Origin of the sequence: Bacillus sp. FSL K6-2865 (assembly GCF_040311405.1) — a bacterium.
Taxonomy (GTDB): domain Bacteria; phylum Bacillota; class Bacilli; order Bacillales; family Bacillaceae; genus Bacillus; species Bacillus velezensis.
The window spans coordinates 1,811,040-1,926,382 of the sequence record NZ_CP152036.1; the positions used below are offsets into that span (position 1 = coordinate 1,811,040).

A 115,343-nucleotide genomic window follows, 5' to 3' on the forward strand; every position below is an offset into this window, starting at 1 on the left:
ATCTGATATTGGCCGGCGTGCGCGGCAATGGGAAAAAGGAGAGAATATCGCGTTTGATCAGTTGCAGCAAGAGCACGCCGTTCATCTGCCGGCCTACGCTTTTGACCACGGGACTTCTTTTCAATTCGGTGAATCAGAAAACGCTGCCGGCGTTCAGGCGGTATACAGTGATGACGATCCATACGTGAAAGGGCATCAATTCAGCGGAGAACCGGTACTCGTCGGCGCTACATATAACAGTCTGGCAGTCGATCATTTTTGTGATCTTTTTCCTGAAGCGGAAGGAGGACAAATTAAAAAACTGAATTACGTCAGCCCCATTACCGTAAAAAAAGGCGATCGCATCGAGCTGAAAACAGAATCGAAACAAAACGGGGATGGATTTGAACTGAGCATAATGCACCGCAGCCGCACGTCTCCTGATTGGAGCATAGCGGCGTATGCCGAGTGCAGTCCTTATCCGTTTCAAAAGCAGCACGCGGATCTGGCGGCCATTCAGCGCTCTTACCGGGAAGTGGGCCGGATAGATGAGTTATACGGAGACGGAACGGGACCCGTCGTGTGGGGAGAAGAATTTAAAACGATCACCCGCCTGTACCAAGGCTCTGATGCCGTTTTAGCGAGAGTGAACCTGAACAATAGCGACTCACAACAAGCGCATCATTATGCCGTAAATCCGTTAATCGCCAACAGTGCTTACTTGGCCTCACTTTCTTTATTGGACCAAACGGAGGCGGAAAGCTATCTGCCGTTCGGCATTAATTTCGTCACCTTCAGCAGCCCTGAAGATCTTACCGATTGCTGGCTGCACATCAAGCTGACCAAACAAACGAGGGAAATGATTCTGATTAACGCAGATGTCATCAGCAGCCGATCGGAAGTGGTGATGCGTTTTGAAGGCTATGCCCTGAAACGGTTCCGCCCGAAAACCGAACAGATGAATCAGCCGGCCCGAACGGCTGTTAAGAATGCGGGGGCACCGATTTCTGCCGGCAGTCTGACAGATGATATCCGCAGCTACGTCCTTGGCAAGCTCGCCAAGATGATGGGTGAACCCGGGCCATCTCTTCGTTCTGACGCGAATATCATGGAATTGGGACTTGATTCAGCGAGCCTGATCGGGCTGACAAAAGAGATCGGCCAAGAGGCGGACATCGATGTGAATCCAACATTGTTTTTCGAGTATCCGACCGCGGAGGAGCTGACCCGCCACTTCGCGTCAGCATATGAGAGCAAGTTTTCTCAATTTCTTGCCGATCATAAGCATTCAGAAGAGGCCAGGGTCACGGAAACAGAAGAGCGCACTTTACCGAAGAAACAGCATACGCCTTGTGATAACGCCGATATCAAGCAAGGAATCGCGATTATCGGTATGTCAGCTCAGTTTCCGCAATCCCCGGATATCCAGTCTTTTTGGGAGCACATCGTAAACGGGGATCACTGTATTACCGAAATTCCGGCGGACCGCTGGGACTGGCGCCGTTACGCCGGTGATGAGAATGACACGAGTCTCAGATGGGGCGGTTTTATTGACGGTGTCGGCGAATTTGACCCGCTCTTTTTCGGAATTTCCCCTAAAGAGGCATCACAAATGGGGCCGGAGCAATTTCTGCTTTTGATGCATACATGGAAGGCAATGGAGGATGCGGGCCTGACAAATAAGGCATTATCAAGCAGACCGACAGGCGTTTTCGTTGCCGCGGGCAACAGCGATCCGAACAATGGAACAGCCATCCCGTCCATCATTCCGAACAGAATATCATATGCCTTGAATTTACAAGGACCGAGTGAATATTACGAGGCTGCCTGCACGTCAACCCTGGTGGCATTGCACAGGGCGGTTCAATCAATCCGTCATAAAGAATGTGAGCAGGCTGTCGTGGGTGCAGCCAATATTCTGCAGTCGCCGAAGGGCTTTATCGGTTTTGATTCAATGGGGTATTTAAGCAAAAACGGCCGGGCGAAATCGTTCCAAAAAGATGCCGATGGCTTTGTCAGAAGCGAAGGGGCGGGCGTTATCATCATCAAACCGCTTGAGGCGGCAATTGAAGACGGCGATCATATTCACATGGTCATTAAAGGAACAGGAGTGTCTCACGGCGGTAAAGGCATGTCGCTTCACGCGCCGAATCCGGCGGGAATGAAGGCCGCGATGAAAAAAGCGTACGAAGACACCGATGTTGATCCGCAAACCGTCACTTATATTGAAGCGCACGGCATTGCCTCCGAAATGGCAGATGCGCTGGAGTTTAATGCAATCAAAGCGGGTTACGGCGAGTCTGCAAATCAAGAGGAAATCGCGCCTTGTTATATCAGCACCGTGAAACCTTGCATCGGGCACGGCGAACTCGCTTCCGGACTGGCCGCCCTTATAAAAGTGGCGATGGCCATGAAGCATCATACCATCCCGGGCATTCCCGGATTTACAGCTGCAAATGAGCAAATGGCCATTCAGAAAAGCCGCTTCCGTTTCACCGAAGACAATCAGGAATGGACACAGCTCACCGACCATACGGGCAGACCGATCCCGCGCCGGGCCGCAATTAACAGCTATGGCTTCGGCGGCATGAATGCGCATGTCGTCTTGGAACAGTACAGCCCGAGCCATAAAGACAAAGAATCTGTGCATGAACCGCAGCTTATCGTGCTTTCTGCTAAGAGCGAAGGGCGTCTTAAGGCGGTCGCAAGTCAGCTGGCTGATTTTGTACAAACTGGAGATACTCCGTCATTGCGGGATATTGCTTATACGCTTCAGACCGGCCGTGAGGCGATGAACTGCCGCCTGGCCCTCGTTGCCCGCAATCAAGATGAATTGCTGGAAAAACTGAAAGAGTACAGAGCATTTTCCGAAGAAAGCAATGGAATGAAAAGCTTCTTTACAGGCATTCAGCAGACTGGATCAGGAGATATCGGCGTTTTACTGGAAGGGACTCTCGGTACAGTCGTCACGGAGACGCTGTTGGCTGAAAACAATCTCGAAAAACTTGCATTTTGCTGGGTGAAAGGTGCGGATATACCGTGGGACAGACTCCACCAAGGCAAATCTGTTCAAAGAGTGCCGCTTCCGACATATCCTTTTGAAAACCATAAGTATTGGAACGGCGGTAAGCCAGAAGACATCAGCCTTGCACCGGTTTCACAGAATCCTCAGATCCGCTGCGGGAGCGCGGCTGACATTGTGGCAGACATTTTGGGGATGAAGGCAGCGGAAATTGATCAAAATAAGCCGCTGACTGAATACGGCTTCGATTCAATCTCCTCTATTCAGCTGCTGAAAAAACTTGAGGACGGAGACAGCCGCATCAGTCTGGAGGCTCTTCAGAAATGCAGCACTCTTCAGGAGATCGGCATGCTGTTAAAAATGAACCAACCGCAGGAGACGGGCCGGAATTTTCCAGAACTCGTCAAGCTGAATGATAGAGAAAAAGGCCGTCCTGTTTTTTGGTTTCACGGCGGAACGGGAGGCGTGGAAGCATACCAGCCATTCGCCAAAAAGAGTCAGCGACCTTTTTACGGCATCCAGGCAAGAGGTTTGACAGGGAAAGAGCCGCTGCAAGGAATCGAAGAGACGGCCGCTTCTTATAAGAGAATCATCCAAGCGGTACAGCCGAAAGGCCCTTATGATCTCGGCGGATATTCCTTGGGCGGAATGCTTGCATATGAAACCGCGCGCCTCTTGCAGGAGGAAGGTCATACGGTAAAAAGCGCCGTCATGATCGACACCCCGTACAGTGAAAAATGGAAAGAAAGAAAACCATCTGTTAAGTCAGTCATGCTGCAAACGATCAATACGATGCTTACAGCATATCTTAAGCCTGAAAACCTTGAAGAGGCATTAATCAGCAGAGAAGACATTACCGTCCAGGCTGAGGAAGAAGAAGTATTGAAAGAATTGATCGGCCTTGCCAAAAAGCGCGGTCTGCCAAAATCCGAAGAAGCAATCCGGATGCAGCTGGAGCAAATGATGAAGACGCAGCTCGCTTACGGAATGGAAGAGTATGACATGAAGCCGCTGCCTCATCCGGAAGCGCTGCAATGCTACTACTTCCGTAATAAAAGCGGTTTGTTCCTCGGAGATCTTGAACGTTATCTGACGGCAGAGGAAGAACAAATTCCGTTAGACTATGATGCGTATTGGAAAGAATGGGAACGCCAGATGAAACAGTTTCACCTGCTGGACGTCCACTCTTCCAATCATGTCACGATGCTGTCGGAACCGAAGCCGCAAAACGCCATTAAGGCATTCTGCGAAAAACTGTACGCAAACAAAGGAACGATAAGCGCAAATTTCCTTAAATCTTTCAGAAAAAAGCTGGACGAAACAAATGAGTTGGTAAAACGGTAATAGAGAACGGCCGGAGCAATCCGGCCGCTTTTTTTATCCATATAGAACTAAATTTACTATGTACAAAATTTTCATTGTCATATTGATTTCTGTTTATAAGACATTAAAAAAACCCCCGATAAACAGGGGGGACGATGTTAAAATCTGACAGGAAATGTTTCAAGCCCTCTCAAAAACACATTTTTTCTCCATGTTACATCCTCGGGCGCGCCTTTCAGCTCTATATTCGGAAACCGTTTTAAAAGCGCGGTAAAGGCAATGGATGCTTCCATCCGGGCGAGCGGAGCCCCGAGACAAAAATGAATGCCGAATCCAAAAGAGATATGACGGTTCGGTGTTCTCGCTATATTTAATGTATCAGGATCATCGAAATATTCCGGGTCCCGATTGGCTGAACCGATGCCGATAAATATCATATCGCCTTTTTTAATGGAAACATCTTTATAGGTGAAATCTTCAATCGCCCATCGATTTGCCATCATGATGACGGGAGAGGTATAACGCAAAAGCTCTTCGACCGCCGTCTGGATATTTTCCGGCTGCCGCTTTATCTTCTCCATCTGGTCTTTGTGCAGAAGAAGCGCCAGGGTGCCGGAGCCGAGAAGGTTAACCGTTGTTTCAAGCCCGGCAACGACTAACAAAAACAGCATGGAATACAGCTCTGATTCACTCAGCTTTTGGCCGTCCTCTTCAGCGTAAATAAGCTTGCTTGTCAGGTCTTCACCCGGATGTTTTCTTTTTTCTTCGATCAGTGTTTTCATATATTGTTTAAATTCTTTGAGAGCCTGGTTGGTCGCATCTTGTCCGCTTTCTGACGTGTCGACCATTGCGTTTGTCCACACTTGAAATTTGGCGCGGTCCTCTTTCGGAATCCCGAGCAGTTCGGAAATGACGATAAACGGAAGCGGTGCGGCGAAATCTCTCATGATATCAGGGTCTGCTTTTGTTTCCATTTCATCCAGCAGCTCTTCTGTGATCTGCTCTATCCCGGTGCGAAGCTGCTCAATCATCCGGGGAGTGAACCCCTGATGCACCAAAGATCGAAGTCGTGAATGATCCGGAGGGTCTTTTGCCAGCATATGCTCTGAGACAAAATCGATATCTTCACTGACATTCAGCTTCGCGATCAGCTCCTTCGGCATGACTCGTTTTACATCTCTCGTAATTCTGCCGTCTTTCAAAAACGCCATACAATCATCATAACGCGTGATGAGCCAAGCCGGAAAGGTGCCTCCGAAACGCTGCAGTTCGAATTTATGTATGGGGTCCTGCTCTCTGAATCTGCTTAAAACCGCAAAAGGGTTTTCGTGAAACTCGGGTGAGTGTGGGTGAAACATTGTTTTTTCCATCTGGATTTCCCCGCCTTCATGTTTTTGAAAAGACATAACAAACAGCCGGTGCCTGCCGACCGGACGGCATTCCTCCTTTTATCTGCCGAAGACACTGATCACAACGGCTCATAAGTATGTCTAAAATATATAAGGAAACAGAAGCCGGTTCAATAGACAAATCGTAAAGCCGCCATTTTCGTTGATTATCAACAAAACAGCAAACTTTTTTTGCCATTTCATCATGTGTGTTAAATCCGGCTAATATACATATTTACGCTTCATATCAACTTCTTAAGGAGGATGTGAATGAATGCGTTTATGAAATGGGCGGCAAGTCTGCTTTTGGTGATCTCTCTTCAGTTCGGCCTTACGGGCGCCGGCATCCATTCGGACAGTGCTGCTCGTGCCGCATCCCGATACGATCAGGTGCTGTATTTCCCGCTGTCAAAATATCCGGAGACGGGAAATCATATAAAAGACGCCATTTCGGCAGGTCATTCTGAGATTTGTACAATTGATCGGGGCGGAGCGGAGAATAGAAGGAAAGAATCATTGAAAGGAATTCCGACAAAGCCCGGGTTTGACCGTGATGAATGGCCCATGGCAGTCTGCACAGAAGGCGGGGCGGGGGCTGATGTCAGATATGTAACCCCGTCGGATAACCGCGGGGCCGGTTCATGGGTTGGAAATCAAATGAGCGGATATTCCGACGGCACGAGAGTATTATTTATCGTTCAGTAGCTTCTCCGGTTCGCCGGAGTTTTTTTATGCTCTGAAAAAGCGGCACGCCGGCTGGACATATGAAATGGCAAAGAGTAAACTTATATGTTGGAATCAGCATGAGAAAGGATTGGATCACATTGACAGTGACTACATACCGAAATATTGCACTTTTACTTCTTTGTTTAACAGCGGGAATTGTGGATGTGATCGGTTATTTAAGCCTGGGACATATCTTTACCGCCAATATGACGGGGAACATCGTTCTGTTCGGCCTGGCGATCGGCAACTCGTGGCACCTTGCCGTACTCAAATCGTTAACCTCGTTAATCGGATTTATTGCCGGCGTTATTGCCGCGGCCCTGCTTGTGGGCAATAAAAAGAAATCATTCTGGCCCCCTGCGGTAACTGCCGCTTTAGCTATTGAAGGAGCTGTTTTGCTGCTGTTTGCTTTGTTCTCCTGCTTTTTTGCAGATGCCATTTCTGTTTATGTGCTGATTATGCTGCTCAGCTTCGCAATGGGAATGCAGACGACAGCCGCGAGAAAACTTGGTGTAGCGGGGATTTCCACGACCGTATTAACGGGAACGCTCGCTAATTTTTTTGAAGATCTCACCGCAAGGTTTTACAAAGCGGACAAGCGGAAGCAGTTTACGAGAGATGCTGTATTGCGCGCGCTTGCCTTGGTGCTGTATTGCTTTGGAGCGGTCATCGGCGCTTTTGCCGAACCGGATTATAAGTTTGCCGTGATCTGGCTCCCGATTATCATTATTTTAGGCATTATGCTTTGCGCATTCACGATGTTCCACGGATATTCAGAAGAAAAAAACCAATAAAAAAACGCCGCTGATTCAGGGCGTTTTTTCTTTTTATTGCTCTTTCCGGGTACCGATTGTATAAACGGCCCGATCTGTATGTACCTTTAATCCGTCTTGCTCCTTTTGGATGGTAATGTCGCCGAGCAGAGGGATTTCATACGCATCTTGGGGAAGCGGGACATTTCCTTCCTCCGTATAGGTTGTGCCATGCCCTTTTAAGACGAGTTCTTCGTCCGCTACATAGTCATCGGGATGGTTTGTCCGGCGGACGAGAACATCATTAAGGTGAAGCATGATCTGATCCATATCAGAAATCTCGTTTCGGCTGTCTGTCAGCTCTCCTTTCCTGATATCAAGCGTTTGTCCGATCTGTTTTTGCAGCCATTCAGACAATTCGGTGTTTGTAAGTGCCATTGTGATTCCTCCTTTTATCTACACCATACTTATTCCCTATTTTTTTAGAAATACACTGCCTTGCATTGATCTTTTTTTCTGACAGCCGGTTCTGAAGCATTCCGAGTTCCTTCATTATAAATGTTTCATCTGTTCACCTAAAAAACGGGGTCATCTGCAGGTTTAGACGACCCCGTTCTCATGATAAAAAGGTTACTCTTTCGGCACGGCGTTTTCAGCGTTTACTGCGCCCGCTCCGTAAATGTTCGGATCTTCATTTGTCCATTGATCCGGACTTTGTTTGATCAGTGTTTTCACTTCGTCAGGCGAAAGCTGCGGGTTCTGCTGAAGGATTAAGGCGGCAATGCCCGCACAGATCGGAGTGGCCATGGACGTGCCCGACAGACTGAAATACAAGGAGCCTACACGGTTTGATTTCTGTAATTTGTCAAGGTATGAACGCGGAGAACGGAGAGATACGATATCGACCCCGGGCGCAAGAATGTCAGGCTTCTCTTTTCCGTACACCGTCGGGCCGCGGCTTGAGAAAGAAGCGACCGTATCGTCCTCATTGCCGGCCGTATCATTGTCATCATAGGCGCCTACTGTGATGACCTTCTCGCTGACACCGGGGCTTGAAATCGTTTGAGCTTCCGGACCGGAGTTGCCCGCGGCGACGCAGACGACGATTCCTTCATTCCATGCCTCTTCAACGGCCTTGACGAGCGGGTCGTCCGTTTCTTTATCATATCTGAGCGCATCTCCGCCCAGTGACATGCTGATGATTCTGATCGGATTCTTTGTGTGTTCTTTATTATATTGTATGCACCATTCCACACCTTCAATGATATCAGCCAAGGTTCCTGATCCTGATTTGTTTAATACCTTGACTCCGATCAGATCGGCTTCCGGCGCCGGCCCCTGATATTTACCGGAAGATGAAGCGCCGCTGCTTGCGATATCACCGGCGCAATGGGTGCCGTGTCCGTTGTCATCATACGGTTCTGTCTTTTGGTTGACAAAGTCCGCAAATCCGATAACTCTGCCTTCTAAATCGGGATGCTGATAGATTCCGGTATCAATAACGGCGACGGTTACGCCTTTTCCTGTTAATACGGTGCCGTTACGGGTCACTTCTTTTGCATGAGACGATTCAGCTGCCGTATCAAGGAGCGCTTTTACTTCACGGTTTAAATAGATTTTACGGATATCCCGGCATTGCGAAAGAAGCATGTGAAGGGCGGACGGAGTGACTTCGGCGCTGCAGCAATTGATTGTTTGAAACTGCTTTTTTATGGTGCAGCGTTTTTCTTTTGATAAGACCTGTCCTGTGCTGTGAAAACCGGATTCATGGCAGCCCTCTTCAAATTCAATGATGACTGACATTTTCTTTCTGTTTTTCACCTTTTTTTCGAAAAACTTGTGCAAAAAGCAAGGTGTCCATTTGAAAGGTTTATATAACTGTAATACGTTTTCTCTGAGCGGCCAGTCCAGCTTATGAGCATTTGACCGCACCATTTGTACCATTGAGTAACCAAACATATATACTTTTCCTCCCATTCTGGCGATTCTCTCTATACCATATGAACAGGCCTTATGTTCGGTCAGTTCGTTTGTCCTTCAGGAGCGCTGGTTACTTGCGGCTTTTTCAGGAGAAGAACTCGAGTTGAAACGGAACGTTTGTTCGTTTATAATGAAGCCGGCGGAAGGAGGTATATACATGAACATAATATTGAGACATTCCTTGGAAAAACAGCTTCCGATTGATATTATATATATGAAAAAAGACGGTTCCATTTCAAAACGAACCATTATGATAAAAAAAGGGGATGAGCGGGCTGTAACGGCATTTTGCTGTACAAAAAGGCAGATGAGAACTTTTTTGACGGGCTCCATTCTGTCCTGTGCATTTGCTTCGGGAGGCGGATATTCATTTTTAAAAGCGTATTCTTGATGCCGTCCGTTTCCGGCCGTGAATCTCCCGCCCCTGAAAATTCGGGCGTTCCTCCCTTTTTTTTTGCCCTCTCTCAACCTTTTTTCACTGATGCCCGGCATTTGAGCGCTTGAACCGTGACAATCCATTGATTTTTCGAAACCGGGAAGTTTTTCACTGATGATAATGTTAATAGAATGTTAAGATAAGACCTATTGACAAAAATCCATATAATGAACATGTCATTTTTCAGAAAGGAGCAAAGAAGGAGAGCTGATGAAAAGAATTTTACTTAATGTCATCATTATCGTAGCAATGGTCTTACTAATAAGATGTGCTCATTATGCGTCAGACCCTGATCCCTCGAATTCTTCTGATACATACACAGATTTTAAAGATTTGGCTGAACATGAAGACCCCGATGATTATCATATATCGTACAATAAGCGAAAGGGGAGTCCCGTATTGATCATGTCGCCGCACGGAGGGAGAATTGAGGGCGGGGTGAGCGAGATCGTCCGCTCTTTCAGAGATGATTATTCAACCTATCTGTTTGAGGGATTAAAAACGCATGATAACCAGACTCTTCATATTACGAGCACCAGGTTCGATGAGCCTTCAGCAGTCGAAAGCATTAAGCAGCACCATTATGTTATCGCAGTTCACGGTTATAAAGGCGACGAGAAAAATACTCTTGTCGGAGGAAGCGACCGGAAGCGGGCGAAAAAATTGGTGAGAGCTCTCGAACGAAACGGATTTTCTGCAGAATTGGCAACCTCAAAAACCGGTCTGGCCGGGGTTGACACCGAAAATATCAATAACCAGGCGCAAACCGGGCTGAGCATACAGCTTGAGATCAGCAGAGAACAGCGGGAAGCGTTTTTTGATAATTTTGATTACCGCGAAAGGGAATTCACAAAAACGGAGGAATTTTACCGGTTTGTCCGTACGATAAAAAGAGTGATCAATCAAGAGTATTCGTAAGCTTAAAAAAAGACAAACGTGTGAAAGATGAGTAAACTGAAAAAAAGGAGGTTTGTCCCTTGGCAAAACATCACTTTTATTTAAAAGCAAATTGGCCCGGAAATCGCAATGACGTCGGCGATATTAAAAGCGGCCGGCTGGAAACGGCTGTGTCCATTCCTAAGGAAATGGACGGACCCGGAGAAGGCACAAATCCTGATGAAATGCTGCTTGGAGCGGCCGCGACCTGTTATATTATAACGCTTGCGGCGATGATGGAAAGAAGCGGCCTGGATAAAGAAGATCTACATATGGAATCTGAAGGAATTGTAGACGTCACGAACGGTGTGTTCACGTACCAGAAAATCATTCACCGCCCGTTTATATTATTAAAGCCGGATGCAGCCGAAACGGACTTTACGCTCGCCAGGAAGTTAGCGCAAAAAGCGGAGTCCTCATGTATGATTTCACGAGCGGTCCAAGGAAACGTGGAGATGGAGCTTGAGGTTGAAGTAAAAGCTGCCCGCGCTTGACGAGTTCAAACGGTCAGCTCCGGGCCGTTTGATTTTTTTTAGCTTTTTGAGACTTGGAACGGTTCAGCAGGATGACGCCCGTGATGACCAAAACAAGCCCGATCATCATTTTGACTGTCATGGCCTCCTTAAAAACAAAAAAGCCGACAATTGCCGTTAAAGCGGTGCCGACACCTGACCATGTCGCGTATGCGGCGGATAAATCAAGGCTTTTCAAAGAGAAGCTCAAAAACATAAAAGAGGCTCCGATTCCGGCAATGACGCCGAGAGCGGGCCACAGGTGCGTAAAACCGTCCGACAGCTTCAGCATCGTGCTCCCGAACACTTCTGATACAATGGCTAATGCCAAGCAAAGTAATCCTTTCATCAGCATGCCTCTCCTTTCTACCAATTCATCAAAATGACACCGGCCAATAAGAAAAAGAGTCCGATGACGGCCTGCTTGTCCAGTTTTTCATGAAACCATTTCGCTCCGATAATGGATGCGAGCACCGTTCCTGCTCCGCTCCATGTTGCATAGGATAAGCTAAGCGGAATGAGTTTCAGTGTCAGTGAAAGCATATAAAAGGCCAATGAATAGCCTGCCACTACAAGCGCGCTCGGCAAAAACCGCGTAAATCCGCGGGAGACCTTCAGCATGGCCGCGCCGATTGACTCTGATAAAATAGCAATTGTGAGGAAGATATAACCCAGAATCATATCAAATCCCCCTCTCATCATAATCGTTATGCCTTTTGTTTAAGGCAGTAAAATAAAATAATATCCGAACTTTGTCCGCCAAGTCAAGACATTAGGCCTATACAAAAAGGCCCCCGAGGAGGAACCTTTTTGATTCGTCAATAGTAATACGGATAGCCGTAGCCGTAACCCCCGTACAAGTACGGATTGAATAAAGCGCTCCCGACAAGCCCCCCGACAAGCCCTCCGAAAAACGGTCCGCCGTAAAAACCAAACGGCCGTCCGAATCCATAACCAAACCAAGGCCGGCCAAATCCGAAACCCGGCCGTCCGAATCCAAATCCGAATCCGGGACGCCCGAAGCCGAAGCCCGGCCGTCCAAACCCAAATCCGGGACGTCCGAACCCAAATCCAGGCCGCCCGAACTGTCTCATATCACTATCTACTGCGTATGCGTATTCTTCATTCATAATTAAGGTACCTCCAAGAATAAATTTGAGATGATAACAGAGTATTCAGCCCACCAATTTTTGATTGGGCGTTTATCAAAAAATAAAGGAGTGAGCTTTTGTGGGCCTGTATCAGTCCGATTGGTCAAAAAAACCTCCGCACACACACGCATACCGGGCGGTTACGGATGTAGTGCAGGGGCATTACCATTTGATTGAAGGCTTTTCGCAGCCGGAAAACGGCAGCAATACAGATGAGCATACACATTTCTATACGGGCATCACCTCGTTTGAAAACGGCCATTTTCATAGGTATTACGGCATTTCCGGCCCTGCCATCCCGAGGGTTGACGGAACACATTACCATGAGCTTTCAGAGACCACCTTTGCCGCCTACAATGAGCCGATTCAGATCCAGCACGGCGGCGTCGTTTACGATCCGCGGGAGGAAGGACGGAAAACGCACCGCCATACACTCAAAGGAAAAACGAGAGAGGTTGTCGGAAACGAGCCGATCGGGTGGTAGCGACGTTTAGCGCTCAGGAAAAAGGGCAAAATGGATAGGTGCCTGAAGAAATGAATGCTATAATTAGGGGGAGATTTATAAAAGAGAGTGATACATATTGAAAAATAAAAAACAGCCTGTCGTCATACTCGTCGGACCGACGGCAGTCGGAAAAACAAAACTAAGCATCGGACTCGCGAAAATGCTGAATGCGGAAATCATCAGCGGAGATTCCATGCAGGTATATAAAGGGATGGACATCGGAACGGCCAAAGTCACCGAAGAAGAGACAGAAGGCGTGCCGCATCACCTGATTGATATTTTGGAGCCGTCCGACACTTTTTCAACGGCGGATTATCAAAAAATGGTGAGGGGAAAAATCACCGAGATTGCCGATAGAGGAAAGCTGCCGATGATTGTCGGAGGGACGGGTCTGTACATTCAGTCCGTGCTGTATGACTATACGTTCACGGAAAACTCCGGCGACCCTGTATTCCGGGAGCGCATGGAGAAATTGGCGGCTGAAGAAGGGGCGGAAGCGCTTCATGCCAAGCTTGCGGCAGCCGACCCGGAAGCGGCGGCAGCTATTCATCAAAACAATACGCGAAGAGTCATCCGCGCGCTCGAAATCTTGCATGTATCGGGAAAAACAATGTCAGAGCATCTTAAAACCCAAAAACGGGAGCTGCTTTACAATGCGGTTCTTATCGGTCTTACAATGGACAGAGAAGTGCTGTACGGCCGGATTAACGAGCGCGTTGACCTGATGCTGGAAACCGGCCTTCTTGACGAAGTAAAGCGGCTGTATGATATGAATATCCGGGACAGCCAATCGATTCAGGCGATCGGCTATAAAGAGCTGTATGAATATCTTGATGGAAAAGTGCCGCTCCCTCAGGCTGTTGAGCAATTAAAACAAAATTCTAGGCGATATGCGAAACGCCAGCTGACCTGGTTTCGCAATAAAATGCCCGTTTCATGGACAGATATGACGCCGCCTGTTGATATTGAGCAGAAAAAAAAGGAAATTTTCGAGTGCATAGCAGGAAAACTGGAAATTTAATCGAAACAGTATTGTATTGAGAACCAAGGAGGACGAAACATGAAACCGATTAATATTCAAGATCAGTTTTTGAATCAAATCCGAAAAGACAATACGTTCGTCACGGTGTTTTTACTCAACGGCTTCCAGCTTCGCGGCCAGGTAAAAGGCTTTGACAACTTTACCGTTTTGCTCGAAACGGAGGGGAAGCAGCAGCTTATTTATAAACATGCCATCTCCACGTTCGCCCCGCAAAAAAACGTCCAGCTTGAGCTTGAATAGACTTTTTGAAAAAGACCATGAACAATGGTCTTTTTCTATGCGCATCTGTATATTGCAGGCTGTATATCGGAAACATAAAAGGGGGTTCGGAAAATCGTGTTCGAAAGTGAAAATGAACTGAGAAGAATCAGGATTACGCTCGTTTGGATCGCTGTTTTTTTGCTGTTTGGAGCTTGCAGCAATCATGAGACTGTGGTGACGGATGATGACGGCGGCTCAACGGATACCGAACCGCAGACAGAAGGCATGGTGCAGCTGGAACATAATCGTTTCGGCATCGTTGAGGACGGTTACTTAAAAATATACCGCTATGATGAAAAAACGAATAAAATCGAACTGAAAAAAGAAACGGCGCTGGATGAGCTTGAATAAATTTCACAAGCGTTCGAATTTACAAAGCGGGCCGCACAAGCTACACTAAGTACTGACATTGATCATGCAGAGGGTGAGACGATTGAAACACAAGGTGATAATCAACCATTGGGAAGAAACTTGTGAAGATGATTCCTGCTATGAATATGGAACCAGCATCATCGTTGACGGCAAAGAACTGATCAGAGAGGCTTCCATCACAAGCGCTCTGAAAGCCGTACTGAAAGAAATCGGTGCTGATGTGGAGATTGAAGAAACCGTTGAAAGCGAAAAAAAATGTGATTCTTACAAAAAATAAGAATAAAAGTCTAGACTACTAAGCAGTTTTTTTTCATGTTATGATAGACATCGGCTTACACATGACACCTTGAGTAGGATGAGAGATGATTCTCGTTCTGCTCTCTTTTTTGGGCGTTAATCGGGCCAGAGCCAAAGTCGGCTCTTTCAAAAATATGAATTTTTTATAAATTGATCTCAATATGTTGTGTTTTTCTGAGAGGTTAGTATACTATATATAGTGTTAAGAGATTCATTATTTTTGATAGGTCGTGATAAGGATGGTTCAAATCATATTTGATTCAAAGACAGGGAATGTTCAGCGTTTTGTGAATAAAACAGACTTTCAGCTGATCCGCAAGGTGGACGAAACGGACCACGTGGACACTCCGTTTGTTTTGGTCACCTACACGACAAACTTCGGCCAGGTACCGGCATCAACACAATCATTTCTCGAAAAATACGCCCATCTCTTATTAGGAGTCGCTGCGAGCGGCAACAAAGTATGGGGCGATAACTTTGCAAAAAGCGCCGATACCATTTCGAGACAATATCAGGTGCCGATCTTGCACAAATTTGAACTCAGCGGCACATCTAAAGACGTTGAATTGTTTACTCAGGAGGTAGAAAGAGTTGTCACAAAATCAAGTGCCAAAATGGATCCAGTTAAATAACGAAATCATGATCCAACAAGATGGAAAATTCCAGTTTGATAAAGATAAAGAGGCTGTACATAGCTATTTTGTTGACTATATCAATCAAAACACAGTTTACTTTCACGATTTAAAAGAGAAGCTGGATTATTTGATTGAAAACCAATACTACGAAGAGGAATTCTTAAGCCTTTACTCTTTTGAAGACATTAAAGAAGTGTTTAAGACAGCTTACGCAAAGAAGTTTCGTTTTCCTTCCTTCATGAGTGCGTTTAAATTTTATAATGACTATGCTTTGAAAACGAATGACAAGAAAAGAATCCTCGAGCGTTATGAGGACCGAATCTCAATCGTCGCGCTGTTCTTCGCAAACGGCGATACTGAGAAAGCAAAAGAATATGTAAACCTGATGATCAACCAGGAATATCAGCCGAGTACACCGACATTTTTGAATGCCGGCAGAAAACGCCGCGGAGAACTGGTGAGCTGCTTCTTGCTCGAAGTCAATGATTCCTTAAACGATATTTCACGGGCGATCGATATTTCCATGCAGCTGTCCAAATTGGGCGGCGGGGTTTCTCTTAACCTGTCCAAGCTTCGCGCGAAAGGCGAAGCGATTAAAGATGTTGAAAACGCCACAAAAGGCGTTGTAGGCGTCATGAAGCTTCTTGATAATGCGTTCCGTTACGCTGACCAAATGGGACAGAGACAAGGCTCGGGCGCGGCGTATTTAAACATTTTCCACCGCGATATCAATGATTTTCTTGATACGAAAAAGATTTCTGCGGATGAAGATGTGCGCGTCAAGACGCTTTCTATCGGTGTCGTCATTCCGGATAAGTTCGTTGAGCTTGCACGTGAGGACAAAGCGGCTTATGTATTCTATCCGCATACGATTTATAAAGAATACGGCCAGCATATGGACGAAATGGACATGACGGCGATGTATGAGGAGCTTGTCGACAACCCGCGTGTCAAAAAAGAAAAAGTGAATGCGCGCAAATTGCTTGAAAAGCTTGCCGTTCTCCGTTCCGAGTCAGGTTATCCGTACATTATGTTCCAGGACAACGTAAACAAAGAGCACGCGAATAACCACGTATCAAAAGTGAAATTCTCGAACCTTTGCTCTGAAGTGCTTCAGGCGTCACAGGTATCGGCTTACACAGATTATGATGAAGAAGACGAAATCGGCTTGGACATTTCCTGCAACCTTGGTTCCTTAAATATTTTGAATGTCATGAAACATAAATCGATTGAGCGCACGGTGAAACTCGCGACGGATTCCCTGACTCATGTATCTGAGACGACGGATATCCGCAACGCGCCGGCAGTCAGACGCGCGAACAAAGCGATGAAGTCCATCGGTTTAGGCGCCATGAACCTTCACGGCTACCTGGCCCAAAACGGCATCGCGTATGAAAGCCCGGAAGCAAGAGATTTCGCGAATACGTTCTTTATGATGGTGAACTTTTATTCCATTCAGCGTTCAGCTGAGCTTGCGAAAGAAAAAGGCGAAACGTTTGAGCATTATGAAGGCTCCACTTATGCAACGGGAGAATATTTCAATAAATATATCGAAAAAGAGTTCTCACCGGCATACGAAAAAATCGCTGCGCTCTTTGAAGGCATGCACATTCCGACAATCGAAGACTGGAAAGAGCTGAAGGCGTTTGTCGCTGAAAACGGCATGTACCACAGCTACAGACTGTGCATCGCGCCGACAGGCTCCATTTCCTACGTCCAATCCAGCACGGCGTCCGTTATGCCGATCATGGAACGGATCGAAGAAAGAACATACGGAAATTCTAAAACGTATTACCCGATGCCGGGGTTAGCGTCTAATAACTGGTTCTTCTACAAAGAAGCTTATGATATGGACATGTTCAAAGTGGTGGATATGATCGCGACAATCCAGCAGCATATCGATCAGGGAATCAGCTTTACCCTGTTTTTGAAAGATACGATGACAACTCGTGATCTGAACCGTATTGATCTGTATGCCCACCATAGAGGCATCAAAACCATTTACTATGCAAGAACGAAAGATACCGGGCAGGACAGCTGTCTTTCTTGTGTCGTTTGATTAAAGGAGAGTTTACAGTGACAAAAATTTATGACGCAGCAAACTGGTCAAAGCATGAAGATGATTTCACCCAAATGTTTTACAACCAAAACGTAAAGCAGTTTTGGCTTCCGGAAGAGATCGCATTAAACGGCGATCTTCTCACTTGGAAGTATTTGGGTAAAAATGAGCAGGATACGTACATGAAGGTGCTCGCCGGCCTGACACTGCTTGATACAGAGCAGGGGAATACGGGCATGCCGATTGTGGCCGAGCACGTCGAAGGCCATCAGCGAAAAGCGGTTCTTAATTTCATGGCGATGATGGAAAACGCGGTGCACGCAAAATCATATTCAAATATTTTTATGACGCTTGCTCCGACTGAAACGATTAATGAAGTATTTGAATGGGTAAAGCAGAATAAATATTTGCAGAAAAAAGCCCAAACCGTCGTCGGACTGTACCGCGCCATCCAAAAAGACGATGAGATTTCGCTGTTTAAAGCGATGGTTGCTTCCGTTTACTTAGAAAGCTTCCTTTTCTACAGCGGTTTCTATTATCCGTTATATTTCTACGGACAAGGAAAACTGATGCACAGCGGTGAGATCATTAACCTGATCCTTCGTGACGAAGCGATTCACGGTGTGTATGTCGGTCTCCTTGCTCAGGAAATTTATAATAAGCAGACAGAAGAGAAAAAAGCAGAGCTTCGTGAATTTGCGATTGACCTTCTGAATCAGTTATATGAAAATGAGCTTGAATATACAGAGGACTTGTACGATCAAGTCGGACTCTCACACGATGTAAAGAAATTCATCCGCTATAACGCCAATAAAGCTTTGATGAACTTAGGGTTCGATCCTTACTTTGAAGAAGAGGATATTAATCCGATCGTATTAAACGGATTAAACACCAAAACAAAATCACATGATTTCTTCTCCATGAAAGGGAACGGCTACAAAAAGGCGACGGTAGAACCGATTAAGGACGAAGATTTTTATTTTGGCCAAGATGAAGAGCAGATATAATATCTGCTCTTTTGGCTTGAATGGAGAGGTAAGACAGGAGGAACGGGCATGAATAAAATGGATGAAATCATTTTGGCTGCACCGCGGAGTGACGTCTTTCAAAACGAAATGCTGACATTTCAGGGAGTCAACAGCGAGGAGGAACGTATCGTAAACATTATGGCTCAAATTGAGGCGCATTTTTTTGAAATCAGAAGAGGCGACGCGGAAGAGGACCCGCGATTTAAACAGCCGATTCCGTATGTCGTCATCCGCCGCGATGATGAGGTGTTTGTGTATGAACGGCTCGCCGGCGGAGGGGAATCGCGCCTCCATAATAAGCTTTCTCTCGGCTTCGGCGGACACATGAACCCTATGGAAGGGGCGGCTTCATTTTCGGAAGTGCTGAAACAGAATACCGACCGGGAGCTGGCGGAAGAACTGTACATTCGTGAGGAGGACAAACAAAACATTGTCACACTCGGCCTGATCAATGATGATGAAAACGATGTAGGGAAGGTGCATATCGGCATCCTTTCTGCGCTCCAGTTAGCGTCTGCGGCACAAGTCGAAGTGAAAGAAAAAGATCAAATCGCCGGGCGCTGGATGAAACTGAGCGAACTGAAAGAGGAAAATGTGTATCAGCGTCTTGAAGCTTGGTCTCAGTTTGTCGCCGATATACTTCAATAACAAAAAACCCCGTTCGTCCCAAAAAAGGGAGAGCGGGGGTTTTTTCATTTAGTCTTGCACAATGAAGGCATCAAATCCGGCTTTTTCGGCCCGCGCGGCCAACGCTTCAGCGTAATCTTTGGAAGAGAATGCGCCGATCTGCACTTTAAATAAGCCGCCTTTTGGAAGCACAATCGCGTCAAAACCTTTAGACACCGCATCGGCGGCAAGCGCATCAGCATTTGCTTTCACTTTGAATGCACCGATTTGCACTTTATATAAGTCAGCCTTTTTTTTTAGACCGAAAGCTTGCTCCAAGCCCTTGGCATGTCCTCTTGCAAGGCTTTCAATAAAACTGGCTGTTTTCAGTTTGTTTGCATCAGCTGACGTATCAACAAAACCATTCTCCGTCAAAATCGCCGGCATACTTGTCTCCCGCAGCACATGGAAGTTGGCTGTTTTTTTTCCTCGGTCATTAAAACCCGATGCTTGAATCATTTGCGTGTGGACGGCTGATTGGTAAGTCGAGGTCGGCGCTCCGACACCGGGGTAAATATAGCTTTCGAATCCGGTTCCGCCTCCTGAGTTAATATGAATGGATAAAAAATAATCTGCGCCCCAGCTGTTGGCGGCATCCGTTCTTTCCGTCAGGCTGACCGTCTTATCGCTTGTCCTGCTCATCGTGACAGAAACTCCTTCATACTCATTCGTCAGAATCGTGCGCAAAGCCAGCGCGATCTCCAGCGTGACCGCTTTTTCCTGAAGTCCGTTTCCGGTTGCACCTGAATCAGTTCCGCCATGACCGGGGTCTATAAAAATTTTAACCATTCTCCATCACCTCATTACAGCATATGATGATATTCAAATGGTGCTTGTACGGCTGTCATTCATAAAAAAAAATGAGAAATATACCCAACATTTCCCGGAAAATAAAAATAAATGGTTTGTCCTCCCGTTTCTGCTGAATACAATAAGAAATGAAAAATATTTCTCGGGAAAGCGCAGGATTCAACATCATTCCCGAAGAGAACGGAAAAAGTGACAGATAAAGAGGAAAACGGGTCTCATGATGATAGGCGGATGTCACGGAACCGCTTCATCATGAGTAAGATAAAGAGAGAACAGAGAGGTGAGCATGTTGGAGCGCGCTGTAACCTATAAAAATAACGGACAAATTAACATCATTCTTAATGGCCAAAAGCAAGTGCTGACAAATGCGGAAGCTGAGGCGGAATATCAGGCCGCCCTGCAAAAAAATGAAGCCAAGCACAGCATTCTGAAAGAAATTGAAAAAGAAATGAACACATTAGTGGGTATGGAAGAAATGAAACGCAACATTAAAGAAATTTACGCGTGGATATTCGTCAACCAAAAACGGGCCGAACAAGGGCTGAAAGTCGGAAAACAAGCTCTTCATATGATGTTCAAAGGGAACCCCGGCACCGGGAAAACCACCGTCGCGAGACTGATCGGCAAGCTTTTCTTCGAAATGAACGTGCTTTCCAAAGGACATCTGATCGAAGCGGAACGTGCCGATCTGGTCGGTGAATACATCGGACACACGGCGCAAAAAACGAGAGATCTGATTAAAAAATCGCTCGGGGGCATTTTATTCATTGATGAAGCATACTCACTTGCAAGGGGCGGAGAAAAGGATTTCGGTAAAGAGGCGATTGATACGCTTGTCAAGAACAAGGTTTTAACTTTTATGTCACTACTAAGATTGATATCCCTAGACCAGAGAGCAATTACACATACCAATGGCAACAGTACTCAGATAAGCTTGAACAAATAAAAAGACTTCATTTTGATGAACTTAAAACGGTGGGGGAAATATCAAAGGAGCTTAATATTCCAGACTGGAGCATTTTGAATCTTTTTAAGGCGAAGAAAGTGGACAAGCTTTCTTATTCTGAATTGTCAAAGAGGAGAAGAGCAAAGGACTTTGATCTACTTTACGATCTGCATTTCAACAAAAAAATGAGCCTAAAAGAAATTGGCCGGAAATATGATTATTCACCTCCCTATATCCGTCAAGTTTTTAAGGATCAAGGAATCAAACACTTGGCGTTTAAAAATCAGAATAAGAATTAAACTGGAAATTCGTTTTGTATATCTGGGTAAAGACAACAGCCTAAATTCTGAAGAAGAGACAGAGATGATGCTATCTTTAAAAGAAAAGTTCTGATAAAATCCTCATTTTAACGAAACATTTTTAGATCAGCTTGCTTATTAATCTAATTTAAAGTATTCTAATTGATGTATCATAGGGGTTTAACAGCCACTATAGACCACAGAGTCCCTCACAGCGCTCTGTGGTTTTTTATTTAGATAGAATATACCCAAATAAAAAAGAAGCCTCAGAGGGCTTCAAAATGATTAATTCTTCTCACATGCAAAGTTGTCATTGTCGCGATCCATTTTAGATGTATAGGCAGGGTGAGTGCTTGGTACTCCATGCGGATATTTCTTTCTCAGCTCTGTGCAGTTTGCAAAGTGTTCTGTTCCTCCAGCAGAAGGGGAGGCTTGTGCAGAGTTAGAAGAGCTACTTGATGCTGAACCGCTTGAGCTCGATTTATGTGTCTCGGATTGGTGTGTTGTAACTGACTTTTGAGCCGGCTTAGATACACTTACTGATTTCTTCGGTTTCGTTACGCAGCCATTAAATCCTTTATCAGTCGCATATCCATTCTTACTCCAAATCTTCAAGTCTTTATCTTTCGCAGCTTGCTCATCTTTCTTATACGTGTCTAAATACTTCGTGTTTGGCTCATATACATAAGCTACTCGTGCTAATCCTTCTTTAAGCAGTGTTTCTTGTACTGATTTGCCATCTGCATAAACGTAAGCCAACATTCTGCCATACTTGTCTGTACGATCTCCTTTATCAAACTCCAGTTGAAGCTTGCCCTTGTTAACTAGCTGTTTATTTCGTGCCGAAGCATCTTCACCATATGGTTGTACGCAAGAGTTCGGTTTCTTAGTCTCGGGAGTGTCAACAAGCAAGTAACGAACAGTTTTAATTTCGCCTTTATAGTTAACTTTAATCGTGTCTCCATCAACCGTTCTGTTAAGTGTTACATCGACTAGCTTTTTCTTACTGTCAGACGCCTTTTTATCCGACGAATCCTTCTTTGAAGCATTTTCGGCTTTTTCATTTTTGTCATTTGATTGAGTGTCTGCCTTTGTCTCTTTTGCATCCTTTTCTTCTTGCTGCGTTGTTTTAGCTTTATCTGAATCTGTTTTATCTGTAGAAGCAGAATCAGATCCACACGCAGCCAAAGAAAAGCTTAGAGATAATGCGCCAATACCTAATAACCATTTCTTCAATGTAATTCCCCCAAATTGTTTGTTCTGTCTCTATATCGGACAAACCTTCCTAATTATAATTATAAAACCAAAGATTGTAAATTTAATTTTAGGTAAACATCTGATTTTGAAAATCGAAGAACCTAAAAGTATGGTAAAATTTAGATAAGATTAAGTGGAAAGGGGACAGATATGAAAGTATTTGAAGCATCCTCGTTAATCTCAGCTGCGGAGAAACGAGCAAAAGAATACGATCAGATTAGAAAACAATTTATTAATCTCAGAAAAGCATTTCAAGGAATGGCTGATCTAGATGACAGTGAGTTTTCAGGCAAAGGTGCTGACAACATTAAAGCCTTTTTCCAAGATCACGCAGGGGTTACTGACAGCTGGCTTGACCTAATAGATATGAAGATTGCTTTTCTTAACAGTATTTCAGGAAAAGTAGCTGATGCGGGACTGTCCGATTCGTTTGTGGAAGAGTCATTTTTAGAACATGAGTTGATTCATGCGAAGAATAAATCAAAAGCCATCATGCAAGAGCAACGTAATGAAATGAGGGATATTCTTAATGAGATAAGTGATATCATTCATCTAGATGTTTTCTCTACAGAGGATGTCGATCAAAAGCTGGATTCAGCAGACAAGAAACGGGACAATACCATACACAAGCTCGGAAAGCTCGATCATGATCTAACGAAGGAATACGCAGAAACCGAGGCAAACGAACATTTCATTCAAGCAGATTTTCAACAGCTCCAAAATGCCACGGGTAAGGGGAAAAATGCAACACCACTTCACTATAACGCCAAGGCGTACAGAGAAAGTGACATACATAAGAAAAAAGGCGAGATTGCAAAACACTCAGACACATATTTAACGTTTAAGAAGGAAGAAGCGAAAGAGCGGGAGATCAAGGAACTGAAGAAAAAGCTCGCTGACGGAGTAACTGATCCGGATGAGTATTTGGAAATCGCGAAGAAGATCGGCTATGAAAACCTTGAACCTTCCCAGCAGCAATATGTGATCCAGCTTGAACAAGCAAAACAGATGGAAGAAGCCGGAGAGGTGACTTGGGATATATTAAAGGGAGCTGGCCTCGGTCTTTATGATGTCGGGAAAGACACGGTAACCGGTTTATGGGACTTCATAACCGATCCGGGAGAAACCTTGTCAGCACTGGGGAATGCAGTACTTCATCCTGTTAAAACATATGATGCTGTTTCGGCAGCAATCGAGGAATCGTATCAAAAAGATATGGTGAACGGAGATGCTTACTCCAGATCAAGATGGGTGACATATGCTGTTGGTTCAGTGGCTGTAGCTGTTTTTGGAACCAAAGGTGCAGGAGCCATTAACAAAGCAGATGCAGCAGGCAAGGTCATAAACAAGGTAGGGCAGGCAGGGAAGAGAATTAAGGACGTCAAGATTCCAGATTTGCTTCCGTATAATCCTAAGTATAAGCTTGCTCTAGCCGATAATGTACCATACAATGTGGTTGACAGCCAAAACCTTAAAAATGAACTTTTGACCAATGCAAAGAAATTAGATGAAACAAGAAAGCCATTTACAGGTCAGAAAGTAGATGTCCCTTGGTTAAATAAAGAAAAATATGAAGCATACGAAATAGACGGTAAGGTAAAAGTTAAAGGAGAGCCTAGAGATGTAAGCCGTAGGGTATATACAATGAAAGATATTGATCTTAATCAAAAAAATCGTAAAGGCCTTACGAATCTTCAACTTATGAAAAATGGTAATGCTCCGTTTGCTAAAGATGGCACGCAAATAAATTTACATCACTTAATTCAAGAAGAGCCTGGCACTATGCTAGAGATACCTGAAAGCTGGCATAATAAGTACAGTGATGTTTTGCATGGATTAAAAGGGAATGGACAGAGTTTTAGAAATGATCCTGTGCTTGATAAACAATATAAAAGTTTCAGAAGAAGGTATTGGAGATGGAGAGCTCAGCAATTTGAGAATCATTAAGAATAAGAGGTGAAAGTTTAATGGATTATTCGAAAATAAAAACTTTCTTTGATGAAAATAAAGAAAATTCAATTCTCACGGGAGGAGTCACTGGAGATCAAATTAGAGAAATAGAAGAGTATCTCAATGTAACGCTTCCAGACAGTTATAAATGGTTTTTAACTGAGTATGGTTCAGGGGGAGCATACGGAACAATGATACTCGGATATGACTCTCACGGTGCTGAAGTTGTCGAACAGACCAATGAATATAAAAAATATTATAACCTTTCCGATGGTCTTGTAGTGATCGAATATGTAGATGAATTTTCTTATTGTCTTGACACTAACAAGATGAAAGGTGGAGAATGCCCAGTCATTCTTTGGGATAACCAAGAGGGATATGGTAAACAAGTTGGTAGCACATTCCTAGAGTTTTTAATAGAGGAACTAGAAGAAGCTAAAGACGACTGGATTGAGGATGAAGACTGGGACGATTAAGCAAAAGTATTGCACTTGTGTAATGGATGAATAAGAGACCGCAGGATTAAAATCTATAAATAATGGTTTTATCCATAAAACAAATGTTTTGCAAATTATTTCAATGGTTTCATTTAATGTGTTATAATCAAACTGTAAAATACAGACTGGTTACAGTGTATTTCTTTAATAAGAAATGCATAAAATAAAAAGACCAGGGTGTTGGTAGCACCCCGGCTCTGTACAAAAAGCTACCCATCAAAGGGCTTGCTCAGCAGTTATTCGTGATAGACCTGTCCCTTCAGGATTCCAGTCTCAAGGGAGGTCTATTTTTTATTTATATACGTCAACAGGGCGATTATAAACGACCCAAATGCAAGCATTAACATTAATGCCTGAAATGTTGACATAAGCATCACCCCCTTTCGTAGGGGATGAGCAAGACTCCCTTGAGTGAGCAAACTTAATGTACAGGAATCATTATACACTAATTCCAAATATATGTCTGTGATTGTAGGAGACAGATTACCAAGCTGAAACAGTCAATTGAAAATCAAAGTTTGATGATTAAGACAATATCATGTAACCTTTATTGTATAAGTGCATCTTGGCTCTTATAATTTTAAATTGTTGAAATTAACTAAAGGAGAATCTGGCGTTGGAATTTACTTTAGCTAAACAGGTTTTAAAGTTTTCATTAACAAGTGGCAAAAGGGCAGAAATAAATGTGCCTCCAGTGCTCAATAAACAAGACATTAAGATATTAAAAAGCCAATTAAGTGTTATGGAGATGCAAACAAAAATATCTAATGAAGATATGAAAAGAAAAAGGATTAGAAAAACGAAAATAAGCAGGATATAAAAAATAGCCCGTCATTTGCGTGATCCGAAAGGAAAACAGTGCTTTATGTTGGAGTTTTTAAATGTGAAAATAAATTACTATGTCCCCCCTTACAAGCATACATTGTGATATGTAAGGGGGGATTTTTCTTGCCTAGATACCGGAGCGCTCTTCGCAAGAGAGGGCCTTTGCCTTTTCGATATGTGCTTCTTCTGTCGTTTGCTTTTTTTATCATATCGACGGTCATCAGCCTCTGGATGATCAACTCCTCAATCAAACCGGTGCTGATGAACATAGGAGAAATGGAAACCAAACGGGTGGCGACAGAGGTCATTACGGAATCCATTGAAGAATACATGTCTCACAGCGACAATGTGAAAGATATGGTCGATATGAAAACGGATGAAAACGGAAAAGTCACAACGATGGATTTTAATACACAAATGGTCAACAGTATGAAGGCGAAAGTGACAAAGCAGCTTCAGGCTCATCTGAAGGAAGCGGAGTCGAACAATAAGCAGCATGAAACAGAAAAAGGCGCGAAAACGGCCGATGAAATTATGATTAACATCCCTTTAGGGCAGGTCACGGGAAACAGCATTCTCGGAAATCTCGGGCCGAAAATCCCCGTGCGCTTTAACCTGATCGGAGATGCGTTAACTGATGTGAAAACAAAAATAAAGCCGTACGGCATTAACAATGCCCTGATCGATATCAGTATTTTTGTGGAAATTAAAGTAAAGGTCATTATTCCGTTTGCCAGTAAGACATCAGTCGTGACAAATAATATACCGGTCTCCATTAAAGCGATTCAAGGAGAGGTGCCGCAGTTTTATAACGGAAGCGGCGGATCAGGTGTGACGCCTTCCATTCAGCTACCGAATGAAAAACAAGAGAAATCCGGAGCCGATAAAGACAAATAAAGACACACAGCTGCCAGAAAAGAATGCGGCTGTGTGTTTACTTTTTCCTGCGGATTTCTTTTAGCTCTTGGAGAGAATTCAATGTCTCGACTAGAGAAGACCATAGCATAGGTGATGAATAGTCATTTCCAACAATTACATCGAACTATTGTTCTTGTTTATATTGAATAAAGAACGTTTGTTCTGTTAATATTAGATCAATAAAGGAGTGATTCAAAATGCTTAGAGATCGAGGGACGATCAAATGGACTTCCATGATGCTTCCAGAACATTTAACGCAATTAAAACAGGACTTGTTAGATGTTTCGAAAATGGAGAAGCCATCTTTAGATGAACAACAAATTGAGGAGATTGACATCTTGGTTTCTGAAGCAATGGCGCTGAATAAAGAACTGAAGTTTAAACTCTTTAAAGAAGGAGTTGCCGAGGATTTAATCGGCACAGTTCAATATCTCAATTACGAACAACACAAATTACATTTAAAAGATCAACACGATCAAACCGTATACATCACCATGAATGACATCATAGGAGTTGCTTACAATGATTGATTACTCACAGTTTCCACGTAAAAATATACTTTGTGTAGATATGAAATCCTTTTATGCTTCAGTTGCAGCTGTAACAATGGGATTGAATCCAATGACATGTTATCTCGCTGTAGTTGGAAACACGGATAGACAGGGAAGTGTTGTCTTAGCAGCATCTCCTGCACTTAAAAAAGATTATGGAATCAAGACTGGCTCCCGGTTATTTGAGATTCCAGATGATCCAAGAATTCACATAGTAAACCCGCAAATGAAACTTTTCATCAGAGTTTCAACTGAAATCACTAAATTGTTTTACAGGTTCGTTCCTGAAACATGTGTACACACTTACTCAATTGATGAATCTTTTTTAGATGCAGGAAAAGAAAATCCAGAAGCCATGGCAGAGGCAATTCAGAGCAGTATGAAGAGAGAGTTTGGCTTAGTTTGTACTGTTGGTATTGGTGACAATATGCTACTGAGTAAGTTAGCTCTTGATTTAGAGAGCAAGAAAACAAAGAATGGGATTGCACGGTGGAGATATGAAGATGTTCCTAAAAAGCTTTGGTGTGTTCATCCGTTATCTGAAATGTGGGGAATAGGAGGGAGGATGGAGAGGAATTTAAACCGGATGGGGATCTCAACTGTTGGCCAATTAGCTAATTATCCATTAGAGCTGCTTGAAAAACGCTTCGGCATTATGGGCAATCAGCTTTATTATCATGCCCATGGAATCGACCTTTCTGAAATTGGAGCTCCTTTGATGCAAGGGCAAATAAGCTACGGGAAAAGTCAGATATTACTTAGAGACTATACGAAGAAAGAGGATATCAAAGCAGTCCTCTTGGAGATTTGTGAAGAGGTTGCACGGAGAGCGCGAACGCATAATAAAGTAGGGCGCACAATCAGCTTGGGAATTGGTTACAGTAAAGATGAGTTCGGCGGTGGCTTTCACAGAGCTAAAACAATTGATTTACCTACAAATATCACAATGGATATTTATCGAAATTGCTTGATGTTATTTGATAAGTTCTATACAGGCAAAACGGTACGAAGTGTTTCAGTTACCTTATCCAATATTGAAGATGATGTAAATCAACAATTAAGTCTGTTTGAAAAAGATAATGAGAAGAGAAGAAAGCTTGGATTTGTTATGGACGGGATAAGAAATAAATACGGATCTAAAGCGATATTACGAGCTGTTTCCTATACACCTGGAGGCACAGCTTTGTATAGAGCAGGTTTGACGGGTGGACATAAATCATGAGAACAGAGAGTAGCTCCCTCTGTTCTCCTTACAAAGTCATTAGTTTTTTACGTTTCGGCTCTTTCAGCAACCTTGAACGTATCATTTTGTTGTTGGAGATAGGAAGCACCCACTGTTCCGGCAACGCCGAATAATAGAACTGCACAGATAAATAGTTTAGTTTTCATATTGCTTCTCCCCTTTTGATTTGTCTTCTTGCTTCATTTGCCAAACGATAAAATTCAACTGCACCCCAAGCATCCTGTTTTCCAGTGAGAAAATCTGCTACAGAGACACCATAGCTTTCCATGTCAGGGTATATACTTCTTTCTTCGAAGAACTCGAATGTTTTCCTAACTAAGTCTAAATCATAGTTCAAGAAAAGTCCTTTAACCATTTTTAACTTTTCAAGCACCATTTCATTGTTATGCCGTTCAGCCAACTGTTTGGCCTGTTCATAAAATTTTTTTGCGTTTTCAATGTCATTTTGCCTTCCCTTTAAGAAGGAGATAACAAATAATGTTTTAGCAGCGTAATCATGATTTTCCGGCTCAATGATTTGAAGTGACTTATTAAAGTGAAAAAATGCTTTATCAAGTTCTTCCATTTGATTATAACATAATCCAATATTAAACAGTGCTGAACGCATCAAATGCCCACGATTCTTTTCACTTTTGTTTAGCTCTACTGCTTCCTGATACGCTTTGTATGCTTGCTTTAAAGCTTCATCAAACTTCATACTGTCCAATAAATTACCAAATATGACGAATTGACAGCGTACCTTTTGTACCCCGTATGTAGGGTTACCGTCAATAACAGGTTGCTTTTTAAATATATCGTAAGCCCTCATGGCATAATTCATTGAAAAATAAGTCTGTTTCATGTGGTAATACACTTCTGATAATTTAAAATAAAATTCAGCTTTTTCAACTTCAATATCTTCGCTCTCGATTGAATCCAAATATCTCTCAGCTTGTCTATAGTGATTAAGGGAGAATGCCAACTCCTTTTGTCTAAAATAGAACATGCCCATGAAAAAATAATAGTAATATTCGAGCATTCCTGTTAAGTTTTCATGACCTTCATATGCTTTTAACTCACCATAATTTTTCTCAATGTCTTTTATAGCGTTAGGATACATATATGCCAACATTAACTTATGTCTAAACTCAAGCAGGGAGTAGTATAGTAAAACATCTTGATTTTCTTCCATAATTTTTATTTCCTGCATAACTTCTTTCCGCATTTCTTCTGCTCTACCGACCCAATTCTTTTTAATAGCCACATACCAATGATTCATCTTTGTTGCTACTAAATCATAAGGAATGACCTTTTCACTCTTCAAGTCCTAAACCCCTTTCATATCCATTTTATTATATAGTTACATTAGAGGAAAGAAATGTAAAGGGGATTTGAGTGAAAATTAAAAACAAATCAATAATTCGATTTTGAACGAAACGAAAAAAATACCCTCCTCGTTAGAGAAGGGTACGTGATCAGTTTGCTGTTGCTTTCAGTGAGGCAAGCCACTCATCTAATGTTCCTGAGAAACCTTGTTGAACAGCTAATTCATATGCTGATTTTCCATCTTTACCGGCAGCGCCAGTAGCACCTTTAACCCCGGTTGCACCTGTAGCTCCAGTGTCGCCTTTTTCACCTTTTAATGATGCTAACCATTCCTCTACAGTTCCTGAAAAACCATTGTCCACTGCAATATCATAAGCAGACTTCCCAGTGACAATTGAGACATTAACCATCGGATTGAAGAAACTCATTTATGCGCCCCCAAAAAGTTATATGTTATTCCTGACTCAGAAATCTTGAAGCTTGTGATAGGTGAATCATGAGCGTCCATTTGAAAGCCTTGCCCAGCTCTTAAATAGATAGGATCGCCACTATTGATTGATACGTGGCATTCCTGATCATTTAAAAAGCTGAACTTATAGAAAGAATATTTAATCGTCCATGTATCAGGTGGGGAAGGGATTACTTCATGGTTAGACTTTGACTTCTCAAGCATTGGACTCCCGATATATCCAGATCCTATTTGCATGACCAACAATCATTCCTTTCTTAATTAAAAAAGAAAAAAAAGGGGAGATGAAATCCCCCGAGTTATTTTGGTTCTGTGTATTCCATTGCTTGATCACTATCTGAGATACCTGTAGTGGTTGGATCCACCACAATTCCCATGGCAGTTAAAAATGTCAGCAGTGCATTAAATTTCTCAGTGAGATCATCACTAAACACAGAAATATCGTATCCAAAAGCTGATGCAATTGCTTGTGCAAACAAAAGAGTTGCAGAGAAGATTGCAACCAGGAATGTTTTCTTTTTAAGTCTTACTTTCCAGTTAATTTTAGTCATGAAATTCGCTCCTGTTCATTTTATTTAAGCCCAAAATGTATGAGTAACCAGGCTGCGACAATAGTCGCAATTACACTGGGCAGTACCTTAAACACAAGGTCTTTAGTAAACTGAGAGGGATCAATTTTGCGAGTAGAATCAGAGCGTTCCAATATTTCAACTCGATTGTCCAGTTTTTCATATGATTTACTCAGATTTTTTAAACTGTTGCTCATTTCGTTCAGAGTGCTGAATTGTTCTCTCGATTGTGCTTGAGAATCCTTATTAATTTCGACTTGCTGCTCAACAAGCGTAGCAATACGACCAATAACATTTGTTCTTTCTTCAAGAGAGTCAATTTTGTTATCAGTGTGCTTAGCTTTTTCTTCAAGTGCACTTAATCTTGAAATGGTGCTTTGCTCAAAGTTATCCATTTGTCACCAACCTTTGATAAAATAGAAAGGTGACATTACATCACCTCCTAAAATAAGAGGATAATCATTGATATACCTCGATCAACAACAATCCTCAAAGATTTTTAAATATATTTAGATTTTTGACCCGAACTGTCCAGAGATGTAGCCACGTCTACCTTTGTAGATAACTTCCCAATAACCCTTAGCATTGTTCGAACCTTTCACTGAGCCAGAAATGTTGACGGTATCACCTAGCTTCACAGTGCCGAGATTCTGTGCTTTGTTTTTATCAGGTCTGTCCATTACGATTGCAGCGCTTTTTACACCGACAATTTTAATTTTGCCTACAGATTTGATACCACTGCTTTTAGGCTTAGAAGTGGATTTAGGCTTTGGGGCTGATTGTCCAAGCTCAGCATCGCTTTTAATGTATTTCACATTTACGTATCCGCTGTATGTAGCACCTTTGGAGTTTGTATATTTGATATATCCCCAACCGTTTTGAGTTGATCCCTTTTGATATTGGACAGTGGAGCCTTTAGGAAGAGCGAGTACAATAGAGGAGTTTGCATTGCGTTGGGTTCTCACATTAAGACTGTCAGCGATAACTGTGTTCTTAACATAAGAACCATTTGTTTTAACGACTTTTGTTGGCTTTGAAGATGAGGAAGAAGTATTTCCGCCGAGTGCTTTCAATTCAGCAGTAATAGCAGCTTTAACAGCATTCCAACGTCCTTCATCAAGAACTCGATGCGGGCAATACTTGCCAGACCAGTCTTGATGCTTTTTAACTCGATCTACGCCCCAGCCACGTTCTTTAAGGAGTTGTGCAATAAACTTAATAGCCAACGCTTCAGCTTTTCTATAGCGTTCTCCACCCGACTTGGAGTAGCAAACTTCAACACCGATTGACTTGCGGTTTCCAGTCCCGTATTCACCATCACCACAATGAAAAGCATTTCGGTTTGTTGGGAGTCCTTGAACTACCTCTTTATCGTCTACAGCGAAGTGATATGATACTGTTTCATTATTATTTCTCATATAACTGATCTCATTATTTGCGCTTGCGTCGTTTGCTGTATTGTGGAAAGTAATATACTCAGCTGTCATAGCATAGGGACCTTTGATTGAATATTTTTCTGGGGATACTAACATTTGTCTCGCTTGAATAGCCATATTAAACATCTCTCCTAAAATTAAATTTGAGCACAAAAAAGAGAGAAGGGGACAAATCCCAATCTCTCTTTATCTCACGTATGCTCTTGTTATCTCTGTTTTTGGATGTTGTAAATTGAATAAAATTTATATTTTAACTAGAACATAATCACCTCCTTTAGTTTCAAAGGATTACTTAATTAAGCATATAGCAATGCCATAGCCAAGCTTGTCTGAATATGGAGTTACAATCTCCATAGCCTTCCAGGAGTAAAATCTGTCTTCTGTTTTTGTGCCGATGCCATAATTGCCTTCAATCCGATCTCCAACAGAAACGGTGTTGTCCACTTTCACATAAACCTGTCCAAGCAATCCTACTATATTCCATTCAGGGCGTTCTTCACGAGGGACGTAATCTATTTTTTCAATCCACTCAGGGTTTACTTTAGGCAGTTTCTTAACATCACCGGTTTCTGGGTTGACCACATCTTCATATATGTATCCACCGAATTCATTCTTTAAATATCTACCTTGCCAGTGAATATCAGCTCCGCCTAAAATAGTCCCTGCAGTTTCGGAAATTACTCCGTGTACATCTTCACCTTTTCTCGCCGGGCGAATTTTAGCTCCTTCAAGAGTGACAATTGTTCCTGTTGGTATTGCTTTTCCGTCTAGGCTTTCAAAATACTCAGCGTAATCACTGAAAGTGGCTCCGCCATTTATTTTGCCGGTAGATGTTATGTCTCCGTTCCAGGAGTTTAGCATCCATTTGATATTCGCTCTGGACGGGGTAGAACCATATCCACCAACCACCATATAGCGATCATTTGCACCGAGTTTGACTCCTCCCGAAGATAAGATAGTTCGTGAGACATTGTCGCCTTCAATGTGGGATTCGTTTGAAGACATGACTGTGCTACGCGAACCGCTAACGGAACTTGCTCCGGAAGAGGAAAATACTCCTGTTCTAACCCCAGTTGCTTTTGCTCCACCAGTGGTCCCTATAACAGCAGAAGCTTCACCTGATACTTCAGGTTGTCCAGTAGACGCTGCTATTAAGCCGGTGCTAGATTTGGGTGCTCCAGAAGAGGTTGCAATCCTTGTTCCGCCTTTTATATTATTTGGTACAAAAGTGTAATCAACTCCTGCAATTCTGGCAGCCTTTTTGTATTTTTCCACTGAAATTCCCATAAGGCTTACCTGAGAATTAGAACAATATACACCAATACTGTCAGCTTTCCCATCACCTATTAAACTTGCATTAATAAGCTTTACATTTTCTGTGCCACTGCCAATACGCACGCCGATTCTCGCCGATTCAAAACAATTCACATTTGAAATATTTACATTATCTGATTTTTGATCCCCACCGTATACATAAATGTCAGCTCCAGATGTTTTGAAGTTAGAAATAGAAAGATTGTTTAAATTGATGTTTCTTGATTTAAATTGTGTAGCGATTGCGGGATTTCCTTTGTAATCATAAAAAGGGTCTCCAATTGCGTTAAAGTTTGAAATGTTGACATTTCTGTAAGCTGAGATTACTAGTGCTCGTGGGCTCAACTCTTTATAAAGGTCACTAAAAATTGGGGACTTCGCAGTACAGTTAACAACATTAATGTCGAATGCACTAGTGGAAATTTTATCAGAAGCACGATGAAAGCCGATGTGTCTAAAATCAAATGCACGAATGTCATTCTCTGAGTAGCAGTTGATTAAATTAACGTTTCTTGCTGCAGGCGCTCTATTGTGGGCTTTAACTTCAAAACCTCTGCAGTTTTTTTGACTGTTGCAGTTCACCAGCCATACGTTTCTAGAACCGTCGTCGATTTCAAAACCATTTGAATTTGATGAGCCTTTGTCATGAGCAGACCCATTGGCATTGTATGCGTGACAATTAGTGAAGTAGATGTATTCAGAATAGTGAGTTGTGAAGCCATCGTCACCGAAATTAGTTGCAGTACAGTTTTCAATCCAAACATATTTACTGCCCTTCGGTTGATAATAATCAGCGCCATCTGAAGAAGTGTTCCAAATAGGAGAGCTTACATCAAAACCATGAAGACCGGGATTTCGGGCATTGACGTTTCTAACCCGAACAAATTTAGAGTTAACAATACCCACACAGTTTGCATTTGTCCCGTTTGTGATGGTGTTATCCTTTTTGTCTAAATTCCAATCGAGGTCTAAGTCTTCAATTAAGATATATTCGTTTCCGTTAGTATAGTCACTGTTGGTAAGAACGCAAGATGTTCCAGCAGCTGTAGGATGAAGTTTGATAATAGACCCTGATCCAACACCATAGAGTCTGACATAAGAGGGAATATGCAATCCTTGAACCATATAAATACCTGCAGGAACAAAAACTTCTCGCTTCCCACTTGCAAAGGCAGCTTTAAAAGCTTCAGTGTCATCAGTGACACCGTCACCCTTAGCTCCAAAATCCTGAACATTGACACTTCGTCTGATAAATTCATTTAGGACTTTATCAACAATTGTTGCACCGGATGCAGGGATTTTTGAAATGTCTCCAATAGTGTTTGTGATATCTGTTAAGCCAGAATCGACTGTACTTATTACGTTTTTAATATCCTTAGAAGCTTTATCAAAAGCCTCTTGAATATCGTCTGCAGTATATCTAATATTATTTGATTTTAACCCGATAGCATCAATGGGTATCCATTGCTCTGTTTCTTCGTCCATATAACCCATTGTGTTTACAGGAATTAAATTGTCGTTCAATATATACTCCTCCTTATCCTTTTCTAATCCAAACCATACTTCCGTCAGGGGGTTCTACAGAAGGTTTTATCCTCATCTTTTTGGGAGCATTGTTCGTTCTCAACCATACTGACCTGATGTTGTAAGGCTCTACATAGCTAGAAACAATGTTGAAACCATCATACTTATCTGAGACGCTAATATTTATCCAGTCAAAACCATCCCATCGATATTCAATGCCTGTTTCTTTTACAGTGACAGTCCAACCAATTTGAGGGGAAGGATAAGTGCTTAATAAATCCTGATAGGTGTACACAAACGGCAAGTAAATCTTCCTAGTGTTCTCAACTACATACTCATAATCTGATGTTGCTTGTCTGCACCAATTTGTTATTTCAACACATCGCTTGGTGACACGTTCACATTCAGCAATACGTTCGTTGATACGAATAATGGCATCTTCAGCATCATCAATTAAGCCTTGAAGTGTTTCAATGACCATATTTCCTTGCCGTTTAATCCAAATTCTTGAGGCAGGGAAGAAGGATGCACCTTCTCCTTGATATGTAAAAGTAAGTGATTTGCCTTCATTTGAACCATTGAAAAAGACAACTCCCATAAGGTAATCAACCTTAAAGTAGTTGTCTTCTAATTCACCATCTTCAATTTCTCGCCATTCTTTACTGTCACCACTAACCTCGACTCTGTACTCACGGTTAGGTACTTCTGTAAGTAAGACTCGACCATTGTAAACAGTTAAAGTTTCACTATAGCTTAAATAAGGGTCATCGATTGAACCCTTCCTTTTTTGAGAAAGGGTAGGGTCGTTATAGAGCTGAGGAAAATCCAAACTAAATTCACCGTCCTTTCTTATTGTGTAATTGATTTGAGCAATTCTTCCAAGTGCGCGACTCTCTCTTCTAAACTCTGCAGTCTTTTCTCTCTAAGCTTTTTTCCATTTACTCCTAACAATTCCCATGATCACTATGTATACAATCGCAATACCAACAGTTACATCCTCAATTTTTATAAAAAAGCTATTCAAAATTATTAATAAAAACGCTAGTACTGACGCAAACCAGTGTATAGATTCATATTTTTTGTCACTCATTGCTGATCCCCTCACTCTTTCTGTTAAACACTTTATATACCAAAATCCATCATGACACAATTTCTACTATGGGATCAAGTGGTAAAATGGTATATAATTTACAAGGTATTTTTAAGTAAAAAAGGGGTATTTTCGTATGAAAACGGTCAAGTCTTTGCATAAAAGTCATCTGTTTAGTGGAAAAATAGTCCATAGAACATTAAAATTGAATGATAAACATCAAAAAAGGAGATGGCCATGAAACTAGATGGATTAGAAATTCTTCATCAGAATATGAAAGAAAACAATTTGGAACGTGTGAAGTTTGATTTTAGAAAAAACGGAAAACTTTTTAAAGTGATCTTCTTAGCTGATATTGACCCATATAAACTTTTAATTGGTGTACGTTCTGAATTATTTTGCCTTTCCGTGTCTGTAAGTACTGACTATGATATAAAGCCCTCTATTGACAGAGACCATTATAAGGCTTTAGTTGAGATTTTAGGATTACAGTACGATCCGAATAATCCTTTTAAACCAAAGTACTTTTTCGAAGAATTAAATATTCAGATTCCTGAAAGGGTTAATGTTAATTCAAGAGTTGCAATTCACGAAATAGCTGAATTGAATCGTCCAGCTTATGAAGATGGAGAGAAGATTTATTTCAAAGGGTGGAAGGATAATAATATCAAAGGTGAAAAAGTGCAAAATCTGCAAAAAACTAGAGAGTGTTTAGGTGAAGAAGCCTACCAAATCTGTAAAGAACATAATATTAGTAGTGTATGGACGAAGCACAAGGCAGAATCAAAAGAGTTCTATTTGTATAAAGTATAAACATTTACAGTTATTTATGAAAGTTATACAAACATGTCTTAGCCGAGAATCATTAAGGGAATCTTTCCTCATTTTAGAAGGAAATAACCGTTTTTTGTCGAATAGTATAAAGTCCTGTTATTCTAAGATGATGAAGAGGTGATTACTTTGACAACAAAACAATACATTCCCTTAAATGAATCCGGTAAACGGCCGGTTCCTCAAGCTCCAAAAGTTCATAAAGGCAGTAGTGAGACAAGGTCGGGTCGGAGAGATACTGCGTCTGCACCAAGACCGCCTCAAAAATAATTACTTAATAATATGTTCGGTATTATCTAACTCATTAACTACCAGCCCTGATTTGGTATCAACATAGGTTCTTTTAACAGGATACTTATATCTTTCGTATGCTTGTTTCCATTCATCAGGTTCTTGTAAAATTAATGCACGTTCCGCCTCAAAAGGGCGGGACATATTTGAAATAGCTCCATACATTCTGTTATCTGGATTATTTAAATAGTACATTTCTACTATCAGAGAAGGAGTCTTTTTTTTCTTTTCATTGTCACCTTTTTTGTTTTCTTTAAAAGCAAGAAAAAAAGTGTCCCAAATGGACGTGGTCTCATCTAAAACAACCATATTTCTAAACAATCTAATTTTGTTAATCACCCAAAGGAAAATGTTGTATAAAGAGACTGCCCAAATAGCTGAGACAAGCAAGCTTGAGAATAGTGTTATAATTGTAAAGCAGGTTAAAAAGCGAATATCCTCGGCGTTGTTCTTAATATCTTCCACAGTCTTCATGTATGACCACCATTGCCCGCTCTTGGCAAGAATATTCATAACCCATATGTTTATCGAAGAAACAGGAATCCACAATAAAGCTGATAAACCAACAAGTTCACCAGCATTGTGTTTAACTGCTGGATTTATACCGAATATTTGTATCCAAAAGTAAGCTAATAACCCTGGTAAAGAAAAAATGAGTACTGAGATTAATTGTTCCATTTATTTTACCCTCTCCTAATTGTTAATTTAATTTATTATAACCTACATTACGGAGCGACTTCTTTATATTTCCATTGTAAAATCAAAAAAAGACGCATCCAATAAGGATACGCCTGTTTATTGTACATGCCTATATGCTTCCCAGATATACTTGATGTTTAATTTATTCCCTCTTTGATTACTGTCTGAGCCTGTTATAAATCCTAGTTCATTTATGCTTCCGTAGGTAGAGTTTCCTCCAATTAGGGATATTCCCATTTCATTTACCTGATACGTATAACCTCCTGTCTCATCAATTAATAGCATGGAATCATTAGAAGACACTGGCCACACTTTCACATGTGTTGGAGTGAAAGGCAGCAATATTTGTTTACTAATTGTTCCATCACCCACATACGTTCCTTTAGCCATCTGAGGAACATCAGAGGATAGCGCATATTCTGAGTGTAGTTTACCCCCAAGAAACTCAGCGTTGCCATCTATGGAACCTGTAATGATTCCTTGGTCATTACGTACAGGTATTGTATTAGGCGTGGATAGCGTTGAAGTCGTGTAACCATTTAATGAATCAGCCGATCCCGCAGAAGACACAATCCACTCTTCGCCATTAAAAAGCTCTTGTTTATTAGTCTTTGGATCGATCCAAATCGTTCCCGCTTCTGGCGCAATGGGCTTTGTCTCTGTAGATATTGTATAAAGTCCGTTAACTTTTCCATCGAGACTTCCTTTCACTTCAACGGAATTAGAGGGGAGGTAGGGGTTTTCTGATTTAACACTTGAGACTACAATGTCAGATCTAATATATCCATCAGTAGCAATATTGGGATCAACGCTTCTATATGCTTGTACTCCAAATGTGTAATACTTGTTAGGAGTAAGGCTTGTGAAAACCGCTTTACGTTTTTCTCTATCAACAGTCAAGCTATTTTCATGTGCCATTGTTGCTCCAAACATGTATTGATCCGGTAAATCGCTGGCATATGCAATTATTCTGAAGCCGTCTATATTATTTTTATCAATTGTGTAATCATCGGGGTATTCCCACTCAACCGTAATGTCAACAGAACCGTTATCATTTACAATGTGTGACAAAGTTTGTTTAGAGGATAGGGTAGGGGGATCAACAGGAGTAGAAATTTGATCATTTCTCTGCGTGAAATTGTAATACACTTTTTCGTAGTCCAGTTTTCTTTGATTAAATTCGGAAGCTGCTTTTTGAGTTTTGTATCGGGACTTGATTTGTTTATCCAGGGCACTTTCTGCACGCTTACCATTCGTTATTGACAATGCCATAGTTGAATCATCATGATTAATGACAATCTGCGTTATCGTTGCTTTTACATTTATGCCGAGCTCTTCATTGACAACCTGAACGATATCCCCTAGATCAAATTTATCCCAATAAAATTGATGATCAATGCACTTGAAGAAGTTGTATACGCTAAGGTTTGTTATATTAATGGGCGGAGAACTTTTGGTTGCCATTTCTTTTAGACCAGCTTCATATAAATCAGATTCATCAAAGATATTGTCATTCGTCCAGGTATCTTCATATGTGATCTTGGACAGTTCACTCATTAGCTTTTCCCCGAAAAAATTCTCTTGGGATAACAATCCTCTAAGGTTTTCAGTGTCAGTTGCATTTTTCGCAATGCTGCTGATTACATTTTCAATTTCTTTCTGGTTTTTGTTTACCTCTACAAGTTTATCACTCAGTTGTTTGTTAAGATCATCAATTGGATCCTTTGCGCTCTTAGCAACTTCAATCTTATCTAAAATCTGTTTTCTTTCAATTTCAAGTGCTGCTTTTTCTGCTTCTAATTGCGATCTTTGATTATCAAGTTGTGTTTTTTCATCTAAAAGCGCTTTGAATCGTGTTGAATTCTCATTTACTAGCACATTGTAATCTAATATCCGATGTGCCAGCTCATCACTTATTCGTTCACTTGACCTTATTACATTTCTATTTTCATCGCGTTCAAAAGGATAGAGGAAAAACGAAAAGTCATCTAAATAGGGCTGTCCTGTTGGATTAACTGAGTTAATGCCTATTCCGTCTTTTCCTACAACTCTAAGCCTTGTAACAACTTCTTCTAGGTCGTCCGGATCTGAAACATCAATCAAAAATTGCCCTGGTTTAAACTTTACATGTTTAAATTCGCACAGCTCTTCTTTCTTATGGAAGTGAATAATTTCATTCTTAGTGTCAAACTTCAATGTTGCATCAAATGTTTCAGCGATTTTAAACAATAGGTCAAGCCGGTTTGTGCTAGTTTCATCGAATGAGCGGCGTTTAATATTAAAATCCTCATAAACATAGCCGATATTCCATCCAGTTGTTTTTAAACAATCCTTAGCAGCTTCAGTTAGATTTCGAGATAAGTTTTCATACGCATCAATTTTCTTTCTGTATAGGAGATAGTGAAGACTTTTACAGCTTACTCCTATCCGTTTAGAATCGCTTGCTTGTTTTCTATCCACGTTCGTAATGACATACCAATGTTCTCCATTTTTATAATTAGCTTTAATCAAGAATCCCACTTTAAGAATATCCGCAATATGATTGCGTTTCTTGACATGACGTTTTAGAATAGTTGTCGGAATTTCAAATGAAAGTTCATTATAGCCGCTCCCAAAATTTTCTGTTGTGGAGGCGGAAAAGAAGGGGAGGACGTTGGCTATTTTTATTTTATTTGTGGTTGTTAATGACAGCTTTAATTTATCGACCTTAATATTTCTATTTATTCGTTTTCTCATAAGCCAGCCTCCGTTTAATTGTGTGTGCATTGATACGTGAAGGTTATGTGACATCCGCCTTCGACTTTAACTCTATTTACTCCATATACAAGCCACAAATACTCTTCATTACAATTTTTATATCGTGAATTGCCGTATTTGTCTGACTGAATGGTTTCATACTCTCCATCAATCATAATTTTCTCCCCATCTTCAAGGTTGGTTATGGTGAGTGGTTCTCCATTAAAGTTAGAAAGATTGGATAAGGTAATATCTCCGTTACCTTTTTTAACTATTGTGATTTCAGGGGTTATTTTAATTCTGCCCGTGTTTCTTATCTCAACAGTTTTATAGTCATTAACGATTTGATGTAGGCTAGTAATGGGACTATATTTATAAGGGGAATCACATCTCATGTTTAACTCTAAATACCCTTCTTTCAAGCCGTTATGAACTATTTCAGTCACATCTACAGGGAGACAATAATAAACATAGTCTTCAGGCATAAAGGAGAGCGGCTGATAGTAATCAACATCCAACCAATCTACAATTTCACTAATTTTCTTTTCATCCCATGATTCACTCATCCAAAAGCGGAGTTTGAGCTGTCTCGGTTCTCGTTTCACTCCTTCAAAATGCGGTATATCAATACCTGCTACTGACGTCTCATTTATTGAGCGGCTGCTTAAAAATTCTTCTCTAAATAAACCGTCATCAACCGAACAATTGACTATGCCAAAGTCGGTTGATCGTCTTCCGTTATACATGAAATACATTTTTTCACGAAACATAAGCTACCTCCAAATAAAAGAGCCGATCCTAAGACCGACTCTAAATGATTAAAATTCCATGCCATATTGTTTTTGTCTTTCGTTTAGTTCTTTCATTACCTGATTAGTAATCTGTTTAGGATCATTAATCCCGTGTAATGTAACATGATTGTTGAATACAGGGGAGATGTTTTTGGTTGTTTCCTTAGTATTATTGAGTGTCGAAATCGGTTTACCAATGCTTTGAATAGTCGGGATCAAACTATTAGAAAGACTCGATTGGTTAATATTCGGAATTATCGATGGAATAGAGGTGATCCCTTTGTTAATCAAGGCTGCTAATTTCCCACCTTGTCCCCATTTAGGTGTTTCATTATTCAAATCGTTATCAGACAGATTGCGAACTTGCTTTACAGTTTCAAGCATATTTTCAGTATCTGTTTTATTTAGGATAAGCTCTTTATCATGAAGGAAGGCGAGCTTACCTGCACCTAGTCCTGTTCCTGTATATCCGCCTGATGCAAAAGAAGATACCTTTTTTCCAGTTTTATTGCCTTTGGTCACAGTATTAAGGGCGTTAGAAGCTTCTTTAAGCTTATCGATCAGGTTATTAGAGATACTTTTCCCAATGGACTCCATATTGCTATTAATGAACTTAGAGAATTCATTCAGTTGTTTAGCAATATCAGTAATCTTCCCATCCATTAGCTTTTTCTCAAGTTCCTTAAATCCACGCTCATCATTTGTCAGGTTATCATATTTTTCATTTATGGCATCCTGATCTTTTTCAAGCTGATCCTGCAGCGATTCTTTTCGTTTGCTGTTCTCACGATCTTTAAGAAACTCATCTAAATCAATCTGTTGTTTTTCTAATTCCTTTTTCAGATCATTATAATCAGACTTGCCTTTTTCGGAATCATCGAGTGCAAGCTTGTTTAGCTTATCTTGTATTTCCTGAATTCCATCTTGCTTCTCTTTTAACTGTTTTTGAAATTTAGCTTCATCATCAGTTTTATCAATCTCATCAATCAAGTCTTGTGTAGCTTTTTGGTGCGCTTTTAATTCGATATCACGCATCTTTTCGTACATCTCTTTGTAGATGGAGACAACTTCATCAGCAAGAGATTTATAGATGTCCTTGATCGATTTTTTGGTGTTATAAAGCTCAAGATTATAATCTTTCTGCTTATCTTTCCAATTTTCGATTTCCTCTGTGATTTGTTTCTGGATGTCAGGAAAGCCCTTTGCTGCTTTTTTCTGTTCCTCTAATTGCTTGATGTATTTTTTGGACTCAGCCTGTTGTTGCTGTACTAATTTGACTTGCTGACTGTAGTACTTAACTTTGTCTTTGTCTTCTGTAGTCATCTGAATCTTGTTGTCAACATCTTTAAGCTTGGATTCAGTTTTCTTGGTTGATTTCTCTATACCGTTAAGCGTTTCATCAACTTTAGATTGGATGAGCTGTCCCTGAAGTTCTCTTACTTCTTCTTGGAAATTGATGAGATCAATCTTAGCTTGTTTTAATTCCTCAGCAAGCTGTGCTCTTTGAGCGGAATTCAGAGTTTTGTTTGTTTTGATTTCTTTTTCAATAAAAGAAATCTTCTGGCTCTGAATCTTTTGCTGTTCAGTTAAAGCTTTTTTCTGATCGTTTGTATACTTGCGGAATTCTTTACTGTCGCTCAGATAATGACTAGCGAGGGCTTTGTCTTTAGCGATTCTTACGTCAAAATCGCCAATACGCTTGTCAAATTCATCAAGTTTCGACTGAACGATTTCATATCTGAGTTCTTGTATCTGATCGTTTACTGAGTCAATGTCACCTTGGAGGGAGAGGAGGTCGGATTTAGCTTGCGCTATTGCTTGTTGTCGTTCTGCTTCGGCTTGGGATGCATCTGAAATAGATGTACCGACACCTTTTAAATACTTCTCAGGGTCAACCGTCTTTCCGTTTTCCTCAATTTGAAGATGAAGGTGATTTCCTGTTGAATTACCCGTACTGCCAACTTTACCAATGGTCTGGCCAGCTTTAACAGTTTGACCGGCTTTAACAGAAGGGGTATCAAGCATATGCATATACTTAGCAACTTTTCCGTCATCCTGCTGAATGACAACCCAGTTACCGGCAGTTTTACTATAACCAGCTACTTGAACTTTACCACTTTGCAAAGACTTAATTGCAGTACCGGCTTTTGCGGCAAAATCTGTCCCTTTATGTGGGGTGGATCGGTAAGCGCCATCTTGCGCATTATATTTAGAACTTATTCTAAATGAACTGTTCTTCAGATAGTAGCTTGCAACGGATGAATTAGCAGAAGTCATTGACTTGGTGTAGTTGGACATGATCTTCTGAACATAATTCTGTGTTTCCTTGAAAGGAGGGACGCCACCATATTTAATTACATTACCAGGCCCTGCGTTATAAGCAGCAAGTGCTTTCTCAACATTGCCACCAAATTTACTTAGTTGTTGGGCTAAATATTTCGTGCCACCCATAATGCTCTGATAAGGATCATAAACATTGTTTACACCTAAACTCTTAGCTGTGGATGGCATCAACTGCATCAAACCAGCAGCGCCGGCTCCAGAACGAGCTCTTGCATTGAATCCTGATTCTTGCTGAATCACAGCTGCAATTAGCGCTGGATCAACACCATATTTACTTGCGGCAGAATTAATGTAACTGGAGTATTTACCGGAGTAAGAGCCACCAGAAGATGAACCAGAGGAAAGGGAAGAGGTAACTATACCGAATTGTGCAATGTTCCCTGACTTAATTTGATCCTTGAGGAGTTTGGCTTGCTCCTGCATAAGCTTTTTCTTTTGTTGGAGAGCTTTAATTTCTTTTTGCAGGGCATTTCGATAACTTTGAGAATACTTTGGATAATCGTTTACCTGCTTATTGTACTTTTCAACTTCAGCGTTGACTTTCTCCAGAGCTTCCTTGTATTTATCAGCCACATACATAGATGTTTTAATTTCCTCAGAGGCTTTATCGCTTGAAGAAGAAAGGTCGTCAAGAGATGTTCCTGTTTCGGAAAGGGAAGTTGAAGCCAAATCGGCTAGTTTATCAAGCTCTTTAAGCTGATCGGTGATATCAGTGACCTGGTTTAAATCATCCTGTGTTTTCGGTAGGAACTGCAGCGCACCACTGTTCCCTTTTTTTAGTTCGTCGTATATCTTTTTCTTGTTGTCTTCAAGCTCAGACTTCATTTTATAAGCGTCTTGAACAGTCTTGATAGCCTGAACTTCAGACTTATACATGTTAATCTTTTTATTTAATGCATTAGCTTGATTAATTAAATCTTGTCTTACAGATTGTTGCATATCATTGTAAGCTTTGAGTTTGGTATCTCGAAGCTTAACAACTGCGTTTCTGTTGATTTTTACAACACCATTTTCAACTGAAATTGCATCAGCAAGATCATGTTCTTTCTGAATAAGCTTCATGGCTTCTGTTGCAGATATGCTTTTACCTTCAGACATTTTTTCAAGGAGGTTATTTAAAGGGGAGATGCTGTCAGACATAGTGTCATAAGCTTCATTTTGAATAGCAGATATAGCAGCATCATTTTGCTTCGATTCAACTAAGTCATCGATGATTCCTTTAATTGCTTCAAAATCACCTTTAGCCTCTTTGAGCTTGTCAGATAAATTCCCGACTTGCTCACCTAATGCATCTACACCTTCACCATTTTCATCCCAGGTTACTTTTGCAGTTTTTGCTGAATCATTTGTAGAGTCAATGGCTTCTTTTAAATTGTCATAAGAGAGAACCAAGCCATTATTTTTGTTTTCGCCAGTCATGTATTGATTGACGAGTTCTTCGAGGCTCTTAGATGCGGAAGCAAATCCGTCTTTATCACCAGAATTCAGTGCTTCTTGTATTCTTACCAAGTCATTAGAAACAGTTTTAGAAAAGGAGGTTAGTTCATCAGCACTGAGCTTAGTAAAATCAATTTTGCTAAATGCATCGTTAATGTCTTTCTTTATGTTTGGGTCAATTTTTATTGAGTTATAAGCGTCAACTGTTTTCTGAACTTGTTCCCTTATTTCAATTTGAACACCAGATAGACTTTGACCCAGTCTTTTGGCTTCTTGTTCTGCCTTAACACCTGCATTTTTGTAATCATCATCACTAGAGAAAGGATTCTCCAGGAAAGACCAAACAGATTTACCTTTTGAGTACGTATTTGCCATTTTCTCGTACTGATTGATCTGTTCTCTTAATTTGTCAAATTCTTTGAGCTGGTCTTTGAAATCACTTTTAGTACTTGTTTTGATATCTTCTTTGTTTAATTTGGCTAAGTCTTCGGTGTACTTAATGGCATCCTTTAATGCCTCATTGTTTTTAATAATAGCATTGCCCTGAGAATCATAACCAGAAACCAGCATAGGAAATGTTTGTGCTAATTGTTGTGTTACTTGTAGATATTCTTGTTCTTTATCAGGTGATAAAGAGCCTGATTCCTTAGCTTTTTGAAGGTCTTGATATTGACTTATTAGTTTGTCAGTTTCATCTTTATTCGTTGTAATTGCTTCAATACTTGTAGACTTTGATTGCTCAAAATCCTCTTTAGCTTGTTTTAGCTTTGAATAAGATGATATAAGTTTTTCAATTACTACCCCAAGACCAACCATTGCAGCCATTGGAAGAAAACTACCCGCTAAGAATGCTCCAGTAGTCATTGCTACTTTTTTAAGCCCGGCTAGGGACGTACTAAACGCAGTTACAATTCTATTCCAAATAACTGTTTTGGCAGACGCAGTAGTTACACCTACAGTTACAGCATTAAAGTTGAGCGCTAAATTCTTAAGAGTGGCTCCCATTGTCATTCCTGAAGTAAGTGCACTTGTACGGAGGGAAGTGTTGAAAAGCATAACTGCAGCTGTAGCGGCTCCTATAACTTGGGGAAGAAGTCCAACTGATTTAGTTATTTGGGCACTTATTTGCATTAAACCTTTAAGCGCATCTGCAAAAACAACAATGCTATCTGATATGAAAGCTTCACTTGAGGCAACCGACATTTCTGTAAATGCATTTGACAACCTGTTTAATCTTGCCTGTAAGCTGTCTGCGTATTTCTGTTGCTCGCTCCATGCACTCCCAGCGGAATTAGCGGCAGTCGTTGCGGCATTCTGGGCAATAGAGAAATTATTCATCATTGCATTAAATCTTGAAAGCTGATAAATACCGGCTACGCCTATTGAGGTATTTTGCTTTTGAGCATCACTCAGAGTGTCCCATTTTTCTGCAACTTCGCCGATAAGGTCACTTGCTGACTTAGCTTCTCCACCCGCAGTCTTTACAGAAATTCCGATCTGTTCTAAGGCTTTAATTGAGCTATCATTGTTTCCAATTCGTGCGAAAATCGTCTTTAATGAGTTACCAACAATGTTTCCTGATTCACGAGTGGTACTTCCAATTGCTGTAGTGTATCCAATTAAATCATTTAATTCAACACCAAAAGTAGAAGCAGTACTTCCTGCTTTTCGAATTGAGTTGGCTAGATCAAGAGTGGTTACAGCATAGTTGTTATCTACTTCATTTAGCTTATCTGCGACTGAAATAGAATCATTAGCTGCAATATTGAAGTTTAACATTGCGGCAGTTAAAGTGTTAACTGTGTCGTCAGGAGTCAAGTCAGAGACGTTTTGAAGTACCTGAGCGGTTTTTGTTAGAGTGGACAGTTCACTTTCATCGAACCCCATTCGCCCGAAATCGCCAGTCATTTGGAGTATGTCAGTGATCTTGTTTGAAAGGGTGTCTCCTAGGTTTATTGATTCCTCGAGTAGCTCATTGTACTTATAATCAGGCTCACTCATCACACGTCTGATGTTTGTCATTAGAGTATCAATTTCAACAGCCTGAGATACCATTTCCTTGAGTCCAGATATAGCGCCGTAGAACAAAGAACCAGAGATTAAATATGTAGACATACTTTTGAAAGCTTGCGTTAGCTCCGCACCAAAAGACGAGGCTTGACTAGCTGCTGCTTGCGCATTTGAAGCCAATTCCCTGTATTGCATGTTCAAGCTTTGCATTTGAGCTCTGATATTGCTTCCGCCGGCACTTACATTAAGGCTATTAACTGCATTGAGGTACTCTTGGATAGCTTGTCTATTTCCAGCGCCCATCGTATCGCCATAACGCGTATTAAGGTTTTGTGCGTTTACCTGCGCTTGGCGTTGATAAAGCTCAATAGTTTTTCGGAGTTCATTATTTTTAGCCACAGCAGCAGACTTATCATCGAGCATTTTAATTCTGTTTTGTAATGCTTCAATTTGTTGTGCTGTTTGAGCAGTATTTAATTTCCGTCCAAGGGAAGAGAGGGTGGTGTCAGTTACAATTCCTTGCTGTCTAAGTTTTTCTAAATCCAGCTTTAATTGTTCAATAGCTTTTCGTTGCTGATCATAATTCGTTGTAACTTTTGCCGTTGTAGCGTTTGTTTTTGGGTCAGTTGTATAGGTAATATCGTCAAAGCCATTGCGGTTCTTTTGAGTAACCCTCGTCGTTTGTCCTTGAGCATTCTTTTGCTCTGTTTTCTTCTGTGCCTGACCAAGCTTTTCTGTCGCTTGAGCAAGCCTGTTAACTTCTTGCGTTTGTTCACGTAATGATTGATTACGATTGTCTATGGTCTTTGTTTCTCGCTGAATGATTTCGCCATTTTTCTTATATTGCTGCGTCAGCTTTTCGACAGTGCCATCGGCATTTCTGGTAACCGTTGTGGTTTCTTTAACTGTTTGATTGAAGGATTTGAGATGTTTTTGATAAGTGTCAACTGCAGAGGAGAAATCGTTGAGAGTCTTTAAAGCAGAGGCATCAATATTGGTCTTTAAATTGAGGGAACGAAGCTTTTTCTCTAGAGATTTAATTTGCTGATTTAACTGTTCGACAGTTTTTGAAGAAGTATCAGTTTTAGGTGTGAGTATGATCTTTAAATTTTGACTCAAATATAGGTCACATCCTTTCGAATAGGGGAGAGTGATTTTTAGGGCATATAAAAAAGCCACTCATTATTGAGCGACTTTGTTTGCTTTCCGTATTGCTATCTCCATAATCCCTTGCCATATTTCAGCCTTTGATAATGCATCTTTAACTTTTGGATCATCCTGTTTAAACCCTTTTACATTTTCTAGGCCAAATTCATCTTTGCTTGGCAGAAAATCAAATCTGTAAATAGGGGAGGAGAAATCATCGAGCTTTAATTTTAAATCAATTTTTTTGAAGTACTTTGTTTCTGTCTTATTAGAAGATAACCCACCAACTAATGCTCCAATACTTCCTGCTGCTAACCCACCAACAACAGCACCTGCTATTTGACTTCCTTTGGACACTTTTGTAACTGTGTTATCATCAATTGAAACCTCAGCTTCAATGATTTTTTCAAAGGGTATAATTTTTTCTTCTAGCTCTCCATTTTGATTGAACATATGGATTGCAAATTTATCTTCTGGTTCAACCAATGTAAGTTTTGTTGTTTTATCTGGATTTAAAATGCCCTTGTACTGAGCAGGGAAGTTCCCGGCAGTTTCAATTTCAACCAACTTTTTTTTCTCAATTTCTTTCTGTTTGTCTGTTCCAAAGTCTCCAATTATAAAAAAAGCAGCAATGATCAATAAAATAACTATTGCCCAGATCATCCAACCACCACCAGTATTATTTTCCTACATTATACCATGATTTCCAAAAGTGTAGAACCAACAAAGGGGAGAGTCACTTTCCTTTTTCGGACTTAATCTGCTCGAGTAACTCTTTAAAATATGTTGCAGTAATAACAATATCCCTATCCTTTCGTACAATGAAAAGTAGGAGAAGGCAAATGGATGTTGCGATTAGAATATACCAAAGCAAATTAAAACTAAACATAATTCTGAGAGATAGTAAGCATGTTCCTATGAGCACACTTCCAACTGTCCACATTTTTGTATGATCGAAGGATGCTTCAATTCGAGTCATACGAGAAATAGCTAAAGTTAAATCTGATGAATTAAGTGATTTCAGGATTTGAAATTTGCGTTTTTGTTCTGAGTAAGGTTCGCCGGAGTGGGGGAATTCCTTTTGTATATATTTGATTAGGTCACGACTATCCATCTGTACTAAATTGTGTTTAAGTATGGTCTTATTCATATTTTTCACCTCTCCATATTATCGTCAAATATGGAAATAAGTTTAAGGTTTTATCCATAAGCAAAACCCCTCAATCGAAGGATTTTGATTCTGCATAAAAGAGGCATTTCATAAAGAATGTCGCTAAAGCAAATCAATTGATATGTCTCCCAACAAGCTTTTCTTAATCTTTCCGTATTCAAGTTTACCGGTGTTTGCATTGTAAACAAGAACTTTACCGTCACTGATCTTGGATTCATCAATCTGTTTAGACCCGAATTGATTCTTATCTGCTTTAGTATCAAGCAGCCTAGTTAATTCAGCTACAGCTTCGTTCAATTCATTAATTTGCTGTTGCATATTCTCAATTGAACTTTGGTAAGGATTGAAGAGACTCATAATGTTTACGAGAAGATTTGATTCTTTTCTTCTTTAAAATCACGAAGGTCGTAATGCTTAATTGTTGTAGACACGTCATTATGCTGTGCAACATATTTACTCACGAGCTCAATCTTAATTTTCTTGACTTCAAGAAGGTAAGTAATACAGGAGGCCTTAAAGAGGTGAGGGTTAATGCGGCGACCGAGGATATCAGAAAGAACATCAGAACAAAAATAGTCAGCCCAACCCTCTGACATTTGTCTTGGTTGGCCACCGTACTGTGTAGTAAATAGATATTCATGGTCATATCCCCGTTGTTCATGCCAAAGCTTCAAATATTCCAGAGCTTCTGTGTTAATCATGTAGTCGAGGGGTTTTCCTTCGCCTTTTCCTTTTCCGAGAACTTTGTGAGCCATGACATAAGATTGGCCTTCAGGTATCTCATAATTCAGGATTTCGGTTTTAAACTGAATGATTTCAGCTCTTCTGGCACCTACATTAAAGGCAGTAGCTAACCAAGCCATCCCCAAATAGTTTTTATCTTCTTCAAGCACTTTCATCATTGTTCTGTATTCATCGTAAGTAACCTTTACTTTTTCATACGTGGTTGTTTTAGGGATGGCAGGGAGACCTCTTGTAAAGTTCCTGAATGATTTGTAATTATCGTCATCTTCAGCAACAACATTTTCAATGTAGTTATTTAAAGAAGATACTCCAGCCTTTTTTAAAGCTATTCCACTTGAAGACATCCCTCTATTTTTCAGGAAGCTTTGATATCTGATGAAATCCCTTTTAGATATTTTGTAAAGCTTCTTCCCATTCAAGGAATTGTGCACCCACCAGAAGAACTGACGAAGAGAGGAGTTGTATTGCTTCCTGGTTTTATCTCGGAATGAGTGGGCGTCAAGAAACTCTTGAGTTAAGCTTCTATGCTCGTCATCAACCTGACCCCACATTTCATCCGTGACTTCGGGCAACTTTTCGGCTCTAGAGCGCATCATGTTTTGTTTTATTTCTCTGGCCATTAATACACCACCGTTATTCTGTTTTAATACCACTTGTATATAAATCTTTTTTCATAGCAGCAACCAATCGCCCATCTTTTAACGATTCAGCGGTATTCTTCATAAATGGGCGAGGTTTTCCATAACCATAACCGTATTTATCTGGATACGTATATCCTTGACCAGTCTCAACAACCGTGGCAACATCCTTACCGTTGTCTTCACGAGTATTGTCTAATGAAATTCCGTTAGATTCGTTTTGAATGACGAAGGAGTCCTTCAAAATAGACGTACGTTCATATGCAAGAGGGTCGTATGTGTCATATACATCAGATTGCACATGCTCTTGACCCGTTTTAATCATCGTATTTTTTGTGCTGGATTGCTTTTGAACGGCTTGCTTTGCGGCAAATTCAATTAGTGCTGCTATTTCTTTTATGTTCTTGGCCATTATTCAGCCTCTTGTTCATTTTCAATCTCTTCGACCTTATTAAGGATAAGATCATTTATTTCTTCTTGAGATATGTTTGACAGTTTGTCTAAATTCTCTTGCATCATCTTTGTTGCTTCTCTAAATTTCTTCATGCTTTCTTCAGGGAAACTACTAATAATCAATGGGAAAAATTCAGAGTCCACAAGCTTAACAAACCACTTTACTTTGTTTTTGATATCACTTGGAATACCCAAGTCTGTAAATTCTTTAATTAATGAAAAGAATCCCCATTGAACAGGATTAATATCTTCAAACTTAATTCCAGCTTCTTTTGCCTCTTCTTGATCCGTAATTAATTCAGTAAGCATTTTGGTTAAGCGGGTAGGGGAGAAGTAAGGGTAAATATAAACATGAACGTCATCAGTAAGTTGCACTCGTTCTTTCTTGTCATATTTGCTTACACTTTCTTCGATCAACCCAAGATTTAATTTTTTCGATGCCATCTCATTTCCTCCTTATATATCCTCTGAACTCATTAAAAAAGACACCTCAAAAGGGGAGAGGTGTCTAAATAAAACTTGTATTTTATTTATAATCTTCTTTTAGAACTTTCTCTGTATAAGATGGGTTATTTGTAAAAAGTCCATCAACTTTCAACTTAAGCATTTTGGGTGTGAGTGTTCTTTCTCTATCAGCATTAAAAAACACATGTACTTTCATATTGTTTTTGTGGACTAAATCAACAAAACCTTTATCAACCAATTTGGCATTAGGCCCAACAACATTTGAATATTTTTTTATTTCGTTTAGCTTTGATTTGCTCATAGGCTTAATATCTTCATCTTTCAAAAGTTGAACAAGAGGAACATCGCTGTCTAGCTTATGTAACTTCTTTAGACTTTTGTCACTAAATGACTCTAAAACAACTTTGTTATTAGCGATTAGTTTATATTTAGAGAGTATGTCAATTAATTTTTTCTCCATTACTAATTTGCCTTTGTTGTTTGTTCTAGTCTCGATATAATATTTTGTAGTTTGTCCAAATTTTTTAATGATCTCTTCAATAGTTAATATCTTTTGTCTTTTTCCAGTACGTAGCTTTTTAATCTGATCTAATGTGAGATCCTCAACTTCTCCTTTGCCGTTTGTGGTTCGATCAACAGTCTTGTCATGGTTTGCGACTAGGTGACCGTCTTTGGTTTGTCGTAAATCAATTTCAATGTAGTCTGCTTTTTCTTTTATTGCTCGTTCATAGGAGAGCAGTGTATGTTCTGGCTCAATTTCCGAGGCGCCTCTGTGTGCAATCATTAGCGGCTCGTATTTTTTACTGCTTCCTTTCCCATATCCTAAAGCTGATGAATCAACTTCGTTAAATGAACATCCTCCTAATATGACTAAAGCAATAGTTAATGTTGTAAAAATTATTATTTTCATGATCTAAAATTATCATAATTAGGCAGTTGGTTCAATATATTTCTTTCCAACAATTTCTTCGTACTGTTCTGGTGTAATTTTGCCTTTTACTACAGCTTGTGCTACGCGATATTCATCCCACACACCATTACCGTCATTGTAATAATCTTTTATAAGTTCATACCAATTCATTTAAAGTACACCATCCACCATTAGTTGATATGTTAAGTCGCTTAATTGTTTTTTAACTTTTTCAGCTTCCGATGGCTCTGGGTCAAGTGGTTTTAAACTGTCAATGTATTCTTTCGATGCGGACTCAACCCATTTTTTTGTTTTAGGATTGAATTTGGGAATATAAAGACCATCGGATGGAGCTATAGTAGTGCAATTATCAGGAAGCGGACTATCGTCTTCAAGTACAACAGGGGATTCATAAATATAATTTTCGTCATATTTGTATACTTGCATCATAATATTCTCCCTACACGGCCTTAAAATTAAAACCGAAACTAATGTAATCATTGGGTTTGGAGGTATTTGTACAACTTTCTATAATAACTCTTCCTTCAGTGTCAACAAGCGTTCTGTGAGTCTGGGGTATGCCTGACATTCCTGCTTGGGAAGCTACACCAGCCCACTGAAACGCTCTTCCGGGTCTGTAGCCTTCAGGTAAGGTGAATGCTGCTACTCCAAAACCGATCGTTCCTTTTGCTATAGCGCCCTCTACAAAAACAGTCCCTGTTGCATCTTTTGTATACCGAGTTTTAAACACTGTTTGATCTGTAGAGTTAACATCAGTGTAATTAACCCATCCGTTCTGTAAAGTAGGAGTGTACCATGTCGTAGAGGAAAGCTTGGTATCAGTATAGGTTTTAGCTGAGTTGAGTGCAGTATTAGCTCTGGATTGCGCTCCATCAGTCGTTTCATGTGTTTGCCACGAAGTCCAAGTTAAATCGCTTTTTCTAAATCGGAAATAAGTATGAGTTCCGTAATATGCTTCTAAAGCAAATTGGGCTACTGTATCACCATAATTCATGACAACCAAATAGACATTGGACAAGTTAGCAGGGGAGTGAAGCCCTTGGTTAGCGATTAAATAAAACCCGGAGGTAATTAAATCATTGTATTCCGTTTTTTCGGAACTGTCTTTGTAGATTATCTTTCCATCATCGGCAGTGAGCTTGAAAAGTTGAGCAGCGTTCCATTTATCCCGATCAGACTTACTGATATGAACATTGGTGTCATTCAGATGATCATCAAAATCATTTTTAGCGGCTTGTTTTACATTGTCTACATTCCCAAGCCCAACCTGTTCAGCAGTAACCTTGTGTGGGTTTGATTGATCGTTAGTATGGTCAGCTAAAAAAGACTTTGACCTTGCATCGGAACTGTTCCAATAACTGCGCTCATCCTTTGTGATATGTCGATCGAGGTCTGCATCGTGAGCGTCAAAATCAATTTTCGCTGCTTGCTGAATGTTATCAACCTTAGACAAACCAACTTGGCTTTTAGTAACTGAATGGGGATTTTTCTTATCGTCAAGATGGCTATCAAAATTCACTTTTGTAGCCTGCTCTTCATTGAGTACATTTGATAATCCAATTTGTTCTTTTGTAACTTGATGTGGATTCTCATTGTTTTGAATGTGCATTTTCAAATCGAAATTCTGCTTTTCCATGAACTCATCAACTTTGTCATTCAAGCGTTTTTCATGATCTGACATATGAGATTCAGTTCTGAAAAATTGATCTTTAAGATTATTAATTTGCTCATTGTTTTGTTTGAGCTGACCTACAAATTTACTGCTACTCATTAACTCACCGCAATTCCTTTAATCGTTATATCTCCATTTACGGAAACAACCTCAACCATGAATTTGAAAACCCCCGCAATATCGAAATCCCAGTTTTCATTTGTATTCAATGTCCCCGTACCTAATTGAAAATCAGTTTTGTTTGTTCCAGCAATTTCTGTCTTTTCACCATTTTCATCTACGGCAAAGAATTTTATTTCTCTTGAAGTTGAGGAACCAGAGATCTTAACAGTAATATCCCGATAATGTGATACTACAAATTCTTCACCTTCAGACGGGGCAGTTGTTGCTTCGTGGAATGTAAAGGTTGCTTTATCTGGAATGGTTTTTAAAATATTTTCATCGGTTTCTGTCAACAACTCCACCTCCTAAGTCTGTTTAAAAACTGACTTTTATTTAAAAAGGAGAGGGGAAATATCCCCTCAAATTATTTAGCTTCAAATATTCTTACATCTCTGTCAGTACCGTCATTAATCACATAGACATAAAGTGTTTTGCCAGCAGCAACAGGCACCGAAAAAGGTTTGTCACCGGCGGTCAATGGGATACCTGTATCAGCAGTTACAGTAGAGTTTCCAATGTAAACCGTGCCTTCTGCGGGAGGATAAATAGTAAGTGCTGTTCTGTCAGTGATGCCTGCAGTCACTTTTTGGGCTGTTGAAGTAACAGTGAATTTATCCGTTTTAAAAGAGGAGAAACCGGGATCTCTTTCATTCAAGGTCACCGAAGGGGATTGTACTTGAATGCCTTTGATAGCATCCAAACCAGATTGAGGGAAGTCAACTTGGAGAGGCTTTTCTTGTGATTTGAGATGAATGTCAGTTACTAAACCACCGTTTCCATCATCTCTAGCTGAAGATTTTACGCCATCGAAATCATTAAGTTTTGCTGCCATTAAAAATCACTCCTGTAAAATTAATTGCCAACGTCTACGGATTTAGTTTGAGTTTCTGTATCAGGGTCAGGATCTGGAGTGGCTGCATTATCATCTCTACTCGCTTCAATAACAACAGCCATCTCATCTGTGTCAGTATCGGCCAGTGCTTCAAATTTAATTTCTGGAGCTAATGCATTACCGTTTTCGAGGGACATTTCAAACTCACCTGAAGGGGATACGTTAGGGAATTGAATGTAGATATCGCTATAGACCTCTTCGGTATCAGGGTTATACGCAATTGTACGGTACTCAACTTCATATCGCTCAGAGAATTTACTTGCTTTAATAGCGAGCCGTCTGCCGATTTTGTTAATCTGATATACGGCTGTTAATTTCTCTTTTGTACCAGCAAATCCAGTAGGGATTAAATACGTGCCATCTGTAGATACAGGCGTCTTATAAGTTAATCCTTTTTTGTTGAAGAAGGTTACATCACTTACCGGTTTACCTTTCAGAGTAACCGCATTTTTGTCATCAACAATTAGACCATGTTCACGGTCAAATACCTGAACTTTAGCTTCTTCTTCAATTGTTTCTCCTTGTGTCATTGCCAACCATTCAAGGTCGAAAAATGCATTCTTGACGGTAAGATTGATTTCTTTTTCAGACTTCAAGATGTAAAGTGGTTTATTCCCGATACCACCACGAAGTTTTTCTTCGGAGATGGCTTGGGAGAATGAAGCTGTTTGTGCTTCTGCTGTGAATACAAGCTGACCATCAGATTTTCTTCTGAAATAAACATCAGCTGTATCTTGAATAACTGTTTTCATCTATAGATTTCCTCCTTAAAATAAAAAAGAACAGCTTTTAGCTGCCCTTAAAACCTTTGGTCTCTTTCATAAACTTATCTCGGCTTATGTAATGTTTCTCTTCCTCAAATAAATCAATGTGTTTATCCCAGTTCACAATGTTTTTACCTGCTTCTGGTGAAACTGTAGCAAAGAGGGTAGAAGTGTCATATTGCTTGAATTGAGCAATCCGGTGATAAGTCATATAAAGTTGAAACAGGGTCATGTCATTAATGTCTTTATAAAGATAGCCTGTATAAGTTGACACTGTGCTAATGATATCTGCCATATTAACTGGGTCAACATCTTGACTCTTAACTCTTTTACTTCGTTCATTAGCTTTTTGAATCTCAGGATTGGAGCTTATTTTTTCTTCCTTCAAACAACACATTTTTAACACAATATCTCTAATGGAATCGAAGTTGTCTGGAGTAAGCTTATCCAGTATTTCTTCTCCGTTGAACATTTTAGATAACACTGTGCTATAGGCTTCTTGAAAATTAGGAAGGGTACACGAAATTTCATAAAGAGTCATTTTTTTTAATTCAGCAATAAGCTCATCAAGTTCCCCAAAACGATTAACATCTTCTTTGCTATAAACATAGATGATCTCTTTTTTGGACATTTTGATTAGCCTTAAATAATTGGCTAACTGACCATACTCTTTAACTTTAATGAATCTGCATTCACCAAGTTCTGTAGAGATAGGTTCTCCAGTAATGAAAAACTCCATATCAATCATTTCATAGCTCCGAAAGTGAATATTAATTTGTATCCCAAATATCCTTCAGGTGCGTTCGATATGAGCAGTCTTGTGTATTTAATATTTTTACCGATACCAGCAAAATTTTGATTGAAGAGCATGTCACAAATACGATCAGTAATTTTCAGGTTCCTGAATTCAGTCTCTTCATAGGTGTTAATGTGTGTATAAACATCAATCATCAAATCTTGATCTAGCAGCATCACACTTTGGGTTGAGGGTTTAGGGATTCCATTGCCAAGATAAACACAAAGCCTGCAAATTGGTTGATCGGTTAAATCATCAGTTTTGGGAGCACGCTTAATTATTGAGCTTAATATTGATGGGGAATCATCAACTGGATCATAATAATTTTCCAACGTCTGAACGTCAGGGAGAGAAGAGGAGAGAGGGTCATCCTTATAATATAAAAGACGATTCAATTCTGTATCATTCATAATGGTTCTGAATACAGTTGTCATATGTTCGACCATCATACTCATTCGCTATCACCTCCAACTTTCTTTTTGGCTATAAGTCTAATTGTTCCGGTGTCTCCATAGACCTTGGAATAGTCTATATCATCAACACGGAATTCTTCGCCATAAAAAGAAAGAAAAAGACCCTTCTTTAATTTTTCATGTTTTAAAAAGGGGATGGTGACATGTGCTTGCCCTTCAGGAATGTTTATGGCCAATTCTGATCCAATTGTCGAGGTTGTTCGTTCTAAAACACACGGGACGTCAACCTTCTCACCAGGAACTTTAATCTTTATCGGTCTCCCTGTAACTTCATCAATCTTTCCAGAATCAATAAGTTTATCAGAAGATGTTAGACTAATTGATGAATTACAAAGCCGCATAGTAGCACTGTCATTCATTTTGTTATCGGTAGGGCGTGAATTAACTAACCAGTAACTACCGTCATACAAAATCAAGTCCCCACGATTTAATAAGCCTAAAACTGTAAGGACTTTTTTTGTTTCACTGTCCTGAGTGGTTTGAATTATCACCTGTTCAGGTTTTCCATTTAATTCAATATCGTAAGTTTCAGGTGAATTTGCTAAGATTTCTTTGAAAATTTCATACTTGTTTGAATTAAACTCTTCGTTTTCCCAGCCACTCAAATAATTTGAAGAAGAGGTTAGATACCAATCTGTAGACATCTAATCACCTCAATCAAAATTATTCACTTTCAGTTTGCTCATTTTTTTTTCAATCTCATCGACAAGATCTTCATAGGATCTATTAACCTGAGCTTTAGTATTAGATAAACCTGTCAATTGAACATCTCTTCCTACAACGTTGTTTAATTTTAAGGCTCTGTCTCGATATCTGAAAGAGAATCCTTTGTACATAAGCATTCCTAAAACTTGAATTTGTGATGAGGTAAGGGGATATTTAAATGTATTGGACTTTTCATCATAACCAAGTTCCGTCAGTTCGGTTTCGTATTCACCAACTGCGTTAATGAAAAACTGGTGCTCAAGACCATCGGGGAGAATTTCATTTGATTGAAACATTGAGTGGAAAACGTTAATTATTTTTTCATAAGGAGTCAAGATTTAACCTCCCTTATGATTGAGTATCAAATTTAAATCCAGTGTATTCTTCAATGAACTTAATCTTGGCGTAATCATTAATCTTTTCTTTTTTAGCTACATCAAACAGTTGAGCTTTTTCAGACTCAAGTAAGATTTCCTTTTGAACGTTTTCTTCGAAGGCTTTTTGTGTTTTATACCCCAAGATTTGTTTAATTCGTTCTACAGTAACAATTTCTTGCTTGTCATCTTTATCTTCAGTCTCGAAACCTAAGTGCACACGGGTTTCTTTGTCATCGATATAGATTTTGGCGTGGGTACCTTGCCCGTCAGTTCCGGTAAACAGTGAGGTATTGTCATAAACTTGGGATTGCACTTCTCCAGCTGTAATCTGTCTAATCCCATTGGCTGGCAATCTGAAGTCTCCGTGAGTGTCAATCTTTCGGAAATATAAATCCCATGGACATAGGTTTTTAATTGTGATCTTTTTATCTAAATTAAAAGACATGTAATCCCTCCAAAAATAAAAGGAGGGACACAGCCCTCCTAGATTTTAAATTGTTTAAATTTGTGGCAATTCATATTTGGTGTCTCTGATGAGACCAATTTGATGCTCTTGTCCTTTGGCTACACCAGCTCCAATTTCCATATCAAAACGAGTGATCTCAGTTCCAGTGATGATGTCGTTACCATTCATTGAAGTAAGTCCGCCTTTTTGGAATACTTGAAGAGGAGACTTTTTGCCTTGAGGAATGAAGAAGAGAAGACCTTCAGGAAGATATGTTTTGAAGTTGTCGCCGGCTTTGTTTAATTCAGTAAGATTATAAGAGTTAGGCAATTCTACAACAGAAGAACCTTTATAAGTGTTAAGCAATCCGGTTCTTCGGATTTCATCCATTACAGATTGAGGGAGCTTAGTGCTTGAAGCATCTCCGGCTACAGCCTGGAATCCTGCAAAGTCATTTAACTGAGAAACAACAGAAAAGTCACCAACAATAGAAGGTTGTCCAAATCGGCGAATCTTTGTGATTATATCGTCTACAGATGATTTGGTGATATTTTCAGTTTCAGCAAAGTATTTAACGCCTGTTGCATTTTTAATTGCATTGAACATTTCATTTACTACATAGTACATTGCTTTGTTCATCATATCCGTTTGAACTTGTTCCATGCCTTCAGCTACTTTATCGAGGTTTCCACTTTGAATCTCACGATAGTTAACAGCATAACCAGAAGAAATGGTTTGAGTTCCAATTGGATATTCGCTCCAAGTTGTAGTAGCGAACGGTACGTCGCCACGGGATGCTTGGAATTGGCTTCGGATGGATTCATGTGCGTATGTTGTCATCATTGGTTGCTGATCATAGCCAATAGTTCTAAATGTGCCCATAAAATCAAATAGCTTAATTGCTGAAATAAGTTTAGGCTCAATAGCATAACGAACAATTGTGTTAATTTCGGCTTTAGCTACAGGGTTACCCATGATAGCTTTAGAAGCTAGTTCCTTCACATGGGTCATAGCAGCATCAGCTTTTGCTCCAAATTTGGAAAGATCTTGACCCGTTGCAGCTGCAGAAAAGATTTCTACAATAGGGGATTTAGCATTCAATTTAGCATTTGCATAATGGTTCGAGTCTTTTTGAACATTGTTTAATTCAACTGTAAACATTAATAATTACCTCCAGAATATTAATTAAGCCTGTACTGTTAGGTACAAACCTTTTCCGCCAAATGTATTTTTCTCTAAGACTTTTAGAGATACTTTAAACTCTGCAACGTCATCTCCAGCTTTAACCCATTTACCTGTTTTGTCCGCAGCAGGAACCAATACGTCATCTTTAACAAGCGCATCATAATCAACTACCACGTCTGAGCTGAGTTCAATGGGCAGTCCTTTTAAGTCTGCTAAATTAAAAGCAAGGACATATTCACCTTTTAAAACTTTGAAGTCGGCTTTATCACGGATTTCAGGTTTATCAATAATGTTTCCAACCACATACACATCACCTTTTGCAGATGAAGATGCGCCTGGAGGGAATGCATTACCAGAAGAATCATTTGGGACTACGACTAGACCAGGGACTAGATCGACACTTGCCTTGCATCGTGGATTATTTCGTACTTGTTTGTAAGCACCAATTGTTCCGAATTTGAACATTAAGTATTCCTCCTAAAGTTTATAAAAGTGTTATTTTATCTTAATAAAGATCATCAATTGTCACTGAACCTTGTTGCCCAGAATCACGAACGTCTGAATAAATATCGAAATTTTTGCTATTAGTCTCAGAGGCTTGTTTCTTTGAGCGTTCAGCGATGAAGGATCGGGCGATTGCTGAGTTGATTTCAGAAATAATTTCGTTTTTAAGCTCGATAGAAGGGGACTTAGAGAACATTTCAATTTTCTCTTTTGCGACATCCTTTTCTTCAGGAGAATATTCCTTTAAAGCTTGGTTAAGCTCTCCTTGCATCTTTTCGGCTACCGCCTTGTTTTTGAATTCCTTTAGGGAATTAAGCTCTTCATCTGCCTTGGCTTTTTCATCCTTGGCTTTTTGCGCTTCTTTTTCTTTTGCTTCAGCCTTAGCTTTTTCATCCTTTGCAGCTTTAACAGCAGCATTCAGTTCTTCAGTTTTTTGCTTTAAGTCCTCAGTAAGTTTCTCAACTTTTTGATTTAACTCTCCAATTTCTTTATTCTTATTATCAAGTTTGTTGTTTAACTCAAGGACTACTTCTTCTTGAGATTTTGACATTAAATTATCCTCCTTTTTGTTACTGTTTAATTCAAGTAAAATGGCAGCGTCATCTGCAGGGTCAATACCTAAAATTGCATCACCTGTAAAGTCAAATTTCATAGGTATACGTCCTTGTTCTTTCCAGCCACCTTCATATTCAATTGCATCTGAACCTTCCACAGCTGCTATCTCAACCGAGGTTTCAGGGAAATCACCATCAAACATTTTTGATTTTAACCATTGGACAAATTTAGGGTAGCGCTGGTTGTATAGGAAGCCTTCAGCTATTAACACTCTTTTTGGCTCACCATTAACATCTATAGTATCAATGTAAGCATTGGTGGTCGTACCAACCACAGCGCTGTTTTCAAAGAGCGGGGTACCGTCCTTGACTTCTGTTAACCCGTGTCCGAATGGCTCACTGTTTTCATCATCCAAGAACTCTGCGCAAATTGGCATTAACTTGATTGATTCAAGGTTAGCGTTTATGTATTTCTCCAGCCAGGTAATGCCATTCTTGTTAAACTGAGTATTGTTTTCATGAATTTCAAGAACGACCCACTTGATGTATGTCTGACCACTGGTTTTCTTCTGATTGTTAATTTCTAAAATCGTGCTTTTCAAATACTAATCACCTCCTCTCAAGAGCCAGAAGGCGTTCCGTTACTGTTATTTGTCTTCGATTTAATCGTGTTTTCATTTTTCGGATCGTCGATCTCAGGTGCGCCGGCTGACTTGTCGCTATTCTTACTCATTGTGAAAGAGGTCGCATGAACAGGGAACTTTTCATCAAAACCTTCGTCTTTTTCATATTCCATTAGGGATAAGTAAGCATCAGGATTCCATCCAGTCGCGGCTATCCAAGCAATAAGGCTACCTCGACCACTTGTATAAAGATCTTTCATGTTTTGGACTTTTTCTTTCCTGTTAACGTGAGTAAGAGGGAGGTAATAAACCTCAATATAAGAGCGAGGATCTTTGATGATATTGGCGTTTATCACCTTGTTAAACTCACTTTGAATTTGTTCTAACCAGGAGAATATTTGGGAAGAAACCATCTCGATATTGGTTTGTTGAGAAGAGTAGTTACCATCTTGCCCGTTGAGAGCAGAACCGGCAAATCCTAAATTTGTAGTAATTCGCTTAATGAGCTCGTCTTCACCTTTAACCTTCAAGAAATCCACATTGGTTTCTAACTTGTCTAATTTTGTTCCCGAAGCCAAGGAGAAGAACTTAACACCTTTAACGCTTCCTTTAGCAACTAATGCTTTTTTTATATTCTCATGCTGCTGTTCCTGTTGCTTCTGAGATAATGCAGATTTACCTTTTTGATCACCTTCAGGGAAAGTCTGATAAATTAAAGTGCTGTTGAGCTCATCTAAAATGTTCCGTTTAGTGTCAACAAAGTATTCATCATAAACCATATCAATAAATGCAGATAAACCGATTGGGCGTCCCCATTGATCTTCAATGTCGCTGCTTCCTTTAACAGCAATGGTCTTATTGTTATCAAGAACTAGCCATTTTCGATTTTGATCTTTCTTATAAGCCCTATAGCCTTGTCTAATTTCTTCTGGCCATCGTCTAAGCTTGAGCGATCTTCCGTTACTTGTGAACTTGTCAAAATAGGAGACATCAAAAGCTAACTGATAAGAGGAGTTTTTCCTGCCTATAATTTTGCAATAATCGAGAGGAAGGGGGAGAACGGAACAATTAAAGTCGTCAATAGCATTTGATTCAGTTATTGATCCGATCTCATTGTCACTTAGAGTAGTGGGGAAGGAATCATTCACCACAGAATCAAAATAATAAAAACCAGTGCCATATTTGCTGAGTTTTCCTAATGCATCCCTGACAGCACTTTTGTCGGCGATTTTTCTTAAAGCCAGGTTGAATCTTTGTTTGTTCGATTTGAAACTATCCACTTTACTTGATCCCAAAATAACTCTGTCTAAAGTAGGAAGGGCAACCATGTAGTCAATAACGTTTCTATACACGCCATTTGCGTTATAAAGCAATTTAGAGGCATCTCTAATCTGTTTATTATAGACGTTGTGGTCTTTGAGCCATGATTTAACTTTGTCGTAAGAAATGCCGTTAAATAAATCATTGAAAAACAATGAATCAAGCGGTGCTAAATTTGTATTAAATTCATATGATGACTGTGGTTCAGGTGTAGTCATTATTCACCTCCTCAATCTCTAATTAAAAAAGAATCCAAATGAATACTCATCATCGGATTCTTCCTTTTCTAAAAATAAAGCTATGTAATACAGAGCATAAGCAATTGCACTGTACCTATCCTTATCAATTCTTTTTACAACTTGCTCAACAGTGAAAGAATTCTGTGTCTTTTTAATTCGGAGGTTTGCAACTTCATCAATGAACAATTGAGTTTGAATACATGCTGCTTCAATCATTACATCATCAGATATGCTTTTTTGGTTCTTGATGTCATCATAGGACTTAAGCAACTTCAATTTTCCGGACTCTACATAATCCAAGAATTGAGTAATAATGTCTTGGTTAATGCCTTGGGATTTTAGGTTATAAACGATTTCCGGCGAATTTGGGACATCTGGCTTTTGATCAGTGTTTATTGTAGCCCAGCACCCAAGTTCTTCATTGGTCTCCGGATCCGTAACATCCTCTAATAACCGGTCGATTAAACCGCCACCGACTCCGTTTCCATCGACAATAACAGCTTTAACTCTTGAGAGGGAAGTATCTTGATTTCCTCCATAGTTTTTGAAAACTCTTTTTACCATGATTGATTGTTCTTTAAAACTCAATCCGTTTGGCGGCTCTATGATATTGACTACTTGAACTTGCCTAATGAGGTTGTTGCTGTTTCTGATAATCTTCAAAACGACGATAGCTGTTTTATTGTTTGATTCAGCTGCAGAGCGGGCTACGTCAACCCCAATTACATATTCATGTAGCAAGAAGTTCTTATTTTTATCTCTCGGACAGGAAAGTTCAGGGTGGGTAATTGTCCGAGCTTTGATCAATTTACTGATATTAATTAAAGCACCGTCACTGGCACCAATCCAATCACAAAGATAGTTCTGACGGAATCGAGTTACATTCCCTTGTCGTGCTTTATTAATAACAGACATTTTTTGACGACCAAAGTGAATAGGAATGCGCCAATCTGATCCGAATACAAAGGATCCTTTAAGATCACCGGTTTCCTTAACCATTGTAAGGATTTTTTCATACTCATCTGAGTTTTTATATCCTGATGTAGAGAATCGGTTAATCTGACCATTTAATTCAGCGGGATCAATTTCGCCAGTCATGGTTGTGCGAGGGATATTAAAGATCGGCTCGATAGCATCATCGTATAAATCTTTATCAATCAAGGCAGATTCTTCTAAGGAGCCACGTCTTCTACGTAAACCCTTAGAGGATTGAGCGTTTGCCAGGTTATCGATAATTGCCCCGTTTTGAAATTCGACTCGACCACTGTCTTTTGAAAAGTTTTCACTCTTGATTTCATCTTTAATGGAAGGGTAAAACCTTAAAATTTCCTCGTGTTTTTCTTTCCATATTTTTACCGCCGATTCCTTTGTGGAAGCGGTAATGGCTAATGTTACATTAGGGAAGCAAATAGCTGTATGGTAAGCAACCATGATCTGGGTAAGCGTTTTTGATCCGCCACGTGGAATGCAGAAGTAGTTCTGAGGGAAGCGACTGAGGGTTCTCATCATAACTCTTTGGTATAAATCCAACTCAATTCCGCCGACTTCAGGTTTCAACATATCGTAAAAAATGTCTGGATAAAAACGAATAAATGAGGTGAACTCAGCCCACTTGGAGATATTCTTTCCAATGAGGTTTGAATTGTCATCTGGATTCAGAGGAGTTTCAAAAGCTGCGTCGTAAATATCTGTTCTGTTTTTTGTGTGCTTCTTGTTTTTTGAGGTAAAGTTTTTATAACTAGCCATTACTCTTCATCACCTGTGTCATAAAGAGGTTCTTTGTACACATTCTCTAAATCTCTGAACACATTGTTACGAGCACTCTTCAGTTTATCAATTTCTTCAGGCGACAATCCTTTTGATTTGAAGTCCTCTTCGAGCATTTCATCATAAAAGTGGTAAATGTCCTTGTAATCGACTTTTTCCTTATCTTCAAGCCTTCTGTAATAATTTATAATCGCCCAAATGATTAGATCAGCGTCATCATATGGTTGAGCTGCTAAACGAGGGAGAAGGGGGATAATGCCCAATTCTGTTTCAACGGCTTCAAATAATTGAGAAAGTACATCGACACCACCACTGATATCGCTCTTACTTAACTGAGATACATTAATTTTTGCATCTGTAGCTGCTTTTGAAGCTAATGAACCCCATTCTTTAGCTTCTTTTACATCACCTTTAGCAGTTGCTAATTCCTCTTTTACACGAAAACGAATATATGAAAGCAAGCCTTCGGTATGAAGTGTGGTTTTTTCTCCGTAATTTCGAATAAGTTTATTGTATTTTCTTTCAAACTGACGGTACTCATCAGGGGTGTAACCAATTCCCCATTTATCAATCAGGTCATCTGAGATTTCAGGTGGGCTAGCACCAGAATTGTTTGTAGGCGTAGATTCCTCTATAAGTGGATTCTCTGGTTGTCTTTCAAAAACACTGTCTTTATAACCAGTACCGTTAAATTGCTTCAATGAATTAGCCATTGTCATATAAGCGCTAAATGTATCTGTTTTTCTCTTTTCAGCTTGTTCCCAATACAACGGATCAAATTTAACATCAATCTGTTGTAAGACTGTATATATTGATTCAATATTGTTGTAATCAATGTTTTTCTTCAAGCAAGTCTTGCAAATAGGGACTTTTCCTGTTTTCTCATACAGGCTGCTTCGTGAATTGTAGAACCCCGACTCTTTGTCCTTTTCTTTTTGACAAGCAGCACAAATCAATTTTTCCTTTTCTTTGGCTTTTCTTGGCATTGGTTCACCTCCGTATTATTGTTCAAAAACACGTTTTATAAAACGCCCAGCAATAGAGAGGGGACAAGGCTTCCTCAATCATCACTAGGCGTTCTAAAAAAGTATTTTATTTATAAGTTAAGGTACCATTTTTGGACAAAACAACCTTGGTTCCTTTTAATATATCAGCAAGAGCATCAAGCAAACCTTTTCCAATACCGTTTGCATCAATTATTAATTTACTCGGTCGTTTGTCTATAATCATGGCTTTTATTTGACTAGCCTGATGTTTAAACGTTCCATGCTCCACTTTCTTAGAGATGTCCTCAATACGGGAATTATTTAAATCAATAATTAAAAAGGTTGTTTCTTCTCTTCCAGGATTAATTACAGCAATTCTTTCAGGATTATGGCCCGCACTCAATGTGTAACTCGTTCCGTTTAAGGGTTTAGTAGAGAATTTGACGTCTTGGTTCAATTGTTCACTTTTAGTGGCTTTCTCAAATCCCAGGCTTTTATGCAAACTTGCTAGGGCGTCTTTTAATTCCCTGTTACACAGATAACCACTATCATTAATTTCTTTTAGTAGCTTTACATATTCCCAAAGAACTTTAGTTTCTTCTTTCAATCATCCTCATCCTCATCTCTATAAAATTAAAGTTTTATCAATAGTGAATTTTAAAGAATTCGTTATCTTGTGGGTTTACTTTGAAAATCAAATCTAAACCTGAAACTTCTCCACTAACACCTTTAAGTTCTGCTCTAGAAATAATTTCGACATTGTTAAATTCTAAAGTAACCTTGTGTGACTTTGTTGTCTCAATATGGCGACCAATTGTTTCAGCTAATAATTTGAATTCAGAGCGAGGAGTCTCTTTTAAAACTGAAATATATTGTTTCTTCCCTAACTTTGATTCAAAGGAGGTAGGGGCTTTATAATCACCTAAAAATTTAAGAACATCAAAGTTTAGCAGAGCGTTTTTTGCAAAAATTAAATACGTTTCATGCTCATCGCTATAAAAGATTTCAACATCTTGAAGAGTTGTTAAATCAATTAGAGACTCCTCAGTTTTTTTATCATACAAGTGAAGGTTATACACTTCATGCATTGCTAAATCCACGTATATTTCCTCCCTGATTTTCATTTTTAAAGCGAATTATGTATGTAGCCTCAATTCCAGCATCATCAAAAACCATAAATTTCTGAGAAGGTTTTGTTCCGAACCTACCTTGCATGGCATAATCATCAGCACCGACGAGCGCTCCGTTTACTACAACTGTTGTGCTGCCGTACTCTTTTTCGTAATTGTGATGAATATGACCGCCGAATATGTAAGAAGGGATGTAGCCAAGTAATTGAGGTAATCGTGTTACACACTGATCAACACGATCGTAGTGGCCGTGCACAAACACGACTTCCTGATTGTTGATTTTAGCGGGGATGAATCCGTCTTGCTCAGGTTCAATTGAGATGTTCTTTATATTCTTCAATCTGGCTTCAAGATACCAATTAATGAGGTATTCAAAGTTTTCTTTGATCCCCACATCATTCTTAGAAGGGGAGAGACGACCGTGATTTCCTGCCACGTTGTAGAACTTAACCTCTTGAAACTCACTAGCCAACATAGCTAAAACCTCAGCAAGCGTTTCAGATACATATTTAATTTGTTCTACAGCATCTTCATTGGCCTGAACTCTTGTAGACACATGAATTAGGCCTCCGATTAAATCACCGAGATTTGCTACATGAAGTGTGGAAATGTGATTCTGCTTACCATACTCAATCACTTTGTTGGTGAGATGTTCTACACGCTCATTAAAGATTTCTTTATTGAATTTATTAATGCGGTTGTCAATTACCATTCCGAAGTGCCAATCACTGAATAGAGCAAGTCCATGTTTTTCAGTAATAGCAGGTGATGGGAAGGTGAAGCGAAGGGGTCTTTTTGACTCTAGAGATTCAATAGCTTGAACAACATCATCTTTAATTTTTTCAAATCTTGCTTGATTGGCAATGAACTTGCGGTATTCTCTTTTTTGATCTCGTGCTTTGATTGTTTGTTTTTCGGTTTCAATGCGAATTTCTTCATGTTTTTGTTGAACTTCTTTGTTCATATTCTTTGAGATGAAGTAATCGTGCCAGCGTTCAAATTGTTTAAAGTCTTTACGCCATTTGCTTTCATCATAGTTGGTTCCTTGATCCTTATTTAAAAGGGATGCAATTGTTTTTGTGTCAATGTGATAAGTGTCTTTGTTTTTGAAAAGTCTAATATGATAATCAGTAAATGATTCGTCTTTTTCACGATGCAAAACAGGATCTAAAATAGCTGTCATTCAGTCACCACCTACTCATTGATTTGTGGAAGTTCGTCTTCTTCGGTAATAGAAATTTTCACTTTCCGACCATCAAATGATTTTAAGATTGAATTTAGATCATAACGCTCGATGTCTGTTTTTGTTTCTTCTTCAATAATTCCATCAATGTAAGTATAGTTACCTTTTAAATTTACTGTATGGACTTTCTTAGCCAAATTTAATTCCTCCAATTATTCGTTTTATTTACGTACAATAAACTCCTTCGGAAGCCCGATGATCCGAAGCATCGGCAACGTCCGAAAAGGGGATATAAAGGAGATGAAAAGATAAGTCGGATAGGCGTTGGGGAAACGCCCGAAGGAGATTATTGATAACTTGCGTACCAGAAGGCTCGTAAGCACATTCCGGTGATCGGTAAAGTAAAACGCAAGCACAAAAAGACCTTCTAACGATTTAGATGGCCTTGTTCTGATTACATTCTAACCCCGTTTCACCTACGTCAGTAGCTCACGTAGGGACGCAAGCCTTCAGATCGACAGGGAATACGCTGATTACGGGTTCAGCGATTGAAACCTTTGTAGTCGGACAAACTATAAGTAAGCCGAAAATAACATTAGACGTCATAATGACGTCTTCAGGAACTCCTTGTACATCATGGTACATGAGCATAAAAGGCTGGTTATCGTTGTGCGAAATCCAGCTGGCTCCTTCTACACCTGGCAGATGAGCTATGACAACAAATAATACACGCTTTCTTGAATGTGTTAAAAGTTCCTATCACCTTTACATCTTATATATCAAGTTTTTATGTTGCTTGCCAACGTCCGGCTCTCGTAGTCCGGAAAATGTATCAAGTTTTTATGTTGCTTGCCAACTGCTCAGCCCTTAGAGTCTGAGAGCCAAGGAAAAATTTGAGAAGGGAAGACCCTAATAAGCCTTCTCAATGGCATTTTTAATGCTCTTGTCAGGTTACACGCCTTATTGAGAAACAAAGCGTCTCAAACGCTCACCGTTTATTTTGCACAGTTTTCTCTGACCCGTGTAAGGAAGTATGTGCATGGGAAAGGTAAGGCTCCATTCAGAACATTGAAGGAGATAAAGTGAAATAAAGTGAAATTGAAAAGGAAAGACCGAAAATAATCCTTTTCAATGAAATGGGAGCGGTGATCAAGCGCCCAAAAACCATTTCACTTATTTTACGAGTATAGAAGACTCGCTAACCCGGAAAATTTTTATGTGACCGCATAATAAGCATCAAAGCATACAAGGGCATTCTTTAAAGGGAAGGAGACGCATCTACCTTACCTAAGTGTAAGCCGAAGCTATACACCGCAATTAATTTTCAGGCTACATGTCACCCATAATAAGACTGTGATGGGATTCACCCTACATAAACAGCATTTTTCAGCTTGTGTAGCAAAGGTCTTACAGACATGTTTAGCCCGATAATAGCCATTTACCTGTCTCCTTAAGATGCAGGCATCCGAGGTAACCTCAAACCCTAATAAATGACCATTATCCGACTAACCACAATGACCAGTTGTAGTTGCAATATCGAATTTAATGCTTTGTTCCTTTGCAAGTGAGGAAGACATGTTTAGAAAAAGCTTAATCCACGATAGGGCAATACCCGGCTAATATCCACTTGTCCGAAACTCCAGCATTCCAAGTCCTCAAACAAATGAATATTAGCCGAGAACTGATATCCCACATATCAGAAATCAGCTTATTATTGACGACACCCCCATGCCATCAATAAAAGAACTCTAATTAATAAACCAGGAGATGAATGCGGGAGAGGATTTGCACCTCTCATGAACGGATTTCAACAACCGTTAGCCAAATCGACTATTATGTAGCTCCGTAGTCTAATTCACAGTACCGTCCTTATGTTTGTCTAAGCGTCTACCTATTCCGCCACCACATTCATAGGTTAAAGAGGGAGAGATACCAATCCTTCACTTTATATATTAAGCTTTCACTGCGTCTTTTAGAGCTTTAGCAGCCTTGAATGCAGGTGCCTTTGTAGCCGGAATATCAATTTCCTCACCCGATTGTGGATTTCTCCCTTTACGAGCTGCACGTTCACGAACTTCAAATGTACCAACTCCAGGAATCTTGATTGGTTCACCTTTTGCTAGTGTTTCAACGATGACATTAAATACTGCTTCCACTTTAGGCGCAGCTTCTTTCTTAGTAACTCCTAATTCTTCTGCAACTTCTCCAACAAATTCTGTTTTGTTCATGTTTTAATTCCTCCTAGTGATATTGTTTATTTTTGTGTTAAAGTATAATTACGGTAACGTTTGTGCTTCTTTTGAAAAATGGGAGACGTACTCACCCTTATATGTGGAAATTAGCTTTCTTTCTCCCTTATGGCGATTATCTCAAAAAGGGCTTTCAGACCAGTAGTATCAAGGGTTCAAGGCACTTTTTTTGTTAAACTTTTTCCGGTAAAATCGCTGTATCCCTTGGGGGAGTAAGGCTCAGGGCACTTTCTAAATGCTAACAACTTCTTTTCTCTTTTTACGCATTAAATTTTTTTGATAATCCCTTCGCTCAATTTTAGAGCAATTTTGACACTTTTTATGTCTATTTGTTACAGGTCTGAATAATTTTCCACACCCTCCGCACTGATTAAACTTTTTAAAATTGTACTCTAAGTTTAACAAAATCTGTTCTCCAAAACACTCCCACAAAGTTGTTTTAAACTTGCTCTTTTTTTTGTATAGGTGCTTAACTAAAACATCAGTAACATATTGATCGTCGCTATGAATTTTCAATAATCTGTCTTTAATGACCTTATAAACATAAAGTTTTTGTCCAGGCTTAATGTCTTCATTATTCATGAGCCATTTCTTGTTCTGGTCTAATCGTTTGTATTCACTAATAATTGCATCGTCCAACTTAATCTCCTTGTTCTTGAGCAGGAAGCGATAATCGAACTTTCCTGCAACAGCTGCGAAATTAATTCGGTCTGTAGGGATAATGGAGTCTAACTTATTTACTGTGCTTTCATTAATAAACTCAACGCTATGTTCTTCTTTATCCTTTGCGTTGATGAAGAAGTGGGGGACTTTATTTTTTATGTAATGTTTGATTTTTTCATCAACATGATCAGGACGGGTAGGCATGAACAAGGTTTTTGCAAAATCAATAGTAAAGTTATTTTCCATGCATAACCATTTGATCACGTCCAGATTTATATTGTCACTGTTCCATATCTTAGTGATGTTGTTACTGTACTCCCCGATATTAATTCCGTAAGCGAGGGTTAATGCTTCATAGATGTTCCTGCTATTAATCTCTTGTTTCTGGGCTACTGACATTTCATAATACAACGGAACGATGTTTTCCATATTACGCTTGGCAATATTGACGATTAACTCATCAGAAATAATTAAGGCCTTATCCCCGTCATTATCAAACTGCAACAACTTAGATATCGGATCATGAATGCTTGTGTAAACGCCTGGGGTAATGAACCACTTTTCATATTTCTCATCTTTTTTGTTCCACCTAACACCATGCTCTCTGAATAGGTGAGGGGAGCGGAGGATATCAATATACCCTTCATCATATAAAGAACAATGGACATCGCTTCCTGAAAGCAGTCCTTTTGGATTCTGGATGTTCAGAAATAATTTTTCGCAGAAAGCATATAGATCAGGGCATAAGTATGTATAACGTGCACCATCAACAAGCAATTTTCCTGATTTGGCATCTTTAATCATGCTTTTCTTTTTATTTTTAATAATTTCTTTCGTGTGATCATCGTTAAGAAGTTCTGGATATAGAAGTAAAGCGTCCTGAAGAGCTGTCCGATGTTTCTTTTTCTCCGTAGCTCCAAGAACTCTTAACATGGTTTCTTTGTCAGTTCCCAATGTGGTAATCTCTTTTACAGTCTTTGAGCTCATTTGAATTAATTCTTCATCGGAAATATCTGTAAGTGTCTGGAGCATTTGATAAGTGAGCTTACCTTCAACAGAAGGGTCTTCTTCGTTGAGTTTAGCCCCTAAGCATCCATATTTTTTATAGTTGAATTGATATTCTTCCCACGATGAATAATACTTCCACATTTTAAACTGGCTTTTAGTGAAGATAATTTGAACATCATCTTTCACTACGTCCCATTCCTTGCCGTATATATCAGTTACTTTAAAAGCTTTGTTTTCCTCAGCAAATTTACGAAAATCAAAAGGGACTAATAAACCCTTTACCCATGGGAGTCTGACCATGAAGCTTTTGCTACTCAGAGTGGGGAGAATCATTCCGCAACCATCCGTATGCTCAATGGGAATGTTCATTGTTTTTCGTGTGATCTCGTAGGTATCTCGATCAATATAGTCAACGAGACTCGACACATCAGTTTCTAAGTCGTTGACAACAATAGCTTTATCAATATCAATCTCCCAAGGGCTACTGGCGCTGTTAGATAAGGCCATATAGCTATTCCATTTGTTAATGCTACTACCACCAAGGGAGTTGATCTTTTCAATACTCAGGCCGCATGTCAAAGCATCCTGATACTTATCGTAGGTACTTTTTTTAATGAAACATGACTTCTTTGTACGAATTTGACCGGCGCTGCTCGTGAAATAAACGTATTTTTCATTGTTATGTAAAAATCCTTGATCAATAATGTCCTTCAATACTTCAAAATGATAAGTTTGTACAACCATGATTTCCTCTGACAGGGTGTTTTCTTTAATCCCTAATGTACGGGTCAACACTGAATCAAATAATGAAATCACTTTGTTGTCTCTTAAACTATCAGTTCGAAGTGTTCTTATGTCATTATGTTCTTCGAATGCAGAATAGAGGCACTCTTTAAGGTATGTAATTCTATGTGATATGTATTTCTTATGTTTATTATTTACATTGTCTAATGTTTTAAGATAATCTCTGTATCTATAAGACTTCAAAATCTTATTATGTAATGAATTTTCTTTGTCATTGTAAAATGCTGATGTGTCTACGCTGTATATGTGAACTTGCTTAGACAATCCATCTTTTTTTCTTTTCAATCAATCCCCTCCGTTTATTTTATTTTTACTCTAAAAGTGCTTAATATTCGCTATTAAGATATTGATTTACTAAACTTCGATATGTAAAGCTTTGCTTATTAATTTTTCCGTACCATTTATAATCTTGATAAAGGTATTCTTCTTCGGGTGTTGCTGTCCCATCGACTACTTTTCCTTCAATAAACCCCATTAAATGACTAAATAAATACTGCTTTTTCATTTTACACCTCCATACTATTTTATTTTTACTCTTAAAATAATTAAAATAAAGACCACTTCATGTGGTTGTGTCTTTATTATATATTTTATTTTTACTCTTGTAAACATAAAAATCCAAAGTTAATTGGATTTAATTTCGATTAATTCAAAAAGATCGTCAACTTTACAATTTAGAATATGTGCCATCAATAAAAGATTGTATGTACTAGGGAGGACGGTTGCAAATCCCTCGCTGTCATTTTTACACCATCTAGATATGCTTGCTCTTTCAGCTTTTATTTGATCTGCTAACCAGCCTTTTTCGATACCTTTGCTGCTTAGAAACTGATCCAACTTACTTTTAACCCTATACTCCATTTAAATCATCCTTTTGCTGTTTGAATAAATTTTATAAAATGACTGGTTTACATACAAGCAGAGTGTGATTATTTGCATTAAGATACAAAAATATTTGCATTTAAATACAAATAAACAATATAATAATCGTAGATCAACCAAGATACTTCAAAATCACAAGATATTAAGGAGGGGTCACATGGATACTTATTTTGATTTAGTCATTGACAACTTAACTCGAAATGATTTGTATATTCTAGGCTTATTGAGCGATGAAGGGGCTGATTTAAAGTTTAAATCAATTAGGAAGAAAACCATTCAAGCAAAAACTCAGTTAACTGATGCTACCTTTAGAAAGAGCATAGATCGTTTAGAGGCCTTGCAGTTTATTAATATAGTTAAAAACAGTAAAGAGCATACAGCTTTTATTACTCAATATGGACAAGAAGCTTTGAGATATCAATTAGAAGGGGAGAGGGTTTAATGTTTGGCTTTATTGGAATTGGTCAGGCCGGTGGAAGTGTAGCAGATGAAGCGATGAAGAGAGGATTTCATTCTGTCGCAATAAATTATTCACGTTCAGACCTTAATTCATTGGTCAATATTCAAGATAAGCTTCATCTGGTAGGGACAGAAGGAGTAGGTAAAGACAGAAGCGCAGCAGCGAAACATATGAAAAATAACTGGGAGTCCTCAATTGAGTTTATAAAGAATACAATGGAAAAACCTTCAGTACAAGTTATTTTTGTTGTTTTCTCTGCAGCTGGTGGAACCGGTTCAGGGGTAGCTCCTATATTATTAGAATTGTTAAACGAATGTCTTACACATAAAACAATAGTGGCTGTACCAATCCTTCCTGACAATAATGAGGTGTTGGTTAACCAGATGAATTCACTGGAGCTACTTGATGACTTATCTATGCCAGAAACATGTGTTTTACCTTTGGATAATCAAATGGTTTTGAGTAAATACGAAGGAAAGATTTCTGAGAGTAGACTATACAAGGAAACAAACAAGATGTTCCTTGATTTAATTGAAGTTTTGCTCAATTACACAGACAGAGGATCAAAAATCAGCACTTTAGACAGGAAGGATTTAAATCAGCTTTTTGATACACCAGGAATCATGACTATTGCTCAAACAGACCTCACTGAATTTACAAATGAGGGCAAGTATTTTGATAAGCTGCATGAAGATATACAGAAATCATGGAACAATTCGATATTCACTCCAGTTGAGTTTACAAATGTGATGAGAGCTGGAGTTATTCTGGATGTTCATGAGTTCTTAACGGAGCATGTATCGTATAATGAGCTGTTTAATGTCTTTGATAACAAGATGCCCTTAGACTTATTTAAAGGACATTATGATAAAGGGAATAGGGCGATAACGATTCTTAGTGGATTAAACTGGATCAATGAGCGGATGAAGCGGTTAGATGATTTAATTGAAAATGGGAACACTGACATTAAAGAAACAACTATTTATAAAGCTAAGAATCGACGTAGAGAGGATTTATTTAAACCGAAGAAACTGGAGAACAGAGAATCGAAAAAGACCTCGTATATGGAGGCACTGAAGAGACTAAAGCGCTAATTTTAAAGGAGGCTGCCTACTAAGGTGGCTTTTTTATTTTGGTTTTTAATGACCCCCCTTGGTGATCGTGAGCTAAAAAAGTGCTTATCGTAAATGAAGATCGGAAAGGGTTATTCCGTTGATATAGCAATGATTTAGAGCTGTCCAAGGGGATACTAGGTGTTTTGTGATCGTAAAACGTAGGCAGGAGAGAGGAAAAGTGGTCGTTGAGTTAAAAATCTGATGAAAAAGGGGAGAATGAGGGGTGGAAAAACATTGATATTATAGGCTTTTACGATAGCGATTACGATGCGAAAATAGGCTGAAAAATGGGAAAGTGAAAAAATAAGTTTGGTGTGGAAATGGAAGTGCTAGGGGTACATTTGTTCCTGTTTTTTGGCCTTTAGATGTTAATATACCCCCTATATATTGGTATTGAATTCCCTATATAAGATACGTTATGTAGGGTTTTTTATGATTTGGCTGATAAATTTGCACAATTAACACAATTTCAAATGAAAAACAATATTATTTTTGAAAAAATAATAAAGCGGTCAATTCAAAAGTGAATACCCATTCATTAAAAATAATCGTGTGTATAACGAAAGGGAATGAATCGAAGTGTTATCTATCCTATACAATTTTTCATCTATATAATTATTTTATATTCACTCTAATCATATTCCCTCATCTCATTACATCTACAACATTACAGATCCTCAGCTTACCTAATCATCTCCATCCAATTCCTTCACCACACATCATCATATATCCATCCCATAACACACTAACAACACCATCAGAAGCATTCTAATACACCTAGAATCAATTTTAAATTAATCATAGTATCATTGGGTGTCCAATCCACATACACGCCTTATACAGCCTATAAACACCCATAAATAATGTCCGAAATAATTTGAAAAAATCCTTTTTAAGAGTAAAAATAAAATGACTTTGTAGGAAAAATGTGTTATAATAGAGTTATAGGAAAGGAGGTGAAAAGAGTGCTTGAGAAAGTGGGTATAACAATTGCTTTCCTTATTCCTATCACGGTTTTAATCATCAACTGTTTAACGATAGCTGAGAAGATTCAAAACCTGATGAAGAATAAGAAAAGCAAAAAGAAAAAGCGTACACGCAAGCGCCTCCGTAGCAAGAGACAACGCCAACGTATACGCAGATAACACGCTAAAGGGGATTAAGTTCCCCTTTAGTTACTACCCATATTATAACATGGACAAGCACATTGTAAATATGAAACGATTCTCATTATGGTTTACGAACATAACATTTATTGTTTTATTCTTATTGTTCCTCTTCATCAAAGATTACTTCAGCAGCGGAACACAGTCGCTTATTACAGGTATCTTCATAGTAACGTGTATCATCATCATTTTATTATGGATTGCTTACTTTGTATACGCCAAAAGAAGGTAAACAAATCTAGCTAACATCATGCTATACTAAGCTTATTAGAGGTGAGCGGAATGGAAAAGATCCTTGAAGCAATACAGCAACTTTCCAGGGATATTAACACAATTAAGCAGGACGTTAAGGATATTAAAGAAACGGTTAAACGGATCGAAGAAAATGAACCTGAAGAGGTTGTATCCATGCTTAAGATTATTAACAAGAATATTGAAAGTGACCACCGATACAATGATAAGAAATTTTCTGGACTTGAAAGACGTATTCATGATCTTGAAGAAAGAATCAACAATTGAATTTCATATATGAGAAGGAGCGGTAAAATATTTATCCGTTCCTTTATTTTTAATATTAAAGGGGGAAGTTTATATTTATTATGAATAAAATTAAAATAATTGATTCTATAATGGGATCAGGTAAGACAAGTTACATGATACAAAAAATGAATGAAGCACCTACAGACGATAAGTTTATTTTTATTACACCTTATCTTGATGAGGTAAAGAGGATCAAGGAAGCGTGTCCAGATAAGAAGTTTATTGAACCTAAGATACACAGCGTAAACGGAGAAACATTTTATAAACTGGATTCGTTACATAAGCACCTTTCAGATAATAAGAATATAGCAACTACACACGCACTCTTTAAGATGGCAAATGAGACAACAAAAGAACTCATCTATTCAGGTAATTATACTTTGATACTAGACGAGGCAATAGAGGTTGTAAAGCAGTTAAACATATCTGCAGATGACCTGGATATGTTATTTAAAAATAACTGGATAATTAACAAAGACGATCGGATAATCTGGAACATGGAGCAAGAAAAGAATATGCAAAGGGAATATGATGGAGAGTTTAAACACTTGAAACAGCTTGCATTAAATAACAACTTAATATTACATAATGATTCAGTCATACTTTGGAACTTCCCTGCTGACATATTCAAATTGTTTAAAGAGGTATACAACTTAACATATCTGTTCGATGGACAGTTGCAGAAGTATTATTATGATTTAAACAATATTCCTTATGAGAAATATATGATTAAAAAAGATAAGGGAAAATATAAGTGTGTGCCTTATGATTCAGCAGCCAATAAGCACATTAAGAATAAAATTAAAATCAATATAAATGTATATGATGGTGATCTTAATAAAATCGGTGAAGAAAAGTACTCTTTATCAAAAGGATGGTACAGAAATAAAAGGGTTTTACATAAGCGACTGCAGAATAATATCCTGAATTATTTTCAGAACATATGTAAGTCTAAATCAAACTTTAATATGTGGACAACGTTTATTGATTATAAACCAAGGCTTTCAGGCAAGGGATATACTAAGGGATTCATACCATGTAATATCCGGTCTACAAATGAACATAGTCATAAAAATACACTAGTTTATGCTATTAATCGTTATTGTAATCCCTTATTAGTTGAATACTTTAGCTCTAAGGGTATTAAAGTTGATGAGACTTATTTTGCCCTTTCAGAGATGATTCAATGGATATGGAGAAGCAGCATAAGAAATAATGATTCGATTTCAATTTATATTCCATCAAGAAGAATGAGATTAATGTTAATTGATTGGTTAAATAATGATTTATAAACCTTATTGCAAATAAAGCAATAAATCACAAAAAAAAGTCAACTGTCCCAAGGGTTTGAAGGGTGTGTCCCTTAAAGGGGAAGAGGGGTAATAATTAAATAAAAAATAATAAATTCGTCCGTAAAGAAAGTGCCTTTACGGCCGTCTCGTTTCAGCAAGCTGAACCTCGATAATATGTTTTTCTTTTTTAGAATAAAAATAAAATAACTATTGAATATTTAAAGTGATCATGTTAAAATTAAATCAAGTCAAAGGATTACATACATTTAGAATAAAAATAAAATTGTAATAAAGAATGGAGAGGTTGAAAATGACAGCTGTTTTAAGAATTAACGAAGAGTTAAACGGAATTGAACTTTATTTTGATAGTAAACCAGAACAAGAGGTTTTAACTCATCTTAAATCAAACGGTTTTCGATACTCTGGATTCAAAAAATGTTGGTGGAGCAAACGGACAGAAAAATCAATGCAGGTCGCTAATGGTGTCACTAAACAAGAAATCTCATCTTCTAAAACAATCACAAAAACCAAAAAGAAAGCTAAGGGTGTAAATATGAGTCTGTGGGATGCAACACAATGGAGTGAATTAGAAGTAAATAAGGAACAAGAAGTAAAAGAAATGGCAAAGGAAATAAGAAAGCATATAAGACAACGTTTCCCACAATGCAAATTCTCTGTTACTACTGGGGGAAGCTATTTACATAGCACTATTAACATCAAAATCAAAGCAAGCCCTTATGAAAAAGGCTCAGCTTATTTGACTGCGATTTATGATTATTGCAACAGTCTTTTAAACAATTATCGCCATTGCTACAGCCCAGCAGATCCATACACTGATTACGCAGGCAGTTACAATTTCTATGGTCGTGTTTCATTAGATTGGGAATACACAGTGACAGAACAAACAGAAGAAATTAAAGAAGATATGAATCTGTTTGATTCAAAGATGGAAGAATTCGAAAGAGCCGAGAAAGCGAGAAAAGAAAAAGAACTTCAGGAATATTTAAAAGAGCAAGAGTTTAAAAATGCTGAATATAAGAGACGGCAAAAAGAAGAAAAGAAACAAGCCGAAAATATCTATAGCAGCATTGTAGTAAAACAACTGAATGAAGATCAAGAGTATTTTGTTATTGATGCACAGTTTGCCAACTTAAACAAAAATCAAACACTTGATCAATACAAAGACGAGGTTGCTAAAGGTGACTACAGACTTGAAAATGTGAAAATTACAAAAGAAGTACATTTCAATACTGAAGAAGCTTTAAACAACTTTTCTAACTTGCTTTTAAATGATTTTGATTTTCTTGCCGAAACCGGTGGAAGTTTTACAGAAGACAACAGAATCAACTCAATGATTGATTATTACAATATGGACGATCTTGAAAAGAACACAGTCAAATGGAATTTATATGGCGTAGGAGCGTACTACGGAGGGAAATTGCAATTTATTATAGACGCTCAAGGCCATTCTTATGCGAGATATGTTGGCTTAGTGGATAATGCAAAAATTGAAAAGGCGATTTCTCATAAGCAAGCGTTAAAAGAAGAAGAATTGCAGGAGTTAAAATATCAAGCGGGAAAAATAGAAGATCTTTCTAACTCAGTCATTGAAGAATTAAATATATTTGCAACCTGGAATAATAAAAACTGGGACGCATATAAAACTTCACTTAAAGAAAAATTGAAATTGAATAATTTACATTTGAGTAAAAACGTTATCCAACAAGCAGATGCAGAAAAATTAAAAATTGCTTTATACAGAATTCTCCATGAAGTTGACAGCATTCAAGAACAATTTAAAAATCCTGAACTTGAAAAAGGTGAAAAATATACACTGTTTTACATATCTGATCTTGGATCTTTAATTACTGAAAGAATAACGTATGACAGTTACCGGCCGACTAAATATGCCCAATATGATAATGCAGTCAAGTTGACATACCGGCCTGAAAGTAAAAGAAAATTATATGATCGTCAATTCTATTCAGAATTATTGATGTTCAAAGGGTGGCACTCGCTGCCCAAAACAGTATTGAATAATGTAGAGGTTAGACCAGATGGAATGAAAATAATTCATAGTAAGTACTACTCTTGTGACAAAAGACAATTTGATGAGGTTTTAGGTTACTTAAATAAAAAAAGCTTTAAACCAATAATCAACACATATAAGCCTAATCTATAAACTAATGAGGGGATGGGGAAACATCTCATTCCCTAAAAAGGGGAGAACAAAAAATGTTTAAAGATAATCCGGATTTTTATCCAACACCACCACGGTTAATCCGAAAAATGACATCTAAAGTAGAATGGAAGTACATTAACTCTGTTCTGGAGCCGTCAGTAGGTAAAGGAAACTTAGTAGAAGCCATTTATACTCAATTTAAAAACACCAGCAACTATAGAAGGAATTCGAAATATGACATTGATACAATTGAACAATATGAAAACTTACGACACATACTTAAAGGCAAAGATTACAGAGTGATTGCAGATGATTTTCTGACGTTTAACACTTACAAGAAGTATGATTTGATTTTTATGAATCCACCTTTTAGTAACGGTGTTAAACATTTATTAAAGGCGATTGAATTAATTGAAAAGCAACAAAGATCCGGCCAAATTGTTTGCTTACTAAATGCCGAAACATTAAAAAATCCGTATTCAAATGACAGGAAATTTCTTATACGTAAGCTAGAGGAAATAAATGCAGAAGTTGAATACATTCAAAACGCTTTTTCGAACTCAGATCGAAGCACAGAAGTTGAAACGGCGTTAATATACATAAGCATTGAAAAACAAGAATATAACAGCGTTCTAATAGAAGAATTGAAAAAAGATGAGTCCCATAAAATTAGTGCCGATTATAAAGCAACACAGTTAGTGAATGCAGACTTTATAAAAGGAATTGTAGAACAGTTCAATTATGAAATCAAAGCGGGTTTAAAATTAATCAATGAATATAACAGTTTAAAACCATTAATGCTGCATAGTTTCAATGATGACAGTACTCCAATATTGAAGCTGCTAATTGATAAGAATACCGAAGAAAATGACATAGAGAATGCATATATAAAACAAATTAGGGCGAAGTATTGGAATACGTTATTTAACAATGATCAATTTATGGGGCTCTTCACAAGCAACCTGAAACAAAAGTACTTGCAGCACGTTGAGGAATTGAAAGACTATGATTTTTCTTTATTCAATATCTATACGTTAAGAATTCAGATGAGCAAAGAGATGACCCAAGGCGTAGAAGATACAATACTTAATCTTTTTGAAGAATTCAGCCACAAGCATTACTATGATGAATCATCAAAAAATGTGCACTTATATAATGGGTGGAAAACAAATAAATCATATAAAATTAATAAAAAAATAATTATTCCACTAAACGGGTATAGTAGTTGGCTCGGTCACTATAGTCCAACAGACTACAAGGTCTTAGAAAAGTTAAAAGATATCGAAAAAGTTTTCAATTACCTTGACAATGGGTTAACAGAAGACATAAACATTGATGAAACTATAAAACTAGCTAAGCATTACGGTGAAACGAAAAAAATAGAATTAAAGTACTTCTATGTAACTTTCTATAAAAAAGGAACATGTCACATCGAGTTTAAAGATATGGAAATTCTGAAGAAATTTAATATCTTTGGCAGTCAAAAGAAAAATTGGCTTCCTCCTTCATATGGCAAAGTGAAATATCAGGATATGACAGCAGAAGAAAAAGACGTAATTAATGATTTTGAGGGTGCGCAATCTTACAGTGAAACGGTAAATAACGCTTCTTATTATATCCTGGATACATCGAAGCTTCTCATGCTTACATCATAATAAAATACGCACTTTTAGAATAAAAATAAAATTAGTATTGATTATTTAAAATGGTCATGCTATACTTAAATCAAGTTAAAACAACAGCGGAGCATACATATTTCAAGGATAAAAATAAAATAAAATAAAATGCATATTTTAAACAGAATGGGGATATTTAAAATGAAAACAACACTTAAAAAATTGTCTCAAAAAGAACTTCATAATCTAATTGGAAGTACTGTTATATTAACAGAAAATCACACAACGATTTCTGGGGACAGAGTTTTAAAGAAAAAAGGATCTCAAGGGATACTGGTTGATTATCAAATGTTTTGGGGCGAGGCCACCATCCAATTTGGCAAAAGAAATTACAAAGTTGGCATGGACATTGTTCAGCTTTTAGAGCAATCAGGGGAAATCGAACAAAAGAGCAGCGATGTATCCAAAAAAGCAGAAACAGAAAAAGCTACTGAAAAGGAGTGTATTTTCAAAGAGACAAGAACAGTAGACCAAATTCTTGATGAACATAATGATTATATGACTTTGTATAGAATCTTTAATGATGATGCTTACTTAGAAAAAGCAAGACAAACGCTACAGCAACTGAAATAGTTATAAGTGAATCAAAATAAAACAGCAGTTTCATACCATCCCAAATAAGCAAATACCTGCCAAAAACAGTTGACTATTTAAAGTAGTCAATGTATAATAAAAGTATAGAAAAAATTGAAATGAGGGAACGAGAAATGAATACATTAGTCAATCAAATTAAAGAGATCAGCAACAATCAAAAAGAAGAGATTAACGGATACACAATCTTTAAAAGAAACCAAAATATTTGTACAGTATCTAAATTCGGCGAAGTGATGTTCGAAGGGACTCTAATAGAAGTTTCAGAGTATATAACAAAGAATAGACAGGACACTTTAAATAGTTTTTCTCAAAATGAAATAGAGACTCTAGCAGAAGCAATGGGAAAAGATAAGAGAACGATTTTGTTCGATATAGAAGATAGTCGAGTTACAACCGAACTATACCGTGAAAGACTTGCCCGTGTTATCTAGCTCCTCAGGGGGAGAATAAACCGCATTAAGCCCTGAGCGTTCCTGCTTATGCAGGAGGTTGTTAGTATTTTTAAATTCTTGAATGGGAGATGAAATAATTATGACAACTTTAAATGAAAACGTCCTTCAATTTTTACTGGATAATGGCTTTAAATTAAAAGAGTATGAAGATCAGGGGTTAACATTTTATTCAAAAGAAATAAAAGATAGTCAAGCTTTAAAAAAATTGATTGAGTATCATTATGAGATCGAAGAAGATGAAGATATTGTAGAAGGCGATACCACCTTTATAATGGAGATTCAAACAAATGGTGAGAATCCACAATGGCTTTTTACAGGCGACCATGACATGTTCGACATTCTTGACGATCAAGACGACTTTTTTGATTATGTAAAAGGGATTGAACGATTAATTAGGCCAACTGAGTAGCTAAAGAGAGGGGAAATATAATAACCATGAAGGTTAAAAAATTGATTGATTCATTGCAAGAGATGATGGACAAAGGGCAAATAACAGAGGAAACACAGGTTCTACTCAATACTTATGACGACTGCATGTACGAAGTAGCATGTGTTGAGCCACTGGGAGAGTTTATACAAATTGAAGCCTGGCAAATGAGAGAGCAAACAAACTTGGGTTTAAGCATTATGTCATTCATAATCCTAAAGATTATAGAGAAATTTTTAATAATACAGGCTTTGTTGTGGAACAGACGGTAAAAGAAAATGAAAAGACATCTGTTGTTTACGAAACAGAATGAAAAGGGGAGATAAAATGGATGAGCTACTGATCAAGTGTGAAGAGTGTGGGTATAAATGGATTGGCGATGACTTTGATGGAGATTGTCCATCATGTGAAAGCGAAAATATCAAAGTTATTGGATGAAACGTTAGTATTCCAAAGCCTATTTTAAATAAAAACACCATTTCATGCTAAATAGGATTCGGGCTGCCTACATAAGAACAGCCCTTGCAGTTAGCTCGCAATCCTTGTTTTGACTGGTTTGTTTTTCTTGATATTACGTAATTTAAGAGCAGGTTTTTCCACTATTCTGTACGAAAGAAATGCGATTGCAGCAGTGACAACAATTACAACTATAATCAGCGGGTAATCAGACAATGTTTTATTAATTCCAGTGTATAAGAAGATGTTGATGATCACCATGTGCCATATGAAAATTCCCATACTGATATCGTCTAACCGGTTCAGCTGCCACAATATCTTCGGCCCATTGTAACCGAACCAAATGATTGCGTAGCTCAAAGGCACAAACCATAAAAAGCTCCATAGTGTGCTGTTTATTGAACTAAGATGTATGGGGTCTACCTTAATAAGTAAAAATAAAATAACAGAAGATAAAAACAAAACATTATGTTGCGGCGACTTGCTCCATGCCTTTGCCCAGAAGATGCCTAATGTCAAATAAAACATCTGTGGCAGGAAAGAATGTAAGTACAGGTTACCGAACATACTGCCAGGCCAGAACTTTAAAATTATGAAAGAAACCAACACACTGAAGGTGGCAACAGCAAAAGAGCAAAGAATCATTTTTTTGAATCCGAAACGTTTATAAAACCAATAAATTGCGGGTAACACCAAGTAAAAGCTAATTTGAACAGGAATTGTCCAAAGTGAATCGTTAAGGCGACCTGTGCCAATATGATGGAATATGTCAGGGAAGTATTGAGGGTATAGCACAAGATTGCTCAGAAGCCATATCCAGTACTCTTTAGCAGTGAATACTGAGAATGAAAGAGCTCCTAGAACAATTAACAGTACAGTGGAGGCAAGAGCATAGGTGTATATAGCAGGGGCAATTCTAATGATTCGGCTCCAATAAAAATCGGTTATATTATTTCCTTTAAGCTTGGATCTCTCATAAGAAGTGAAAAGAAAAAATGCGCTTAGAAAAAAGAAAATTGATATGCCGGTGTGAAATATTGCTTTACTCTCTGGGGTGTAACCAAAGACAGAAATGTTTAGATCTCTTGTAGCATGACCAACCAGCACACACAGAGCAGCAAACAGCCTGATAACAAAGAAACAATTAGAGTGTTTTACGTTCATTAAAAGAACCTCTTTCCTATACCATATGGCGAATAAGCAGTAAGGCTGCCTATAAGCAGTGATGATTATATCATAAAAATGGAAGAAATGTTCTTTAAAATGAATATTTTTGTTCTTTATATAATTTTTTGTGTGATTTATGATGATATTGATATATATAGACACACATAGATACTCATAGATACATGTATATCTTGCTGTATCACGGTGAACACAGATAAAGAAGGAGTTTCATTTCCTAGGCTAAGTACCGATATAAATCATGGAAAAGAAGCAGGTAGGAAAATACAGAAATTATGAGGTAGGTTTGGAGATGTGAATATTTTAATTTTACCCAGGAGGAGACCTTATTAAATTTAAGGCTGAAAAATAAGAATAAATATAAAATAAATTATTGACTATTTTAAGTAGTCGTTGTATACTTAATTTACAAGATGAAAATAAAATTATCGAATGGGAGAGGTCAACATGACAAAATATAAACTTTTCTATGGCGTGGGCGGTTCAATAAACGATATCACAAGAGATGAAGAAGCTTTTGATTTTGATAGTTATGACGAGGCTATTAATATTGCTAGGCAGCAAGCCTTTGAAGCGTTTGAAGATTACGAAGTGATTTGTAGAGTATTAAGTGTTGAAGAAAGAATGCAACAAGAAGGTTTAACAGAAGAAGAAGCCATTGCTGAGTACGAAGAAGATGTCGAATCTTTTATTGAATATGGCGCAGAAGAAGTAAAATAAAAAGTCTCTGTGATGACATCCTATTATAGACCACCCCCTTTTTTAAATGTAGTATAATTTGGAAGAAGGGGGTGGGGAAATGAAAAAGTTAGGTTTGAGCATTGCTGCTGTGTCTTTAACTTGGTGTTTGAGTAGCGGAAGTACTTTGGCCAAGATTACAAAAGATGAACATAAGGTCAGCTTTAAAATGACTGAGAATGAAACGGGCTTTTTTATGGCTGATGACACCAATCTCGAGTATTGGCCAACTAAGTTGGGATACAGGTTCACCATTTACAATGCTGAAGGTTGTACATTAAATTTTAAACTCCAAAGAATTACACTGGCAGGTTATGATTTTACCCTTAGTGAAAAGAATTTCACGGGTAATCATTTGAACTTGAGCGCGGCTGATAAGGTGAATGGTGATGCAAACAGAAATCATTACTTATTGATCACAAAAGGAGCCGGCTGCGGAGATGTGTGGATTAAAGGCTTTTATGGATTCGAACATGATGAGCCGGATGATGATTGGTAGGCTTAATACATAGTCAAGGTATATCCTTGACCTTTTTTATGCATATGATGATAATTTAAAGTGATCATATATAATGAATGTGGGGTAGTTAAATTGATTAAATCAAATCTAAAGCCGATATTAGACGAAAGGAATATCAGTATTCGAAAGCTGTCCAATGATATTGACCATGGTTTTAACACAGTTAGGAAGCTTTATCATGACGAAATGGAGCGGTATCCAAGGGATCTGCTTGATAAAGTATGTACATATTTAGACATTGAGCTGCATGAGCTGTTGATTTACAAAAAAGATTAAAAAGATATTGATCACTTAAAGTGATCATGTTATACTAAAGTTACAAGAACAGTAAATACTTACAAAATTTCTAGGTCTACATAAAATCGTACTTTTAATCAGAAGGGAAGTGACACTATGATAGTGGCTCATTTAATAGGTGGAAATGAAATAGAAGGTATTAGTAACGGGGTTGTAATCATTAACGGCGTAAAGTTAGACGCGAGCTATGAGGATTTAGCTTCTGTCTGCGGGAGTATAGAATTGGGAGATTTAAATACAAGTATTACTATTCATAGAAGTAGTGAAGATGTACTAAGAGATTATATTAAGTTGGTGCAAGATTTTGAGGCCGAACTAGGTGAAGAATTTGTAATTGACAATCATTTAACAGCAGAAGTTCGTTGTAGCACATATCAAGTTAATTTTGAAGATAAAACACTAACATTGATAATTGATACATATGAATAAAATGTTGATTGACTATGAGTGATGGAGAGTTTACTACGAAACGAACCTTGGTAAGTTAGTTGCAAGGGAATAAATTAAGGATGATTCTTTATAAAATCATTCTTTCATCTTAATAAATGAAGGAGAGTACATAATGTATAAGTTCATATCAGAGTTAAATTTAGACGACTCGACAATTCATAAAATGGAGATATCTAAAAGCTTTAAATATATTGGTGGTTTTTATATGTATAATCCCCGCCAAAATGAAATTCAACTCCCAGAAGGAGAATCATCTTCGCTCAGTGATTTAGCCCATTTAAGTTTTAATTCTTATGACTGTGAAAACCAAATGATTGCGGATATGAAAAGGGAATTCACTGAAGAAAAGCTATTAAATATTTTTAATTCTAAGTGCCCAGAAACAGCTTTTAATGACGCTGCTTCAAGAATCATTGAAAAATATAATTAAGGTGGGTTTTAATTGGCTAGTGATAAAGAATGGGTTAAAATAAGCGAACTTTCTGAAGAAGAAAAACAAAGCTTGACTGCCGGTACTGAAGTTTTGCTGCATGATAATTATTATAATGGGTCATCAGATAAAGCTGCCTTGATAAGAAAAAAAGGTTCTCAAGGAAAACTAGAAGGCCAGTATTACGAATTGACCGGCCAAATGGTTAGAATTCTTTTCGGAAGCAGAAGCTTAAAAGTCCCTTCTTCTTTATTATCTGTTCCAGTTACAATCGACAGGAAACAGGAAGTCGAACTAAATCTTTCACCAGTCCAAATTGTTAAAGTTGTGAAGTCATTAGAACTGTTACTAGACTTAGACAAGGAAGAATTTAAGTTTAATCGAGATGAGATTGCCCTATTATTGGGGCAGCTAAGTGAAAATCTAGATAGTAATGGTATTGATCCTGACAGAGTACTGAACGAGCTGTTCTCAAGGATTGATTAAGTTGTAATGAAACCAGTCTTTCATCCAAATATAAAAATGGAAGTGATTGATTGCAATTATTAATAGGAATCATTAGTAACAAGATATTTATAATATTGGCACTTTTGTTATTTTGCCTTTACATCAAGAACAAATATCCTTTCTTTGTATTACGTCTAATTGTTAATATCTTAATATATTTATTTGAAGCATACTTGGGTTCTTTAATTGTAATGAAAATTTTAGGATATGTAGCCGATGGAACTGTCTTTTCTTCTACGAGAGATATGATTTTTTCTTACACTGCTTATCAATTGATTTTGTTTTTTTCTTTAAAAATTTACGATTCATTAATTGAAGATGCCTTAGTTTCAATAAAAACATCCCTATATAAAATTGAAAACTACATTACTTATAATCAGACAATTCCTTCTGAATATTTGCAATTCCTTGAAAAAATTGCTCAAAATAAAGGGGTTGATTATAAAAAAGAGCACAGAGAATTGTTAAAGAATATAGTTGAGTTAACAAGAAAATACAATTCGTCAGAAATGAAAACAGATGATATTAGAATGAGGTTACGATCTTACATCATTAATATAGAGCATGATTTGAGCATGTTGAAATTTTCCTGGGGGATCATTGTTTTTAAGAATAGTAAAATGATAAAACTGCGATTTTAAAAGGAGAGGATGACTTATGGCAGCTAAAATGATAACTGTATGGTACAAATACGATGATAAAGTCAACGAAGCCAAGCTAAATCATATTGAAGAGGGATGGGTGAACGGTGAATATCCAAAACCTATATATCCATCATACACAAATCAAGAAGCATGGAAGAAAAGTGATTGGGAGAGGAAACATGCTTATTTAGATGAACAATATCGAGTATTGAGCGTTCCACCGGCGAATTGGATTAAATAATGAGATAAGAATAACTTATAAGTTGAAATAGGCTTGAAGACTATGTATTCAACAAGAGATTGAGATACATAAAGGCACTATCATCTGAGGTTTAAATCATGAATTTAATAATGTTCACGGCAAGTATAAGGGCAGATGTTCCAAAGAAGATATATCCATAGCTCTTTTGTTTCTTTGAAAGCAATTCCAACCCGACTATGATAAAAAGAACTGCAACTAATACCTGAAGAGAAATCAACAGGATTCCACTTTGATTAAACAGGGAATACACGGCTAGTAGTAATGCCATAAAAGAAATGAAAATTTTTGAAGCCTTTAACATGAAAACACATCCTTAAGCAATTTGATTAACCTTAACACGTTACAGACTTTTTTTGGAGAGGCGTATGTATTAAGAACAAAGAAGTATTTTGGAGGGGAGTATACATGATAAAGGTTTACACAATAGGTCATGAAATACCAGAAAAGATTAAGCCCTGCATAACTGAATGGAATTATTGGTCTTGGATTGTTGCTGCAAATAGTGAAAAGGGCAATAAAAGTGCAAAGCGGCTTATTGAAAAGATTGAATCGGATCCAGACAAAATTGCGGAATATAAAACTGAAGACGGAATTGAAGTATATGTAAGCTACATGATTCCAGTGAAATAAAAAAGAGCATCAAACTAAATGCTCTTCTTCATACCACACCTACGACACTCGCGCAAAAATACACCACTTTTCACTGAACTCTTGAATAAAGCGTAATCACAGTTGTCACAGCGACCATATTTAACATCGGGATACTCCTTATAATCATATACAATTGTTACATCGTACCCGTTAGTCTCAAAATCTTTCTCTTCCATTAAATTTCACCTACACAAAGTATTTAACACTACTATAATACCTGACGATGTATATGAGGAGGGTTTTATTTTGATTGGATTTTCATATTTCTTAATACTCTGGCTTGGTGTCGGCTTCCTGACGGGATTTAAAGCCTTATTCGTTGACCAAGTTTACGATGAGGAATTTAAACAGGAACTGATTGATTCATGTTCACCAGGAATGCAACAAAACATGGCAGAGTTGTTTTTTAAGAGTAAAATAAACATCATGGTGTTTTACGTTTTAAGTGGATTGCTGCCTGTTGGAATAAAAATTGTTGGTCTGCTGAAGAGGGATTAGATATGCCGGTTATCGATAACTTTTTTGTTATTCAATTTGAAAATGATGATTACTTCAAGTCATTTAAATTAGATGGCAGTCTTATATAGCATCTATGGGGCTTCATGGCGCTTCTAAGTTCACTACAATGTCAGAAGCTTTAGTGATCTCAAACGAGCTACATACAGAGTTTAAAGTCACTTCTGCCATAAGACAAATTGAAGTTATTACTAGGTGAGGAGTGTACAGGTGTACTGGATTGAATGGATTGAGGATGGAGAGAAGAAAAGCATTGTTGCTGACGGTTGGGTTGAATGGGCCGCGATCCTAGAAGACCTTTATCAGCAGCGATTTGAGTATGTTGAATGGAAACGGCTTTAAATAAAAGAGTGAGGTCATGAAATAATCAATTAATTGAAAGAGAGAAACAATTGGAGTTTTGTTTACGACTTAAGTGAGTGATTTAAAGAAAAAAGCACCCCTTTGATTAGTTTTAATAAAACCATTGATGACAAAAAGGAGTTTTTATGAAAAACATAGTAAATAAGGATATTTTTGATGTTTTTACTGTACAAGGGTATTGGTGGATTGATAAAGATAAAGAAAATCAAGTTCCAGGTACATTAATATATAAACCAGAAGAAATTACATTAGAGATAATGGGTGCATTAGTTAATGACTTTATTGATATTGGTGACACCCCAAAAGTTATCAATGGAATATCAGTAGATGGCGAATTGTATAAGCTAGATGTTCTTGCAGCAGGAAATTCAAACTTCAGATCACCTGGAATACCCACTTCAGTTTATGAAATTAGGAGTTTTTTAGTAGGAGATTACACTAAGGTATTCCCAGAAAAATTTGACTCCGCCGAGTTTTCAACTGGTAATTTAACAGAATGGATGGGTTTGAATGCCTTCACACAAGTGTTTGACTCTAAGGGTAAAAAACATGAAATACATTATGACAGAATAAATATAAACAGGGTTACGGTCAAAGATTTTATAGTACAAGAAACTAGTGAGGTAAAGATTAAGAATCAGAAATCTGGACAGTGTATATCTATGGAGCATGTTAGTGGATTCAAAATAATCCCATCAGAAAGGAAAGATTTGAATTGGTTTCATGAGAATGTGAATCATCAGGTTAGACTCGTAAACCTTCTTATGAACAACATTAACTACGATATAAATATTACATTAAACGTGAAAGAAAACAAAAGACAATTGAAATATAAATACTTTCAACATCACAGAGAAGTCCTTAGACAGAAGAATGCAAATTTCTTGTTTGATTACAATAAGGTTAGAACAAATTATGAAACATTGTTAAATAACTGGTTTCAAGAAAGAGAAAAGCTGAGCACAATAGTTAGTTTATTTATGAATAGTAAAGATCAGAAAGAGTTTGTGGAAACCAAATTCATTAAAAATATTCAGTGTTTAGAGATATTTCACAGAAGATATTGCTCCAGTTCAGAATTTAACCAAGAACTAATATTTGAAACTGAGAAAGTAAGAGAGTTTATTGATTCTAATGTTTCAGACGACAATAAGTCGTTTTTCTTAAATAAGTTAAAGCATATAAATGAAGTTAATCTAATGAAGCGACTAAAGGAGTTATTTAATCAACAATCAACAGATACAAAAAACTTCCTTTCGGGTAATAGTAAAAATAGAGACAGTTTTATTTTTGGTCTTGTTGAGACTAGAAACTATCTTACTCACTATGACTTAACAAACAAAACTAAGGTTTTCCATCAAGCAGTTGAGAAATATTACGCTTCCTTAAGAATGAATGGTCTATTAACATTTTTGATCCTAAAAAAAATAGGGCTGGATGAAGAAATTATTTTAAATAGTATGAAAGAAAACAGGAATTTAAACCAAAATTTTTCACACGCGAAAAAAATTCTGGATAAATAAAAGCCGGGGGAGATGCTCCCCTTTTAAATAAAATACGAATTTTAATCAGATAAGGATCCTTCAAAAAATAATTAGAATAAAAATAAAATAAATACTTGTAATTCTGACAACTCTAATGTATATTATAAACAAGGGAACATTAGTTGGGAAGGGGTGGAGTAACCAATGAATCTTAAGCAGAAGATTAAGAATGAATGTGAAAAAGACAACCAGCTCGCAGCGAAACTCTCAAAAATAGCAGGTTACGAAAAGGTTAATGGCTTTTACAAATTCATCAACACCCCAGAGAAAGAAATGGACAACTTAGGCGGTTTAATTAATATTGTTAAAAGCTTGTTTCCTGATAATGAAGAGCAGCTTCTAAGTGATTACTTCTTATCATTGGATCCCAACAAAAAATGTGCTAGACAATCTGTTGAATATGCAGATTTAAATCAGTGGAATGCGTTAACTGATAAGATCGTAGGCAATCTTTGCGAATCATCTAATTCAATAAGTCGTGAATGGGGACAGGTTTATTCCCTGCATAGAAAACTGAATAATAATAAAATTTCTATAAATGAAGCGATCCGGGAAACTGGGAAATATAGAATTAAATCTCCTGAAATGTATTCATTTTCGAATATTATGATTATGTATGAATACTTGAAAATTGGAGAATTTGGCTTAATGAAAAGTACAGCTCAGTTTCTGGAGATTGACGAACTGTCTGATGGATTTATAAAAGATTCGTACAGTGGTCGAATTGAACTGTTAAAGGCCAATATAAGCTTAAATGATTATGAACTAGAAGAAACCCGAAAACATTGTAGCGCTGTAATTGAAGAATGCAATAATAACAGATTGATTGTATTTAGTTATTTAACACTTGGGAATACATACATTTTTGAAGATTATGATAAAGCAAAACTATGCTATGAAAAAGGCTTGAACTTTGCAAAAGACAATAACCATCATCATTATAAATTGCGACTCGCACTTTGCTTTTTAGATAATGTCTGGGTGAGAGAAAACAAATGGGTAGATTTCGAGTCTCAAGAAATACCGGATATGATTGAAGCTGCTTTTTATTTGACTAATATCAAAGAAACTAAGAAAGCAGAAGATGTAATTAAAAAAATTGAAGAACATGATGTTCTGGATGATGATTTAGGGTTTCTTTATCACGTTAAGGGCTTGCTGTATAATGATATGTCCCATTTTCACGAGAGTATAAAGAAATTCAAAAAGTCAGGCGATAGGCTCTGTCTAAATCTACCTTTGCTTGAATTGAAAAAGCGTGGATATTCAGATGAAATATTAAATTTAATTGCGCTCTAGTTTTCTTTACTTGAAAGGAGGTGAAAGAATGAAGAAATTTTATTGCGCGATTGTCATTTTACTAGCTTTAACTGTAGGATTTGTAAGTGGACAACAATCAGTCCAAACTGCTAACGGAGATATCACAGTGGCTTCAGCTAGCAGAGGAGCATAACACAACTAGGCTTTTACATAGTCAACGGCTAGACGTTTGATCCAAAGGATCAGGCGTCTTTTCTAATTTAAAGGGGAAGTTCCTATATTTTATAAAACCAAATATAAGACCATGGGGGAATTAAAATGAAAAAGCATTTCGGGAAAGCACTTTCTTATGAGGAAATGGCTAAGGGATACATGGAAATGGGAGATATTAATTTAGAAATTTCCCAGGAAGATAATCATCTTGAAAATGAAACAGAAATGATTAGACCAAAATATAAAGCAAAGGTATCCTAATGAGGACTAAAGACAAATCAGCAGACATTTTAACACATACATAGGGGATGTGTTATTTGTCGTGAATAAAAATAAAATAAATTATTGCATATTATTGTAGCAACATATATAATGAAGTTACAAGATGAACGTTGTTGGGAGATGAAACAATGGAAACAACCAGTGCCACTCAAAAGGAAGAGTTGAAGATTACATCATTAAGACAATATCAATACATAAAACAACTAAAGAACTTCACACGAGTAAATCTCCACCTAGAGGATCCAGATGTGTTTACACCTAATAATGTAACTACAATGAGAAAAAATCATAAAGAATATAACCTCATTAAAGAACAAAAGAATTCTATAAAATGCATTTAAGGAGTAAAATTAAAATGAATAATAAATATTACACAGAAGAAAACAAGGCTAAAGTTTGGAAAAAGCATATGATCGTTTTAAAATTTCTAGAGCAGCCTGAGATAGCAGTTGCTTATAATGAGTTCTTACGAAGAGAAGCAACAAGTGATGAATGGGTTGGGTTCGAAGAGGAGCTTTATGAGGAATTGACGGGGATGCCAATTATAAACGTCTGTAAGGACGAGAGGGTAAATGTCCTAAACTGAATTTTATTATAGGATAAAAATAAATTAGGTGTGATAAAATGAATGCAGACATCTTAATTAACGCTCTTAAAGAATACGACATGTTAAAGCAAATGGAAATCTGTAACGCCAATATAATGCTGCTGAGTAATATTCAAGGTGAAAATGAATGGATTGTTGCGTGGAAAGAATTTGATCAATACTTAATGAAAAAAATGATATGAGGTGTCATTATGGAAGCTCAAAAGAAAGCGTCAACACTAAGGGATTATTCAATATTCAACAACATAAATAGGTGGTTTGATGAATTAGATTTAAGAAACAGGGATCAAAAAACTGGAGAAATTGAAAAGTCTAATACTAGAGCCACGTATGAAAGGCATATAAGAGAGTTTTTCAACCACTATGCTGCCAAGGATATTGAATATTTAACTGAGAGTGACCTGGCGATCAAGAAGAGTGACCTGTATGATTATCGAAGCCATTTGGCTAAAAATAAAAGTAACTCCAATTCAACAATTAACAACAAGATTGCCGCACTGAAAAGTATGATTAAGTATCTTGAATCTGAACATGAGTGTGATGCATCTGTATTTAATTTTAGGCCTCTTCCAACAGAAAAGAACCCAGCAGGCTCTTTTGAAGGAATATCTGAAGCTGATGAATTTGCTGAGGCAGCGTATGTTACTGAGCGGCAGAACAGATTAATGAAAAAGATGTTTATTTTGTTTAGTGCACGCACTGGAGGGCGTAAATCAGAGGTGCTTAGAGTTGGGTGGGATGATATTACTTATTCAGAAAAGCATCAATGCTATCTCGTCAACTTTAAAAAAACCAAGCAAAAAAAGGCTAGGCCAGTTGGAATTTCCACAGCTTTTTATGAAGAGTTGTTGCTGTTAAAGCAAGAGTATGGGGAGCATGAACTGTTATTTCATAAGTTAACAGTTGATTCAATACAGGATATGTGGAATCGCGTATGTAGAGTTATGGGCATTCCAAAAGAAAGAAAGATAACTCCGCATAGTTTACGCAATACTGCAACAAACTTTTCTTACAGCGTTAATGGTGATATTAAAAAAGTTGCAGCGTTCTCTGGTCACAGCAATATCAATGTTTTGAATGATCATTATTTAAACAATGAAAGGGATTATTCTCAAGATCCAGGGGTTTTGGTTGATCAAAAAGAAGACATGTCCTTTTTAGATGATGTTACCTTAGAGCAATATAAAGAATTCTTTTTAAAATCAGACATGTATATACAGAGTAAACTTAAAATGTTTTTGAACAAGTGATACAAATAATCATATAAAAGCTTTACTTGCTTATGAAAATAATGATAAATTTAATATGATTATGTGAGGTGATAATGTGTCTGAAGTTTTGTTGACAACGGATAAACTTTATAAGTTAAAAACTGAAATAGAGGGAAGGCTTATTGATATTAAAGATGATTCCAATATGGTGAAGGAATTAAAAGCTACGATGGCGGAAAAATACAAGGCCCTCCCTGGTTATATCCAAGAAATTTTAAATAATAATGATAATAACGTACAGCGTTTAAACGAAAAAGAAGTGTACATTGTTTCAAAAGAGATGTATTCAATTCTCGGGGCGCCAGCTTTAGATCCGTCAAATTATTTTCCAACCAGATTGGCAAAAGAGCTTGAAGGTGGGAGAGTATTCGCCGGTGAAGAAGTAGTTAAGCTCCCATACAAGTTTAAAAATGTGATTAAAATCAAAGAGGATAACTATGTCACTTCCATTACTGCCAAAGAACTTAGTGAGTTATATAATAGCTCCATCCTGCAGTACAATTACAACACTCAGCGTGAAGGAAAGTATATTAAAGGCAGTCTTATTCCTGTCCCTAAAACAAACCCTAAATCAGTTGATGAGATCAAAGAATTGTTTATCAAAGGTGATTTAATTGTATCAATGTTAACTTTTAACGCTCGTCTTGGAACATCTGATGGTGATGAAGAAGTTGAATATGATCCAAGCACTCAAACCCTCACTGTAACACGCGGAACCTTATTAGATGCTCTAGATGGATACCATCGAATTTCAGGTATTGTTAAGGCCATTGCTGAAGTCCCTGAATTGGATCAACCATTCATTTTAAATGTACTCAATTACGATGAAGAAAAGGCTAAGGTTCACTTTGCTCAAATGAACACAATAAACCCAGTTGAAAAATCCAGAATTGAAGAATTAGGGCAAAAACGGTATTCTTCAACAGTTGTCGAGCAGCTGAAATTTAAAAGTGAACTTAAAAATAAAATAAGCCCACAAAGTGAAATTGGTATCGATAGCAATTTTCTTGTGACATATTATACTTTGTCCGAAGCTATAGACGATGCATTTGAGTTGAAATCTCGAAAAGATGCGTTGAAAATTGCGAAATACCTGGTCGACTTTTTTGATAACCTTTTTTATGCCTTCCCAGATGAATTTCTTGAAGATGATTTATCGTCCATTAGAAAGCAATCATACATTAATCATAACGTAATGTTTTACGGTTATGTTTATTTGGCCAAGAAGATGAAGGAAAACAATGTAGAACTAAACAAGCTTGAAAGTATCCTTAATACAATTGACTTTAGTAAGAGCGGAAGAGTGTTTGAAGAATTAGGAAGACGAAATAATGAAAATCAACTGAAGACTGCTATGAAGAAGAAACTAAAGAGAATATTTTATGATGAAATTGCTGTTGTTTAAAGCTTAAAGGAGAATTTAATATGAGTGAAATGTATAATGCTGAATTGAAGGAAAAGTTTTTAGAGAAATACGAAAGTGAAGCAACAAGAAACCATTATTGGCTAAGGCTAAGGGATTTCTCAGCTACAGAAAAAATACTTCAAAAAGACATATTTAATTTTTCTTTGGAAGAGCTGCGTACGTTATTTTTAGATTTAGATAGCAAATCTATAGATTCACTAAGAGGAGCAAGAGCTGTAATTGGACAATACACAACATGGGCAATGGAAAATGGCTTGGCAAACAGTAATATTAACAAAGTGTATCAGATACAGGATGGTGACCTAAAGCAGTTTATAGACAAAAACAAAAAAACACTATTCACCAATAAAGAAGTAGAAGAGTATGTTGATTTTATGGTTAATTATCAGGATAAGGCCATGATACAGGCTATTTATGAAGGTATAGATGGTTATCAGCATTCTGAGTTACTGAATTTAACAGGTGACGATTTACTCGATGATAACAAGGTGAAGCTGGTAGATGATAAACATGGTATAAGAATAATTACTGTAAGTGATAAATGTTATGAGTTGCTTAAGCGTGCTAATGACCAAAGAACATATCATCTTAGCAATGGTTCTCCAGATAGTGGCCTTAAAAACAAATTTGCCACATTAGTTAAAAGCGAAAATATTTTTAGGCTAAAATATAAGAGTTCTAATCAGAGTATGAAAGCTGACAAATTTTTAGTTCACCGTTCTTTTAGTCAGTTTCAAAAATTTTTAGAAGAACCTTTCTTTACACCTAAAAATCTTATCAACTCAGGAAAGCTCAACATGGCGTATGAGATATATAAAGAGAAGGGTGAATTAAAAGTACCTGATTATAAAAAAATAACTCGACAATATGGATTCCTGAATGAAGACGCGGAGTTTAATTCACAATCACTGAGGAAAGTAGTGAATATGGAGAACTTAGAAAAATATTGTATCAAGTCTGAAGTAATTGAGGCTAATTCTTAATCCCTGTTACAGGGATTAACTTTACATAACTTTTAGAGTAAAAATAAAAACAATGTGAATTAACTCGTGATATTTTTAGAAAAATATCAGGATTTTGTTCATATTTTTCAGAATTCGACAAAGTTAGACAGAGACAAATTTGTACATATGCAGTAAAATAGTTCTATACCCTGAAAAGGGTACAAGGAGGTTCGCTAGGCCAAACTCCCTAGCGTTTAAGTCAATGTTTGATTTTCCATTCATAGAGATCTTCAATCGAACAGTTAAGTGCAATAGCAATGATTTTAGCCGTTTTTATATTCATGGAAGGTCTAAAGCCGTTTGCATAGTCACTTAATCTTTGCGTACTAATGCCTGTTCGCTTTGAAAGTTCTCCTAAGGACATTCCTCTACTTTCAAGGAGAATGGATATCAAACATTGTCCGATTTCAACCTCAAGCATCGGACAACCTCCTGTTATAGTATTGCTTATCATACTATATCAATTCTTTCCAAGTTTTTAAATGAAAGAAAAAAGATTTGCCACTAACTAGGTAAAAGGTTATAATTAAGTCAACAAAAAAGGGAACGTAAGTTCGGTTAATTACTACCAGAGAGAGGGAAACGTATGTCAGAAAAGGATTATTTCATTCAAGGGGAGCTGTGCATACCTTTTTTCGGCAGAATAAAAGCCAAGAATGAAGAGGAAGCACTTTTGTTCGCATATCAATCAATTAAAAAGAAATTAAGAAATAAAACAGGGAAAATGGGGTTTCTTCAAAAAGATCAAGAAAAATATGAGGCACTATTTGATGTAGACATCATGTGTACAGAGGATGCAGAAATAACAACCTCTTATGCCGAAGAAATAGACGATTCGTTTGAAAATGAAGGCTATAAATCTTCTCAGCTGTTATCAATAAAATAAATGCACATACACATCTTGTCAGTCATCATGAGACATAAAAAATTGGTGACTTTTTAGTCAGACTGGAGCATACAATGGATTTTAATCTTGAAATTGACTTGAAAGACATTATGAGATCAGTTTCCATGAGTGTTGGTTCTAAGAACATACAAAGTGGAGATTACTACATAGAGATTATTTTTAAAAACAATGGGGATTGTTTGAGGATTAGAATGGATCATGCTTCAGTTTTAGAATTTAGAGACAAAATAAATGAAACTCTTTGGAAACTGGACGGCATGAAGACGTTTATGAAGACAGCAGCTTTACAGTATGAGTAAAGCTGATTTTTTTAAAATTATTTAGAGTAAAAATAAAATAAGTATTTACAACATTTGGTTGAGGTTATATAATCGAATTAGAATAAGGAAAGGAGATAGCTTTAGTTATTGATTAATGAACCAACTAATAATCAAATAAGAACAATGGTTTTAAGGAAATATGCAAAGCTCTTAGCATCATGTGAAAGGTCTTTACGCAGCATAGATAATGGTGAAATCAGAATGGCAATTGGAGACTTGGATTTTGTTAAAGACAATTTAGAGGAAATACAATACATACTTCGTGATGTTGTGAATCAGCATGAATATATTGAGGATAAAAATAAAATGTAAGTTTTATTAAGTCTTGAAAACGAGGGAGGAATAATGATGCAAAATGGATTTGAAAAATTCAAAGTTGGATTTAGAGGTGGGATTGAACTTGAGTTTACCAATGAGGATATAGTATCTATTGAAGAGCAACCTGGTGATCAAGCGCGTATCACGCTTAGTAACGGGGATCGAATAGTATTCAGTAACCCTGTAAACAAGTTGAAAGAAATTTTTCAATGGAATGATAAAAATCTTAAGAAAACAAAGGAGGGTTCAGAATGACGTGGATAAATTTAGTGAGGAATTACTTTCCCGATGCCAATGATAAGCAGTGTGATTTTATATTGTAGGAAAAACGGCTTTCCCTTTAGCTTCTGTGGAAACTATTGAAAATCAGTTGCAGGAATACCAAACAAACATGTTTGCAGATAGAAGGAGTAATCGGGTTATTAAGGAGGTTATGGAGTGAACAAAATCACAATCAGAACAAGCGATAAGGTTGAAGTCACAAAAGCACAGGCCCGAGCAATTGAGGAAGGGATGAAATTTTATATACGAATGGCTGATAATGACCCTCAGAGAGTGAACGACTTAACAAATGGGGACAAAAAAGAATTTGCGCGCCTTCAATTTGTAGGGAAACAATTTGTCATCAATAATGATGACGTCGAACCGTGGACTGGATTGTTTGAACCACTGAATAGTATGTATGCTGATGATCTGAATCAGGCGATTTTAAAAGGTTATATAGTGAAGGAGGGTGCGGAATGAACGAATTTCACTTACACAAATATCCCGTTACTTCGGTTGAAGGAAATGAGTATGCCGTAAGTATTTACAGTGATAGATACTCAAAAGGCCTTGTCAGGGTCTCTTTATATAAAAAGGTACGCGGTTTATTCGGGAAAGAAAAGTTTAAGTGTCTTACAAGAGAAGGAAATTTTGCTCCAAGTTATTGTGAAGTAAAGTGGGATTACAATTACATAGAGATGGCGATTAATGAAGTCATTACATACGAAAATTCCGTTCAGGAGCAAATTAATCATGAAAATAAACAAAAGGCTGCCATAGAGAAATTTGAAGCGTGGAGTGGCCAGGAGGTGTAACTGTTATTGGAGGTTAATTTGAAAGCAGAACAAAGAGAAAAATTCATCCGAATTGGTATCCCATATGATGAAATTGATGCACAAATGATCAATTTAATTGATATTTTAAATTTCAAGCTCGGATTAAAAACACGGCACTGCTGTTTTGGACATAAGCCATACGAAGAAATTCAAGTGATGTTCGAAGAAGAAGTGAATCTAAAAGAAGATCAAATTCTAGAATTAGCAGAATTAGCGGGGAGAGAATGGAAAGGTCTACAGCTAAGCTTTAGCAAATGGGCGAGGTTTTCTCCATTGATGTTTAATTGGTCATTGGTGCTATGAAAAGGTTTAGAGATCCGGAAGATTCAAGTAAATACCGATACCTGAGATCAGTTGAAGAATTCTTTGAGAACTATGCTGCAAAGAAGTGATTAAAAGATGCATTTTAAACTAAATTAAAAATAAGTGGAGAGTGAATTAGATGAAAAAAGAAAACAAAAATGAACAAATTGAAGCAACTATTAACGAAAATAACGAAATGGGCGTATTCGAGCACAGAACTATCCGAGAGGATCACATGTACCGGGACGAGATTTTGGATCGAATAAAGGTCGTACCTCTACTTGGGAACTCTACAGAAATTACAGTTGAGATGGCCGCGGAGTATTATATGGTTCCTGTTGATACGATCAAGACCGTCATTAAAAGAAATAGAGATGAATTTAATGATTATGCTGAAATTAGAGTTTTAAAAGGTAAGAGTTTGAAAGAATTTTGTCAGGTTCATGATGAACCTCGCAAAATTATAAGCTCGAAAGTCAGAAGTTTGCAAATTGTTAATCGAAGAGGGTTACTTAGATTAGGAATGTTACTTACTGAATCCAAAGTTGGAAAATCAGTTAGACACTATTTGTTAAATGTAGAGGAAGCCACTCCAAAGCAAATTGCTATTTGGGCAGCAAAAAGAGAAATTGCGAGGACAGAACGAAAACAGCTTACCGATGCAATTAAGGAATTTTATGAAGGAAACATGAAGGATGCTCATGCGTATACAAACTTCACTCAACTTGTTTATAAAGTTTGTTTTGATAAAAACAAAAAAGAACTAATGAATGTATATGATTTAGATGATAAAGATTCACTTAGAGATGCAATGACAACTGAGGATCTTAAAAAAGTGGTTCAAGCTGAAAAAACTATCTCAGTTTTGGTGAAATTGGGGAAAGACTACGCGGAAATCAAAGAGGAGCTATTGAAAAATAAGCACAAGTTTCAATAAAAGTAAAATTTTATTCGGAAAGAATGGAGGATGAGCAGATGAACATTATTGAATTTGAATTGTATATAGAGGGAACAGAAAAAGATATTGAAAAATTAGCGGAACAAGGATTTACTAAGCAAGTTAACTTAACCAAGCCGGTATACAAGAAGAAAGTAGGTGCCATTGAAATTATAGCCTGCACTAAATTTAATCAAATAAGAATGTCTGTAAGTGAATTAAACACAAAGAATTCTATAAGAAGATATGAGGATATAAAGGAAATTGATATTAAAGAGATGTTTAATGAAACTAAATTAAGCGAACTCATAGAGAATTTCAATCAACCGATTGATTATATTGAAATTAAAACTTTCGAGAATCATATTGATAGGTTAAAACACAATGGATGGAGCAATGAAATGATACATAATTGTTTTACTCTTGGTGATGGACTAACCTATTTAAAACAATTGGATTCAGGGTATTGGATATTCCAGGACGAAGAGAAACCAGTAAACCTACATTCGTATTTAAGAAAATTATCTAAATTGGGTTTTAGTATTTAAAAGGAATTTGAAGTTTTAAAGAAAAAGGAGCTGTTTTAAAGTGCAAGATATCCGTGTGATATATGACAGAAACAAAACTTTGGAAGCGGTCGTTGTCCAGTTTGGGGATTATATGTGTGAGCTAACAGATTCACAAGTAATTGATGAGGAAAATAAAGAATTTGATGTACTTAATGATGAATATCAAGGAGCTTGGAAATATGAAAATGGACAACACTGCGAAGTCGAAATTTACGATGGTGTAGACAAGTGGGTCTGTCAAGCATTCTTACACTGAATAAAAAGACTGTTTTAACTGAAAGAAAGGTGAAAAGTTAATGAAATTGAGGATAATGAAATGTTCAGATACAAGCTACTGGTACAGAGATAAGATAGGCATGTATTATGATGTATTAAATAAAGGTGGGATCGCCCACAGCGTACAACATGATTCAAACACAGCTTTTTCAAAAGCCGCAGTTCTTAAAGAAGATGCTATTGTTTTTGAAGATGAAAAGTTTGATAAAGTTCAGCTATTGTTCAGAAATCTAGATGATCAGCTTAAAAAGATTTGTTTATAGGAGGGCATGCAATGTTAAAAGAAGTTAAGACATTGGTTTTTGATCCAGACATCGTAAAACGCTCAACACCTGTCAGGGTTAGACAGCGGTTTCCAAATGGGAATTGGTCAGAACCAGAACTAGGTTTTGTTCACAATAATAAAGGAGAATCATTTAGTTTTACCACTTACGATGGACGTTCAAAAGCCAATAAATCTGTTAAGGCAAAGGACGTATTTAAAGGAATTGTTGAAGTCTAAATTTGCAGTTGGGAATAGGGGGAAAGCATGTGAAGTTTCAAAACAAGAGCTGCGACGAGGTTCATGTTGAAATCAATGGGGAAAGAGTTGATGTAAATTCACTTGAAGAAGGCAGTGTAACTCTAGAACAATATAAGAATGCCAGAGCGAATTCTGGGGGATTTGAAGCACTTTATCCCAAACTAAATGATGAAGCGCTTATACACGTTGCAAAGTACCACCTGAAGAACATCCTTTTAAAGAGAAATCCGGTTACATATGAAGAGTCATTAGCAGCGTGTATTGCTCCCGAACTAATTAAACGATTGGAATCAAAATAAAAGGATTATTTCATTGTAAGGAGGAAGGCACATAGGTTATTTAAAGCACATAATTGATACAGCCTGGTTTAATTTAGTTTGGTTTAGATGGCATCTTGGAGCGGACATAAGCGTATTTGACGGCTGCGGATGGAATACATATAGATATTTTAAGAATAAAAATAAAATAATTGGAGGTTACAAGGGTGATCAAGAGGAATCTGCTTAGCAACCACGTTGATGAGATTATTGGTGAATATTACGCTGTTAAAGGATATTCAGTCCATAGCATTGAACACCAGGAAAATGGACAACTGATTGTTGTTACGGAACGAGTAGCTGAGGAGAAGGAACAGGCAAAGGTTGATATTGCCTTTGATTTTGTACATAGAAGACCACATAAGAAGAAGTATTTAGCTTAAAAAAGGCAAAGAGTCAAAGCTCTTTACCATCAGGTGTTTTCCTTAACCGGTTCGCAATGTACTTCATTACGTTTACTGCAATCGACACTAATGCAATAATCAATGCTATTTCAAATAAGAGGATGTATCCAAAATTCACATTAAGCTTTTCAAAGTAATCGCTGGTAATAGAGAGGATTTTATAAATCCCTAGCATAAAAATAATAAAGGAAACTCCTAAAATTACAAGTGACTTTTTAGAATAATCTTTAGCGTGTTCAAAATTATAAATCATTATTGATAAAAATAACAAACCCGTAGCAATTTTGTGGGATAACGAATCATCGGCCGAAAATGATTGCACTACTATGCTGATGATTAATCCAGTAATACCGATTGTTTTATTCAAGGAATCACCCACTCGTATGTAAGTTAGGTATGAGTTTACCAATTAAAGGGGATTTTCTCAAGATGATACACATTAAAGTTAAATTAAAATGCTTTCACAAGAAAGGGGTGGAAACATGCTTGGTTATCAGAAAGGGAAGCAAGTAAGGTGGCATGAAGATGGGGAGATGGGAATTATATTGTGGACGACAAATCGAGGTTCTGTGGGAGTTAAATGGAGCTCGGGTGAATACAGTGAATACAATTATAAAGTTGATGAGTTACTAATATTAACAGATTAGTATTTTACCCAAAAGTGAACGCATGACAGCAAGAAAAAGGTTTAGTCTAAATGAAATCGTGATTTTAAACAATGGGAGGCAGCAAAATGAATACATATGTAGTAACAAAGGAAACAGAATACTATAGCAATGAGCCAATTAAAAAGGTGCTTTACGCGGGTGTCAATAAAGAAGTTGCCTTTAGCAAAATTAATGACACTTCAGGTAACAGACTGGTATTAGATGTTTGGTTTGATGGTATTAAGATTAAATCTTTCATCAGAATTCGTAACGATGAATGGCAAGTGGGTTTTGATAAATTGGCCAATACAAAGAAAGAGATTGAAGACTACAGTACCAAACTAAAAGAGGCACAATCCTTTTTAGAAATGTTGGAGAGAGCTGAACAAGTCTAATAAAAGATAGTTTTTAATGAAATCAAAATAAATGGAGGGATTTTATTTGAATAATAATTTAACTGTGATCGAACGAGATGGACAACTTTTGGTGGATAGTCGTGAAGTGAAGGATATGCTTAATATAAGACACTCTGATTTATTAGAGAAGATTGATGGGTATTTATCGGTATTACATCAAAACGGAAAATTCCGTTCTGACCAATTTTTCATTGAGAGTTCCTATCAAGCAGGAACCGGAAAACCGTACAAACACTACTACCTCACTCGTAAGGGGTGTGACATGGTTGCAAACAAAATGAATGGGACAAAGGGCGTTTTGTTTACGGCACATTATGTCACTCAGTTTGAAGAGATGGAAAAAGAATTAAAACAACCACAAACAGAGTTAGAGGTTTTAGCTGCAACAGTAAACAATATGGTGCAACAAGAAAAACGAATAACTGTTATTGAAAATGAACAAAAAAGAATCTTTGATTTGATTGGATTGAATCCATCGAATTGGAGAAAAGAAATCAACAAAATTATTAGATTAATAGCAAAAGAAAGTGGGTTAAGTCACTCGGCAGTATGGTCTGAGAGTTACAAAACCTTAGAAACCCGAGGGAAATGTAATCTGCAAAGAAGACTTGATAATAAAAGAAATAACATGAAAAAAGAGGGAGCGTCTAAAACAAAAGTAGAAAAAGCAAACTTTATGGATATCATTGATGAAGATCCAAAGCTTACAGAGATTTTCTTAGCGATTGTTAAAGATATGGCTGTGAAGTATAAGGTGACTCTCAAGAAAGAAACTGTATAAAATAAATATTTTATCAAAATTAATTAGGAGGATGAAGTAATGAGTGTAGTAGTGGAGTTTATGAATGAACTTTTTGAGGATATGGACGGAACTAATTGGCATATTACAGCTATGGAGGAATTTAAAGAAGTAACACAAGATGGCGTGGTATATGCAAAATTAGCAGACGGTTCGATGTATGAAAAACAAGACAATATTTATATTTACCAAACGACCGGCTATTTAGGAGATGATTATAGTGGAACGATAATCAAACCAATTACAGATACTATTGCTCTTGTTAAGGGATATACATGCTGAGAATTATAGTGGTTAGGTATAAAGGGTAACCATAGTAAAGAAAAACTAATTGATCCATGTACTAAATTTTCACTTTCCTTTTAAAGGCTAGGCTCTAAGAAATTATGTAACGGAGAGATTATACTCTCCAGGATTCGAAGGAAGGTATGCGGAGTTTGCCGTGCTTAGTCTTAAATCTGTGCTTAACCTTACATAAAATAGGCTCAATAAATACATATTCATCAGATTCAGACTTTACTTGTTTCATAGAATGGAACTTACTTCGTTCTGCATGTGGCATGAATTCCATAAATCCAGCTGCAGCCCCATCAGGATAAGACAGAAGAAATTTTATATCCTTTTTGGTGTAGCCGGTAATAAGAACTTCGGTGTAACCGTAATTGATCACTTTCAGCCAATTATGTGAACGTTTATTGATCTCATAAGGGGAGTCAGCTTTCTTGAGTACGATTCCCTCTAAATTCTTTTCTTTGGCTAGGTTGAAGTAAGCAAGACTGTTACCTTGAATTCCTTCGATAACATAAACATTTGGATGATTCAGTTCAAGTGAGTTCAGAACTGTCTTACGCTCAGTGAGCGGCTTAGCTGCTATTGACTGACCGTCTTTGTAAATAACATCAAAGATACAGTAAACGATCATATGACCTGATTTTTTGGACATGAAACGTTCCATTACAGCTTCAAAGTCAGGAGCACCACCTGGGTCAGCTACAATAATTTCACCATCGAGTACTGTTCCATTGGGTATATCAAGATCCAACAGTTCTGGGAACTTGCTTGTTACCTCATTGTTGTGACGAGTGTAAAGCTTTATCTGATCATTAAACTTGGAGAGGATCAGTCTAATTCCATCAAATTTCAACTCGGTAATATAATTATCGTCATCAAATGGTTCTTTGATTGAATGCAATAACATTGGCGATACAAACAAAATATCACCTCCTACTTAGAATAATAGCTAAGCGAAGGTGATATATAAAGCAAAATGACTGTGGTACTTAATGGGATTCAATGAGCTCAGGTGAATTGTTTTTAGGTGAATTCACTAAAGATGAAACCTGATATGCTTCCATGTCATCAGAGTCATATGGTAGCAGTAAGCTTTGAAGATAATCAGGATCGGTGTTTTTGGGGTTAAGCCATTCCTTTTTGTTCTCATCAGTAAGGATAACTGGCATACGATCATGTATGTCCTCCATAAGCTCATTGGGCTTTGTAGTAATGATTGTGCAGGTGTATAGCGGATTACCTTTAGGTGTATTCCACTTTTCATATAAGCCGGCAAATGCAAAGAGATTGGATGATTTAAGCTTAATCCGCATAGGAATCTTAGTCTTCGGATCGAGACGTTTCCATTCATAAAAACTGTCTGCCGGTATAATACAACGTTTGCTTACGAGTGGTTTTCGAAAGCTGGGTTTCTCGGCCAATGTTTCAGCACGAGCATTAATCATTTTATACCCGATCTTTTCATCCTTAGCCCAAGGAGGAATAAGACCCCATCTAAGCTTGCCCAGACGATTGTTTGATCCATCATTAATGATTGTCAGGATGTTTTGTGAAGGGGCAACGTTATAACTTGGATGGTATTCGTCTTCAGGCAAAAATTGATCTATGTTGAATTGCTCAATGATGTCATCAAACTCAGAGAATAAAGTGAACCTGCCACACATGTTCATCATCCTTTAGGGTTTTTGAATATTGTACAGGCTTGATACATGAAAATCAAAAAGGAGGAATGTAATGCAGCAAACAGTTGAGGTTAAAGAAGTTGAAGTGTTGAATAGAGGGATATGGACAAAGAAGAAGTTCACTGATCTCAAAAAAGGGCAGACCTTTAAGATTGAGGAGAACGGAAGAGTAAAAAAGTACATAGCAAGAACAGATCCTTATTGGGATGACATGTACGAGACGTACATAATTGATTTGTTGGATAAAAATAAAATTAGAAGGTGTAACTGGAAAGAAATCTAATTAAAACAGAGATTTTATAAAGATAAAAATAAAATTAAATGGAGGCTGTACAATGAGAGAAATTAAGTTTCGAGGAATGGGTATCAACGGTGAATGGTATTACGGTAATCTATCAATCATTAAACAAAAAATAAAAAGCATGGGCATTGATCCTGGTTCTTATATCTCTAATAAAGCTGGTGTTCCATTTGCCTATAAAGTGAGATCGGAAACAGTCGGGCAATACACCGGATTAAAGGACAAGAACGGTAGGAAGATTTACGAGGGAGACGTTGTTAGGAATCACCGTGATAATTCAAATGAGCTATTAGAAGTTTTGTGGCAGGAAGAAGTGGTTGAACATGCTTCAGACGGGATCTATTGGACAAAAGAGGTGCCAGGTTTTAGATTCAAGCGAACAAAGCGAGGCTTGCCTACTGTATTTGTAGCTCATGTTGATTTAGAAGTCATCGGCAACATTTACCAAGACCCTGAGCTTTTAGAATCTAAATAAAAACGATATTTTATTTAAGGGGGTGATAACATGTGAGTTATCTATGTGATTTGAGTTTTAAGAATAAAACAAAAATAAAAAGGAGTGGTTGTTAATTGTTGAGGATTAAAAACAGAATAGAGGAACTGTTAAAAAAGACTAAAGGAGCAGAAAAGAGAGACTTTGGACGGTACACTCTAATCTGCACACTTCACCCTGAAGCGAAGCTATTAAAGTATAGCACAGTTAAGAAGACTTTTCCAGTCTTGGTGACTGCTCTGGTTTCATTCCTGAATCCAGTGAGTATTTTAGCAGCGGACAAGTATCGGAACTTTGAAGAGCTTAAAGCTAATGAATCCCCGTTCAATTTCAGTGTATTCTCAAAAGAGAAAGACACCGATGTATTAATTCTTGCTCCCCATGGAGGTGGCATAGAAGGGGGAACAAGTGAGCTTGCAAAGGAATTAAGCGAAGCATACTCTACATATCTTTTTGAAGCTTTAAAGACACCAGGAGCATTTGATTTACACTTAACCAGTACGAATTTTGATGAACCACAAGCACTTGAAATGTTGAAGGAACATGAGTTCACACTTTCACTTCACGGGTACGCAAGTAATGATCAACATGTTTTAGTTGGCGGCACAGATCGGGAGAAAGCTGAAGCGATAACAAACACATTAAATAATGCCGGTTACTCTGCAGAGCTTCTTGATGAGGGGACGAGGTTATCCGGTAGCAGTCCAAATAACGTGGCCAATAAAAATAAAACAGGAAAGAGCATTCAACTTGAGTTAAGTACTGGACTGCGAAAATCAATGTTTAACACCTTTTCTCTCAAAGGGCGCTCAGGAACAAGAAATGAGACCTTTTATAATTTCATTGACACTCTTTCACGGTTTCTCAGTGAAAATGTAGAAGGGAACGGTTTGACAACATGAACATGGAGCAGTCCTTATACTATTTTGTTGATGCTCTGGATTGGGGAATTGATGATAAAGGGTCAAATGCAATTGAAACAACAGAAGGAATAAACCGAGCTTTAGAGTATGCAAGCTCAAAATCATTCTATAAAGTACATATTCCAAAAGGTACCTATCTAATTGATGCTGTGAATATGTCAAGGCGGTTGCCTGAATTCGGTGGAGGTATTAATGTTCCTTCGAATATTGAGTTAATACTTCATCCAGAGGCTGTTTTTAAAGTGTTGCCTAATGATTCTCAAGGCTACTCCTGTTTTTATATTGGCCAAGCGAGCAATGTAACGATTCGTGGCGGTCAAATTATAGGGGATCGATACGAGCATGATTATTCAAAAGTAACTTCAATTAAAAGGACACATGAATGGGGATACGGAATTCATATTCATGGCAGCAGTAATGTGTTAATTGAAAATGTGCAAGTCTCTGACTGTATTGGAGATAACATTTGGATAGCTGCTGATGGAATGATGAACACTTCAGGAACATATACGCCTTCAAAGAATGTAACCGTTCGAAAGTGTACGCTTTTAAGAGGGAGAAGAAATAACCTGGCTACCAATGGCTGTGAAGGCCTTCTTGTCGATGACTGTGATATAGAGGAGGCTGGAGGAGATACAATTGGGCCACAATTAGGAATTGATTTAGAGGGCTTTGGAGAAAACGGAATTAAATACGATCACCCGTATAAATTAACTGTTCGAAACTGCAGGTTTAAAAACAATGGACGTGGATCCGTTACTGCTCACACAAGCGGTAAGGTAATTATTGATGGAAATTACAGTGACCATGTTATTTCTTATGGTTACAGCACGGATGTCAGTATCAAAAATAACAAGATCATCAATGAGAATGAAATTAAAACCTATGGGATTGACTCGGTAGGTGTTTCAAGTACGGAGTCGGGCAACAGAGTTCAAATTGATGGTAATACGATTAGTGGCTTTGAAGTGGGCATTTGTGTAAGAGGAAAGGGTGGCACAGTATCAAATAATACTTTTGAAAAAATAAAAGCATGCCCTATTGCAACACATCAAGCAGAGGACTTTTTAATTTCGGACAACAGGATAGAAAACAGTGATTGTGTTCAAGTCCAGGTTAGGAACTCAAATGATATTAAGGTTGTGAATACCAAAGGAAAAGGAACGAGCTCATCATATGCTGCAAAGATAATGGACTCTAGCCGAGTCAGTCTCGTTAATAATGAGTTTGCTAATGTATATGGTGGAATTTATTGCGAAAGGTCTCAGTCAGTTCGTTTAAAGGGAAATGACTTGTTGTTAAGTGGGAGTGGATACGGCATCTTTTGGGATAAAGACTCTTCTGTCTCACTACATCGAAATGAAATTCATGAGCCTAGGAATGTTGCAATTAAAGGCACTCCTGAGAAATACAGTTGCCATATTAGTGAGAACCAGGTTTATTTCTGTAAATCATTAATCGCCATCCAACTGACTGGCGGTTCAGAACACACATTAAAAGATAATGAGATCATGTTTAATCGTTCAGCAGACCAAGGATATGGTATTTATTTGGAGAATACAAACAAGGTACGTCTCGTTAGGAATGATGTTTATGGAATTGGGGGAAGGTTGCTATCCCATCCTTTTTACACAGAAAAAGCAAAGAATACAACCTTAGTTCAGAATACATACAATAGTGGAACGCTGAAGACTGCAGAAGGAGATATTGTAGTCTAAATAAAACTGTAGTTTTAACAAGATTAGGAGATGGATATATGACCAATATTTTAAGCAAAGAACAAGATGAAGCAATCCGGTACTTCAAGAACAAGCTAAACATATCGGAAAAACTGTACATATCCCTAATTAATTTTAATCTGCTTAGAGATAAACACGAAGACTTTGGCAATAGACTATATGAGCTTTATAAGACAGATCCCTATCTGTATATCAGAGCGCTTAAAGAAGGTTATGTGGTTGATCAGCCAATTGAATTTAATGAAGCAATTGTGAGGTTCTATGATGGTGAAGAACTTGCTGTGATCCATAAGACTACTGGGAAGAGATACAATGTGAATGTTAAAATGAAAAAGCTTCCTGATGGGTTTACGCTGCAGTCAATGAATATGTGGTCATGGAGTGAGGTTGTTTAAATAAATTTAAACTGATATTGCTAGCAATTTTAGTTATAATGAAGTCACATGGTAATGTTTGGAGGGGTATTGTGTCAAAATCATATGTTCTATGGGGCTTCATTGTACTATTATTAGCTTGTTTTTCATTTTTATCAGATGTAATAACTGTAACAGGTTATAATTTCATCTATTGGTTTCAGAATCAAATTCCTGAATCGGTAGTGATCATAGTATTGTTTTTTATTATTATTGGTTTAATTTATTGGGTTAAATCTATTTATAGGCAAAACAACAAACTAAAAAGCAAAGCAAAAGAACTTGAAAACAAAGTTTTAGAACTTGAGGCAGAAAGATTGAGCAAGGCTGATAAAAGTTTGCTAGAAGAATTTTTACAAACGTTTAATGACAAATTATATAATTTTACTGAGATGTTAGTTCAGACTCGACAATTATCATTTAACCAAATGCAGAACTTGGAAAATGATGCCGTTCTTTTTGGATATCCTCATAAAAAGTTTGAAAACGAACGACTTGAGACCGCTAAAAGAATCCTTTTGGATAGACTGAACTCTTTTCTTGATTTTTATTCTACACATACTATAAGCACTACTGCTCCAACAATCGTTAGATTTAAGCCAAAAACAGAAAAAGACGAAAAGGATTATCAAACAAAGCTAAAAGAGTTCTATGAGAGTTGGGAAACATTTATGAAAGTTGTTGGAAATGAAACACGTAAGTAGGATCATATCAGCCAGTTAGTGCTGGCTGATATATAATTTTTTATTTTTAAGAATAAAAATAAAATAGTTATTGACCATTTTGTTTAGATGATGTAAGATTAATTTATCCCATAGAGAGAAAGGAGGAAAGAGATGAAAAAGGAATTAAAGATACTGAAAGTATCTGCTGAAGCTTTACATACCTACAAAAACGATGTCAAAAGGAATTACGACATTGATGAAGACCAAGCAAGGAGAAAATTAACCAGGAATGTGATGTTGGTAAAGGAATTTAAACCACAAGGAATTAAAAGAGGTCTTTTTTCTAAAACATATTCATATGGAAACTTAAAGATCATAATCCGGCATGGAACAGTAATAAGGATTGAAAATGTAAAAGGTGATCCTGAACCTTGGGACTTTCCAAAAAAGAGATACATAGAATTAAACAAGCTACTTGGTATAAAGGATTGTAAGTTTAGTAGCAAGTCTCATTATAGGCATTTTAAGGATAAAAATAAAATATAAACAAAAAGAAAGAGGTGCGGAATATTAAAAAGGTAAAATTATTTACACACACTGACCTAGACGGAGTTGGTTGTGCAATAGTATGTAACCACTTATTAAATGACGTGGAAGTAGAGTTTTGTGATTATCATAATATAGATCAAAAAGTTCTTGAATTCATAAATAATAACAGGTTTAAGGAATATGATTTAATTCTCGTTACAGATATATCTGTTAATAAGGATCTTGCTGAAAAAATAAATGAAATTCAATCAACGTCTAAATGGGTACTTATTGATCATCATGCGACAGCGAAGTGGTTAAATATTTATAAATGGGCAAATGTTAATGATTACTATATTAAATCACCATGCGAAGAAAACCTAAAGACATCTGCTACAAGTATGGTTTATGACCATCTCATTAAGTTTCAAAATAATGAGTGTGAAGAATTGAGTGAATTTGTAGAAAAAGTAAGAAGATATGACACCTGGGAGTGGTCAACAAAATATAATGACACCCATGCCAAAAAACTGAATGATCTTCTTTATATTATTGGGAGAGAAAACTTTATAAAAAGATTCTCAACAAATCCATCCATTTATTTTTCAGATCATGAACTACATATTTTGGACATTGAGAAATTTAAAATTAAAGAATACATATCTAAAAAGGAAAAACAACTGAGAACTTTGCAAGTGTTTGATTACAGTGCAGGAGTAGTGTTTGCTGATACATATCAATCTGAACTAGGGAATGAACTTGCTCAGAAAAATCCTAATTTAGATTTCATTATCATAATTGATCCTGGTTCATTAAAGGTCAGTTATAGGGGAGTCAAGGAGAAAATTGATTTAGGAAAAGACATTGCTGCTAAATTTGGTGGTGGAGGTCACCCCCGAGCAGCCGGTAGTCAAATTAATCAAAGAGTCATAGATTCAGTTCTTAAATTAATCTTAAACTAATTATTCTGGGAGGAATTATATTGAGCAAACTTTATAATACATTTGAATTTATCGGTAACCTATTTATTTCAAACAATAAAGAGAAATTCCATGAAATTAAGGAATATGACAGCGGATGGGTTAAGGAAAGATTGAGCTTCGCAGTTCAAGAGTCAAAAACAAACAGTGTTTTTGTTGAGATTGAAGGTGGTTACTCAAAAAGTAAACAAAATAAAGTGTTTTCATTTAGCAAGGGTACAGAAAATGAAAAAGGATCAAGACTCGAAATTCCATGGGAAGATCGGTTGAAAGAAGAAACAGTAAACATGGTTGCTGATTTTTCTAAGATCCTAATTAACTTAAACGATGAGTCAACAAAAGCCAAATTAAATGAATTGAAATTTAAAATTAGAGGGTTGGAAATGAAAGGCTCTCTTACTGAAGAAGAAAATAAAACTTTATCTACTCTCAAGGGAGAATATAAACAATTAAACGTAAACGGTGCAGAATTCATTCATGAATATGATGCTATTCAGTACTTGTCCCAAAACCTCGAAAAGCATAAAGACAATAAATTTAAAATCACAGGCAATATTGAATACAATTCATGGAATGGACGGAATTTTAGAAAGTTCAAAATCAAAACCATTGAAATTGTAAGTAGTGATACACCATCTCAACTAAGAGCCACCATGGATGTATTTTTCACAAGTGAATCTTTAGATGAATCGTCATTTGAGGAAGAAAAAAGGTACTTTGTTGATGCGTACGTACTTAGCTATGATAATCAGGCAAAAAAAGATCGATTTTTTCCTCAGCAATTAGTCATCAATGCACAAAAATTGGACTTTGAAAATGA

The 115,343-nt window shown here is 37.7% G+C and carries 135 protein-coding genes and 2 pseudogenes (2 of these 137 cut by a window edge); 80 read left to right on the plus strand and 57 right to left on the minus strand.

Annotated features, from left to right (window positions below; all coding sequences use genetic code 11):
- Positions 1–4,345, plus strand: the 3' portion of a protein-coding gene (locus tag NYE42_RS08735; protein WP_352426907.1) for a beta-ketoacyl synthase N-terminal-like domain-containing protein. Its footprint begins 3,113 nt before the window's first position; the window shows 4,345 of its 7,458 coding nt (coding positions 3,114–7,458); its start codon lies beyond the left edge, outside the window; the stop codon is at positions 4,343–4,345.
- A gap of 137 nt (positions 4,346–4,482) precedes the next feature.
- Here the strand turns inward: NYE42_RS08735 and NYE42_RS08740 are convergent, their stop codons facing one another.
- The gene (locus tag NYE42_RS08740) at positions 4,483–5,694 is read right to left on the minus strand and encodes a cytochrome P450 (protein ID WP_007409852.1); all 1,212 of its coding nucleotides are present in this window, start codon (positions 5,692–5,694) and stop codon (positions 4,483–4,485) included.
- Positions 5,695–5,982: 288 nt separating this feature from the next.
- On the opposite strand from NYE42_RS08740, the gene NYE42_RS08745 reads away from it, so the two are divergent.
- Together NYE42_RS08745 and NYE42_RS08750 are read left to right on the plus strand one after the other, a co-directional pair.
- A complete protein-coding gene (locus NYE42_RS08745) occupies positions 5,983–6,417 on the plus strand; it encodes a NucA/NucB deoxyribonuclease domain-containing protein (RefSeq protein ID WP_015417516.1) in 435 nt (144 codons plus the stop codon).
- A 59-nt stretch (positions 6,418–6,476) separates the two neighbouring features.
- Positions 6,477–7,232 (plus strand): YoaK family protein, encoded by a 756-nt coding sequence (locus NYE42_RS08750; RefSeq protein WP_003154084.1) that lies wholly within the window; start codon positions 6,477–6,479, stop codon positions 7,230–7,232.
- Positions 7,233–7,265: 33 nt separating this feature from the next.
- Here NYE42_RS08750 and NYE42_RS08755 read toward each other — a convergent pair whose 3' ends face one another.
- Both NYE42_RS08755 and NYE42_RS08760 read right to left on the minus strand, forming a co-directional pair.
- Entirely contained in the window at positions 7,266–7,628 is a 363-nt protein-coding gene (locus tag NYE42_RS08755; RefSeq protein ID WP_352426908.1) for a hypothetical protein, read from the minus strand.
- 192 nt (positions 7,629–7,820) lie between these two features.
- Entirely contained in the window at positions 7,821–9,149 is a 1,329-nt protein-coding gene (locus NYE42_RS08760; RefSeq protein ID WP_007410382.1) for a S8 family peptidase, read from the minus strand.
- A 178-nt stretch (positions 9,150–9,327) separates the two neighbouring features.
- On the opposite strand from NYE42_RS08760, the gene NYE42_RS08765 reads away from it, so the two are divergent.
- The 3 genes from NYE42_RS08765 to NYE42_RS08775 all read left to right on the plus strand — a co-directional run bounded on the left by NYE42_RS08765 (position 9,328) and on the right by NYE42_RS08775 (position 11,036).
- Positions 9,328–9,561 (plus strand): hypothetical protein, encoded by a 234-nt coding sequence (locus NYE42_RS08765; protein ID WP_015239897.1) that lies wholly within the window; start codon positions 9,328–9,330, stop codon positions 9,559–9,561.
- Positions 9,562–9,816: 255 nt separating this feature from the next.
- Positions 9,817–10,524, plus strand: a complete 708-nt coding sequence (locus NYE42_RS08770; RefSeq protein ID WP_007410381.1) for a poly-gamma-glutamate hydrolase family protein — start codon at positions 9,817–9,819, stop codon at positions 10,522–10,524.
- Positions 10,525–10,583: 59 nt separating this feature from the next.
- Complete coding sequence (locus tag NYE42_RS08775; RefSeq protein WP_014305039.1) at positions 10,584–11,036, plus strand: OsmC family protein; 453 nt, start codon at positions 10,584–10,586, stop codon at positions 11,034–11,036.
- Between the two features lie 13 nt (positions 11,037–11,049).
- On the opposite strand, the gene NYE42_RS08780 is transcribed toward NYE42_RS08775, so the two are convergent.
- From NYE42_RS08780 to NYE42_RS08790, 3 genes are all read right to left on the minus strand, one after another.
- Complete coding sequence (locus tag NYE42_RS08780; protein WP_007410379.1) at positions 11,050–11,403, minus strand: multidrug efflux SMR transporter; 354 nt, start codon at positions 11,401–11,403, stop codon at positions 11,050–11,052.
- Between the two features lie 17 nt (positions 11,404–11,420).
- On the minus strand, positions 11,421–11,735 hold the full coding sequence (locus NYE42_RS08785) for a multidrug efflux SMR transporter (protein WP_144464317.1): 315 nt from the start codon (positions 11,733–11,735) through the stop codon (positions 11,421–11,423).
- A gap of 137 nt (positions 11,736–11,872) precedes the next feature.
- Entirely contained in the window at positions 11,873–12,184 is a 312-nt protein-coding gene (locus NYE42_RS08790) for a hypothetical protein (RefSeq protein WP_094032454.1), read from the minus strand.
- Between the two features lie 100 nt (positions 12,185–12,284).
- Between NYE42_RS08790 and NYE42_RS08795 the strand changes: the two genes are divergently transcribed.
- From NYE42_RS08795 to NYE42_RS08835, 9 genes are all read left to right on the plus strand, one after another.
- Complete coding sequence (locus NYE42_RS08795; protein ID WP_014417831.1) at positions 12,285–12,689, plus strand: YmaF family protein; 405 nt, start codon at positions 12,285–12,287, stop codon at positions 12,687–12,689.
- Between the two features lie 97 nt (positions 12,690–12,786).
- On the plus strand, positions 12,787–13,731 hold the full coding sequence (miaA, locus tag NYE42_RS08800; RefSeq protein WP_007410375.1) for a tRNA (adenosine(37)-N6)-dimethylallyltransferase MiaA: 945 nt from the start codon (positions 12,787–12,789) through the stop codon (positions 13,729–13,731).
- Positions 13,732–13,770: 39 nt separating this feature from the next.
- Positions 13,771–13,992 carry an RNA chaperone Hfq gene (gene hfq / locus NYE42_RS08805; protein ID WP_003154064.1) on the plus strand — a complete coding sequence of 74 codons (222 nt, stop codon included), beginning with the start codon at positions 13,771–13,773 and terminating at the stop codon, positions 13,990–13,992.
- Positions 13,993–14,088: 96 nt separating this feature from the next.
- Positions 14,089–14,364, plus strand: a complete 276-nt coding sequence (locus tag NYE42_RS08810) for a YmzC family protein (protein ID WP_007611597.1) — start codon at positions 14,089–14,091, stop codon at positions 14,362–14,364.
- A gap of 82 nt (positions 14,365–14,446) precedes the next feature.
- Positions 14,447–14,662, plus strand: coding sequence for a hypothetical protein (locus NYE42_RS08815; RefSeq protein WP_003154062.1), 216 nt, complete (start codon positions 14,447–14,449; stop codon positions 14,660–14,662).
- A 259-nt stretch (positions 14,663–14,921) separates the two neighbouring features.
- Entirely contained in the window at positions 14,922–15,314 is a 393-nt protein-coding gene (gene nrdI / locus NYE42_RS08820; RefSeq protein WP_003154061.1) for a class Ib ribonucleoside-diphosphate reductase assembly flavoprotein NrdI, read from the plus strand.
- A complete protein-coding gene (gene nrdE / locus NYE42_RS08825) occupies positions 15,274–17,376 on the plus strand; it encodes a class 1b ribonucleoside-diphosphate reductase subunit alpha (protein ID WP_007611605.1) in 2,103 nt (700 codons plus the stop codon). The genes nrdI and nrdE overlap by 41 nt, the downstream gene beginning before the upstream one ends.
- Positions 17,377–17,393: 17 nt before the next feature.
- On the plus strand, positions 17,394–18,383 hold the full coding sequence (gene nrdF, locus NYE42_RS08830; protein ID WP_199022533.1) for a class 1b ribonucleoside-diphosphate reductase subunit beta: 990 nt from the start codon (positions 17,394–17,396) through the stop codon (positions 18,381–18,383).
- Positions 18,384–18,431: 48 nt separating this feature from the next.
- The gene (locus tag NYE42_RS08835) at positions 18,432–19,052 is read left to right on the plus strand and encodes a hypothetical protein (protein WP_053104414.1); all 621 of its coding nucleotides are present in this window, start codon (positions 18,432–18,434) and stop codon (positions 19,050–19,052) included.
- 48 nt (positions 19,053–19,100) lie between these two features.
- Here the strand turns inward: NYE42_RS08835 and NYE42_RS08840 are convergent, their stop codons facing one another.
- Positions 19,101–19,859, minus strand: coding sequence for an N-acetylmuramoyl-L-alanine amidase (locus NYE42_RS08840; RefSeq protein WP_144664670.1), 759 nt, complete (start codon positions 19,857–19,859; stop codon positions 19,101–19,103).
- Positions 19,860–20,166: 307 nt separating this feature from the next.
- On the opposite strand from NYE42_RS08840, the pseudogene NYE42_RS08845 reads away from it, so the two are divergent.
- Positions 20,167–20,724, plus strand: a pseudogene (locus tag NYE42_RS08845) (AAA family ATPase); the annotation flags it as partial.
- Between the two features lie 686 nt (positions 20,725–21,410).
- On the opposite strand, the gene NYE42_RS08850 reads toward NYE42_RS08845, so the two are convergent.
- Entirely contained in the window at positions 21,411–22,361 is a 951-nt protein-coding gene (locus tag NYE42_RS08850) for a thermonuclease family protein (RefSeq protein ID WP_352426909.1), read from the minus strand.
- A gap of 171 nt (positions 22,362–22,532) precedes the next feature.
- On the opposite strand from NYE42_RS08850, the gene NYE42_RS08855 reads away from it, so the two are divergent.
- On the plus strand, positions 22,533–24,329 hold the full coding sequence (locus NYE42_RS08855) for a T7SS effector LXG polymorphic toxin (RefSeq protein WP_352426910.1): 1,797 nt from the start codon (positions 22,533–22,535) through the stop codon (positions 24,327–24,329).
- A gap of 20 nt (positions 24,330–24,349) precedes the next feature.
- The gene (locus NYE42_RS08860; RefSeq protein WP_013352370.1) at positions 24,350–24,808 is read left to right on the plus strand and encodes an SMI1/KNR4 family protein; all 459 of its coding nucleotides are present in this window, start codon (positions 24,350–24,352) and stop codon (positions 24,806–24,808) included.
- A gap of 305 nt (positions 24,809–25,113) precedes the next feature.
- Here NYE42_RS08860 and NYE42_RS08865 read toward each other — a convergent pair whose 3' ends face one another.
- Entirely contained in the window at positions 25,114–25,203 is a 90-nt protein-coding gene (locus NYE42_RS08865) for a putative holin-like toxin (RefSeq protein ID WP_076982784.1), read from the minus strand.
- 242 nt (positions 25,204–25,445) lie between these two features.
- Here NYE42_RS08865 and NYE42_RS08870 point away from each other — a divergent pair, with 242 nt between their 5' ends.
- From NYE42_RS08870 to NYE42_RS08885, 4 genes are all read left to right on the plus strand, one after another.
- Positions 25,446–25,649, plus strand: coding sequence for a hypothetical protein (locus tag NYE42_RS08870; RefSeq protein ID WP_021493638.1), 204 nt, complete (start codon positions 25,446–25,448; stop codon positions 25,647–25,649).
- A gap of 128 nt (positions 25,650–25,777) precedes the next feature.
- A complete protein-coding gene (gene yunB / locus NYE42_RS08875) occupies positions 25,778–26,551 on the plus strand; it encodes a sporulation protein YunB (protein WP_342497381.1) in 774 nt (257 codons plus the stop codon).
- Positions 26,552–26,769: 218 nt separating this feature from the next.
- Positions 26,770–27,102: a YolD-like family protein gene (locus NYE42_RS08880; protein WP_352426911.1), complete on the plus strand. Its 333-nt coding sequence runs from the start codon at positions 26,770–26,772 to the stop codon at positions 27,100–27,102.
- A complete protein-coding gene (locus NYE42_RS08885; protein ID WP_342497383.1) occupies positions 27,095–28,345 on the plus strand; it encodes a UV damage repair protein UvrX in 1,251 nt (416 codons plus the stop codon). The genes NYE42_RS08880 and NYE42_RS08885 overlap by 8 nt, the downstream gene beginning before the upstream one ends.
- Before the next feature lie 163 nt (positions 28,346–28,508).
- Here the strand turns inward: NYE42_RS08885 and NYE42_RS08890 are convergent, their stop codons facing one another.
- The 7 genes from NYE42_RS08890 to NYE42_RS08920 all read right to left on the minus strand — a co-directional run bounded on the left by NYE42_RS08890 (position 28,509) and on the right by NYE42_RS08920 (position 35,812).
- Positions 28,509–29,669 (minus strand): Rap family tetratricopeptide repeat protein, encoded by a 1,161-nt coding sequence (locus NYE42_RS08890; protein ID WP_342497384.1) that lies wholly within the window; start codon positions 29,667–29,669, stop codon positions 28,509–28,511.
- A 151-nt stretch (positions 29,670–29,820) separates the two neighbouring features.
- The gene (locus tag NYE42_RS08895; RefSeq protein ID WP_022553060.1) at positions 29,821–30,099 is read right to left on the minus strand and encodes a hypothetical protein; all 279 of its coding nucleotides are present in this window, start codon (positions 30,097–30,099) and stop codon (positions 29,821–29,823) included.
- 340 nt (positions 30,100–30,439) lie between these two features.
- A complete protein-coding gene (locus NYE42_RS08900) occupies positions 30,440–30,691 on the minus strand; it encodes a phage holin (RefSeq protein ID WP_014417851.1) in 252 nt (83 codons plus the stop codon).
- Positions 30,692–30,711: 20 nt separating this feature from the next.
- Complete coding sequence (locus tag NYE42_RS08905; protein WP_014417852.1) at positions 30,712–31,104, minus strand: hypothetical protein; 393 nt, start codon at positions 31,102–31,104, stop codon at positions 30,712–30,714.
- Positions 31,105–31,218: 114 nt separating this feature from the next.
- Positions 31,219–32,262, minus strand: coding sequence for an N-acetylmuramoyl-L-alanine amidase family protein (locus NYE42_RS08910; protein WP_342497386.1), 1,044 nt, complete (start codon positions 32,260–32,262; stop codon positions 31,219–31,221).
- A 171-nt stretch (positions 32,263–32,433) separates the two neighbouring features.
- A complete protein-coding gene (locus tag NYE42_RS08915; protein ID WP_352426912.1) occupies positions 32,434–34,983 on the minus strand; it encodes a peptidase G2 autoproteolytic cleavage domain-containing protein in 2,550 nt (849 codons plus the stop codon).
- Between the two features lie 13 nt (positions 34,984–34,996).
- Positions 34,997–35,812, minus strand: a complete 816-nt coding sequence (locus tag NYE42_RS08920; RefSeq protein WP_020954192.1) for a hypothetical protein — start codon at positions 35,810–35,812, stop codon at positions 34,997–34,999.
- Positions 35,813–36,310: 498 nt separating this feature from the next.
- On the opposite strand from NYE42_RS08920, the gene NYE42_RS08925 reads away from it, so the two are divergent.
- A complete protein-coding gene (locus NYE42_RS08925) occupies positions 36,311–36,886 on the plus strand; it encodes a DUF6037 family protein (protein ID WP_199022537.1) in 576 nt (191 codons plus the stop codon).
- Positions 36,887–37,174: 288 nt separating this feature from the next.
- On the opposite strand, the gene NYE42_RS08930 is transcribed toward NYE42_RS08925, so the two are convergent.
- The 35 genes from NYE42_RS08930 to NYE42_RS09100 form a co-directional block, all read right to left on the minus strand.
- Positions 37,175–37,873 carry a hypothetical protein gene (locus NYE42_RS08930; protein WP_127010393.1) on the minus strand — a complete coding sequence of 233 codons (699 nt, stop codon included), beginning with the start codon at positions 37,871–37,873 and terminating at the stop codon, positions 37,175–37,177.
- Between the two features lie 117 nt (positions 37,874–37,990).
- Positions 37,991–40,630 carry a phage tail protein gene (locus NYE42_RS08935; protein ID WP_352426913.1) on the minus strand — a complete coding sequence of 880 codons (2,640 nt, stop codon included), beginning with the start codon at positions 40,628–40,630 and terminating at the stop codon, positions 37,991–37,993.
- 14 nt (positions 40,631–40,644) lie between these two features.
- The gene (locus NYE42_RS08940; protein ID WP_199022539.1) at positions 40,645–41,400 is read right to left on the minus strand and encodes a phage tail domain-containing protein; all 756 of its coding nucleotides are present in this window, start codon (positions 41,398–41,400) and stop codon (positions 40,645–40,647) included.
- A 48-nt stretch (positions 41,401–41,448) separates the two neighbouring features.
- The gene (locus tag NYE42_RS08945) at positions 41,449–48,330 is read right to left on the minus strand and encodes a phage tail tape measure protein (protein WP_352426914.1); all 6,882 of its coding nucleotides are present in this window, start codon (positions 48,328–48,330) and stop codon (positions 41,449–41,451) included.
- A 63-nt stretch (positions 48,331–48,393) separates the two neighbouring features.
- Positions 48,394–49,020 (minus strand): hypothetical protein, encoded by a 627-nt coding sequence (locus NYE42_RS08950; protein WP_095353061.1) that lies wholly within the window; start codon positions 49,018–49,020, stop codon positions 48,394–48,396.
- 610 nt (positions 49,021–49,630) lie between these two features.
- Complete coding sequence (locus tag NYE42_RS08955) at positions 49,631–49,846, minus strand: hypothetical protein (protein ID WP_218791657.1); 216 nt, start codon at positions 49,844–49,846, stop codon at positions 49,631–49,633.
- A 44-nt stretch (positions 49,847–49,890) separates the two neighbouring features.
- Positions 49,891–50,892, minus strand: coding sequence for a site-specific integrase (locus NYE42_RS08960; protein ID WP_014472041.1), 1,002 nt, complete (start codon positions 50,890–50,892; stop codon positions 49,891–49,893).
- A 13-nt stretch (positions 50,893–50,905) separates the two neighbouring features.
- Positions 50,906–51,322, minus strand: a complete 417-nt coding sequence (locus tag NYE42_RS08965; protein ID WP_352426915.1) for a hypothetical protein — start codon at positions 51,320–51,322, stop codon at positions 50,906–50,908.
- The gene (locus tag NYE42_RS08970) at positions 51,322–51,807 is read right to left on the minus strand and encodes a hypothetical protein (RefSeq protein WP_053574393.1); all 486 of its coding nucleotides are present in this window, start codon (positions 51,805–51,807) and stop codon (positions 51,322–51,324) included. Before NYE42_RS08970 ends, NYE42_RS08965 begins: the two co-directional genes overlap by 1 nt.
- A gap of 82 nt (positions 51,808–51,889) precedes the next feature.
- Positions 51,890–52,738: a glycerophosphodiester phosphodiesterase family protein gene (locus tag NYE42_RS08975; RefSeq protein WP_113766212.1), complete on the minus strand. Its 849-nt coding sequence runs from the start codon at positions 52,736–52,738 to the stop codon at positions 51,890–51,892.
- An 18-nt stretch (positions 52,739–52,756) separates the two neighbouring features.
- Complete coding sequence (locus tag NYE42_RS08980; RefSeq protein ID WP_095353067.1) at positions 52,757–52,909, minus strand: XkdX family protein; 153 nt, start codon at positions 52,907–52,909, stop codon at positions 52,757–52,759.
- The gene (locus NYE42_RS08985; RefSeq protein WP_095353068.1) at positions 52,910–53,185 is read right to left on the minus strand and encodes a hypothetical protein; all 276 of its coding nucleotides are present in this window, start codon (positions 53,183–53,185) and stop codon (positions 52,910–52,912) included.
- Positions 53,186–53,198: 13 nt separating this feature from the next.
- Positions 53,199–54,530, minus strand: coding sequence for a pyocin knob domain-containing protein (locus NYE42_RS08990; protein ID WP_095353069.1), 1,332 nt, complete (start codon positions 54,528–54,530; stop codon positions 53,199–53,201).
- Positions 54,530–54,886 carry a hypothetical protein gene (locus NYE42_RS08995; protein ID WP_095353070.1) on the minus strand — a complete coding sequence of 119 codons (357 nt, stop codon included), beginning with the start codon at positions 54,884–54,886 and terminating at the stop codon, positions 54,530–54,532. Before NYE42_RS08995 ends, NYE42_RS08990 begins: the two co-directional genes overlap by 1 nt.
- Positions 54,887–54,957: 71 nt before the next feature.
- Positions 54,958–55,425, minus strand: a complete 468-nt coding sequence (locus tag NYE42_RS09000; protein ID WP_352426916.1) for a hypothetical protein — start codon at positions 55,423–55,425, stop codon at positions 54,958–54,960.
- A 20-nt stretch (positions 55,426–55,445) separates the two neighbouring features.
- Complete coding sequence (locus tag NYE42_RS09005; RefSeq protein WP_265463582.1) at positions 55,446–56,237, minus strand: hypothetical protein; 792 nt, start codon at positions 56,235–56,237, stop codon at positions 55,446–55,448.
- Positions 56,238–56,274: 37 nt separating this feature from the next.
- Positions 56,275–56,997, minus strand: coding sequence for a hypothetical protein (locus NYE42_RS09010; RefSeq protein ID WP_352426917.1), 723 nt, complete (start codon positions 56,995–56,997; stop codon positions 56,275–56,277).
- Positions 56,994–57,500 carry a hypothetical protein gene (locus NYE42_RS09015; RefSeq protein ID WP_122504343.1) on the minus strand — a complete coding sequence of 169 codons (507 nt, stop codon included), beginning with the start codon at positions 57,498–57,500 and terminating at the stop codon, positions 56,994–56,996. Before NYE42_RS09015 ends, NYE42_RS09010 begins: the two co-directional genes overlap by 4 nt.
- On the minus strand, positions 57,497–58,162 hold the full coding sequence (locus NYE42_RS09020) for a hypothetical protein (protein ID WP_352426918.1): 666 nt from the start codon (positions 58,160–58,162) through the stop codon (positions 57,497–57,499). The genes NYE42_RS09015 and NYE42_RS09020 overlap by 4 nt, the downstream gene beginning before the upstream one ends.
- Positions 58,163–58,171: 9 nt before the next feature.
- Positions 58,172–58,558, minus strand: a complete 387-nt coding sequence (locus NYE42_RS09025) for a hypothetical protein (RefSeq protein ID WP_225045993.1) — start codon at positions 58,556–58,558, stop codon at positions 58,172–58,174.
- A gap of 13 nt (positions 58,559–58,571) precedes the next feature.
- The gene (locus tag NYE42_RS09030) at positions 58,572–59,045 is read right to left on the minus strand and encodes a hypothetical protein (protein WP_047474205.1); all 474 of its coding nucleotides are present in this window, start codon (positions 59,043–59,045) and stop codon (positions 58,572–58,574) included.
- Positions 59,046–59,099: 54 nt separating this feature from the next.
- Entirely contained in the window at positions 59,100–60,206 is a 1,107-nt protein-coding gene (locus NYE42_RS09035) for a hypothetical protein (protein ID WP_352426919.1), read from the minus strand.
- Between the two features lie 24 nt (positions 60,207–60,230).
- Positions 60,231–60,695: a hypothetical protein gene (locus NYE42_RS09040; protein WP_352426920.1), complete on the minus strand. Its 465-nt coding sequence runs from the start codon at positions 60,693–60,695 to the stop codon at positions 60,231–60,233.
- A gap of 40 nt (positions 60,696–60,735) precedes the next feature.
- Entirely contained in the window at positions 60,736–61,890 is a 1,155-nt protein-coding gene (locus tag NYE42_RS09045; protein ID WP_038458738.1) for a hypothetical protein, read from the minus strand.
- A gap of 17 nt (positions 61,891–61,907) precedes the next feature.
- Positions 61,908–63,449 (minus strand): hypothetical protein, encoded by a 1,542-nt coding sequence (locus NYE42_RS09050; protein WP_352426921.1) that lies wholly within the window; start codon positions 63,447–63,449, stop codon positions 61,908–61,910.
- Between the two features lie 18 nt (positions 63,450–63,467).
- Positions 63,468–65,216 carry a hypothetical protein gene (locus tag NYE42_RS09055; RefSeq protein ID WP_077722254.1) on the minus strand — a complete coding sequence of 583 codons (1,749 nt, stop codon included), beginning with the start codon at positions 65,214–65,216 and terminating at the stop codon, positions 63,468–63,470.
- Positions 65,216–66,223 (minus strand): hypothetical protein, encoded by a 1,008-nt coding sequence (locus NYE42_RS09060; protein ID WP_053574382.1) that lies wholly within the window; start codon positions 66,221–66,223, stop codon positions 65,216–65,218. The genes NYE42_RS09055 and NYE42_RS09060 overlap by 1 nt, the downstream gene beginning before the upstream one ends.
- A 106-nt stretch (positions 66,224–66,329) precedes the next feature.
- A complete protein-coding gene (locus NYE42_RS09065; protein WP_053574381.1) occupies positions 66,330–66,830 on the minus strand; it encodes a hypothetical protein in 501 nt (166 codons plus the stop codon).
- A gap of 37 nt (positions 66,831–66,867) precedes the next feature.
- A complete protein-coding gene (locus NYE42_RS09070; RefSeq protein ID WP_335392093.1) occupies positions 66,868–67,323 on the minus strand; it encodes a hypothetical protein in 456 nt (151 codons plus the stop codon).
- Positions 67,304–68,536, minus strand: coding sequence for a metallophosphoesterase family protein (locus tag NYE42_RS09075; RefSeq protein WP_335392095.1), 1,233 nt, complete (start codon positions 68,534–68,536; stop codon positions 67,304–67,306). Before NYE42_RS09075 ends, NYE42_RS09070 begins: the two co-directional genes overlap by 20 nt.
- An 11-nt stretch (positions 68,537–68,547) precedes the next feature.
- Positions 68,548–68,733 carry a YonK family protein gene (locus NYE42_RS09080; RefSeq protein WP_019712268.1) on the minus strand — a complete coding sequence of 62 codons (186 nt, stop codon included), beginning with the start codon at positions 68,731–68,733 and terminating at the stop codon, positions 68,548–68,550.
- Positions 68,734–70,488: 1,755 nt separating this feature from the next.
- Positions 70,489–70,764: an HU family DNA-binding protein gene (locus NYE42_RS09085; protein WP_352426922.1), complete on the minus strand. Its 276-nt coding sequence runs from the start codon at positions 70,762–70,764 to the stop codon at positions 70,489–70,491.
- A gap of 252 nt (positions 70,765–71,016) precedes the next feature.
- Positions 71,017–73,545, minus strand: coding sequence for a hypothetical protein (locus NYE42_RS09090; protein WP_352426923.1), 2,529 nt, complete (start codon positions 73,543–73,545; stop codon positions 71,017–71,019).
- Between the two features lie 40 nt (positions 73,546–73,585).
- Complete coding sequence (locus tag NYE42_RS09095; protein ID WP_014417885.1) at positions 73,586–73,765, minus strand: hypothetical protein; 180 nt, start codon at positions 73,763–73,765, stop codon at positions 73,586–73,588.
- Positions 73,766–73,884: 119 nt separating this feature from the next.
- Positions 73,885–74,121, minus strand: a complete 237-nt coding sequence (locus tag NYE42_RS09100; RefSeq protein ID WP_095353097.1) for a helix-turn-helix domain-containing protein — start codon at positions 74,119–74,121, stop codon at positions 73,885–73,887.
- Positions 74,122–74,299: 178 nt separating this feature from the next.
- Between NYE42_RS09100 and NYE42_RS09105 the strand changes: the two genes are divergently transcribed.
- From NYE42_RS09105 to NYE42_RS09150, 10 genes are all read left to right on the plus strand, one after another.
- The gene (locus NYE42_RS09105) at positions 74,300–74,584 is read left to right on the plus strand and encodes a hypothetical protein (RefSeq protein WP_352426924.1); all 285 of its coding nucleotides are present in this window, start codon (positions 74,300–74,302) and stop codon (positions 74,582–74,584) included.
- Positions 74,584–75,696 (plus strand): cell division protein FtsZ, encoded by a 1,113-nt coding sequence (locus NYE42_RS09110; protein WP_352426925.1) that lies wholly within the window; start codon positions 74,584–74,586, stop codon positions 75,694–75,696. Before NYE42_RS09105 ends, NYE42_RS09110 begins: the two co-directional genes overlap by 1 nt.
- Positions 75,697–76,682: 986 nt before the next feature.
- Positions 76,683–76,862: a hypothetical protein gene (locus NYE42_RS09115; protein ID WP_338706756.1), complete on the plus strand. Its 180-nt coding sequence runs from the start codon at positions 76,683–76,685 to the stop codon at positions 76,860–76,862.
- A 303-nt stretch (positions 76,863–77,165) separates the two neighbouring features.
- A complete protein-coding gene (locus NYE42_RS09120) occupies positions 77,166–77,402 on the plus strand; it encodes a hypothetical protein (RefSeq protein ID WP_053574274.1) in 237 nt (78 codons plus the stop codon).
- A gap of 80 nt (positions 77,403–77,482) precedes the next feature.
- Positions 77,483–78,715: a hypothetical protein gene (locus tag NYE42_RS09125; protein WP_352426926.1), complete on the plus strand. Its 1,233-nt coding sequence runs from the start codon at positions 77,483–77,485 to the stop codon at positions 78,713–78,715.
- Positions 78,716–79,025: 310 nt separating this feature from the next.
- Positions 79,026–80,897: an LPD29 domain-containing protein gene (locus tag NYE42_RS09130; protein ID WP_352426927.1), complete on the plus strand. Its 1,872-nt coding sequence runs from the start codon at positions 79,026–79,028 to the stop codon at positions 80,895–80,897.
- Between the two features lie 53 nt (positions 80,898–80,950).
- Complete coding sequence (locus NYE42_RS09135; protein ID WP_352426928.1) at positions 80,951–82,552, plus strand: DNA N-6-adenine-methyltransferase; 1,602 nt, start codon at positions 80,951–80,953, stop codon at positions 82,550–82,552.
- Between the two features lie 162 nt (positions 82,553–82,714).
- A complete protein-coding gene (locus NYE42_RS09140) occupies positions 82,715–83,146 on the plus strand; it encodes a hypothetical protein (RefSeq protein ID WP_215601717.1) in 432 nt (143 codons plus the stop codon).
- A gap of 134 nt (positions 83,147–83,280) precedes the next feature.
- Positions 83,281–83,598: a hypothetical protein gene (locus NYE42_RS09145; RefSeq protein ID WP_215532389.1), complete on the plus strand. Its 318-nt coding sequence runs from the start codon at positions 83,281–83,283 to the stop codon at positions 83,596–83,598.
- A 100-nt stretch (positions 83,599–83,698) separates the two neighbouring features.
- A complete protein-coding gene (locus NYE42_RS09150; protein WP_215532388.1) occupies positions 83,699–84,028 on the plus strand; it encodes a hypothetical protein in 330 nt (109 codons plus the stop codon).
- Between the two features lie 546 nt (positions 84,029–84,574).
- On the opposite strand, the gene NYE42_RS09155 is transcribed toward NYE42_RS09150, so the two are convergent.
- Positions 84,575–85,666 carry an acyltransferase gene (locus tag NYE42_RS09155; RefSeq protein ID WP_342497405.1) on the minus strand — a complete coding sequence of 364 codons (1,092 nt, stop codon included), beginning with the start codon at positions 85,664–85,666 and terminating at the stop codon, positions 84,575–84,577.
- A 468-nt stretch (positions 85,667–86,134) separates the two neighbouring features.
- Here NYE42_RS09155 and NYE42_RS09160 point away from each other — a divergent pair, with 468 nt between their 5' ends.
- The 9 genes from NYE42_RS09160 to NYE42_RS09200 all read left to right on the plus strand — a co-directional run bounded on the left by NYE42_RS09160 (position 86,135) and on the right by NYE42_RS09200 (position 90,165).
- Positions 86,135–86,407 carry a hypothetical protein gene (locus tag NYE42_RS09160; RefSeq protein ID WP_113766192.1) on the plus strand — a complete coding sequence of 91 codons (273 nt, stop codon included), beginning with the start codon at positions 86,135–86,137 and terminating at the stop codon, positions 86,405–86,407.
- A gap of 79 nt (positions 86,408–86,486) precedes the next feature.
- On the plus strand, positions 86,487–86,924 hold the full coding sequence (locus tag NYE42_RS09165; RefSeq protein WP_199022564.1) for a hypothetical protein: 438 nt from the start codon (positions 86,487–86,489) through the stop codon (positions 86,922–86,924).
- Between the two features lie 93 nt (positions 86,925–87,017).
- Positions 87,018–87,221, plus strand: a complete 204-nt coding sequence (locus tag NYE42_RS09170; protein ID WP_014470137.1) for a helix-turn-helix transcriptional regulator — start codon at positions 87,018–87,020, stop codon at positions 87,219–87,221.
- A 117-nt stretch (positions 87,222–87,338) separates the two neighbouring features.
- The gene (locus NYE42_RS09175; RefSeq protein ID WP_342496898.1) at positions 87,339–87,671 is read left to right on the plus strand and encodes a hypothetical protein; all 333 of its coding nucleotides are present in this window, start codon (positions 87,339–87,341) and stop codon (positions 87,669–87,671) included.
- Between the two features lie 133 nt (positions 87,672–87,804).
- The gene (locus tag NYE42_RS09180; protein ID WP_020954144.1) at positions 87,805–88,122 is read left to right on the plus strand and encodes a hypothetical protein; all 318 of its coding nucleotides are present in this window, start codon (positions 87,805–87,807) and stop codon (positions 88,120–88,122) included.
- Between the two features lie 12 nt (positions 88,123–88,134).
- On the plus strand, positions 88,135–88,608 hold the full coding sequence (locus tag NYE42_RS09185) for a hypothetical protein (RefSeq protein WP_020954143.1): 474 nt from the start codon (positions 88,135–88,137) through the stop codon (positions 88,606–88,608).
- A 50-nt stretch (positions 88,609–88,658) separates the two neighbouring features.
- Complete coding sequence (locus tag NYE42_RS09190; RefSeq protein WP_352426929.1) at positions 88,659–89,270, plus strand: hypothetical protein; 612 nt, start codon at positions 88,659–88,661, stop codon at positions 89,268–89,270.
- A 16-nt stretch (positions 89,271–89,286) separates the two neighbouring features.
- Positions 89,287–89,514 carry a hypothetical protein gene (locus NYE42_RS09195; RefSeq protein ID WP_020954141.1) on the plus strand — a complete coding sequence of 76 codons (228 nt, stop codon included), beginning with the start codon at positions 89,287–89,289 and terminating at the stop codon, positions 89,512–89,514.
- Between the two features lie 426 nt (positions 89,515–89,940).
- The gene (locus NYE42_RS09200) at positions 89,941–90,165 is read left to right on the plus strand and encodes a hypothetical protein (protein WP_020954140.1); all 225 of its coding nucleotides are present in this window, start codon (positions 89,941–89,943) and stop codon (positions 90,163–90,165) included.
- Positions 90,166–90,179: 14 nt separating this feature from the next.
- Here NYE42_RS09200 and NYE42_RS09205 read toward each other — a convergent pair whose 3' ends face one another.
- Positions 90,180–90,362 (minus strand): hypothetical protein, encoded by a 183-nt coding sequence (locus NYE42_RS09205; protein WP_041482308.1) that lies wholly within the window; start codon positions 90,360–90,362, stop codon positions 90,180–90,182.
- 70 nt (positions 90,363–90,432) lie between these two features.
- On the opposite strand from NYE42_RS09205, the gene NYE42_RS09210 reads away from it, so the two are divergent.
- From NYE42_RS09210 to NYE42_RS09265, 12 genes are all read left to right on the plus strand, one after another.
- A complete protein-coding gene (locus NYE42_RS09210) occupies positions 90,433–90,684 on the plus strand; it encodes a hypothetical protein (protein WP_020954139.1) in 252 nt (83 codons plus the stop codon).
- 228 nt (positions 90,685–90,912) lie between these two features.
- Positions 90,913–91,044: a hypothetical protein gene (locus NYE42_RS09215; protein ID WP_014417905.1), complete on the plus strand. Its 132-nt coding sequence runs from the start codon at positions 90,913–90,915 to the stop codon at positions 91,042–91,044.
- A 146-nt stretch (positions 91,045–91,190) separates the two neighbouring features.
- Positions 91,191–92,588 carry a HEPN domain-containing protein gene (locus NYE42_RS09220; RefSeq protein ID WP_020954137.1) on the plus strand — a complete coding sequence of 466 codons (1,398 nt, stop codon included), beginning with the start codon at positions 91,191–91,193 and terminating at the stop codon, positions 92,586–92,588.
- A 165-nt stretch (positions 92,589–92,753) separates the two neighbouring features.
- Positions 92,754–93,908 carry an AimR family lysis-lysogeny pheromone receptor gene (locus NYE42_RS09225; protein ID WP_113766182.1) on the plus strand — a complete coding sequence of 385 codons (1,155 nt, stop codon included), beginning with the start codon at positions 92,754–92,756 and terminating at the stop codon, positions 93,906–93,908.
- A 28-nt stretch (positions 93,909–93,936) separates the two neighbouring features.
- Positions 93,937–94,062, plus strand: a complete 126-nt coding sequence (locus NYE42_RS09230) for a lysogeny pheromone AimP family peptide (protein WP_142671704.1) — start codon at positions 93,937–93,939, stop codon at positions 94,060–94,062.
- A 125-nt stretch (positions 94,063–94,187) separates the two neighbouring features.
- Entirely contained in the window at positions 94,188–94,343 is a 156-nt protein-coding gene (locus NYE42_RS09235) for a hypothetical protein (RefSeq protein ID WP_327973296.1), read from the plus strand.
- Between the two features lie 149 nt (positions 94,344–94,492).
- Positions 94,493–94,705, plus strand: a complete 213-nt coding sequence (locus NYE42_RS09240) for a hypothetical protein (protein ID WP_014472000.1) — start codon at positions 94,493–94,495, stop codon at positions 94,703–94,705.
- A 14-nt stretch (positions 94,706–94,719) separates the two neighbouring features.
- Positions 94,720–94,950: a hypothetical protein gene (locus NYE42_RS09245; protein WP_014471999.1), complete on the plus strand. Its 231-nt coding sequence runs from the start codon at positions 94,720–94,722 to the stop codon at positions 94,948–94,950.
- A gap of 38 nt (positions 94,951–94,988) precedes the next feature.
- Positions 94,989–95,153, plus strand: a complete 165-nt coding sequence (locus NYE42_RS09250) for a hypothetical protein (protein WP_165867604.1) — start codon at positions 94,989–94,991, stop codon at positions 95,151–95,153.
- Between the two features lie 9 nt (positions 95,154–95,162).
- Positions 95,163–96,221, plus strand: coding sequence for a tyrosine-type recombinase/integrase (locus tag NYE42_RS09255; RefSeq protein WP_113766181.1), 1,059 nt, complete (start codon positions 95,163–95,165; stop codon positions 96,219–96,221).
- 76 nt (positions 96,222–96,297) lie between these two features.
- Complete coding sequence (locus NYE42_RS09260) at positions 96,298–97,647, plus strand: DNA sulfur modification protein DndB (RefSeq protein ID WP_045207908.1); 1,350 nt, start codon at positions 96,298–96,300, stop codon at positions 97,645–97,647.
- Positions 97,648–97,667: 20 nt separating this feature from the next.
- Entirely contained in the window at positions 97,668–98,651 is a 984-nt protein-coding gene (locus NYE42_RS09265; protein WP_094032751.1) for an integrase, read from the plus strand.
- Positions 98,652–98,871: 220 nt separating this feature from the next.
- Here NYE42_RS09265 and NYE42_RS09270 read toward each other — a convergent pair whose 3' ends face one another.
- Positions 98,872–99,093, minus strand: a complete 222-nt coding sequence (locus NYE42_RS09270; RefSeq protein WP_045207905.1) for a helix-turn-helix transcriptional regulator — start codon at positions 99,091–99,093, stop codon at positions 98,872–98,874.
- Positions 99,094–99,258: 165 nt separating this feature from the next.
- Here NYE42_RS09270 and NYE42_RS09275 point away from each other — a divergent pair, with 165 nt between their 5' ends.
- From NYE42_RS09275 to NYE42_RS09340, 14 genes and pseudogenes are all read left to right on the plus strand, one after another.
- A complete protein-coding gene (locus tag NYE42_RS09275; protein WP_045207904.1) occupies positions 99,259–99,558 on the plus strand; it encodes a hypothetical protein in 300 nt (99 codons plus the stop codon).
- Positions 99,559–99,632: 74 nt separating this feature from the next.
- Positions 99,633–99,878, plus strand: a complete 246-nt coding sequence (locus NYE42_RS09280) for a hypothetical protein (protein WP_045207902.1) — start codon at positions 99,633–99,635, stop codon at positions 99,876–99,878.
- A gap of 108 nt (positions 99,879–99,986) precedes the next feature.
- On the plus strand, positions 99,987–100,211 hold the full coding sequence (locus NYE42_RS09285; RefSeq protein WP_069007467.1) for a hypothetical protein: 225 nt from the start codon (positions 99,987–99,989) through the stop codon (positions 100,209–100,211).
- 36 nt (positions 100,212–100,247) lie between these two features.
- Positions 100,248–100,472 carry a hypothetical protein gene (locus NYE42_RS09290; protein WP_352426930.1) on the plus strand — a complete coding sequence of 75 codons (225 nt, stop codon included), beginning with the start codon at positions 100,248–100,250 and terminating at the stop codon, positions 100,470–100,472.
- A gap of 183 nt (positions 100,473–100,655) precedes the next feature.
- Complete coding sequence (locus tag NYE42_RS09295) at positions 100,656–100,961, plus strand: hypothetical protein (RefSeq protein WP_352426931.1); 306 nt, start codon at positions 100,656–100,658, stop codon at positions 100,959–100,961.
- Entirely contained in the window at positions 100,958–101,296 is a 339-nt protein-coding gene (locus NYE42_RS09300) for a hypothetical protein (RefSeq protein WP_352426932.1), read from the plus strand. The genes NYE42_RS09295 and NYE42_RS09300 overlap by 4 nt, the downstream gene beginning before the upstream one ends.
- Positions 101,297–101,302: 6 nt before the next feature.
- A pseudogene (locus NYE42_RS09305) lies at positions 101,303–101,709 on the plus strand (hypothetical protein).
- Between the two features lie 50 nt (positions 101,710–101,759).
- Positions 101,760–102,557, plus strand: coding sequence for a hypothetical protein (locus NYE42_RS09310; RefSeq protein WP_352426933.1), 798 nt, complete (start codon positions 101,760–101,762; stop codon positions 102,555–102,557).
- 38 nt (positions 102,558–102,595) lie between these two features.
- A complete protein-coding gene (locus tag NYE42_RS09315) occupies positions 102,596–103,105 on the plus strand; it encodes a hypothetical protein (protein ID WP_352426934.1) in 510 nt (169 codons plus the stop codon).
- 40 nt (positions 103,106–103,145) lie between these two features.
- A complete protein-coding gene (locus NYE42_RS09320) occupies positions 103,146–103,382 on the plus strand; it encodes a hypothetical protein (RefSeq protein ID WP_352426935.1) in 237 nt (78 codons plus the stop codon).
- A gap of 40 nt (positions 103,383–103,422) precedes the next feature.
- The gene (locus NYE42_RS09325) at positions 103,423–103,665 is read left to right on the plus strand and encodes a hypothetical protein (protein WP_199022582.1); all 243 of its coding nucleotides are present in this window, start codon (positions 103,423–103,425) and stop codon (positions 103,663–103,665) included.
- An 11-nt stretch (positions 103,666–103,676) separates the two neighbouring features.
- Positions 103,677–103,904 (plus strand): hypothetical protein, encoded by a 228-nt coding sequence (locus NYE42_RS09330; RefSeq protein WP_352426936.1) that lies wholly within the window; start codon positions 103,677–103,679, stop codon positions 103,902–103,904.
- Between the two features lie 29 nt (positions 103,905–103,933).
- Positions 103,934–104,224, plus strand: a complete 291-nt coding sequence (locus NYE42_RS09335) for a hypothetical protein (protein WP_352426937.1) — start codon at positions 103,934–103,936, stop codon at positions 104,222–104,224.
- A 185-nt stretch (positions 104,225–104,409) separates the two neighbouring features.
- On the plus strand, positions 104,410–104,625 hold the full coding sequence (locus NYE42_RS09340) for a hypothetical protein (RefSeq protein ID WP_352426938.1): 216 nt from the start codon (positions 104,410–104,412) through the stop codon (positions 104,623–104,625).
- 13 nt (positions 104,626–104,638) lie between these two features.
- Here the strand turns inward: NYE42_RS09340 and NYE42_RS09345 are convergent, their stop codons facing one another.
- Complete coding sequence (locus NYE42_RS09345; RefSeq protein WP_053574307.1) at positions 104,639–105,013, minus strand: YoqO family protein; 375 nt, start codon at positions 105,011–105,013, stop codon at positions 104,639–104,641.
- Positions 105,014–105,379: 366 nt separating this feature from the next.
- Between NYE42_RS09345 and NYE42_RS09350 the strand changes: the two genes are divergently transcribed.
- Genes NYE42_RS09350 through NYE42_RS09360 form a run of 3 tightly spaced genes read left to right on the plus strand, consistent with a single transcriptional unit; the run spans position 105,380 to position 106,790 of the window.
- Positions 105,380–105,688 carry a hypothetical protein gene (locus NYE42_RS09350; RefSeq protein ID WP_225046036.1) on the plus strand — a complete coding sequence of 103 codons (309 nt, stop codon included), beginning with the start codon at positions 105,380–105,382 and terminating at the stop codon, positions 105,686–105,688.
- 46 nt (positions 105,689–105,734) lie between these two features.
- Positions 105,735–106,490, plus strand: a complete 756-nt coding sequence (locus tag NYE42_RS09355) for a Rha family transcriptional regulator (protein WP_352426939.1) — start codon at positions 105,735–105,737, stop codon at positions 106,488–106,490.
- 39 nt (positions 106,491–106,529) lie between these two features.
- Entirely contained in the window at positions 106,530–106,790 is a 261-nt protein-coding gene (locus NYE42_RS09360) for a hypothetical protein (RefSeq protein ID WP_352426940.1), read from the plus strand.
- A 118-nt stretch (positions 106,791–106,908) separates the two neighbouring features.
- On the opposite strand, the gene NYE42_RS09365 is transcribed toward NYE42_RS09360, so the two are convergent.
- Together NYE42_RS09365 and NYE42_RS09370 are read right to left on the minus strand one after the other, a co-directional pair.
- Positions 106,909–107,721 (minus strand): ATP-dependent DNA ligase, encoded by an 813-nt coding sequence (locus NYE42_RS09365; protein WP_352426941.1) that lies wholly within the window; start codon positions 107,719–107,721, stop codon positions 106,909–106,911.
- Positions 107,722–107,788: 67 nt separating this feature from the next.
- Complete coding sequence (locus NYE42_RS09370) at positions 107,789–108,463, minus strand: SOS response-associated peptidase (protein WP_352426942.1); 675 nt, start codon at positions 108,461–108,463, stop codon at positions 107,789–107,791.
- Between the two features lie 70 nt (positions 108,464–108,533).
- Here NYE42_RS09370 and NYE42_RS09375 point away from each other — a divergent pair, with 70 nt between their 5' ends.
- The 9 genes from NYE42_RS09375 to NYE42_RS09415 form a co-directional block, all read left to right on the plus strand.
- Positions 108,534–108,764, plus strand: coding sequence for a hypothetical protein (locus NYE42_RS09375; protein ID WP_222893580.1), 231 nt, complete (start codon positions 108,534–108,536; stop codon positions 108,762–108,764).
- A gap of 52 nt (positions 108,765–108,816) precedes the next feature.
- Positions 108,817–109,257 (plus strand): YopX family protein, encoded by a 441-nt coding sequence (locus tag NYE42_RS09380; protein ID WP_352426943.1) that lies wholly within the window; start codon positions 108,817–108,819, stop codon positions 109,255–109,257.
- 95 nt (positions 109,258–109,352) lie between these two features.
- Entirely contained in the window at positions 109,353–110,177 is an 825-nt protein-coding gene (locus NYE42_RS09385; RefSeq protein WP_160182784.1) for a poly-gamma-glutamate hydrolase family protein, read from the plus strand.
- On the plus strand, positions 110,174–111,916 hold the full coding sequence (locus NYE42_RS09390; protein WP_352426944.1) for a right-handed parallel beta-helix repeat-containing protein: 1,743 nt from the start codon (positions 110,174–110,176) through the stop codon (positions 111,914–111,916). The genes NYE42_RS09385 and NYE42_RS09390 overlap by 4 nt, the downstream gene beginning before the upstream one ends.
- 38 nt (positions 111,917–111,954) lie before the next feature.
- Positions 111,955–112,332 carry a hypothetical protein gene (locus NYE42_RS09395; protein ID WP_352426945.1) on the plus strand — a complete coding sequence of 126 codons (378 nt, stop codon included), beginning with the start codon at positions 111,955–111,957 and terminating at the stop codon, positions 112,330–112,332.
- 71 nt (positions 112,333–112,403) lie between these two features.
- Positions 112,404–113,054, plus strand: a complete 651-nt coding sequence (locus tag NYE42_RS09400; protein ID WP_053574348.1) for a hypothetical protein — start codon at positions 112,404–112,406, stop codon at positions 113,052–113,054.
- A 132-nt stretch (positions 113,055–113,186) separates the two neighbouring features.
- Positions 113,187–113,561, plus strand: coding sequence for a hypothetical protein (locus NYE42_RS09405; protein ID WP_053574347.1), 375 nt, complete (start codon positions 113,187–113,189; stop codon positions 113,559–113,561).
- Positions 113,562–113,575: 14 nt separating this feature from the next.
- Positions 113,576–114,505, plus strand: coding sequence for a DHH family phosphoesterase (locus NYE42_RS09410; protein WP_352426946.1), 930 nt, complete (start codon positions 113,576–113,578; stop codon positions 114,503–114,505).
- 20 nt (positions 114,506–114,525) lie between these two features.
- Positions 114,526–115,343: the 5' portion of a hypothetical protein gene (locus NYE42_RS09415; RefSeq protein ID WP_053574345.1), read on the plus strand. The gene runs 424 nt beyond the window's last position; only the first 818 of its 1,242 coding nucleotides appear in the window; its start codon is at positions 114,526–114,528; the stop codon falls past the right edge of the window.

Excerpts from the sequence above, each read along its gene's own strand:
- NYE42_RS08740 (WP_007409852.1), bottom strand. The coding sequence starts at position 5,694 with ATGGAAAAAACAATGTTTCACCCACACTCACCCGAGTTTCACGAAAAC.
- NYE42_RS08745 (WP_015417516.1), top strand. The coding sequence starts at position 5,983 with ATGAATGCGTTTATGAAATGGGCGGCAAGTCTGCTTTTGGTGATCTCT.
- NYE42_RS08750 (WP_003154084.1), top strand. The coding sequence starts at position 6,477 with ATGAAATGGCAAAGAGTAAACTTATATGTTGGAATCAGCATGAGAAAG.
- NYE42_RS08755 (WP_352426908.1), bottom strand. The coding sequence starts at position 7,628 with ATGGCACTTACAAACACCGAATTGTCTGAATGGCTGCAAAAACAGATC.
- NYE42_RS08760 (WP_007410382.1), bottom strand. The coding sequence starts at position 9,149 with ATGTTTGGTTACTCAATGGTACAAATGGTGCGGTCAAATGCTCATAAG.
- NYE42_RS08765 (WP_015239897.1), top strand. The coding sequence starts at position 9,328 with ATGAACATAATATTGAGACATTCCTTGGAAAAACAGCTTCCGATTGAT.
- NYE42_RS08770 (WP_007410381.1), top strand. The coding sequence starts at position 9,817 with ATGAAAAGAATTTTACTTAATGTCATCATTATCGTAGCAATGGTCTTA.
- NYE42_RS08780 (WP_007410379.1), bottom strand. The coding sequence starts at position 11,403 with ATGAAAGGATTACTTTGCTTGGCATTAGCCATTGTATCAGAAGTGTTC.
- NYE42_RS08785 (WP_144464317.1), bottom strand. The coding sequence starts at position 11,735 with ATGATTCTGGGTTATATCTTCCTCACAATTGCTATTTTATCAGAGTCA.
- NYE42_RS08790 (WP_094032454.1), bottom strand. The coding sequence starts at position 12,184 with ATGAATGAAGAATACGCATACGCAGTAGATAGTGATATGAGACAGTTC.
- hfq (WP_003154064.1), top strand. The coding sequence starts at position 13,771 with ATGAAACCGATTAATATTCAAGATCAGTTTTTGAATCAAATCCGAAAA.
- nrdI (WP_003154061.1), top strand. The coding sequence starts at position 14,922 with ATGGTTCAAATCATATTTGATTCAAAGACAGGGAATGTTCAGCGTTTT.
- NYE42_RS08835 (WP_053104414.1), top strand. The coding sequence starts at position 18,432 with ATGAATAAAATGGATGAAATCATTTTGGCTGCACCGCGGAGTGACGTC.
- NYE42_RS08840 (WP_144664670.1), bottom strand. The coding sequence starts at position 19,859 with ATGGTTAAAATTTTTATAGACCCCGGTCATGGCGGAACTGATTCAGGT.
- NYE42_RS08855 (WP_352426910.1), top strand. The coding sequence starts at position 22,533 with ATGAAAGTATTTGAAGCATCCTCGTTAATCTCAGCTGCGGAGAAACGA.
- NYE42_RS08860 (WP_013352370.1), top strand. The coding sequence starts at position 24,350 with ATGGATTATTCGAAAATAAAAACTTTCTTTGATGAAAATAAAGAAAAT.
- NYE42_RS08865 (WP_076982784.1), bottom strand. The coding sequence starts at position 25,203 with ATGCTTATGTCAACATTTCAGGCATTAATGTTAATGCTTGCATTTGGG.
- NYE42_RS08880 (WP_352426911.1), top strand. The coding sequence starts at position 26,770 with ATGCTTAGAGATCGAGGGACGATCAAATGGACTTCCATGATGCTTCCA.
- NYE42_RS08885 (WP_342497383.1), top strand. The coding sequence starts at position 27,095 with ATGATTGATTACTCACAGTTTCCACGTAAAAATATACTTTGTGTAGAT.
- NYE42_RS08895 (WP_022553060.1), bottom strand. The coding sequence starts at position 30,099 with ATGAGTTTCTTCAATCCGATGGTTAATGTCTCAATTGTCACTGGGAAG.
- NYE42_RS08900 (WP_014417851.1), bottom strand. The coding sequence starts at position 30,691 with ATGACTAAAATTAACTGGAAAGTAAGACTTAAAAAGAAAACATTCCTG.
- NYE42_RS08905 (WP_014417852.1), bottom strand. The coding sequence starts at position 31,104 with ATGGATAACTTTGAGCAAAGCACCATTTCAAGATTAAGTGCACTTGAA.
- NYE42_RS08910 (WP_342497386.1), bottom strand. The coding sequence starts at position 32,262 with ATGGCTATTCAAGCGAGACAAATGTTAGTATCCCCAGAAAAATATTCA.
- NYE42_RS08925 (WP_199022537.1), top strand. The coding sequence starts at position 36,311 with ATGAAACTAGATGGATTAGAAATTCTTCATCAGAATATGAAAGAAAAC.
- NYE42_RS08930 (WP_127010393.1), bottom strand. The coding sequence starts at position 37,873 with ATGGAACAATTAATCTCAGTACTCATTTTTTCTTTACCAGGGTTATTA.
- NYE42_RS08935 (WP_352426913.1), bottom strand. The coding sequence starts at position 40,630 with ATGAGAAAACGAATAAATAGAAATATTAAGGTCGATAAATTAAAGCTG.
- NYE42_RS08940 (WP_199022539.1), bottom strand. The coding sequence starts at position 41,400 with ATGTTTCGTGAAAAAATGTATTTCATGTATAACGGAAGACGATCAACC.
- NYE42_RS08950 (WP_095353061.1), bottom strand. The coding sequence starts at position 49,020 with ATGATCTGGGCAATAGTTATTTTATTGATCATTGCTGCTTTTTTTATA.
- NYE42_RS08955 (WP_218791657.1), bottom strand. The coding sequence starts at position 49,846 with ATGCAACAGCAAATTAATGAATTGAACGAAGCTGTAGCTGAATTAACT.
- NYE42_RS08960 (WP_014472041.1), bottom strand. The coding sequence starts at position 50,892 with ATGGCCAGAGAAATAAAACAAAACATGATGCGCTCTAGAGCCGAAAAG.
- NYE42_RS08965 (WP_352426915.1), bottom strand. The coding sequence starts at position 51,322 with ATGGCCAAGAACATAAAAGAAATAGCAGCACTAATTGAATTTGCCGCA.
- NYE42_RS08970 (WP_053574393.1), bottom strand. The coding sequence starts at position 51,807 with ATGGCATCGAAAAAATTAAATCTTGGGTTGATCGAAGAAAGTGTAAGC.
- NYE42_RS08975 (WP_113766212.1), bottom strand. The coding sequence starts at position 52,738 with ATGAAAATAATAATTTTTACAACATTAACTATTGCTTTAGTCATATTA.
- NYE42_RS08980 (WP_095353067.1), bottom strand. The coding sequence starts at position 52,909 with ATGAATTGGTATGAACTTATAAAAGATTATTACAATGACGGTAATGGT.
- NYE42_RS08985 (WP_095353068.1), bottom strand. The coding sequence starts at position 53,185 with ATGCAAGTATACAAATATGACGAAAATTATATTTATGAATCCCCTGTT.
- NYE42_RS08990 (WP_095353069.1), bottom strand. The coding sequence starts at position 54,530 with ATGAGTAGCAGTAAATTTGTAGGTCAGCTCAAACAAAACAATGAGCAA.
- NYE42_RS09000 (WP_352426916.1), bottom strand. The coding sequence starts at position 55,425 with ATGGCAGCAAAACTTAATGATTTCGATGGCGTAAAATCTTCAGCTAGA.
- NYE42_RS09005 (WP_265463582.1), bottom strand. The coding sequence starts at position 56,237 with ATGAAAACAGTTATTCAAGATACAGCTGATGTTTATTTCAGAAGAAAA.
- NYE42_RS09010 (WP_352426917.1), bottom strand. The coding sequence starts at position 56,997 with ATGATTGATATGGAGTTTTTCATTACTGGAGAACCTATCTCTACAGAA.
- NYE42_RS09015 (WP_122504343.1), bottom strand. The coding sequence starts at position 57,500 with ATGAGTATGATGGTCGAACATATGACAACTGTATTCAGAACCATTATG.
- NYE42_RS09020 (WP_352426918.1), bottom strand. The coding sequence starts at position 58,162 with ATGTCTACAGATTGGTATCTAACCTCTTCTTCAAATTATTTGAGTGGC.
- NYE42_RS09030 (WP_047474205.1), bottom strand. The coding sequence starts at position 59,045 with ATGTCTTTTAATTTAGATAAAAAGATCACAATTAAAAACCTATGTCCA.
- NYE42_RS09035 (WP_352426919.1), bottom strand. The coding sequence starts at position 60,206 with ATGTTTACAGTTGAATTAAACAATGTTCAAAAAGACTCGAACCATTAT.
- NYE42_RS09040 (WP_352426920.1), bottom strand. The coding sequence starts at position 60,695 with ATGTTCAAATTCGGAACAATTGGTGCTTACAAACAAGTACGAAATAAT.
- NYE42_RS09050 (WP_352426921.1), bottom strand. The coding sequence starts at position 63,449 with ATGACTACACCTGAACCACAGTCATCATATGAATTTAATACAAATTTA.
- NYE42_RS09055 (WP_077722254.1), bottom strand. The coding sequence starts at position 65,216 with ATGGCTAGTTATAAAAACTTTACCTCAAAAAACAAGAAGCACACAAAA.
- NYE42_RS09060 (WP_053574382.1), bottom strand. The coding sequence starts at position 66,223 with ATGCCAAGAAAAGCCAAAGAAAAGGAAAAATTGATTTGTGCTGCTTGT.
- NYE42_RS09075 (WP_335392095.1), bottom strand. The coding sequence starts at position 68,536 with ATGACAGCTATTTTAGATCCTGTTTTGCATCGTGAAAAAGACGAATCA.
- NYE42_RS09085 (WP_352426922.1), bottom strand. The coding sequence starts at position 70,764 with ATGAACAAAACAGAATTTGTTGGAGAAGTTGCAGAAGAATTAGGAGTT.
- NYE42_RS09095 (WP_014417885.1), bottom strand. The coding sequence starts at position 73,765 with ATGAAAAAGCAGTATTTATTTAGTCATTTAATGGGGTTTATTGAAGGA.
- NYE42_RS09100 (WP_095353097.1), bottom strand. The coding sequence starts at position 74,121 with ATGGAGTATAGGGTTAAAAGTAAGTTGGATCAGTTTCTAAGCAGCAAA.
- NYE42_RS09105 (WP_352426924.1), top strand. The coding sequence starts at position 74,300 with ATGGATACTTATTTTGATTTAGTCATTGACAACTTAACTCGAAATGAT.
- NYE42_RS09110 (WP_352426925.1), top strand. The coding sequence starts at position 74,584 with ATGTTTGGCTTTATTGGAATTGGTCAGGCCGGTGGAAGTGTAGCAGAT.
- NYE42_RS09120 (WP_053574274.1), top strand. The coding sequence starts at position 77,166 with ATGGAAAAGATCCTTGAAGCAATACAGCAACTTTCCAGGGATATTAAC.
- NYE42_RS09125 (WP_352426926.1), top strand. The coding sequence starts at position 77,483 with ATGAATAAAATTAAAATAATTGATTCTATAATGGGATCAGGTAAGACA.
- NYE42_RS09130 (WP_352426927.1), top strand. The coding sequence starts at position 79,026 with ATGACAGCTGTTTTAAGAATTAACGAAGAGTTAAACGGAATTGAACTT.
- NYE42_RS09135 (WP_352426928.1), top strand. The coding sequence starts at position 80,951 with ATGTTTAAAGATAATCCGGATTTTTATCCAACACCACCACGGTTAATC.
- NYE42_RS09140 (WP_215601717.1), top strand. The coding sequence starts at position 82,715 with ATGAAAACAACACTTAAAAAATTGTCTCAAAAAGAACTTCATAATCTA.
- NYE42_RS09145 (WP_215532389.1), top strand. The coding sequence starts at position 83,281 with ATGAATACATTAGTCAATCAAATTAAAGAGATCAGCAACAATCAAAAA.
- NYE42_RS09150 (WP_215532388.1), top strand. The coding sequence starts at position 83,699 with ATGACAACTTTAAATGAAAACGTCCTTCAATTTTTACTGGATAATGGC.
- NYE42_RS09155 (WP_342497405.1), bottom strand. The coding sequence starts at position 85,666 with ATGAACGTAAAACACTCTAATTGTTTCTTTGTTATCAGGCTGTTTGCT.
- NYE42_RS09160 (WP_113766192.1), top strand. The coding sequence starts at position 86,135 with ATGACAAAATATAAACTTTTCTATGGCGTGGGCGGTTCAATAAACGAT.
- NYE42_RS09165 (WP_199022564.1), top strand. The coding sequence starts at position 86,487 with ATGAAAAAGTTAGGTTTGAGCATTGCTGCTGTGTCTTTAACTTGGTGT.
- NYE42_RS09175 (WP_342496898.1), top strand. The coding sequence starts at position 87,339 with ATGATAGTGGCTCATTTAATAGGTGGAAATGAAATAGAAGGTATTAGT.
- NYE42_RS09180 (WP_020954144.1), top strand. The coding sequence starts at position 87,805 with ATGTATAAGTTCATATCAGAGTTAAATTTAGACGACTCGACAATTCAT.
- NYE42_RS09195 (WP_020954141.1), top strand. The coding sequence starts at position 89,287 with ATGGCAGCTAAAATGATAACTGTATGGTACAAATACGATGATAAAGTC.
- NYE42_RS09200 (WP_020954140.1), top strand. The coding sequence starts at position 89,941 with ATGATAAAGGTTTACACAATAGGTCATGAAATACCAGAAAAGATTAAG.
- NYE42_RS09205 (WP_041482308.1), bottom strand. The coding sequence starts at position 90,362 with ATGGAAGAGAAAGATTTTGAGACTAACGGGTACGATGTAACAATTGTA.
- NYE42_RS09220 (WP_020954137.1), top strand. The coding sequence starts at position 91,191 with ATGAAAAACATAGTAAATAAGGATATTTTTGATGTTTTTACTGTACAA.
- NYE42_RS09225 (WP_113766182.1), top strand. The coding sequence starts at position 92,754 with ATGAATCTTAAGCAGAAGATTAAGAATGAATGTGAAAAAGACAACCAG.
- NYE42_RS09230 (WP_142671704.1), top strand. The coding sequence starts at position 93,937 with ATGAAGAAATTTTATTGCGCGATTGTCATTTTACTAGCTTTAACTGTA.
- NYE42_RS09235 (WP_327973296.1), top strand. The coding sequence starts at position 94,188 with ATGAAAAAGCATTTCGGGAAAGCACTTTCTTATGAGGAAATGGCTAAG.
- NYE42_RS09240 (WP_014472000.1), top strand. The coding sequence starts at position 94,493 with ATGGAAACAACCAGTGCCACTCAAAAGGAAGAGTTGAAGATTACATCA.
- NYE42_RS09245 (WP_014471999.1), top strand. The coding sequence starts at position 94,720 with ATGAATAATAAATATTACACAGAAGAAAACAAGGCTAAAGTTTGGAAA.
- NYE42_RS09250 (WP_165867604.1), top strand. The coding sequence starts at position 94,989 with ATGAATGCAGACATCTTAATTAACGCTCTTAAAGAATACGACATGTTA.
- NYE42_RS09255 (WP_113766181.1), top strand. The coding sequence starts at position 95,163 with ATGGAAGCTCAAAAGAAAGCGTCAACACTAAGGGATTATTCAATATTC.
- NYE42_RS09265 (WP_094032751.1), top strand. The coding sequence starts at position 97,668 with ATGAGTGAAATGTATAATGCTGAATTGAAGGAAAAGTTTTTAGAGAAA.
- NYE42_RS09270 (WP_045207905.1), bottom strand. The coding sequence starts at position 99,093 with ATGCTTGAGGTTGAAATCGGACAATGTTTGATATCCATTCTCCTTGAA.
- NYE42_RS09275 (WP_045207904.1), top strand. The coding sequence starts at position 99,259 with ATGTCAGAAAAGGATTATTTCATTCAAGGGGAGCTGTGCATACCTTTT.
- NYE42_RS09280 (WP_045207902.1), top strand. The coding sequence starts at position 99,633 with ATGGATTTTAATCTTGAAATTGACTTGAAAGACATTATGAGATCAGTT.
- NYE42_RS09290 (WP_352426930.1), top strand. The coding sequence starts at position 100,248 with ATGCAAAATGGATTTGAAAAATTCAAAGTTGGATTTAGAGGTGGGATT.
- NYE42_RS09300 (WP_352426932.1), top strand. The coding sequence starts at position 100,958 with ATGAACGAATTTCACTTACACAAATATCCCGTTACTTCGGTTGAAGGA.
- NYE42_RS09310 (WP_352426933.1), top strand. The coding sequence starts at position 101,760 with ATGAAAAAAGAAAACAAAAATGAACAAATTGAAGCAACTATTAACGAA.
- NYE42_RS09315 (WP_352426934.1), top strand. The coding sequence starts at position 102,596 with ATGAACATTATTGAATTTGAATTGTATATAGAGGGAACAGAAAAAGAT.
- NYE42_RS09325 (WP_199022582.1), top strand. The coding sequence starts at position 103,423 with ATGAAATTGAGGATAATGAAATGTTCAGATACAAGCTACTGGTACAGA.
- NYE42_RS09330 (WP_352426936.1), top strand. The coding sequence starts at position 103,677 with ATGTTAAAAGAAGTTAAGACATTGGTTTTTGATCCAGACATCGTAAAA.
- NYE42_RS09350 (WP_225046036.1), top strand. The coding sequence starts at position 105,380 with ATGAATACATATGTAGTAACAAAGGAAACAGAATACTATAGCAATGAG.
- NYE42_RS09360 (WP_352426940.1), top strand. The coding sequence starts at position 106,530 with ATGAGTGTAGTAGTGGAGTTTATGAATGAACTTTTTGAGGATATGGAC.
- NYE42_RS09370 (WP_352426942.1), bottom strand. The coding sequence starts at position 108,463 with ATGTGTGGCAGGTTCACTTTATTCTCTGAGTTTGATGACATCATTGAG.
- NYE42_RS09375 (WP_222893580.1), top strand. The coding sequence starts at position 108,534 with ATGCAGCAAACAGTTGAGGTTAAAGAAGTTGAAGTGTTGAATAGAGGG.
- NYE42_RS09380 (WP_352426943.1), top strand. The coding sequence starts at position 108,817 with ATGAGAGAAATTAAGTTTCGAGGAATGGGTATCAACGGTGAATGGTAT.
- NYE42_RS09390 (WP_352426944.1), top strand. The coding sequence starts at position 110,174 with ATGAACATGGAGCAGTCCTTATACTATTTTGTTGATGCTCTGGATTGG.
- NYE42_RS09395 (WP_352426945.1), top strand. The coding sequence starts at position 111,955 with ATGACCAATATTTTAAGCAAAGAACAAGATGAAGCAATCCGGTACTTC.
- NYE42_RS09405 (WP_053574347.1), top strand. The coding sequence starts at position 113,187 with ATGAAAAAGGAATTAAAGATACTGAAAGTATCTGCTGAAGCTTTACAT.